Source organism: Bacteroides sp. Marseille-P8574 (assembly GCF_902825465.1).
Lineage (GTDB): Bacteria > Bacteroidota > Bacteroidia > Bacteroidales > Bacteroidaceae > Bacteroides > Bacteroides uniformis.
In genome coordinates this window covers 1-115,343 of record NZ_CADEBE010000002.1, presented here as the reverse complement: position 1 = coordinate 115,343, position 115,343 = coordinate 1, and the positions used below count along the sequence as shown (strand labels likewise).

At 46.6% G+C, this 115,343-nt stretch carries 98 protein-coding genes, 1 tRNA gene, 3 pseudogenes and 1 riboswitch (1 of these 103 running past the window's edge); of the genes and pseudogenes, 45 read left to right on the top strand and 57 right to left on the bottom strand.

Going from position 1 to position 115,343, the window contains the following annotated elements; genetic code table 11:
• The 4 genes and pseudogenes from HUX74_RS12715 to HUX74_RS12700 form a co-directional block, all read left to right on the top strand.
• Window positions 1-48 (top strand): annotated as a pseudogene (locus HUX74_RS12715) (glycoside hydrolase family 15 protein); it begins 1,743 nt to the left of the window's first position.
• Between the two features lie 196 nt (window positions 49-244).
• Window positions 245-1,741, top strand: coding sequence for a 4Fe-4S binding protein (locus HUX74_RS12710; protein ID WP_174646781.1), 1,497 nt, complete (start codon window positions 245-247; stop codon window positions 1,739-1,741).
• A 21-nt stretch (window positions 1,742-1,762) separates the two neighbouring features.
• Window positions 1,763-3,163: an aldo/keto reductase gene (locus HUX74_RS12705; RefSeq protein WP_174646780.1), complete on the top strand. Its 1,401-nt coding sequence runs from the start codon at window positions 1,763-1,765 to the stop codon at window positions 3,161-3,163.
• A 1-nt stretch (window position 3,164) separates the two neighbouring features.
• On the top strand, window positions 3,165-3,581 hold the full coding sequence (locus HUX74_RS12700) for a DUF1893 domain-containing protein (protein ID WP_005825513.1): 417 nt from the start codon (window positions 3,165-3,167) through the stop codon (window positions 3,579-3,581).
• Window positions 3,582-3,605: 24 nt separating this feature from the next.
• Here the strand turns inward: HUX74_RS12700 and HUX74_RS12695 are convergent, their stop codons facing one another.
• Both HUX74_RS12695 and HUX74_RS12690 read right to left on the bottom strand, forming a co-directional pair.
• Entirely contained in the window at window positions 3,606-5,306 is a 1,701-nt protein-coding gene (locus HUX74_RS12695) for a lipid A phosphoethanolamine transferase (RefSeq protein ID WP_117599626.1), read from the bottom strand.
• Window positions 5,293-6,486 carry a BamA/TamA family outer membrane protein gene (locus HUX74_RS12690; protein WP_117964606.1) on the bottom strand — a complete coding sequence of 398 codons (1,194 nt, stop codon included), beginning with the start codon at window positions 6,484-6,486 and terminating at the stop codon, window positions 5,293-5,295. Before HUX74_RS12690 ends, HUX74_RS12695 begins: the two co-directional genes overlap by 14 nt.
• A 302-nt stretch (window positions 6,487-6,788) precedes the next feature.
• Between HUX74_RS12690 and HUX74_RS12685 the strand changes: the two are divergent.
• The 3 genes and pseudogenes from HUX74_RS12685 to HUX74_RS12675 form a co-directional block, all read left to right on the top strand.
• Window positions 6,789-7,669 (top strand): annotated as a pseudogene (locus tag HUX74_RS12685) (NAD(P)/FAD-dependent oxidoreductase); the annotation flags it as partial.
• A 56-nt stretch (window positions 7,670-7,725) separates the two neighbouring features.
• Window positions 7,726-8,163: a DoxX family protein gene (locus HUX74_RS12680; protein ID WP_117599739.1), complete on the top strand. Its 438-nt coding sequence runs from the start codon at window positions 7,726-7,728 to the stop codon at window positions 8,161-8,163.
• Window positions 8,164-8,300: 137 nt separating this feature from the next.
• Window positions 8,301-8,855, top strand: a complete 555-nt coding sequence (locus HUX74_RS12675) for a DUF3332 domain-containing protein (protein WP_117599624.1) — start codon at window positions 8,301-8,303, stop codon at window positions 8,853-8,855.
• Between the two features lie 78 nt (window positions 8,856-8,933).
• Here the strand turns inward: HUX74_RS12675 and HUX74_RS12670 are convergent, their stop codons facing one another.
• A complete protein-coding gene (locus HUX74_RS12670; RefSeq protein ID WP_117964607.1) occupies window positions 8,934-11,243 on the bottom strand; it encodes a BamA/TamA family outer membrane protein in 2,310 nt (769 codons plus the stop codon).
• Between the two features lie 143 nt (window positions 11,244-11,386).
• Here HUX74_RS12670 and HUX74_RS12665 point away from each other — a divergent pair, with 143 nt between their 5' ends.
• Window positions 11,387-12,148: an RNA methyltransferase gene (locus tag HUX74_RS12665; RefSeq protein ID WP_117964608.1), complete on the top strand. Its 762-nt coding sequence runs from the start codon at window positions 11,387-11,389 to the stop codon at window positions 12,146-12,148.
• Here the strand turns inward: HUX74_RS12665 and HUX74_RS12660 are convergent.
• The 6 genes from HUX74_RS12660 to HUX74_RS20770 all read right to left on the bottom strand — a co-directional run bounded on the left by HUX74_RS12660 (window position 12,102) and on the right by HUX74_RS20770 (window position 18,553).
• Window positions 12,102-12,431, bottom strand: coding sequence for a hypothetical protein (locus tag HUX74_RS12660; protein ID WP_117599621.1), 330 nt, complete (start codon window positions 12,429-12,431; stop codon window positions 12,102-12,104). The genes HUX74_RS12665 and HUX74_RS12660 overlap by 47 nt on opposite strands.
• Complete coding sequence (locus HUX74_RS12655) at window positions 12,428-13,354, bottom strand: DUF4296 domain-containing protein (RefSeq protein WP_174646779.1); 927 nt, start codon at window positions 13,352-13,354, stop codon at window positions 12,428-12,430. Before HUX74_RS12655 ends, HUX74_RS12660 begins: the two co-directional genes overlap by 4 nt.
• Window positions 13,351-13,983 (bottom strand): lipoprotein signal peptidase, encoded by a 633-nt coding sequence (locus HUX74_RS12650; RefSeq protein WP_131226382.1) that lies wholly within the window; start codon window positions 13,981-13,983, stop codon window positions 13,351-13,353. The genes HUX74_RS12655 and HUX74_RS12650 overlap by 4 nt, the downstream gene beginning before the upstream one ends.
• A gap of 2 nt (window positions 13,984-13,985) precedes the next feature.
• The gene (locus HUX74_RS12645) at window positions 13,986-14,366 is read right to left on the bottom strand and encodes a TraR/DksA C4-type zinc finger protein (protein WP_005654117.1); all 381 of its coding nucleotides are present in this window, start codon (window positions 14,364-14,366) and stop codon (window positions 13,986-13,988) included.
• 32 nt (window positions 14,367-14,398) lie between these two features.
• Window positions 14,399-17,887, bottom strand: a complete 3,489-nt coding sequence (gene ileS / locus HUX74_RS12640; RefSeq protein WP_174646778.1) for an isoleucine--tRNA ligase — start codon at window positions 17,885-17,887, stop codon at window positions 14,399-14,401.
• Between the two features lie 465 nt (window positions 17,888-18,352).
• Complete coding sequence (locus HUX74_RS20770; RefSeq protein ID WP_226791171.1) at window positions 18,353-18,553, bottom strand: hypothetical protein; 201 nt, start codon at window positions 18,551-18,553, stop codon at window positions 18,353-18,355.
• Window positions 18,554-18,631: 78 nt separating this feature from the next.
• Here HUX74_RS20770 and HUX74_RS20765 point away from each other — a divergent pair, with 78 nt between their 5' ends.
• The gene (locus HUX74_RS20765) at window positions 18,632-18,949 is read left to right on the top strand and encodes a hypothetical protein (RefSeq protein WP_254592866.1); all 318 of its coding nucleotides are present in this window, start codon (window positions 18,632-18,634) and stop codon (window positions 18,947-18,949) included.
• A gap of 281 nt (window positions 18,950-19,230) precedes the next feature.
• Here HUX74_RS20765 and HUX74_RS12630 read toward each other — a convergent pair whose 3' ends face one another.
• The 6 genes from HUX74_RS12630 to HUX74_RS12605 form a co-directional block, all read right to left on the bottom strand.
• The gene (locus tag HUX74_RS12630; RefSeq protein ID WP_117599617.1) at window positions 19,231-20,763 is read right to left on the bottom strand and encodes a carbon-nitrogen hydrolase family protein; all 1,533 of its coding nucleotides are present in this window, start codon (window positions 20,761-20,763) and stop codon (window positions 19,231-19,233) included.
• Between the two features lie 198 nt (window positions 20,764-20,961).
• Window positions 20,962-22,623, bottom strand: coding sequence for an IS1182 family transposase (locus HUX74_RS12625; protein WP_174646777.1), 1,662 nt, complete (start codon window positions 22,621-22,623; stop codon window positions 20,962-20,964).
• A gap of 152 nt (window positions 22,624-22,775) precedes the next feature.
• Complete coding sequence (gene xylE, locus HUX74_RS12620; protein ID WP_117599616.1) at window positions 22,776-24,263, bottom strand: D-xylose transporter XylE; 1,488 nt, start codon at window positions 24,261-24,263, stop codon at window positions 22,776-22,778.
• Window positions 24,264-24,377: 114 nt separating this feature from the next.
• Window positions 24,378-25,694 carry a xylose isomerase gene (gene xylA / locus HUX74_RS12615; RefSeq protein ID WP_117599615.1) on the bottom strand — a complete coding sequence of 439 codons (1,317 nt, stop codon included), beginning with the start codon at window positions 25,692-25,694 and terminating at the stop codon, window positions 24,378-24,380.
• A 90-nt stretch (window positions 25,695-25,784) separates the two neighbouring features.
• Window positions 25,785-27,272, bottom strand: a complete 1,488-nt coding sequence (locus HUX74_RS12610; RefSeq protein ID WP_117599614.1) for a xylulokinase — start codon at window positions 27,270-27,272, stop codon at window positions 25,785-25,787.
• A gap of 45 nt (window positions 27,273-27,317) precedes the next feature.
• Window positions 27,318-28,049, bottom strand: coding sequence for an NUDIX domain-containing protein (locus HUX74_RS12605; protein ID WP_117599613.1), 732 nt, complete (start codon window positions 28,047-28,049; stop codon window positions 27,318-27,320).
• Between the two features lie 397 nt (window positions 28,050-28,446).
• On the opposite strand from HUX74_RS12605, the gene fabD reads away from it, so the two are divergent.
• The 13 genes from fabD to HUX74_RS12540 all read left to right on the top strand — a co-directional run bounded on the left by fabD (window position 28,447) and on the right by HUX74_RS12540 (window position 41,209).
• Window positions 28,447-29,334: an ACP S-malonyltransferase gene (gene fabD, locus HUX74_RS12600; RefSeq protein ID WP_117599612.1), complete on the top strand. Its 888-nt coding sequence runs from the start codon at window positions 28,447-28,449 to the stop codon at window positions 29,332-29,334.
• 208 nt (window positions 29,335-29,542) lie between these two features.
• Window positions 29,543-29,633: riboswitch (TPP riboswitch) on the top strand.
• A 69-nt stretch (window positions 29,634-29,702) separates the two neighbouring features.
• Window positions 29,703-29,900 carry a sulfur carrier protein ThiS gene (gene thiS, locus HUX74_RS12595; RefSeq protein WP_117599738.1) on the top strand — a complete coding sequence of 66 codons (198 nt, stop codon included), beginning with the start codon at window positions 29,703-29,705 and terminating at the stop codon, window positions 29,898-29,900.
• A 5-nt stretch (window positions 29,901-29,905) separates the two neighbouring features.
• On the top strand, window positions 29,906-30,589 hold the full coding sequence (locus HUX74_RS12590; protein ID WP_174647329.1) for a thiamine phosphate synthase: 684 nt from the start codon (window positions 29,906-29,908) through the stop codon (window positions 30,587-30,589).
• A gap of 10 nt (window positions 30,590-30,599) precedes the next feature.
• Window positions 30,600-31,376, top strand: coding sequence for a thiazole synthase (locus HUX74_RS12585; RefSeq protein WP_117599610.1), 777 nt, complete (start codon window positions 30,600-30,602; stop codon window positions 31,374-31,376).
• A gap of 13 nt (window positions 31,377-31,389) precedes the next feature.
• On the top strand, window positions 31,390-33,072 hold the full coding sequence (gene thiC, locus HUX74_RS12580) for a phosphomethylpyrimidine synthase ThiC (protein WP_117599609.1): 1,683 nt from the start codon (window positions 31,390-31,392) through the stop codon (window positions 33,070-33,072).
• Window positions 33,073-33,092: 20 nt separating this feature from the next.
• The gene (thiH, locus tag HUX74_RS12575) at window positions 33,093-34,226 is read left to right on the top strand and encodes a 2-iminoacetate synthase ThiH (RefSeq protein ID WP_117599608.1); all 1,134 of its coding nucleotides are present in this window, start codon (window positions 33,093-33,095) and stop codon (window positions 34,224-34,226) included.
• A gap of 35 nt (window positions 34,227-34,261) precedes the next feature.
• Entirely contained in the window at window positions 34,262-34,957 is a 696-nt protein-coding gene (locus tag HUX74_RS12570; protein ID WP_138345926.1) for a HesA/MoeB/ThiF family protein, read from the top strand.
• An 18-nt stretch (window positions 34,958-34,975) separates the two neighbouring features.
• Complete coding sequence (locus HUX74_RS12565) at window positions 34,976-35,572, top strand: thiamine phosphate synthase (RefSeq protein WP_174646776.1); 597 nt, start codon at window positions 34,976-34,978, stop codon at window positions 35,570-35,572.
• A gap of 21 nt (window positions 35,573-35,593) precedes the next feature.
• The gene (thiD, locus tag HUX74_RS12560) at window positions 35,594-36,421 is read left to right on the top strand and encodes a bifunctional hydroxymethylpyrimidine kinase/phosphomethylpyrimidine kinase (protein ID WP_119962269.1); all 828 of its coding nucleotides are present in this window, start codon (window positions 35,594-35,596) and stop codon (window positions 36,419-36,421) included.
• Between the two features lie 262 nt (window positions 36,422-36,683).
• A complete protein-coding gene (locus HUX74_RS12555; protein WP_117599605.1) occupies window positions 36,684-37,805 on the top strand; it encodes a DUF362 domain-containing protein in 1,122 nt (373 codons plus the stop codon).
• 69 nt (window positions 37,806-37,874) lie between these two features.
• On the top strand, window positions 37,875-38,384 hold the full coding sequence (locus tag HUX74_RS12550; protein ID WP_171030451.1) for an ECF transporter S component: 510 nt from the start codon (window positions 37,875-37,877) through the stop codon (window positions 38,382-38,384).
• Between the two features lie 285 nt (window positions 38,385-38,669).
• The gene (locus HUX74_RS12545; RefSeq protein ID WP_138345917.1) at window positions 38,670-39,479 is read left to right on the top strand and encodes a patatin-like phospholipase family protein; all 810 of its coding nucleotides are present in this window, start codon (window positions 38,670-38,672) and stop codon (window positions 39,477-39,479) included.
• A 32-nt stretch (window positions 39,480-39,511) separates the two neighbouring features.
• Complete coding sequence (locus tag HUX74_RS12540) at window positions 39,512-41,209, top strand: alpha-amylase family protein (protein ID WP_174646775.1); 1,698 nt, start codon at window positions 39,512-39,514, stop codon at window positions 41,207-41,209.
• Window positions 41,210-41,313: 104 nt separating this feature from the next.
• On the opposite strand, the gene HUX74_RS12535 is transcribed toward HUX74_RS12540, so the two are convergent.
• On the bottom strand, window positions 41,314-41,544 hold the full coding sequence (locus tag HUX74_RS12535; protein WP_117599602.1) for a hypothetical protein: 231 nt from the start codon (window positions 41,542-41,544) through the stop codon (window positions 41,314-41,316).
• Between the two features lie 333 nt (window positions 41,545-41,877).
• Between HUX74_RS12535 and HUX74_RS12530 the strand changes: the two genes are divergently transcribed.
• From HUX74_RS12530 to HUX74_RS12520, 3 genes are read left to right on the top strand one after another with little or no spacing between them, the layout of a single operon-like run.
• On the top strand, window positions 41,878-42,543 hold the full coding sequence (locus HUX74_RS12530; protein WP_174646774.1) for a DUF2461 domain-containing protein: 666 nt from the start codon (window positions 41,878-41,880) through the stop codon (window positions 42,541-42,543).
• A gap of 34 nt (window positions 42,544-42,577) precedes the next feature.
• Window positions 42,578-43,024, top strand: coding sequence for a YhcH/YjgK/YiaL family protein (locus HUX74_RS12525; RefSeq protein WP_119962273.1), 447 nt, complete (start codon window positions 42,578-42,580; stop codon window positions 43,022-43,024).
• A 31-nt stretch (window positions 43,025-43,055) separates the two neighbouring features.
• Entirely contained in the window at window positions 43,056-45,065 is a 2,010-nt protein-coding gene (locus tag HUX74_RS12520) for an alpha amylase C-terminal domain-containing protein (RefSeq protein WP_131226368.1), read from the top strand.
• A gap of 72 nt (window positions 45,066-45,137) precedes the next feature.
• Here HUX74_RS12520 and HUX74_RS12515 read toward each other — a convergent pair whose 3' ends face one another.
• Window positions 45,138-45,851, bottom strand: coding sequence for a hypothetical protein (locus tag HUX74_RS12515; protein WP_174646773.1), 714 nt, complete (start codon window positions 45,849-45,851; stop codon window positions 45,138-45,140).
• Between the two features lie 208 nt (window positions 45,852-46,059).
• On the opposite strand from HUX74_RS12515, the gene HUX74_RS12510 reads away from it, so the two are divergent.
• Both HUX74_RS12510 and HUX74_RS12505 read left to right on the top strand, forming a co-directional pair.
• Window positions 46,060-46,296 (top strand): YecH family metal-binding protein, encoded by a 237-nt coding sequence (locus HUX74_RS12510; RefSeq protein WP_131226362.1) that lies wholly within the window; start codon window positions 46,060-46,062, stop codon window positions 46,294-46,296.
• Between the two features lie 308 nt (window positions 46,297-46,604).
• The gene (locus HUX74_RS12505) at window positions 46,605-47,567 is read left to right on the top strand and encodes a S9 family peptidase (protein ID WP_174646772.1); all 963 of its coding nucleotides are present in this window, start codon (window positions 46,605-46,607) and stop codon (window positions 47,565-47,567) included.
• Between the two features lie 321 nt (window positions 47,568-47,888).
• On the opposite strand, the gene HUX74_RS12500 is transcribed toward HUX74_RS12505, so the two are convergent.
• Window positions 47,889-47,962, bottom strand: a tRNA-Arg gene (locus tag HUX74_RS12500).
• A gap of 288 nt (window positions 47,963-48,250) precedes the next feature.
• Between HUX74_RS12500 and rpiA the strand changes: the two are divergent.
• A pseudogene (gene rpiA / locus HUX74_RS12495) lies at window positions 48,251-48,955 on the top strand (ribose 5-phosphate isomerase A).
• Here the strand turns inward: rpiA and HUX74_RS12490 are convergent.
• The 3 genes from HUX74_RS12490 to HUX74_RS12480 are packed head-to-tail and all read right to left on the bottom strand — an operon-like array spanning window position 48,930 to window position 55,452.
• Complete coding sequence (locus tag HUX74_RS12490; RefSeq protein WP_129643452.1) at window positions 48,930-50,381, bottom strand: AbgT family transporter; 1,452 nt, start codon at window positions 50,379-50,381, stop codon at window positions 48,930-48,932. The pseudogene rpiA and the gene HUX74_RS12490 overlap by 26 nt on opposite strands.
• On the bottom strand, window positions 50,374-51,102 hold the full coding sequence (locus HUX74_RS12485; protein WP_117966437.1) for a DUF5932 domain-containing protein: 729 nt from the start codon (window positions 51,100-51,102) through the stop codon (window positions 50,374-50,376). The genes HUX74_RS12490 and HUX74_RS12485 overlap by 8 nt, the downstream gene beginning before the upstream one ends.
• A 3-nt stretch (window positions 51,103-51,105) precedes the next feature.
• Entirely contained in the window at window positions 51,106-55,452 is a 4,347-nt protein-coding gene (locus HUX74_RS12480) for a DUF5113 domain-containing protein (protein WP_174646771.1), read from the bottom strand.
• A 124-nt stretch (window positions 55,453-55,576) separates the two neighbouring features.
• Between HUX74_RS12480 and HUX74_RS12475 the strand changes: the two genes are divergently transcribed.
• Complete coding sequence (locus HUX74_RS12475; protein WP_165491402.1) at window positions 55,577-56,515, top strand: ribose-phosphate pyrophosphokinase; 939 nt, start codon at window positions 55,577-55,579, stop codon at window positions 56,513-56,515.
• A 90-nt stretch (window positions 56,516-56,605) separates the two neighbouring features.
• Here the strand turns inward: HUX74_RS12475 and HUX74_RS12470 are convergent, their stop codons facing one another.
• The 5 genes from HUX74_RS12470 to HUX74_RS12450 all read right to left on the bottom strand — a co-directional run bounded on the left by HUX74_RS12470 (window position 56,606) and on the right by HUX74_RS12450 (window position 62,714).
• Window positions 56,606-57,769: a phosphatidylinositol-4-phosphate 5-kinase gene (locus tag HUX74_RS12470; RefSeq protein ID WP_005829069.1), complete on the bottom strand. Its 1,164-nt coding sequence runs from the start codon at window positions 57,767-57,769 to the stop codon at window positions 56,606-56,608.
• An 88-nt stretch (window positions 57,770-57,857) separates the two neighbouring features.
• Window positions 57,858-59,147, bottom strand: a complete 1,290-nt coding sequence (locus HUX74_RS12465; RefSeq protein WP_120128963.1) for a pitrilysin family protein — start codon at window positions 59,145-59,147, stop codon at window positions 57,858-57,860.
• A 12-nt stretch (window positions 59,148-59,159) separates the two neighbouring features.
• Window positions 59,160-59,915 carry a 3-deoxy-manno-octulosonate cytidylyltransferase gene (kdsB, locus tag HUX74_RS12460; RefSeq protein ID WP_117966425.1) on the bottom strand — a complete coding sequence of 252 codons (756 nt, stop codon included), beginning with the start codon at window positions 59,913-59,915 and terminating at the stop codon, window positions 59,160-59,162.
• An 82-nt stretch (window positions 59,916-59,997) separates the two neighbouring features.
• Complete coding sequence (locus HUX74_RS12455; RefSeq protein WP_117966482.1) at window positions 59,998-60,363, bottom strand: 2-amino-4-hydroxy-6-hydroxymethyldihydropteridine diphosphokinase; 366 nt, start codon at window positions 60,361-60,363, stop codon at window positions 59,998-60,000.
• Window positions 60,364-60,383: 20 nt separating this feature from the next.
• Window positions 60,384-62,714 (bottom strand): transglycosylase domain-containing protein, encoded by a 2,331-nt coding sequence (locus HUX74_RS12450; protein WP_117966422.1) that lies wholly within the window; start codon window positions 62,712-62,714, stop codon window positions 60,384-60,386.
• Window positions 62,715-63,179: 465 nt separating this feature from the next.
• On the opposite strand from HUX74_RS12450, the gene pyrB reads away from it, so the two are divergent.
• The 5 genes from pyrB to glyA all read left to right on the top strand — a co-directional run bounded on the left by pyrB (window position 63,180) and on the right by glyA (window position 67,358).
• On the top strand, window positions 63,180-64,127 hold the full coding sequence (gene pyrB / locus HUX74_RS12445) for an aspartate carbamoyltransferase (protein WP_005829081.1): 948 nt from the start codon (window positions 63,180-63,182) through the stop codon (window positions 64,125-64,127).
• Window positions 64,128-64,153: 26 nt separating this feature from the next.
• Window positions 64,154-64,618 (top strand): aspartate carbamoyltransferase regulatory subunit, encoded by a 465-nt coding sequence (gene pyrI / locus HUX74_RS12440; protein ID WP_117966419.1) that lies wholly within the window; start codon window positions 64,154-64,156, stop codon window positions 64,616-64,618.
• Window positions 64,615-65,181 carry a flavin reductase family protein gene (locus HUX74_RS12435; protein WP_117599593.1) on the top strand — a complete coding sequence of 189 codons (567 nt, stop codon included), beginning with the start codon at window positions 64,615-64,617 and terminating at the stop codon, window positions 65,179-65,181. Before pyrI ends, HUX74_RS12435 begins: the two co-directional genes overlap by 4 nt.
• Before the next feature lie 23 nt (window positions 65,182-65,204).
• The gene (locus HUX74_RS12430) at window positions 65,205-65,975 is read left to right on the top strand and encodes a porin family protein (RefSeq protein WP_117966416.1); all 771 of its coding nucleotides are present in this window, start codon (window positions 65,205-65,207) and stop codon (window positions 65,973-65,975) included.
• Window positions 65,976-66,077: 102 nt separating this feature from the next.
• On the top strand, window positions 66,078-67,358 hold the full coding sequence (glyA, locus tag HUX74_RS12425; RefSeq protein ID WP_117599591.1) for a serine hydroxymethyltransferase: 1,281 nt from the start codon (window positions 66,078-66,080) through the stop codon (window positions 67,356-67,358).
• A gap of 104 nt (window positions 67,359-67,462) precedes the next feature.
• Here the strand turns inward: glyA and HUX74_RS12420 are convergent, their stop codons facing one another.
• A complete protein-coding gene (locus HUX74_RS12420) occupies window positions 67,463-69,133 on the bottom strand; it encodes a formate--tetrahydrofolate ligase (RefSeq protein WP_174646770.1) in 1,671 nt (556 codons plus the stop codon).
• Between the two features lie 129 nt (window positions 69,134-69,262).
• Here HUX74_RS12420 and HUX74_RS12415 point away from each other — a divergent pair, with 129 nt between their 5' ends.
• Window positions 69,263-69,388 carry a DUF3791 domain-containing protein gene (locus HUX74_RS12415; RefSeq protein WP_117966480.1) on the top strand — a complete coding sequence of 42 codons (126 nt, stop codon included), beginning with the start codon at window positions 69,263-69,265 and terminating at the stop codon, window positions 69,386-69,388.
• A gap of 199 nt (window positions 69,389-69,587) precedes the next feature.
• Here the strand turns inward: HUX74_RS12415 and HUX74_RS12410 are convergent, their stop codons facing one another.
• Window positions 69,588-70,763 (bottom strand): TlpA disulfide reductase family protein, encoded by a 1,176-nt coding sequence (locus HUX74_RS12410; protein ID WP_226791163.1) that lies wholly within the window; start codon window positions 70,761-70,763, stop codon window positions 69,588-69,590.
• Window positions 70,764-70,896: 133 nt separating this feature from the next.
• A complete protein-coding gene (locus tag HUX74_RS12405) occupies window positions 70,897-73,050 on the bottom strand; it encodes an outer membrane beta-barrel family protein (protein WP_174646769.1) in 2,154 nt (717 codons plus the stop codon).
• A gap of 201 nt (window positions 73,051-73,251) precedes the next feature.
• Here HUX74_RS12405 and HUX74_RS12400 point away from each other — a divergent pair, with 201 nt between their 5' ends.
• From HUX74_RS12400 to HUX74_RS12380, 5 genes are all read left to right on the top strand, one after another.
• The gene (locus HUX74_RS12400) at window positions 73,252-74,946 is read left to right on the top strand and encodes a sensor histidine kinase KdpD (protein ID WP_174646768.1); all 1,695 of its coding nucleotides are present in this window, start codon (window positions 73,252-73,254) and stop codon (window positions 74,944-74,946) included.
• 73 nt (window positions 74,947-75,019) lie between these two features.
• Complete coding sequence (locus HUX74_RS12395) at window positions 75,020-75,742, top strand: response regulator transcription factor (RefSeq protein WP_174646767.1); 723 nt, start codon at window positions 75,020-75,022, stop codon at window positions 75,740-75,742.
• A 21-nt stretch (window positions 75,743-75,763) separates the two neighbouring features.
• On the top strand, window positions 75,764-76,570 hold the full coding sequence (locus HUX74_RS12390) for a hypothetical protein (protein WP_117599587.1): 807 nt from the start codon (window positions 75,764-75,766) through the stop codon (window positions 76,568-76,570).
• 100 nt (window positions 76,571-76,670) lie between these two features.
• A complete protein-coding gene (locus HUX74_RS12385) occupies window positions 76,671-77,267 on the top strand; it encodes an occludin (RefSeq protein ID WP_119962214.1) in 597 nt (198 codons plus the stop codon).
• 28 nt (window positions 77,268-77,295) lie between these two features.
• A complete protein-coding gene (locus HUX74_RS12380; protein WP_174646766.1) occupies window positions 77,296-78,195 on the top strand; it encodes an SDR family oxidoreductase in 900 nt (299 codons plus the stop codon).
• Window positions 78,196-78,229: 34 nt separating this feature from the next.
• Here HUX74_RS12380 and HUX74_RS12375 read toward each other — a convergent pair whose 3' ends face one another.
• The 19 genes from HUX74_RS12375 to HUX74_RS12285 form a co-directional block, all read right to left on the bottom strand.
• Window positions 78,230-80,446, bottom strand: coding sequence for an AAA family ATPase (locus HUX74_RS12375; RefSeq protein WP_119962213.1), 2,217 nt, complete (start codon window positions 80,444-80,446; stop codon window positions 78,230-78,232).
• A 167-nt stretch (window positions 80,447-80,613) separates the two neighbouring features.
• Entirely contained in the window at window positions 80,614-81,504 is an 891-nt protein-coding gene (locus tag HUX74_RS12370; RefSeq protein WP_117599583.1) for a F0F1 ATP synthase subunit gamma, read from the bottom strand.
• Between the two features lie 93 nt (window positions 81,505-81,597).
• A complete protein-coding gene (gene atpA / locus HUX74_RS12365) occupies window positions 81,598-83,181 on the bottom strand; it encodes a F0F1 ATP synthase subunit alpha (RefSeq protein ID WP_117599733.1) in 1,584 nt (527 codons plus the stop codon).
• Between the two features lie 133 nt (window positions 83,182-83,314).
• Window positions 83,315-83,875, bottom strand: a complete 561-nt coding sequence (locus tag HUX74_RS12360) for a F0F1 ATP synthase subunit delta (RefSeq protein WP_119962212.1) — start codon at window positions 83,873-83,875, stop codon at window positions 83,315-83,317.
• Between the two features lie 11 nt (window positions 83,876-83,886).
• Entirely contained in the window at window positions 83,887-84,393 is a 507-nt protein-coding gene (atpF, locus tag HUX74_RS12355; protein WP_005829120.1) for a F0F1 ATP synthase subunit B, read from the bottom strand.
• A 95-nt stretch (window positions 84,394-84,488) separates the two neighbouring features.
• Entirely contained in the window at window positions 84,489-84,746 is a 258-nt protein-coding gene (gene atpE / locus HUX74_RS12350; protein ID WP_005829122.1) for an ATP synthase F0 subunit C, read from the bottom strand.
• 56 nt (window positions 84,747-84,802) lie between these two features.
• Entirely contained in the window at window positions 84,803-85,873 is a 1,071-nt protein-coding gene (gene atpB, locus HUX74_RS12345; RefSeq protein WP_119962211.1) for a F0F1 ATP synthase subunit A, read from the bottom strand.
• A complete protein-coding gene (locus HUX74_RS12340; protein WP_119962210.1) occupies window positions 85,857-86,276 on the bottom strand; it encodes a hypothetical protein in 420 nt (139 codons plus the stop codon). The genes atpB and HUX74_RS12340 overlap by 17 nt, the downstream gene beginning before the upstream one ends.
• Before the next feature lie 40 nt (window positions 86,277-86,316).
• Complete coding sequence (atpC, locus tag HUX74_RS12335) at window positions 86,317-86,565, bottom strand: ATP synthase F1 subunit epsilon (RefSeq protein WP_117599579.1); 249 nt, start codon at window positions 86,563-86,565, stop codon at window positions 86,317-86,319.
• Window positions 86,566-86,584: 19 nt separating this feature from the next.
• Window positions 86,585-88,120, bottom strand: a complete 1,536-nt coding sequence (gene atpD, locus HUX74_RS12330) for a F0F1 ATP synthase subunit beta (RefSeq protein WP_117599578.1) — start codon at window positions 88,118-88,120, stop codon at window positions 86,585-86,587.
• 616 nt (window positions 88,121-88,736) lie between these two features.
• Entirely contained in the window at window positions 88,737-89,771 is a 1,035-nt protein-coding gene (galE, locus tag HUX74_RS12325) for a UDP-glucose 4-epimerase GalE (RefSeq protein WP_025833837.1), read from the bottom strand.
• Between the two features lie 132 nt (window positions 89,772-89,903).
• Window positions 89,904-90,482: an electron transport complex subunit RsxA gene (gene rsxA / locus HUX74_RS12320; protein WP_008663551.1), complete on the bottom strand. Its 579-nt coding sequence runs from the start codon at window positions 90,480-90,482 to the stop codon at window positions 89,904-89,906.
• Between the two features lie 61 nt (window positions 90,483-90,543).
• Complete coding sequence (rsxE, locus tag HUX74_RS12315) at window positions 90,544-91,128, bottom strand: electron transport complex subunit RsxE (RefSeq protein WP_117599732.1); 585 nt, start codon at window positions 91,126-91,128, stop codon at window positions 90,544-90,546.
• Between the two features lie 16 nt (window positions 91,129-91,144).
• Window positions 91,145-91,810, bottom strand: a complete 666-nt coding sequence (locus HUX74_RS12310; RefSeq protein WP_005829140.1) for an RnfABCDGE type electron transport complex subunit G — start codon at window positions 91,808-91,810, stop codon at window positions 91,145-91,147.
• Window positions 91,807-92,799, bottom strand: a complete 993-nt coding sequence (locus HUX74_RS12305) for an RnfABCDGE type electron transport complex subunit D (protein ID WP_005829143.1) — start codon at window positions 92,797-92,799, stop codon at window positions 91,807-91,809. The genes HUX74_RS12310 and HUX74_RS12305 overlap by 4 nt, the downstream gene beginning before the upstream one ends.
• A gap of 6 nt (window positions 92,800-92,805) precedes the next feature.
• Entirely contained in the window at window positions 92,806-94,143 is a 1,338-nt protein-coding gene (rsxC, locus tag HUX74_RS12300) for an electron transport complex subunit RsxC (protein WP_005829145.1), read from the bottom strand.
• Between the two features lie 60 nt (window positions 94,144-94,203).
• The gene (locus tag HUX74_RS12295; RefSeq protein WP_174646765.1) at window positions 94,204-95,106 is read right to left on the bottom strand and encodes a Fe-S cluster domain-containing protein; all 903 of its coding nucleotides are present in this window, start codon (window positions 95,104-95,106) and stop codon (window positions 94,204-94,206) included.
• A gap of 37 nt (window positions 95,107-95,143) precedes the next feature.
• The gene (locus HUX74_RS12290) at window positions 95,144-95,563 is read right to left on the bottom strand and encodes a SoxR reducing system RseC family protein (RefSeq protein ID WP_008663545.1); all 420 of its coding nucleotides are present in this window, start codon (window positions 95,561-95,563) and stop codon (window positions 95,144-95,146) included.
• A gap of 230 nt (window positions 95,564-95,793) precedes the next feature.
• Window positions 95,794-97,233 carry a DUF3078 domain-containing protein gene (locus HUX74_RS12285; RefSeq protein ID WP_138345901.1) on the bottom strand — a complete coding sequence of 480 codons (1,440 nt, stop codon included), beginning with the start codon at window positions 97,231-97,233 and terminating at the stop codon, window positions 95,794-95,796.
• Window positions 97,234-97,504: 271 nt separating this feature from the next.
• Between HUX74_RS12285 and HUX74_RS12280 the strand changes: the two genes are divergently transcribed.
• From HUX74_RS12280 to HUX74_RS12260, 5 genes are all read left to right on the top strand, one after another.
• On the top strand, window positions 97,505-99,124 hold the full coding sequence (locus tag HUX74_RS12280) for a CTP synthase (RefSeq protein WP_117966405.1): 1,620 nt from the start codon (window positions 97,505-97,507) through the stop codon (window positions 99,122-99,124).
• A 31-nt stretch (window positions 99,125-99,155) separates the two neighbouring features.
• On the top strand, window positions 99,156-101,009 hold the full coding sequence (gene yidC / locus HUX74_RS12275; RefSeq protein ID WP_174646764.1) for a membrane protein insertase YidC: 1,854 nt from the start codon (window positions 99,156-99,158) through the stop codon (window positions 101,007-101,009).
• A 102-nt stretch (window positions 101,010-101,111) separates the two neighbouring features.
• Window positions 101,112-102,443: an MATE family efflux transporter gene (locus tag HUX74_RS12270; RefSeq protein WP_119962205.1), complete on the top strand. Its 1,332-nt coding sequence runs from the start codon at window positions 101,112-101,114 to the stop codon at window positions 102,441-102,443.
• A gap of 37 nt (window positions 102,444-102,480) precedes the next feature.
• Entirely contained in the window at window positions 102,481-104,604 is a 2,124-nt protein-coding gene (locus HUX74_RS12265) for a S9 family peptidase (protein ID WP_117966910.1), read from the top strand.
• 201 nt (window positions 104,605-104,805) lie between these two features.
• On the top strand, window positions 104,806-106,299 hold the full coding sequence (locus HUX74_RS12260; RefSeq protein ID WP_117966913.1) for a hypothetical protein: 1,494 nt from the start codon (window positions 104,806-104,808) through the stop codon (window positions 106,297-106,299).
• 13 nt (window positions 106,300-106,312) lie between these two features.
• Here the strand turns inward: HUX74_RS12260 and HUX74_RS12255 are convergent, their stop codons facing one another.
• The 9 genes from HUX74_RS12255 to HUX74_RS12215 all read right to left on the bottom strand — a co-directional run bounded on the left by HUX74_RS12255 (window position 106,313) and on the right by HUX74_RS12215 (window position 115,196).
• Complete coding sequence (locus HUX74_RS12255) at window positions 106,313-107,260, bottom strand: glycosyltransferase family 4 protein (protein ID WP_174647328.1); 948 nt, start codon at window positions 107,258-107,260, stop codon at window positions 106,313-106,315.
• 97 nt (window positions 107,261-107,357) lie between these two features.
• Entirely contained in the window at window positions 107,358-108,254 is an 897-nt protein-coding gene (locus HUX74_RS12250) for an NAD(P)-dependent oxidoreductase (protein ID WP_009038498.1), read from the bottom strand.
• A 17-nt stretch (window positions 108,255-108,271) separates the two neighbouring features.
• A complete protein-coding gene (locus HUX74_RS12245) occupies window positions 108,272-109,483 on the bottom strand; it encodes a glycosyltransferase family 4 protein (RefSeq protein ID WP_117652762.1) in 1,212 nt (403 codons plus the stop codon).
• 7 nt (window positions 109,484-109,490) lie between these two features.
• Complete coding sequence (wecB, locus tag HUX74_RS12240; protein ID WP_009038500.1) at window positions 109,491-110,675, bottom strand: non-hydrolyzing UDP-N-acetylglucosamine 2-epimerase; 1,185 nt, start codon at window positions 110,673-110,675, stop codon at window positions 109,491-109,493.
• A 25-nt stretch (window positions 110,676-110,700) separates the two neighbouring features.
• Window positions 110,701-111,849 (bottom strand): capsular polysaccharide biosynthesis protein CapF, encoded by a 1,149-nt coding sequence (locus tag HUX74_RS12235; RefSeq protein ID WP_138346204.1) that lies wholly within the window; start codon window positions 111,847-111,849, stop codon window positions 110,701-110,703.
• A gap of 45 nt (window positions 111,850-111,894) precedes the next feature.
• Entirely contained in the window at window positions 111,895-112,968 is a 1,074-nt protein-coding gene (locus tag HUX74_RS12230; RefSeq protein ID WP_117713509.1) for a polysaccharide biosynthesis protein, read from the bottom strand.
• Between the two features lie 48 nt (window positions 112,969-113,016).
• Window positions 113,017-114,039, bottom strand: a complete 1,023-nt coding sequence (locus HUX74_RS12225; protein WP_117713508.1) for a hypothetical protein — start codon at window positions 114,037-114,039, stop codon at window positions 113,017-113,019.
• Between the two features lie 7 nt (window positions 114,040-114,046).
• Window positions 114,047-114,640: a glycosyltransferase gene (locus HUX74_RS12220; RefSeq protein ID WP_151876456.1), complete on the bottom strand. Its 594-nt coding sequence runs from the start codon at window positions 114,638-114,640 to the stop codon at window positions 114,047-114,049.
• 1 nt (window position 114,641) lies between these two features.
• Entirely contained in the window at window positions 114,642-115,196 is a 555-nt protein-coding gene (locus HUX74_RS12215) for a hypothetical protein (protein WP_174646763.1), read from the bottom strand.
• Window positions 115,197-115,343: the final 147 nt, after the last annotated feature.

The following is a 115,343-nucleotide window of genomic DNA, read 5'->3' as shown; positions in this document are numbered from 1 at the left end:
ATTCTGTTTGCAGAAGAAAATAAGAGATTGGCTTTTATCCGGCCGTAACGAGGAGGGGAACTTAATTAATACTGCAAATGGGAGCATTTTGTATTTGTCCTTCTTTCTTTCGTTTTTAATTCCATTGAATGATGATACCTTTCTTTTTTTATGTATTTTTGCATAAATAAAATTTCACTATTTCGGCAGTTGTTTTGTACTCATATCGCTGATATAGTTTAGGAACTCAAAATAAAGGATTATCATGTTACGGAAGATTAGACTGACTTTTGCAATGATTTGCTTTGTACTCATCACCTTGTTGTTCCTTGATTTTACGGGAACGTTGCATGGGTGGTTCGGCTGGTTGGCCAAAATCCAGTTTTTGCCGGCTGTATTGGCGCTAAATGTGGGAGTGATATTGTTTCTTGCAATTCTCACTTTGGTATGCGGGCGTATCTATTGTTCTGTGATTTGCCCCTTAGGGGTATTTCAGGATATACTGGCATGGCTGGGCCGGCAACCTAAAAAACGCAGGAAGCTTCCTTACTCTTATTCTCCGGCCTTATCTTGGCTGCGCTATGGCGTATTGGGTGTGTTTATCATTGCTTTGATTGCCGGAATTGGTTCATTGGCTGCTCTACTTGCACCCTATAGTGCATACGGACGTATTGCCAATAATCTTTTTCAACCTATATGGCAATGGGGCAACAATCTGCTTGCTTATTTGGCTGAACGGGCAGACAGTTATGACTTTTATGAAACGGATGTATGGTTGAAGAGCCTGCCGACTTTTATTATTGCTGCCGCTACTTTGGCTGTGCTTGTTGTTCTGGCCGGACGCAACGGACGAACCTATTGTAATACGATTTGCCCGGTAGGAACGGTCTTGGGCTTCCTTTCACGTTATTCGCTTTTCCGCATCACAATAGATTCGGAAAAGTGCAACCAATGCAGTCTTTGTTCACGCAACTGCAAGGCAGCCTGCATCAACTTTAAGGAGCATCAGATTGATGCAAGCCGGTGTGTGGTTTGCATGAACTGCATTGAGAAGTGCAAGCATGGAGCCATTTCCTACAAGTATCATCCTTTCGGCAAACCTGCTGCGGGCAAGGCTAATTCGGAACAGATAAACGAAACCCGCCGCAGTTTTTTCACAGCAACGGCTCTGGTTGCAGCCACTTCTGTTTTAAAAGCGCAGGAAAAGAAAGTAGACGGAGGACTGGCAGCCATTGAGGATAAGAAGATTCCCGAGCGAAGCACTCCCCTCACTCCTCCCGGCTCATTGAGTGCCCGCAATATGGCGCAACACTGCACGGCCTGCCAGCTCTGTGTGTCGGCATGTCCCAATCAGGTTCTTCGTCCTTCTGCGGACTTAAGGAAATTGATGCAGCCGGAAATGTCATACGAACGCGGCTATTGCAGACCGGAATGTACAAAATGTTCGGAGGTATGTCCTACAGGAGCTATCCGCCCAATAATCAAAGTTGATAAATCATCCGTTCAGATAGGGCATGCCGTGTGGGTAAAGAAAAATTGCATACCACTGACAGATGGTGTGCAGTGTGGCAACTGTGCACGCCATTGCCCGACGGGAGCCATACAAATGGTGCCGAGTATACCTGAAGACAAGGATTCTCCAAAGATTCCGGTAATCAATGTGGAGCGCTGTATCGGCTGCGGGGCATGCGAGAATCTTTGTCCGGCCCGTCCGTTCAGTGCCATCTATGTGGAAGGGCATGAAAGACATCGGATTATATAACAAAGTAGAATTTCTATAAGTATGGAAGAACATCATAAAAACAATATGAACCGTCGTGATTTCTTGAAGATAGTGGGGATTACAGCCGCCACATCTACTGCTGCCCTCTATGGATGTGGTTCTAAGGAAGGGAGCAGTGAAGGTAGTAAAGCGTTGGGTCCCATTCCGACGGATAAAATGACCTATCGTAGTTTTCCCGGTTTGGGGAGTGACAAAGTTTCTATTTTAGGATATGGTTGTATGCGCTGGCCTACCGTTCCTGCTCCGGATGGAAAAGGGGAAATGATAGACCAGGATGCTGTGAACGAACTGGTGGATTATGCCATTGCTCATGGTGTGAATTATTTCGATACGTCTCCGATGTATGTACAAGGATGGAGTGAGAAGTCTACGGGAATAGCTCTGAAACGCCACCCGCGCGAATCGTTCTATCTTGCCACCAAACTATCCAATTTTCATCCTGATACCTGGACTCGCGAGGGTTCCATTGCCATGTACCGTAAGTCATTCGAGGATATGCAGGTGGACTATATAGACTACTATCTGCTACACATGATTGGTGGCGGTGGCATGGAGCAATTCCGCAAACGCTACATAGACAACGGTATGATTGATTTTCTTGTCAAGGAGCGTGAAGCAGGACGCATCCGCCGTTTGGGATGGTCGTTCCACGGCGATATCGAAGTCTATGACTATGCCTTGCAGATGCATGACCGTGGTGAAGTTCATTGGGATTTTGTACAAATACAGTTGAATTATGTGGACTGGAAACATGCTTCGGGCAGCAACTTCAAGGCAGAGTATCTGTATGACGAGCTGGCCAAGCGTAAGATCCCTGCTGTCATTATGGAGCCTCTGCTGGGTGGGCGGCTCTCCAATGTCCCCGACCATATTGTGGCACGGCTGAAGCAGCGCGAACCCGAACGCAGTGTGGCGTCTTGGGCATTCCGTTATGCCGGTTCTCCCCAGGATGTACTGACAGTGCTGAGCGGCATGACTTATATGGAACATTTGCAGGATAACATCCGTACTTACTCTCCATTGGTACCACTCACAGAAGAAGAAATTCAGTATCTGTATGATACGGCAGATTTGATGATGGAGTACCCCACCATACCTTGCAACGACTGCAAGTACTGCATGCCTTGCCCGTATGGAATTGACATTCCTGCCATCTTGATACATTACAATAAATGTGTCAATGAAGGAAATGTGCCGGAAAGCAGCCAGGATGAGAATTATCGGAAAGCACGCCGTGCTTTTCTCGTAGGATATGACCGAAGTGTACCCAAACTGAGACAGGCCGACCATTGTACCGGGTGCAACCAGTGTTCTCCGCATTGCCCGCAAACGATTGATATTCCCAAAGAACTGCATCGTATTGACAAATTTGTAGAACAGTTGAAACAAGAGACTTTATAAAATGGAGAGTATCATTGACATACTGCACAAGGGAGGATACTCTTGTGTTATGAAGAACCGGGAGGAAGTCCGTACTTTCACCCAACGGGGAGTAGCGGATTTGTATGATTTGTACCAGGCAGATTCTGCATTTATGAAGGGGGCTGCCATTGCCGATAAGGTTATAGGGAAAGGTGCCGCTGCTTTGATGGTACTGGGAGGCTTTAAAACGGTCTATGCCGATATAATCAGCACTCCTGCGCTGGCATTGCTGTGCGAAGCAGGAATTGAAACGACTTTTGCCCAAGAGGTTCCCCATATCATTAACCGTGACAAGACCGGCTGGTGCCCGTTGGAGACGGCTTGCATGGAGCTGAATACGGTAGAGGAGATGTATCCGGTGATTCAGAATTTTATATCAAGAATCAGGGCAAAATAGCAACAGCCTGCTCTCTTTCCCTGATTACCTGATGCCTTTCTCTTCCAGCATCTTGAAGTCTTCCTTGAGCATACCGACATCATCCAGTGTGCGGGCTTCATTGTGGTCGTTCAGATAGACTCTGGGTCTTTCGATAAACAGAGCGCTGGTGACAGATAAAGAGTCATTCCGGTATGGGGTCTCCACTCCACCTATTTCCAGCATTGTCTGGAAGAATGAGGCACTGGAAGATACATTCTTCTGCCTATTGGCTTGTGCGGCCTCCAATAACGATGGGTATCTCTGCCGGTAGTTGTCGGACATCCAAATAAAGAATGGCACATGTATCTGATAATAGGAAGGTACCGGTGAGGCATGCAGAAAGAGATGCCGGTTGTCATCGAAAATATCTTCTCCATGGTCTGAAGTGTATATCAAGGCAGAATTGACATGTTGTTTTTGAAGCATATCTATCAGACGAACCAGAAAATTATCCGTGTAGCGGATAGAATTATCATAGGCATTGATCAGGTTGTCTTTGTATTTCACTTCCGCGTCAACGGGCATGTCCGGCAGGAAGAAAGCCTGCTCTGCCGGATAGCGCTCTTTATAATTGAAATGAGAACCGTAAGTGTGGAGGACTATAAATTGCCTGGAAACTCCTTTGCCCAGTTCTTTTGCTACCAGTTTCAACAGTTTGTCATCAGAGGGGTTGTAATTGGAATCCCCCACATCTTCTTTAATGAAATCATACGTGTCGGCTTCTTTGCCGAAGAAATCTATAAATGAGTGGTTATAGCGCTGGTTCGAGAAAAAGGCGGTCTGATAACCGGCTTCCTTGAATGCTGTGATAATCCCTTTTTGATAATAGATGGAATCAAAACTGGAAGCACTGACCGGTGACAGCAACATCGGAACACTCTTGTGGGTGGTGTTTGATTCTGTCAGCACATGGCTGAAAGCTGTCAGTCCGCCAATGCCCGACAGTCCCGGGTTAGTTTCCCGTTCATAGCCGTACAAAGCCCAGTTGCATGCCCGTGAGGTTTCTCCCACCACCATTACATATACTTCCCTTTCATCAGCCTGATGAGTACTTCTAGCATGAAAGGTAAAATCTTTAGAGGTCTTGTGATAATTCCGCGTTTGGGCCGTCCGTTGAAAGGCAAGTGCTATGTTGTAGCATACGTTGGCAGGATACAGTTCGGATTTCAGCTCATACCGGTCATCTGTCAAATAAGCACTGCCTAAGGATAATATTCCGGCAGACAGCACATACAGAGTGCGACGGCGAGCTTGCCGGATGAATGCTTCGGACAGTCTGCGTTTGTGTACAATGGATATGGTTGCCAGAATTAATGCAGGTATATAGAGCACTACCACAATAACGATGGCAGGTATCAGATTGTCCAGCAGTTCCAGCGCCTCGCTTGAATTGGTTGTCACCAGATTCAGAAACATATCCACTGCGATAATGGACTGACCGAAAAGATATAGTAATACAAGCTGGAAGGCTCCGAAGAAGATGAACGGAAATAGCAGCCAGAATGTCCTGCCACAGTTTCTCGACCAAGCCATTACAGCATAATATATAGAAAGGGGTAGCAGGATATTACATATCTTTGCCGTCCATGATATGGGTTCTGTAAAGCATAGCACTACATTGGGCACTATCAGAATGACCAGAAACAGATAGAACAAATGTTCCTGATTGTCGAACCATTTTTTTATGTCTCTAAAAAGCTTCATTGATATTGAATATAAATCCGGTCTGGTGTTTGCCAAAACCTAAATCCAAACGTACGTTTACTCTCTTTTTGAACTCCCAGCGGTAGCCGAAACCATAATTAGGAAGAATATGCCTGGCCTCCAATTCCGAGAAATTCGGGAATATGGTTCCCGCCCCTACCCATACGGCAACTCCATTTCGCTTCCATACATGTTGGCGTAGTTCCAGCTGGGCATCCATTGCACACTTGTCACGGTAGCGTCCCTCATAATAGCCACGCATAGAATAGGAACTTCCCAATGTTGCCATCAGTCCCCAGGGCGGATTTCCGTAGTTCAGCAGAGTATGGAACTGGCCTGCCAACACCCCACCCTTCCACACGGACTGGTAATAGCTGGTCGTCAGTTCCGTATTGCTGAATGCGTATTTATTTCCCAAAAAGGCCGGACTGAAGCGCTGGTCTATCCGTAGGTAATATCCTTTATAGGCATTTGTCAGAAAATCGCGTGAATCATACAACAAGGAAAACCCCAAGCTCACGTTGGTGCTGTGCGCTTTCATTCCTTTCCATAATTCCGGTTTTTCAAAGTCATGCCCATACACGTAATCAAATGCTGTCATTGAACCGATATAAAAGTTACGTGCCATCCGGAACATGAAGTCCACCTTAACCTGCGCTTGAAAGCGATCGTATTCACTCTCATTGTCATCATTGGCTCCATTGTCATATCCTTGTCCCCAGTAAAGGCTTGGGAAAGAATAGAAATACAGATTGTAGTTCAACCGGTATTTGTCTTGGGGAAACAGATGGTTTCCACGTACTCCCAGCAAATAGAATCCCACCGTGGAGACATCCCCATACAGAGAGACATTGGACGGAGGGAGAATACTATCGTTCCGGTCGGTACGGTAGAGTCCTGCCGCCACCAGTCCGATTCCAAATTTGGTGTCACTGGAATAATGAGGCCCGCCTATAATGCTGAAATCAAATTTTTTGTTTTTCTTTTCTTTGTTGGCATCGTTGAAGTAATTCAAAATTTTTTCGAAAAAACTGCGTTTCTTGAGAAGCGAGTCTATCGGATACGTAGAAATTGAGTCCACAGAGTTTTTTGCTTCTGCAGGGTGTGTTTGTGCATGAACAGCCGTTTCTGTAATCAGCATCAATATTGGTAATATCCATTTTGTCAATTTAGTGTCCATTTGCTTGTAGAAAACTTCCGTGGCAAAGTTTGTTTTATGTTCTTCATTACAACAATGTTACCCTTCTTTTTGTTTCCTATTTTTCTCTTTTATGTTCATTTCTACATTGCATGTGGGGTTCACTCTTTTTAACCACATCATTTATAGAGCTTTCCTCAGTTATACTGTTATTTTAATATTACAAAGAACAACATGATATTGAATTAATGAAAACAGCAATAAACATTCTCGATAAAGAGAGGCAGAAACGATGGGTAATCGTAGGCGGTGGCTTCGATGGATTAAAGCTAGTACGAAAATTGAATACTTCGGAAGCCTTGTTCAACCGAACCAGATATTGGACAGCTTTGAACAGGCCCAGAGTACCGGTAATAAAGAAGAGCACAGGCGTCTGATGACCTTTGCCATTGTAGGTGGTGGAGCTACGGAAATAAAGTTGTCCGCTACTCTGGCCGAGATGAGAAAGTTTGTCCTTTCTCAAAACTATCCAGGCTTGAATATCAATGAGAAGCGTATCATCTTGTTGGATGGCTCTTCCAGGCTTTTGTCTGCCTTTTCTGAAAAGTCTTCCAAAGAAGTGACTGATTATCTGAAGAAGCATGATGTGGAAATTAAATTGAATCAACGGGTGATGGGATACGAGAATTATCAGTTGGCATTGAATGATGGGACCGCAAGCAATACCAAAAAAAATGTATTCTGGGTGGCCGGTGTCAAAGCAAACAGCCTTCAAGGATTGCCTGCCTATGGACCGGGAAACCGCTTGAAGGTGGACACTTATAACCGTCTTTCTCAATATCCCAATATTTTCGCTATCGGGAATACGGCCCTTATGATTTCTGAGGAGTATCCCAAAGGACACCCGCAAGTGGTGCAACCAGCCATCCAGCAGGCCCGCAACTTGATAAGGAACTTGCAGCGTGCAGAAGCAGGCCTGCCGCTGCAACCGTTTATATATCAAAACAAAGGCTCCATGGAGACCATTGGCCGCAATCATGCCGTAGTCGAGCTTAAGAAGCTGCGTTTTGGAAGTTTTCCGGTATGGGCTGTGTGGCTGTTCATCCATTTGATGAGTATTGTGGGTGTAAAAAATCGTCTTTCCATCTTCGTAGACTGGATGTGGAGTTACTTTACCTATGACCTGTCTTTACGGATTATCATCAAACCCTTGAAGCGGCAGTAAACTTTTATTGAGTAATATTTGTTATAGTTCATATACGAACTTAAAAATGAATGAATATGTTAAAACGACTTTTATTTCCCGTCAAACCGGACGGAACGGCAACATCTGCTATGCTATTAATTGCAAGAATTGTATTCGGTATATTATTAATGAACCACGGTATCCAGAAGTGGACTAACTTTCAAGAGCTGTCGGCTGTTTTCCCAGACCCATTGGGTGTAGGCAGCCCGCTGTCTTTAGGATTGGCTATCTTCGGTGAATTGGCATGCTCCATGGCATTCATTATAGGTTTTCTCTATCGTTTGGCTATGATACCAATGGTGTTTACAATGGCTGTTGCCTTTTTTGTAATTCATGGCAATGACCCGTTTGCCACGAAAGAGCTGGCTTTTGTGTACCTGGTAGTGTTCATATTGATGTATATCATAGGCCCGGGCAAGTTTGCCGTTGACCGTTGGATCGGAAAGGCTCTTTCTCAAAAAGCTCATAGATAGACACTTCTGTTTTACTGAAAACAGATTTTAAGCTCAAATAGGATGTATTTTCGTAAAAAATCCTATATTTGCGGATGCTTAAAATAACTCAATGAGCTATAAAGCTATTAAACACAGTAAAATAAAAAAGAGTGATTATGAAAAAGTTCAATTTGAAGATGGCTGCGACCGTAATGATTTGCGGCTCGTTTCTTTTCAGTTCTTGTATCGGTTCTTTTGGACTGCATAGTAAACTGGTCAGCTGGAATCAAGGTATTGGTACCAAGTTTGTAAACGAACTGGTTTATCTGGCATTCAATATTGTCCCGGTATATGGCGTTTGCTATCTGGCCGATGCATTGGTCATCAACTCCATCGAATTCTGGAGTGGTTCAAACCCTATGGCCAGCATTGGTGATGTAAAGAAAGTGAAAGGTGAAAACGGTGACTACCTGGTAGAGACACTTGAAAACGGCTATTCTATCACCAAAGAAGGTGAGACCGCTTCTATGGAACTCATTTACAACAAAGAGTTGAATACTTGGAATGTTGTTGCCGATGGTGTCAGCACAGAATTGCTGCAAATGAACAATGACGGCACTGCACAAATGACCCTTCCGAACGGTGAGGAAATGACAGTGACACTGGATGCCCAAGGTGTGGCTGCAGCACGTCAAGCGACAATGATTGACAGCTATTACGCCTTTAAGTAATGGGATAATGGATAAATGATAATGGGTAAATGTATATGCTAATTATCCAGTATCATTTATCCATAGTCATTTATATTTTTAGAACGGATATCCCACAGCAAAGTGGAAAGCAAAATCGCGGCTAAATTTAGGATGAATAATGGGATAACGGTCTTTTTTCTTCTCGTAAGCTGGATTGATTGCTTTCATACCTCCGTCGAAACGCAATACAAAGAAATCTAAGTCAAGACGCAGTCCTAAACCATATGCCAAAGCAATCTGCTTATAGAACTTGTCAAATTTAAACTGACCTCCCGGCTGGTCTTTATAATCCCGTATTGTCCAGATATTCCCGGCATCTACAAAGAGAGCCCCTCTGAATTTCCAGAATAACCGTGTGCGGTATTCAATGCTGGCATCCAGCTTGATGTCTCCCGACTGGTTCATGAAGTTATTATCGCCGGGGAAAGAACCGGGCCCCAAATCACGTACAGACCATCCGCGCACACTATTGGCGCCACCGGAAAAGTAGCGTTTTTCAAATGGAAGCATTGTTGCATTGCCGTATGGAATGGCGATACCGACACCAAAATGAAATGCCAATGAATTGCGGTTGTCAATGACCAGGTTCTTGGCAAAGTCAAAATCGCCTTTCAGGTATTGGGCAAAAGGAATGTTTAATAAAGTGTATTCTCCCGATGCATTCTTCTTCATTCCTCCGAGCTTTGCCACAGCATACAACAAATTGCCCGCTGATTCAAAATTGAAGCGGATGGTATAGGAATTTCCGATGCCGGAATTATTCATCAAAGCCTTTCCGGCACTGTTATAAATATAGCTATAGCCGGTGCGGACAATAAAACGGTCTTCATAATTATATTTGAGGATGTAGTTCTCGTCTTTCTCCAGATAATCCTCTTTAAATCTCTGGTCTATGCTGGGCATGTACAGATAATTGATGTCCAGTAAATCAATGCGATGCTGCGAACGCTGTTGTTGTACTCCCCATTTGTAGCTCCATCCGGCAGACGCCACAATACGTGTGAATTCAGGCCGCATCTGGTAGTTATATTGCAAGCCGAATTCTGTAGTAGCCCTTATCCTCCGTTTGAAATCGCTGGATACAAAGGGAAACATGAACTGTGGAAAGTTGATAGTTGCTTCCGCACCTAATTCTATATAGTCTTGATTTAAGGAGCTCTGCAAACCAGACACAGCCTCGTATGCCCCACGTAGCTTGAACATGAATGTTTCGGAACCTTTGAACATGTTGCGGTGCTGAAAAGCCACTGAAGCGGCAGCTCCCAAGTCGCCGGCAGAGTTTGTGCCTTCCACTTCAAAGGATACGGACTGATGCTTGCCTCTGGTCAGCATCACATAGGCGTTGAGCTTTGCACTGTCACTCTGCTGTACTTCGAAAAAACGGATGTTGGTGTATTTCAGGGCTTGCAGGCGTCCGTAGTTGGAGTAGGTGCGCTGCACGTTTTGCTCATTATAGAGAGTTCCCGGAATGATGCGCAGATTGTTGGTCAGCACTTTGGGACGCAGATAAAGCTTGTCTTTGTAGTAGATGGGGAATCCTTTGTAGTGCAATGAATCATTTACCTCGATGCTGTTCAAGGCAGATGCCTGCAACACATTATAGTCTGTAATGAAACTCACTTTATTGATAGTGTACTGTTGGTGATTCTGCGGTGTATCCTCGTTGTGCTGCTTGTATGGAGCCAAATGCAACGTCAAATCTACCAGGTAAGAATTGCGGACAGTATCTGCGGTATAAGAGATGTACTCTTTATTGAACTTATAATATCCGTTCTGAAGCAGTTTGTTCGTGATACGCTGACGTTCTGCATCCAATACATTGACATCAAAATACATGCCTTCGGATAAGAGGGTTACTGCAGAATCCTGCCGCATGTATTCCTTTATTTTACTGTCCCGGATATCATATTTCAAGGTACGCACTTTATAGGGTTTGCCGGTTGTCACCTTATAGACTAACCTCATCTTTTTCTTTTTGACTTGGCGTATCGGTTCCACCAGAGCACCCATATAGCCCATATTCTGCACAGCTTTAGTGATCTCTTCCCTGGTCCGATTGGTTTCCTCCTCACTGTATATGACAGGAGCATCCCCTAATTTCCTCAATGTACGGTTTATCCAGCGTGTAGAGTCCCGTCCGGACCAGTTGTAGACATACAACTGGGTCTTTATCAGACTGAACCACTTCGCATTGGGATTCTGGCGGATATACATGGAGAGATTAGATGGTTTTACTTCCTTATTGTCAGTATGTATACGCACTTCATCCAGCAAATACGAGCCGTCCGGCACATATTTGGTAGAAGAACAGGAAGCCAACAAAAGTACGATAGTAGTAAGTATCGCGTAGCGGAAACCTTTATCCATACCGAGTCATTAATTGCGCATAAACAGCTACAAATATACTTGTATTTTTTTGTTCCCGAAATAAAAAACGCCGGAAGAGTGCAGAGTTTTTGATTATATTGAAATAATCACGTATTTTTGTCAAATGATAACATGTGTATCCTATGGCATTAAGTAAAAACCGCATTAAATATATCCACTCGTTGGAGCAGAAAAAGAACCGGAAGGCTGACAAGGTATTTCTGGCAGAAGGACCTAAACTCGTAGGGGATTTGTTGGGACATTTTCCTTGTCAGTTCTTGCTGGCAACTTCAGAATGGCTTTCCCGGAACCGCCCTATCTCCACTGTAACGGATGTCACGGAAGTATCGGAGGAAGAACTTTCGCGTGCCAGCCTGCTAAAAACTCCCCAACAAGTGCTGGCTGTGTTCCGGCAGCCGGATGAGGAGACGGATGTTTCCGTCATCAGCCGCTCCCTCTGTCTGGCTTTGGATGATGTGCAAGACCCCGGTAACCTGGGAACGATTGTCCGCCTTGCCGATTGGTTTGGGATAGAGCATATATTCTGTTCGCCCAATACGGTGGATATCTATAATCCCAAAACAGTGCAGGCCACGATGGGAGGTATCGCACGCGTCAGACTGCATTATACTCCCCTACCCGAGCTCATTCGCTCACTGAAGGATATTCCCGTTTACGGCACTTTCCTGGACGGAGAGAATATGTACGGACAATCACTCTCGAAAAATGGGCTGATTGTGATGGGAAATGAAGGAAATGGCATCGGAAAAGAAGTGGAGGCACTCATCAACCGCAAACTATACATACCGAATTATCCCGCCGGCCGTGAGACCTCGGAGTCGTTGAACGTGGCTATTGCTACAGCAGTAGTTTGCGCTGAGTTCCGGCGCCAGGCAGCATTGTAGTAAAATCAAAAGGGAAAAACAACCAGGGAATCAAACAAGACAATTCTTCCTCGATAACCGGAGGGATTGCCGTCAGTATATTGCAGCACGTATCAAAATGAGGATAGTCTGTTTCCGCCTCCGTAAGCAAAGCTATGACGCCCGGTAGCCATTCCGTATTCTCCACCTCTTCTGTCAATGGGAAGATACGTGATACACACTGTCCTTCACCTATCTCCACCACATATTGTTTCAGATAGCCATGTCTGGGAAGAAACAGAAAATGGGAAGCGTAGCGTTTCATGCTTTCGGACGGGGACGTATGGTTCTAGGAGTTGTGGCATTTTCCTGCTCCTGAATTTTCAGAGGCTTCAATTTCTCTGGTTTCCCGATACTGTCCTTGCGAAGGGAGTCTGTGGCCTGCTGAAGGCTGTCCTTTGGGGCAATGACCAGACTGTCTGTGGCGTGATAGCGCATCAGTGAGATACGGTCTGCCAGCAAAGGCTGTGGAGTCTCCTGCTGCGGGTAATAGATGAACCCGCGTATTTCCTTGATTTCTCCTAAGGTATCGGCAAACAAGGTGAGCGTTTCCACACCTGTGCCTTGTACTTTCCGAATGACACTGATAACACTGTCATTCTTCTCATAAAGAACCTGCATCGCCATCAACGGAGCATGTATGCTGTCCGGTGCACCGTTGTGAAAACGGAAACGTGCGCTCCAGCGCAACGTGTCACGGTCGTGGAAATTGGTGTCTGAAGGCAACGTAAACGTTATCTTGTTGTCCAGGGGCATGCCCGTCAACTGATAGATATGCTGCCATATCCACACGTCGATACTGTCTCCGGGAAGTGATTCTTTCGGCTTGTTGTCACGCAGGGCAATCAAGTGGTTGATACCGTTTCTTTCGGCTTTTAAGCGTACATTCACTTTCTCGTAGATTTTGGTAAGTACCTCCGGATTACGGGCAAACCAGACCATAGAAGAGTCGAAATCGGCCTGAGTGATGCCATATTTCTTGAAAACCGATTCAATGTAAAGAACCCGCTTATAGCTTTCGTTATACGGTACTTCTTCACCCATAGCTTTGGCTATGTGATAATCGTAAAGCACGTTTTCCATCTTGGCATCCGGAAGGACGGTCTCAGGTCTTTTCACCTTACAAGCCGTCAGACTGAATGCCAGAAGGACTACACTACACCATTGAATTCGATTTATTCCTTTCATGATTTCTTTATGGCTGCGTGATAGGCATCATTGAAATCCTTATTATAGAACAACAGCAATGCAATCATACCACAGCTGATTGCTGCATCTGCAAAATTGAATATCGGGCTGAAAAAAATAAAGTGTTCACCACCGACGAATGGCATCCATGTGGGCCAGTTTGTATCTATGATAGGAAAATAGAACATATCTACCACTTTGCCGTGAAACCAGGAAGCATATCCTCCCCCTTCAGGCAGGAAAGAAGCTATCTGCGAATGAGTGCTTTCATTAAACAGTACACCGTAAAAGACGCTGTCAACAATGTTACCCAAAGCTCCCGTCAGGACTAAAGACACACAGACGATGAATCCCGTCTTCATTCCCAGCTTCACGAATTTATGCAGAAACCAACCTATCACCGTCACCGCAACAATACGGAACAAGGTGAGAAACAGTTTGGCGAATATTTCCATACCGAAAGCCATGCCACTATTCTCAGTAAAGTAGATGTAGAACCAATCTGTGATTCGGATGCTCTCGTGCCAGTACATGTGAGTCTTAATCCAAATCTTGATAATCTGGTCTATAATCAATACCAAGAATATAATGAGTAAGGCTATCCGTCCTTTCGTAAAGAATTTACCCATTTTTATTTCTTGCCGTTGTTTTTAGCTTCGATGCTCAGAGTGGCATGAGGCACTGCACGAAGGCGCTCTGCCGGTATCAGTTTGCCGGTTTCGCGGCAAATGCCATATGTTTTGTTCTCAATACGCACCAAAGCAGCCTGCAATCCTTGGATGAACTTTAACTGGCGTTGGGCCAGACGTGTGGTTTCTTCCTTGGATAAGGTGTTGGCACCTTCTTCCAGCACTTTGTACGTAGGAGATGTATCGTCGGTGTCATTGCCGTCTGCACCCGTCAGGCTAGCCTTTAACAATTCATAGTCACGTTGTGCTAACTCTAACTTCTCCAGAATGATAGCGCGGAATTCTTCCAATTCAGCATCTGAGTATCTTGTCTTTTCTGCCATAACTTTTACGTGTTAATCAGGTTAGTATTTAATTATTCTTTCACTACGCTCACGTACAGCGAGAAATCGTCGAAGTTTAGTTCTGCACCATTTTCTACGTTGTCTGTCAGCGTCAGTGAAGTTCCTAAAACTTGGTTACAAATATAGTCTTTATATTCGTTTACTGCATCATCTGTTTGAGGATTTTTTGATAATGTAATCTTTATTTTATCGGTTATCTCAAAACCGCTTGACTTGCGGATATTCTGAATACGGTTCACCAACTCGCGCGCAACACCTTCACGACGCAACTCTTCGGTTACGGTAACTTCCAAAGCTACGGTTAGTTTACCTTCGTTGGCAACCAGCCAGCCCGGGATGTCCTCGCTGAAGATTTCCACATCGGCAGTTTCAATCACAGCTTCCGTACCGTTCAGGACGAACGTATAGGAACCGTTCTTCTCCAGTTCAGCGATAGCCTCCTGAGACATTCCGGCCACGGCAGCAGCCACAGCTTTCATCTGTTTTCCGAATTTCGGTCCCAACTTCTTGAAGTCGCATTTCACTTTTTTTACCAGTACACCGGCAGCACCGTCCACAAACTTGATTTCTTTCACATTCACCTCGTTCATGATAAGTGCTTTCACAGCCTCGATGTGTGCACGCTGTTCTTCATCCACTATCGGTATCATGATGCACTGAAGCGGTTGGCGGACTTTGATGTTCACCTTGCGGCGCAGTGCCAATACCATAGAAGTGACGTCTTGTGCCATCTGCATGCGGGTTTCCAATTCCTTGTCTATCATTTCCTCCTTATATTCGGGGAACTTGGCAAGGTGTACGGAAACCACGTTGTCGCGTCCCGTAGCTGCAATCAGGTCTGTGTACAGCATGTCGGCATAGAACGGAGCAATGGGCGCCATCAGCTTGGCTACAGTTTCCAAGCAGGTATAGAGTGTCTGGAATGCAGAGAGCTTGTCCTGCGTCATACCGCCACCCCAGAAGCGTTTACGGTTCAGACGAACGTACCAATTGGAGAGATTGTCGTTCACAAACTCAGAAATGAGACGTCCTGCTTTCGTGGGCTCGTATTCATTGTAGCAGGTATCCACGTTCTTCACCAGCGTATTCAGTACGGAGAGAATCCAACGGTCTATCTCAGGGCGTTCTGCCATGGGCACGTCGGCTTCCTTGTATTCAAATTCGTCTACATTGGCATAGAGGGCGAAGAATGAATAGGTGTTATAGAGTGTTCCGAAGAACTTGCGGCGCACCTCTTCCACTCCATCCACGTCGAACTTAAGATTGTCCCACGGAGAAGAGTTGGTGATCATGTACCAGCGCAACGGGTCGGAACCGTATTTCTCGATGGTCGAGAAGGGGTCTACGGCATTGCCCAGACGCTTGGACATCTTGTTTCCGTTCTTGTCGAGCACCAGACCGTTGGAGATAACAGCCTTATAAGCGGTGCTGTCGAACACCATCGTGGCGATGGCGTGCAGCGTGAAGAACCAGCCGCGTGTCTGGTCCACTCCTTCGGCAATGAAATCGGCAGGATATACCTGATGGCTGTCCAGCAGTTCCTTGTTTTCGAACGGATAGTGTATCTGTGCATAAGGCATGGCACCGGAGTCAAACCATACGTCAATCAAGTCCGTTTCACGCTTCATCGGCTTGCCGTCTTTGGAAACAAGGATAACATCGTCTACGTAAGGACGGTGCAAGTCTATCTTGTCGTAATTCTCTTCGGTATATATACCCGGCTGGAAGCCTTTGTCCTTGTAGGGGTTGGACTGCATCAGACCGGCAGCTACGGATTTCTCTATTTCGTTGTAAAGTTCTTCTACAGACTCGATACATTTTTCCTCGCTATTGTCCTCTGTACGCCAGATAGGCAGCGGAGTGCCCCAGTAGCGTGAACGGCTGAGATTCCAGTCATTCAGGTTTTCCAGCCACTTACCGAAACGTCCCGTACCGGTGCTTTCCGGCTTCCAGTTGATGGTCTTGTTCAACTCTATCATACGTTCCTTACAAGCGGTGCTGCGGATAAACCAGCTATCCAGCGGATAGTACAATACGGGTTTGTCCGTACGCCAGCAGTGCGGATAGTTGTGTACATGCTTTTCTATCTTGAATGCCTGATGAGCGGCTTTCATCATCATGCAGATTTCGATATCCAATGATTCGGCAGCTTGCGCAGCCTGCTCATTATACTTGCCGTCTACGGTGAATTGAGGGTCATAAGCATTCTTTACCCACTTGCCCTGATACTCCTTATACAAGTCCACGTTGACACATGCCTTTACGAAATCCTCATCCAGTTCATCTATCAAATAGAACTTACCGGTGAGATCCACCATCGGGCGAGTTTCACCTTTCTTGTTTATCATGAACAGGGAAGGTATGCCTGCAGCACGGGCCACAAAGGCATCGTCCGCACCAAAGGTCGGGGCGATGTGTACGATACCCGTACCGTCTTCGGTCGTTACATAATCACCCGCGATTACACGGAAACTTTTATCGCTGGCAGTCCAACTGCCGTCTTCGGCCACATCTATCGGCTTTACCCACGGGATGAGTTGCTCGTACTCCATACCTACCAAGTCCGGTCCCTTGTATTCACCTACAATCTTGAAAGGTATCAGCTTGTCTCCCGGTTTATAATCCTCTAATGCAATGCCTTCCGCTTTTTTATTGAAGTGTGCATAGAGCAATGCTTTTGCCAGAACGACGGTCATCTTCTCGCCACTATAGCTGTTGTAGGTCTGCACGGCTACATAGTCAATCTTAGGCCCTACACAGAGTGCGGTATTGCTGGGCAATGTCCACGGAGTGGTAGTCCATGCCAGGAAGTAAGGAGTCCCCCACTCTGCCATTTCCGGCTTCGGGTTCTTTATCTTGAACTGCCCCACTACGGTCGTATCTTTTACGTCACGATAGCATCCGGGCTGGTTCAGCTCGTGCGAACTGAGTCCTGTACCGGCAGCGGGAGAATACGGTTGTATGGTATATCCTTTATAAAGCAGTCCTTTCTTGTAGAGTTGCTTCAACAGCCACCACAACGTTTCGATGTAGCGGTTGTCGTAAGTTATATAGGGGTTCTTCATGTCCACCCAGTAGCCCATCTTGTGCGTCAGGTCTTCCCACTCTTTGGTGAACTTCATGACGTCCTTGCGGCAGGCAGCATTGTATTCTGCCACAGAAATAGTCCTGCCAATATCCTCTTTCGTAATGCCAAGCGCCTTTTCCACACCCAGTTCCACGGGTAATCCATGAGTATCCCATCCGGCCTTACGCTTTACCTGAAATCCCTTCATCGTTTTGTAACGGCAGAAAATGTCCTTAATGGAGCGAGCCATTACGTGGTGAATACCCGGCATACCATTGGCCGAAGGAGGTCCTTCGAAAAACACGAAAGAAGGACAACCTTCACGTTCTGTCATACTCTTGGCGAAAACCTGGTTTTCGTCCCATTTCTCCAACACTTTTCCGTTCACTTCGGAAAGGTCAAGCTTCGAATATTCGGCAAACTTCTTACCCATCTTGATATTTACTATTTGACAATTTACGATTGAAGAATACTCTTGACCAGCATGTTTTTTGGTACATCAAAAGCCATCTTCTTTATTTTAAGAGTGCAAATTTACAAAAAACTTAGATACAAGAGACTTTTTAGGTAGAAAAAGCTGGCTTAGTGCGATAAAATGTTTTATTTGGCGTCAGTTCAATGGATGTGTGGAAGTAATATCCGCTTGATGTGACCTTTCTAAGAAAAGCACTAAAACCCACGGGGTTCTAAGCAAAAAACGGCAAAACGTAAATTTAGTTCAAACAAGCGACCTGAAAACTACAAATAAGAGGGCTATTTTGCTGAGTTCAACAAACGGTATGTAGAATTCTGCGAATGTCATTGCTGCAATCAGCAATAAGCGTGCAAAACAGCATGGGAAAGAATAATAAAATATCACATTGAAAAAAATAATAGCAGCATCATCTGCGAATAGACTTCAACTGCCGCTGATGTAACTATAATTCAAGATAGAATAATTAAGGAAATGATTCACCACTCCGAAACAATCCAATGTCTCATCGAAAGAGAGAAAGTAATACATCAGGTTTTCGGGTTCTTTCTTTTGGGGCAGGATTTCGTCCACATAGGCAAGAAAGGCGTTTTTTGATGCTGTAATTGCATGGCGGATTTTGAGCATTCAGGCTTCACATCTCCGGTCAGTCCCCCATCACTATAATATTGGCGGCGCTCTTCATAGACTTGGGCGGCTGCCTCATTGATTTATGGTGTAGGCAGGCTTCAGCTATTCTTCCTTGCTCTTCTTCTGCTGCATAGTGGCGTGGAAGGCAAAATAGAGGATGAAGTCTACGAAGTAATAGCGGACACGTTCATAAGTGACAGAATTGACCTTTATGTCAGTTTTCAGGAAGCCCAGGATGGAGAATTGCCTGATGATGACTTCCTGCCGGGTGCGGAGAATACGGGTTTCCTCCTTTACACGCGCCTAGGAGTAATGGAAAGGCTTATATTAAAAGCAATCTGTTTCACCGTATGCCAGTCGGACAGAATCAGTTCACCGGAGGCCAGACGGTAGTTAAGTAATCGCAGCACATTGATGCAAAGAGGTATTTCGGAAGCGGAGAAAGCTTTTTTGACCATTGTTTCAGTTTTTAGAGTAAAAGTTGTGTAAAGACACGAATAAACTATGGAATTACTATCCGAAATGCCACACTTCAGTAACTTAAATGCCACATTTTATCATCCGGAATGCCATAGGTTTCGGACTACGAAATGTGGCACTTGAGGCGGTAAAGTGTGGCATTTAAGTTACTGAAGTGTGGCATCGGGTACGATGAAAAACCCGGCGTGGAAAGGTTATTTTTTCATCTTCACCTCGTACAAATCGCCTCTCCTGTCTTTCAAGTTACGTACACTGCCGTAGGTATGCAGCTCGTTCAGCAAATCCAGATCCACATCCGATACAAGAATCATTTCGGTATTCGGAGTGGCTTCCGCACGCTTGCCGTCTGTGGGGAAAGCAAAATCGCAGGGAGTGAATACACCGGACTGGGCATACTGAATGTCCATGTTGTGCACACGGGGAAGATTACCTACACTGCCAGCTATCACGACGAAGCACTCGTTTTCGATGGCACGGGCATGGGCGCATACCTTTACGCGGCTGTAAGCATTCTGTGTATCGGTAAGGAAAGGCACAAAGAGTATCTGCATGCCTTGGTCCGCCATGATGCGGCTCAGTTCGGGGAACTCGACATCGTAGCATATCAGCACGCCTATCTTCGCACAGTCCGTGTCGAACGTCTGGATGGACTTGCCTCCACTCAATCCCCAAGACTTTATTTCGTCGGGAGTGACGTGTATCTTCTCATACATTTCATAGCTTCCGTCACGCCGGCAGAGGAATCCTACGTTGTATAGCAATCCGTCCTCCTTGATAAGCGGCATACTGCCCGTAATGATATTGATGTTATAACTGATAGCGAGCTTGACGAAACGCTCCCTGATTTCCTCGGTATAGGCCGCCAGTCCACGGATGGCCTGCGATTCGCCCTCATTGTTGAATTTTGCCATCAGCGGTGCATTGAAGTATTCGGGGAAAAGGACAAAGTCACTCTTATAGTCGCTCACGGCATCCACAAAGAACTCCACTTGTTCAAAGAGGTCATCCAGTGTCTTGTAGGTACGCATCTGCCATTGCACCAAGCCGACACGGACGGTAGTTTTGGGGCTTACATAGTCTTGTGTGGGAGCCTGATAGTAGATATTGTCCCATTGCAGCAGGCAGGCATAGTGCTTGGACTCCTCATCATTGGGAAGATAGTTGCGCATCACCTTGCGCACGTGGAAGTCGTTGGAGAGCTGAAAGGTCAGCACCGGGTCGAAGATTTCCTTTTGCTTCACCTTGTCTATGTACTCCTTAGGACGGAGTTGGTCAGCATATTTATAGTAGTTGGGGATACGTCCGCCAAACATGATTGCCTTCAAGTTCAATGTTTCGCAAAGTTCCTTGCGGTATTCATACATGCGGCGTGCCAGACGCAGGCCGCGGTATTGGGGATGAATAAAGACTTCGATGCCATAAAGGATGTTACCCTTCGGATTGTGGGTATTGAAAGTCTCCTTGCCCGTAACCTGAGCGTAGGTGTGGTCGTTCTTCACATCATCGTAGTTCACTATGATGGAAAGTGCACAGCCCACGATTTTCTCGTCAACCACCGTCACAATCTGCCCCTCGGGAAAGATTCGTATCAGCTTTTCTATTTGTTTGTGTGTCCAGAACACATCGCTTCCGTCTGAATAAACACGCGTAAACGATTGTGCCAACTGGTCATAATCTTCAATCTGCAGATTGCGTATCTGTACCTTATTGATTTTCATTGAATCCATAACTTTCTTGCTATTCCTGATTAAAAACAGTGCAAAGGTACAGTTTATCTTTACATGTTATCTTTCCTTTTGAAGATTTTTCTTTCTCATCTTGGACAGATAAGAGAGAATATATGGGATGATAACAAGAAGAGAGGTTGTGTCAAAACGTTGGCACAACCTCTTTTATATTTTAAGTTCTGCTATATTTTCTTTTGGCTATGCTACTTTTTCCTCATGCATTTGGCAGCAAGTTGCTATATTCCAATTATATCGGGTTATAAATAGTCCCATAAACAAATATTTGGCAACTGTAATGAGCCCCTTTCCTTCTTTTATCAGTTTAGCGCACATTTTTTTGATATTAAAGGCTATAGCAAAGAAAGCAAAGTCCATTGTAACCTTGTCTTCTCCCACATGCCGGAATCTTCTGTATGCCATGTTGTATTTCATTTGTCCAAACACAGCTTCTGGTTCTATACACCTCCTGCCTCTATGCTTGATACCTTCTTCTGAGAGCAACCTTTCCCGTGCCTGCCGTTTGTATTGATTTAATCGGTGGTTGACTTCTATAATACGGTTCCCCCGAGCTTTAAAACAACTGCCACGCAAAGGGCAACCTTCGCATCTTTTTGCTTTATACCGGGCACTTTCGGTGATGTATCCGCTCGCTGTCTTGTCACGTTTGGTTCCTATACGGTTCATGTGCTGTCCCATAGGACAAACGTAATAATCCTCTTGGGCATTGTAATGGAGACTTTCGGCATGGAACGGGTTGGGAGTATAACGGGGACGCTGTTCTTTATGGAAGTAATTGTACTTGATGAAGGCTTCTATCCCATTCTCCTGCATGAACCGGTAATTTTCTTCCGAACCGTAACCGGAGTCTGCCACGCAGATATTCGGTAAACTGTTATAGCGGTACTGGAAAGAGTGGATAAAAGGTATGAGGGTCAGTGTATCGGTAGGGTTGGGAAACAGACGGAAGTCTGTGATAAATTGGTTTTCAGTACCTATTTGCAGATTATATCCGGGTTTGGTCTGCCCGTTCTTCATGGCATCTTCTTTCATGCGCATGAATGTGGCACCAGGATCGGTCTTGGAATAGGAGTTACGTTCTCCAAGGGTATCAAGGTGATTGTCATATTCTATCAGCTTGTCACGATACCCTTCAAGTTCCCTGACCTGCTTCTTCTTTTTGCGCAGGGCTTTCTTTTCTTCCTTATCCTTTGTTGCAGGCTGGCGTTCCAGGGCTTCTTTAAGTTCATCCACTATGTCAGAGAGCCTGCAGGAAGTAAACTCCACGGATGTGTCTTTTATAGAGTTCTCCTGTGCAATGGTTTCATCCACCTGCTCCAAGAGAATACGGATTTTATCCATTAGTCTCGTACGGTTCCGTTCGACTGTCTTGCGCCAGACAAAAGCATATTTGTTGGCTTTGGATTCAATCTTGGTGCCGTCAATATACTCCACATCAAGGCTGATGAAACCTTTATCGGCAAGGACAAAAATCAACTGGGTAAATACATTATTTATTTCCTCCTTTACACGGTTACGAAAACGGTTGATCGTGATAAAATCCGGATGCTCATTACCGGCAAGCCAAATATAATGAATGTCACGAAGGAGGTGCTTCTCTATTTTACGGCAAGAATAATAATTATTCATGTAGGCGTAGATTATCACCTTAAGCATCATTTTAGGATGATAAGGACAACGGCCCGTTTCCTTATAAAGCTTCTTGAAACTCTCAAGATTGAGGTTGTCAATAACAGCATTCACGATGCGGACCGGGTCGTTCGCAGCTATGTTTTCATCAATTCTTTGTGGAAAAAGAACGGTTTGGTTGGGAATGTAAGGACGAAAATGTAACTTTGCCATAACGAAAAACTTTATGCCTAAAGATACGAAAACTTTGGGTAATAACAAAGCCCGGGCTTGAGAAAGTCTGGGCTTTGCGCATAAAAAAAGGCTGTGTCAGCATTTTGACACAACCTCTTTCTCATTTTATATGGACAGTTTCAATAACGTTCTTATCTATTATTTTTTCTATTCTTCCACAGTCTGGTCATGTCTTCCAGTGTCTTGCCTTTCGTTTCGGGAACAAGCTTCCAGACAAACAGAGCGGCCACCACACAGATGATTCCGTATAAGCCATAAGCAAACATGTGCCCGAACTTGTCTCCCATATCTCCCAAACTCATATTGTACATAGGTACGAAGGTGGAAGATACAATGAAATTGAATATCCATTGGAAGGCTACGGCAATGGCTACTGCAGCGCCACGGATGGTATTCGGGAAGATTTCAGCAATCAGTACCCAGCAGATGGGGCCCCAGCTGAACATGAACGAAGCACTGTAGACCATGATACTGACAACAGCCAACATGGGAGGAAGCCCTGCCACAACGTTGCAAAGAGCTACTCCGAAAGCACCTATCGCCATACCGATAGATCCCGAGATAAGCAGTGGTTTACGTCCCCATTTCTCGACTGTAAAGACAGCCAGCAACGTGAACAGAATATTGATGATACCCATAATGACGGTCTGCACCATCGGGTTGCCCATTCCCATCGTTTCGAAGATACGCGGTGCGAAATAGAGTACGGCGTTGATACCTACCGCTTGCTGGAATACACTCAGCATGATTCCGATAAAGATAACCATCCAGCCATAAGTGAAAAGCTTTTCCGTCTTTTCCTCTGCCGTGGCTTTGATTTGAGACAGAATAACCTTTGCCTGAGCCAAGCCGTTGATACGGCTTAACACCTGGAGTGCCTTATCATCCTTGCCACTCATGGCAAGATAGCGTGGCGTTTCGGGAACAAACAGTACGAGCAACGCAAAGACTCCTGCAGGAACAGCCTCACTGACAAACATCAGACGCCATCCTATCTCTGTGGTCCATGCTGCCGCTTCGGGATTCAGAATCTGGTTGACTCCTTCAATGGCCTTTATCACCGGATTTGAATTCTCGCCCAAAATAAGGAAATTCACGAAGTAAACCACTAACTGGCCGAAGATAATGGCAAACTGGTTCCATGATACCAGAGTCCCGCGAATGTTGCTCGGCGCAATTTCCGCAATATACATCGGGCAGATGGCGGATGCCAAACCAACGCCGATTCCTCCCAATACACGGTAGAAGTTGAATGCCACGAGCAAGGAATAGGAAGGAACACCATAGTCGAAGAAAAGGAATTCCGGGTAGTAGGAGCCTAATGCCGACAGAAAGAACAAGACGCCGGCTATGAAAAGAGAATTCTTACGTCCCAGATTGGATGCGAAGAATCCCGAAAGAGCACTACCGATGATACATCCGATAAGTGCACTGGAAGAGGTAATGCCGTGAATCGTATCTGTGTAGACAAAATCGGGGGCACCCATAAAGAATGCCTGAAGCCCTTTATCGGCACCGGATATGACTGCTGTATCGTAACCGAAAAGCAATCCTCCAATGACGGCTACCAACACAATAGAGAAGAGGTAGAGTTTACTGCCTTTTTCTGTATAATTCATGATATTAATGATTAATGGTTAATGATTAGCGATTAATGATTAGCGATTAATGATTAATATTGAAACACTTCATGCGCAACCTATTAACCACTAATCACTAAACATTGATCATTATTAGCAGTACATATTCACGATTGCCTCATACAATTCCTGCTTGCCGCTGGTCTGTTTCGGCTCACCGTTGGCTTTTGCGTAAGCTACCAAATCCTCCAGCGTCAGTTTGCCATCTTCAAATTCCTTGCCTTTACCACTGTCGAAGGAAGCATAGCGGTCGGCCAGCATCTTTTTGTAAGGAGACTCTTCAAGCAGTTTGGCTGCACTTTCCAGTGCACGTGCCATCACGTCCATACCGGCGATGTGGGCAATGAAAATGTCTTCCAGGTCGGTGGAGTTACGACGGGTCTTGGCATCGAAGTTTGTACCGCCATTGCCAAAACCTCCGTTACGGATGATTTGCATCATGGCCTGGGTCAGTTCGAAGTTGTCGATGGGGAACTGGTCTGTATCCCAGCCGTTCTGGTAGTCACCACGGTTGGCGTCGATGGAGCCGAGCATACCGTTGTCTACGGCTACTGCGAGTTCGTGCTCGAAGGTGTGACCCGCCAAAGTAGCGTGGTTCACTTCGATGTTCACCTTGAAATCCTTGTCCAGATTGTGAGCCTTCAAGAAGCCGATAACGGTTTCGGTGTCTACATCATACTGGTGTTTGGTAGGTTCCATCGGTTTCGGTTCAATCAGGAAGGTACCTTTGAATCCGCGGGCACGGGCATAGTCGCGGGCGATGGTCAACATCTGTGCGAGGTGCTCTTTCTCACGTTTCTGGTCTGTATTCAGCAAAGACATGTAGCCTTCGCGACCGCCCCAGAATACATAGTTTGAACCTCCCAGCTCGATAGTAGCGTCGATGGCGTTCTTGATTTGAACGGCGGCACGTGCCACTACATCAAAATCGGGGTTAGTGGCTGCGCCATTCATATAGCGAGCATGGCCGAATACGTTGGCGGTACCCCACAACAGCTTGATGCCGGTTTCAGCTTGTTTCTGCTTGGCATACGCTACGATTTCCTTCAGGTTGGCTTCGTATTCTTCAATGGTCTCGGCTTCTTCGCAAAGGTCTACATCGTGGAAGCAGTAGTATTCGATACCCATTTTCTGCATAAATTCAAAGCCGGCGTCCATTTTGTTCTTGGCAGCCTGAACCTTGTCAGCCTCACCGTTCCAGGGGAATTTCTTTGTTCCGCCACCGAACTGGTCGCCGCCTTCTGCGCAAAGAGTGTGCCACCATGCCATGGCGAACTTCAGCCATTCACTCATTTTCTTGCCCATGATTACTTTATCGGCATCGTAGTAACGGAATGCCATCGGGTTCTTGCTCTCTTTACCTTCGAATTTAATCTTTCCTATTCCGGGAAAATACTCTTTTGTTGCCATAATCTTAATTTTGTTTTAAAGGATTAATTATTTGATTTAAATAAGTTGCAAAAATTTGTTCATATCAAGATGCCATGAATCAATCATACATTATCTCATTGCTTCTTCCAGACAGTGTTTCCAGCGCGCATATGCGTCGGCATAAGCCTGGCGGTCTGCCACTTTCGGCTCTATCACCTCGAGCTTCTCAAGCGTGGCAAATGCTTCGTTGTTGTCCTTGTATATGCCCGCACCGATTCCGGCGCCTTTGGCGGCACCTACAGAGCCGTCGGTATCATACAGTTCGATGACAGCTCCCGTCACACCGGCCAATGTCTCGCGGAACAGCGGGCTGAGGAACATATTAGCCTTGCCGGCATGAATTTTCTGCACGGGAATGCCCATTTGTTCCATGATGTCGATTCCATATTTGAAGGAGAAAACGATGCCTTCCTGCGCTGCACGGACGATATGCTGCTTGCCGTGCTGGTTGAAGTTGATGCCATGAATGGAGCAGCCTATTTCCTTGTTCTCCAGCATACGCTCCGCACCGTTCCCGAAGGGCAGGATGCTGATGCCGGCACTGCCGATGGGAGCTTGTGCTGCCAGCAGATTCATATCGCTGTAGGAGATGCCTTCGGGAGCAACGGTACGTTTTACCCATGAATTGAGGATGCCCGTACCATTGATGCACAGCAGAACACCCAGACGGGTTTGCCCGGCAGTATGGTTGACGTGTGCAAAGGTGTTGACACGTGACTTGGGGTCGTAGTTCACCTCACCGTTCACGCCGTATACCACGCCGGATGTTCCGGCGGTGGAAGCTATTTCACCCGGATTGAATACATTCAGGGAAAGGGCATTGTTGGGCTGGTCGCCAGCACGGTAAGTGATAGGCGTACCTTCTTTCAGACCCAGCTCTGCGGCTGCAGCAGCATTGACGCGTCCCTGCTCGGAGAAAGTCGGTTTGATGTCGGCAATCAGAGAGGAGTCGAATCCATAATACTCCATCAGAAAATCAGCAACCCGGTTGTTCTTGAAATCCCAGAACATCCCTTCGGACAAACCGGACACCGTGGTACAGATGGTACCGCTCAACTTCATGGCGATATAGTCGCCCGGCAGCATTATCTTATGAATCTTTTCGTAAACGGAAGGCTCATTCTCCTTAATCCAAGCCAGTTTGGAGGCCGTGAAGTTGCCCGGAGAATTCAGCAGATGTGAAAGGCAAGTCTCCTCTCCCAATGTTTCGAAAGCCTTTTGTCCGTAGGGCACGGCTCTGGAGTCGCACCAGATAATGGCAGGACGCAACACCTGCTGGTTTTTATCTACACATACCAAGCCATGCATCTGATAAGAGATACCAATCGCCTTGATGTCTTCTGCGTTTACTCCGGATTCTGCCAATACAGCTTGTGTGGCCAGTTTCAAATTTTCCCACCAATTTCCGGGGTCTTGCTCTGCCCAGCCGGGCTTCACTGCGATAATTTCCGCTTCAGTCTTGGGGAAGAAGGCAGACGATACACATTTGCCGCTTTCCGCATTTACCAGACTCGCTTTTACAGACGAGCTGCCGATGTCATAACCTAATAAATACATTTCTATCAATATTAATGAAAGTGATATGAAGAATTCAAAATCCGGCTACCGTCGGATTTTATTGTATATCTTTTTGTCAAAACGGTAGTAACGTGCCGCCCGGTGGGCCACGCCTTGCTGTTTTTCTTCCAGAGGAACGACATATTCCATCAGGGCTATCTTTTTATGGAAATTGCGTACGTCGTACTGCTTGTCATACACCAGCTCGTACAAAGTGCGAAGCTGGGATGCGGTGAACTTACGCGGCAATAAGTCGAACAGTGAAGACGGATTGAACTCGACGTACTGGCGGACATAGGTAATGGCTTCCTTGATAATCAGGTTGTGGTCGAATGCCAGAGCCTTTATATCCGGCATGGCTACCCAACTGGCTTGATAATCGTCCAAATCACGGTTCAATGCGCGGTCTATCTTCACCAGGGAAAGATAGGCTATGGTGACAATACGTTCCACCCTGGACTGCATGGCACGTTCCAGCCAATGCACATCTTTGGGGTCCTTCGTACGGTTTTTTGAACCGAATGCCTTAAATTGCATCAGATTGACGTTCTTCAGGCCCGTTAATTCATTCAACACCCGTTTGGCAGCTTCATCTAAGTCCTCATCCATATAAATCAGACTTCCGGGAAGCTTCATATCATGAAAGATTTCTCCTTCTTCCTCTCCTGCACGCTTAATCAGCAGAACCTTTAGCTGTTCTCCGTCAAAACCAATCACTACACAGTCCACAGAGATATGATTGTTTGCCAACGGCGTTTTTTGTTCTATGTTTTGCATAATATATCTCGTTAAGCGCTGCAAATATAAATAGGTTTTTCTAATTTGCAACAAAGGAAAAGAATATTTTTACAATGTTATAAAGCATTATTTTTCAACTGAATACATATCTTACTTTATACAATATCATTTTCAGTTGTTATCGTATGGAATACAATATGTAATTTACAAGAATACACAAGAGGTCTAATTGTAGGAAGTACAATAAGGAGGAAGTGTTTCATTTATAAGTATTTCAGTATCCGGATATCACAGAAGACCCAAGCATACATATTGTATTTTAGCTTCCTCCTTAAAGTAAGGGTATTGCACAAAAAACATCCGTTTGTGCGGTGAATATCAGAAAAACCTCTACCTTTGCAGCACTTTTTATTTAAACACTAAAAAACGAGTAAATATGAAAGCATTTGTATTTCCGGGTCAAGGTGCCCAATTCGTTGGCATGGGAAAGGACCTGTACGAAAATTCGGCATTAGCCAAGGAACTTTTTGAGAAAGCAAATGATATCCTCGGGTATCGTATTACTGATATTATGTTCAACGGTACAGATGAAGACCTGCGCCAGACTAAAGTTACCCAACCTGCCGTATTCCTTCATTCCGTTATTTCCGCCCTCTGCATGGGCGATGACTTTAAGCCGGAGATGACCGCCGGTCACTCACTGGGCGAGTTCTCCGCTTTGGTTGCTGCCGGTGCACTGAGCTTTGAAGATGGTCTGAAACTGGTGTATGCCCGTGCCATGGCTATGCAAAAGGCTTGCGAAGCACAGCCCTCCACTATGGCAGCCATAATTGCCCTGCCGGATGAAAAGGTTGAGGAAATCTGCGCCCAGGTAAGTGCCGAAGGTGAAGTTTGCGTGGCAGCCAACTATAATTGCCCGGGACAGATTGTAATTTCCGGTTCCATAGAAGGTATCAACAAGGCTTGCGAACTGATGAAGGCTGCAGGTGCCAAGCGCGCCTTACCGTTGAAGGTAGGCGGTGCATTCCACTCTCCATTGATGGACCCTGCCAAAGTGGAACTGGAAGCAGCCATCAATGCAACAGAAATCCATGCTCCGAAGTGCCCCGTATATCAGAATGTAGACGCTATGCCTCATACTGACCCGGCAGAAATCAAGAAGAATCTGGTGGCTCAGCTGACAGCATCGGTACGTTGGACGCAAACAGTGAAGAACATGGTTGCCGATGGTGCTACGGACTTCACAGAGTGCGGTCCTGGTGCAGTGCTGCAAGGTCTTATCAAGAAAATTGCACCGGAAGCAACGGCTCACGGGATTGCATAATTCTTTGTGTATAGTATATCTTCAAGGCTGTCTTTCTTCGGAGAGGCAGCCTTTCTTTTTAAAGAGCTTTACTTTCCTCTTGTAATCTCTTCTCTATCTGCTACGTCTGTATAGGTACGGAGATGGTAAGGAAAAGAAAAGTCAGAGACAGGGAGAAAAAAAGCTTCCTTTTGTTTTTTATTTCCGATTTTCCCTTACCTTTGTTGCCGTAAAGACAAAGGGGTGCCCTGACGGGCTGAGATTATACCCTCGAACCTGATGCAGTTAGTACTGCCGTAGGAATTGGATATTTTTTTCTTCACTAAACTTGCCGTAAAGACGCTTCTTTGTATTTACTTCCATTGTTTTATTTCTTAATGAACAGAAAAATGAAAGTATTGGTCAACAACAAGGAAGTGAAAACCGGCGCCACTACCCTTTCACAACTTATCGAGGAACTTGCCCTACCGGTGCAAGGCATTGCCGTGGCCGTAGACAACCATATTGTATTTCGCACGGAATGGACAAAATGCGCCCTGAGGGAATACATGTCCATCATCATTATCAAAGCGGCTTGCGGAGGGTGAGGAAGATGAAGGACGAGAGGCTGAAAAACGGAGGAATGCAGTTCATCACGCACTATACGGAGCGATATTCGTACCTGGATGCTGCACGCATGACTCTTGAGGGCGGTTGCCGCTGGGTGCAACTGCGCATGAAAGACACCCCGGTGGAAACGATAGAACCCGTAGCCTTAGAGGTGCAGGCTCTTTGCCGACAATACGGTGCGACCTTCATCATTGACGACCATGTGGAACTGGTAAAGAAGCTGCGTGCCGACGGCGTACATCTTGGAAAGAAAGACATGCCCATAGCCGACGCACGCCGGATTCTGGGCGCGGAGTACATTATAGGCGGTACCGCCAATACTTTTGAGGATGTACAGCAACACTACAAAGCTGGTGCCGACTACATAGGCTGCGGCCCTTTCCGCTACACCACCACCAAGAAGAACCTAAGCCCGATATTAGGATTGGAAGGCTATGCCGCCATCGTCAACCGGATGCGGGAGGAGAACGTATGCCTGCCCATGGTTGCCATCGGAGGAATTACCATTGCAGACATTCCCGCCATTATGCAGACGGGAGTCAGCGGAATTGCCCTATCCGGCACGGTGCTGCATGCCGATAGTCCGGCAGACGAGATGCGGAGAATCATTTCTTTAATAAAGAATGAAGAAGCAGGGGAAAAAGTAAAGAACGAAAAATTAATATAACACTACTGACATGGAAAAATTAGTGATTGCGGGACGTGAGTTCAACTCCCGCCTGTTTTTAGGAACCGGAAAGTTCCATTCCGACGAAGTGATGGAACAATCCATCTTGGCATCCGGCACGGAAATGGTGACGGTGGCAATGAAACGAATTGAACTGGACAATAAGGAAGATGATATGCTGGTGCATATACAACATCCCGGCATTCAGCTTCTGCCCAATACCTCCGGCGTGCGCAATGCCGAAGAAGCTGTTTTTGCCGCACAGATGGCGCGTGAGGCTTTTGGCACGAACTGGCTGAAACTGGAGATACACCCCGACCCCCGCTATCTGTTGCCGGATTCTGTGGAGACGTTGAAAGCCACGGAGGAACTGGTCAAATTGGGCTTCGTAGTACTGCCCTATTGTCAGGCAGACCCCACACTGTGCAAGAGACTGGAAGAGGCAGGTGCCGCCACCGTCATGCCGCTGGGTGCTCCTATCGGCACAAACAAAGGACTGCAGACAAGGGATTTCTTGAGGATAATCATTGAGCAAGCCAATATCCCCGTAGTGGTGGATGCCGGTATCGGTGCCCCGAGCCATGCGGCAGAGGCTATGGAAATGGGCGCGTCGGCTTGCCTGGTGAATACTGCCATTGCAGTGGCGGGCGACCCCGTGGCCATGGCGGTAGCGTTCAAGCAGGCTGTAGAGGCAGGACGCATGGCATACGAAGCAGGTCTGGGCGCACAAACCGATAATTTTGTTGCGGAAGCCAGCTCACCGCTGACGGCTTTTTTGAACCTATAAAACTGACAATGCAATGAAGCAGAAGATAAAATTCCCCCGTTCTGAGAAAGTATATTTGCCGGGTACCTTGTTTCCCGAATTGCGCGTAGCTATGCGCAAAGTGGAACAAGTGCCCAGTACGAACTTCATAGATGGAGAAAAGGTGATTACTCCGAATCCTGAAGTGTATGTGTATGATACCAGCGGACCGTTCAGCGACCCTACCGTCGAAGTGGATTTAAAGAAAGGGCTGCCCCGCCTGCGCGAACCGTGGATACTGAAACGAGGCGATGTGGAGCAGCTTCCCGAAATAACGTCGGAGTACGGACGCATGCGCCGCGACGACAGGTCACTCGATTCTCTGCGCTTTGAGCACATCACCCTGCCCTACCGTGCCCTTCAAGGAAAATGCTGCACACAGATGTACTATGCCAAGCAAGGCATCATCACGCCTGAAATGGAGTATGTAGCGATTCGCGAGAACATGAACTGCGCGGAGCTGGGAATAGAGACACACATCACACCGGAATTTGTACGCCGGGAGATTGCCGCCGGACGTGCCCTGCTTCCTGCCAACATCAACCATCCCGAAGCAGAGCCGATGATTATAGGCCGTAACTTCCTGGTGAAGATAAATACCAATATCGGAAACTCCGCCACCACCTCCGGCATTGAAGAAGAGGTGGAAAAGGCTTTGTGGAGCTGTAAATGGGGAGGCGACACGCTGATGGACCTCTCCACCGGGGAGAATATCCACGAAACGCGCGAATGGATTATCCGTAACTGTCCCGTTCCGGTAGGTACTGTCCCCATCTACCAGGCATTGGAGAAAGTGAACGGCAAGGTGGAGGACCTCACCTGGGAAATCTACCGCGACACCTTGATTGAACAATGCGAGCAGGGAGTGGACTACTTCACCATCCATGCCGGTATACGCCGCCATAATGTGCATCTGGCCGAGAAAAGGCTGTGCGGTATCGTGAGCCGTGGTGGCAGCATCATGAGCAAATGGTGCCTGGTGCACGACCGCGAGAGTTTCCTTTACGAACACTTTGATGACATTTGCGATATTCTGGCACAGTATGATGTGGCCATCTCTTTGGGAGACGGACTGCGTCCGGGGTCTACGCACGATGCCAACGATGAAGCGCAGTTTGCAGAACTCGACACGATGGGCGAGCTTGTGCTGCGTGCTTGGGACAAGAATGTGCAGGCTTTCATCGAAGGTCCCGGCCACGTGCCCATGCACAAGATTAAGGAGAATATGGAGCGCCAGATAGAAAAATGCCACGATGCGCCTTTCTATACGCTCGGCCCCATCGTGACGGACATCGCACCGGGTTACGACCATATTACGTCTGCCATCGGCGCGGCACAGATAGGTTGGCTGGGTACGGCCATGCTCTGTTATGTCACCCCCAAAGAGCATCTGGCGCTGCCCGATAAGGAGGATGTGCGTGTAGGTGTCATCACCTATAAGATAGCCGCCCATGCTGCCGACCTGGCAAAAGGGCATCCCGGAGCACAAGTGCGCGACAATGCACTGAGCAAAGCGCGTTATGAATTCCGCTGGAAAGACCAGTTTGACTTGTCACTCGACCCGGAACGTGCGTTCAGCTATTTCCATGCAGGGAAGCATGTGGATGGGGAGTATTGCACGATGTGCGGACCAAACTTCTGCGCAATGCGGTTGTCGAGAGAATTAAAAAAGAAATAAATGGGAATTGATAGAACACTATGTTTTCAGACGAATTAGAACATATATCCTGGGAGGAAACCACGGCACGCATCCATGCCAAGACAGATGCGGATGTACGCCGTGCCCTCTCCAAAGAACATTGTAATGTAGAGGACTTCATGGCCCTCATCTCACCCGCCGCTGCTCCCTATCTGGAGACGATGGCACGATTGAGCAAGAAATACACCGAGGCACGATTCGGGAAGACCATCTCCATGTTCGTGCCTCTTTACATCACGAATTCCTGCACCAACTCTTGCGTGTATTGCGGTTTCCATATCAGCAACCCCATGCCGCGTACCATACTGACGGAAGAAGAAATCGTGAACGAATACAAGGCCATCAAGAAGCTGGCACCTTTCGAGAATTTGCTGTTGGTGACGGGAGAAAATCCGGCCAAAGCAGGCGTGCCCTACATAGCCCGTGCACTAGACCTGGCAAAACCCTACTTCAGCAATCTGAAAATAGAAGTGATGCCCTTAAAGGCGGAAGAGTATGCAGAGCTGAAAGAGCACGGCATGAACGGTGTGATTTGTTTTCAGGAAACCTATCACAAAGCGAATTACAACATCTACCACCCCCGCGGCATGAAGTCCAAATTTGAATGGCGTGTCAACGGTTTCGACCGTATGGGGCAGGCGGGCGTCCATTCCATCGGCATGGGAGTGCTCATCGGTCTGGAGAAAGAATGGCGGACAGACATCACCATGATGGCTTATCACCTGCGCTATCTCCAGAAGCATTATTGGCAGACGAAATACAGCGTCAACTTCCCCCGTATGCGTCCTTCGGAGAATGGCGGCTTCCAGCCCAATGTTATCATGAGCGACCGCGAACTGGCACAAGTCACTTTTGCCATGCGTATCTTTGACCATGATGTGGACATCTCCTACTCCACCCGCGAGCCTGCCGATATACGCGACCATATGGCAACACTTGGTGTGACAACCATGAGCGCCGAAAGCAAGACCGAGCCGGGAGGATATTACAGCTATCCGCAAACGCTGGAACAGTTTCATGTCAGCGACGAGCGCAAGGCTGTGGAAGTGGACAAAGCGTTGAAACGCCTGGGGCGCGAACCGGTGTGGAAAGATTGGGATGCGAGTTTTGATTTGAAGGCTTTCAAGAGATGAGTGGCCGAATACAGAACCTTAATAATAATGAACAAATGAACCGATATGCCAGACAAACGTCCCTCCCTGAAATAGGCGAAGCCGGACAAGAGAAACTGCGTAATGCCAAGGTGTTGATAGTCGGTGTGGGAGGATTGGGTTCTCCCATTGCCCTCTATCTGGCGGGAGCAGGAGTCGGAACGCTGGGATTGGTGGACGATGACCAGGTCAGCATCAGTAATCTTCAACGTCAGGTTCTGTATGCTGAAGCTGACCTTGGGCAGCCTAAACCTCTATGTGGCGCCCGTAGAGTGCAGGGTTTGAACAGCGATGTAAACGTGGAAGCGTACCCCTTCCGTCTGGACAAGAAGAATGCCGGGGAACTGATAAGGAACTACGATATAGTGGTAGACGGGTGCGACAACTTCGCTACCCGCTACTTGCTGAATGACGTATGCAACGCTTGGGGAAAGCCCTACGTTTATGGTGCCATTCAAGGCTTTGAAGGCCAAGTGTCCGTCTTCTGCTACGGTGAAGGTGCGAAAAACTACCGTGAGCTCTATCCGGATGAAGAAGGGACACTGCTCATGCCGTCTCCGGACAAATCGGTTATCGGCGTAACCCCTGCCATTGTGGGTAGCGTAGAAGCCAATGAAGTATTGAAACTGATTTGCGGCTACGGTGAACCCTTGGTTGGAAAGCTATGGACGATTGATTTAAGGACCATGCAGTCGTATATTTTCTCATTATAGACAAACATCCATAAAGATATGAAGCTGATAGTCATTACCACGCCGCAATTCTTTGAAGGAGAAGCAGCGGCAGTTACCTCCTTATTCCAAAACGGTTTGGAAATACTCCACCTGCGCAAGCCGGGAGCTTCGGCAGAGGAGATGGGGAATTTTCTTCAACAACTACCGATGGAATATATGCCGCGCATTGTCACGCATGAGCAATTCCAGCTGGCATCCGTTTTCGGTCTGAAAGGAATTCATCTGAACGGGCGCAATCCGCAGATACCGTCCGGATATAAGGGACACATCAGTTGTTCCTGCCACTCTCTTGAAGAAGTGTTGAAACATAAATCAGATTGTAACTATGTGTTCCTCAGTCCCATTTATGACAGTATATCCAAAGAAGGCTACTCTTCCGCTTACTCCTGCGATACCTTGAAGAAGGCACAGAAAGCTGATATTATCGACTCCAACGTCATGGCATTGGGTGGCATCAGCCTGGAGCATCTTCCGGAAATAGCCGCTTTAGGTTTCGGAGGTGCCGTCCTGCTAGGAGACATCTGGCAGCAAGCGAAGGAAGATTTCATCCCCCACTTCCTCCACCTGAAACAGCTCTCCTCCCCCCTTCTTTAATTTTTAATTTTTAATTATCTCATGCTTCCCCCTATTATCCTTTCCATTGCCGGTTCCGACTGTTCGGGCGGTGCAGGCATACAAGCAGACATAAAGACCATTTCCGCTTTGGAAGGTTATGCCGCTTCCGTCATCACGGCTGTTACTGCACAAAACACACTGGGAGTACAATCGGTTTATCCGATACCTGCGGATATGGTTAAAGCACAAATCACCTCTGTTATGGATGATTTAAGGCCGGATGCCGTCAAGATAGGTATGGTACATGATGCCAGTATTGTGACCGCCATTGTCGATTGTCTTCAGACTTATACTCCGGAGTGTATAGTCTATGACCCCGTCATGATATCGACCAGTGGACGGCGACTGATGACCGAAGAAACTATACAAGTCATTAAGGCGGAACTGTTTCCGCTATGCACCCTCATTACTCCCAACCTGAATGAAGCAAGCCTGCTGTGGGGGCAAACCATTGCCGGCACTGTAGAGATGCAGCAAGCGGCACGGGAATTATCCTGCAGATACAACACCGCTGTCCTCGTCAAAGGCGGACATCTGGAGGGCAATGACATGTGCGACGTGCTTTATTGCCGGCAACCTTCTGCCGGAGCTGACGTCCTGCCATCCGGATGCATCCTCTATTCCAACCCCAAAATAGAGAGCCGTAACCTGCACGGCACGGGGTGTACCCTTTCCTCTGCCATAGCTACATTTCTTGCCGGTGGCAGCAAACCCGATGAAGCGGTCCGCAAGGCTAAAGAGTATATCAGTATTGCGATAAATCAGGGGAAAAACATGGATATAGGACACGGAAACGGTCCGTTATGGCACTTTCCTTTATCGGAATAAGAGCTCGTCGAAACGCATTATCTGTTTACCCTAAACGCATTATCTGTCAGCCTCCGATACATCATGTGTTTGGCACCAACGGACAATGCGTTCTGACAAGCCTGCTCCTTAGTAGCGTATGCCCAAAATTTTCCTGGCATCGTCTTTCTTGAACAGTGAATCAATGACGTCTAAAATCCCTACTTTTTTTAGCCATATACCTATTAATATGAAATAATCTGTTATTTTTGCAGATACTATCACAATAAATAGGTAAAAACACATGGAAAAAGCAAAAGTATACTACTCTGACTTGCGTACCTCCCCTACATCCAATCTTTTGGATAAAATGGAACGCTTGCTGAGAAGGGCAGGCATCGAGCAACTTCCTTTGAAAGATAGCTTTGCTGCCATTAAAATCCATTTCGGCGAACCCGGTAACCTGGCATACTTACGTCCCAATTATGCAGCTCGAATGGCAACCCTGCTTCGCAGCCTGGGAGCCAAACCTTTCTTGACGGACTGCAACACGCTGTATTCCGGTCGTCGTGCCAATGCCGTAGACCACTTGCAAAGTGCGATGGAGAATGGCTTTAACCCTATCTCGGCCCAGTGCCAGGTCATTATCGGCGACGGGCTGAAAGGAACGGACTACCGCGAAATCCCTCTGAACGGGGAATATTGTCCGGCACCCAAAATCGGTACAGCGATAGCCGACGCCGATATTGTAATCAGTATGAACCACTTCAAGGGACACGAACAAGCCGGTTTCGGCGGCGCCTTGAAGAATCTGGGTATGGGATGTGCCAGCGTAGGCGGAAAGCTGGAACTGCACTGCGCCTCGCAACCCAAGATTGACGTAGAAAACTGCATAGGCTGCAACATCTGCGTGAAACACTGCGCACACGACGCCGTGCACCTCAATGCAAGCCGCAAGGCAGAAATAGACTACACCAAATGCGTAGGTTGCGGACAGTGCGTAGCTCTCTGCCAGCACGACGGTGCCGTGATGGGAGCCGAAGATACTTCCGAACGCCTGAACTACAAGATTGCCGAATATGCCTTGGCTGTCGTTATGGGCAAGCCCCATTTCCACATCAGCTTCATCATGAACGTATCTCCCGAATGCGACTGCTGGAACCACAACGATGCCGCCATCGTGCCCGACCTCGGCATCCTGGCTTCGGCAGACCCGGTTGCACTGGACAAGGCATGTGCAGATATGGTCATCCAAGCCCCGATACTGCACGGCAACAATTGCCTCGCCACGGCACACGAGCACGATGACTTGTGCGGGTGCGACAAATTCCACTTGATGCACCCCGACACGGACTGGCTTGCCGGGTTGCGCCATGCCGAGAAAATCGGATTGGGAACCATGAAATATGAATTGGTGAAGATTTGACTAAACCTTTTCTGTTTTAAACAGTCATACTAAAAATAGATTTATCAATTAATGCATAATATTATACAAATGGAAACATCTGCAAAACTTTATTCCCTGCCTTTCGGCAACGTAAAGACCTATCTATTCGCCCTGCTGTTCGTGGCAGGAAACATCGCCTTGCCGCAACTCTGCCATCTGGTCCCAGCAGGCGGTCCGACGTTGCTTCCCATCTATTTCTTCACACTGATAGCTGCTTATAAATATGGTTTCAAGGTAGGTCTGCTGACGGCTATCCTGTCGCCGGTCATCAATCATCTGCTTTTTGCCATGCCTGCAGCAGCCGTGTTGCCGGCTATACTTATAAAGTCCGGTCTGCTGGCCGGAGCCGCCGCTCTTGCTGCACGCTATGCCAAGAATATCTCTTTATTGGCATTGCTGGGCGTGGTTCTCTCCTATCAAATTATCGGTACGGCCTTTGAATGGGCTCTGTGCGGTAATTTCTTTCTGGCTGTGCAAGATTTCCGTATGGGCATTCCGGGTATGCTGATTCAGTGGTTCGGAGGATATGTACTGCTGAAAGCAATCGCAAAAAATTAAGCGTATATTCTCAAACAGTATCCCTTAATCCTAAAACTTTGTTCGCAAACTGCGGATACATATCCCCAGTTTGCGGATGTCTATCCCAAGACTTGGGATAGACATCCGCAAACCATAAACTAAGTTTTTTCTTAACTGATAAAAACTTTTTCCCTAACCAAGAAAAACTTTCTCCTTAATAGAGAAGACTTTTCTCTTAATACTTTGAACTTTTTTCCGCTATTTTCCTTTCTCCCTACGATAAAATCATTAATTTCGTGCCGAACAATATATTATATTTTCAACATGGAGGTAGCAACGAACAACTGGTTCACTAAAAAATATCCGATAGGTTTTGCCTTGAGCGGCGGTTTCATCAAAGGCTTTGCCCATTTGGGTGCCATGCAATCTTTATTGGAACATGACATCAAGCCCAATATACTTTCCGGAGTCAGTGCCGGAGCCTTGGCCGGGGTATTCTACGCCGACGGCAATGAACCGCATAAAGTTCTTGACTACTTTGCCGGGCACAAGTTTCAGGACCTGACCAAACTGGTGATTCCCAAAGTCGGATTATTTGAATTGGGAGAGTTCATCGATTTCCTGAAAAGCAATCTGAAATCCAAGAAACTGGAAGAACTGCAAATCCCTCTGATTATTACAGCTACTGACCTGGACCACGGACGTCTGGTACATTTCCATAAAGGGGACATCGCCGAACGCGTAGCAGCTTCGTGTTGCATGCCGGTATTGTTTGCCCCGGTCAATATAGACGGCACCCATTACGTGGACGGAGGCCTGCTGATGAACCTGCCTGTCTCTACCCTCCGCCGTATATGCGAAAAAGTGATTGCCGTGAATGTCAGCCCTTTGATGGCAACCAAGTATAAAATGAACATTGTGAGTATTGCCTTACGTTCCTATAACTTTATGTTTCGCTCCAACTCTTTTCCTGAACGCGAGAAGGCTGATTTACTGATAGAACCTTATAACTTGGAGGGATACAGCAATACAGAGCTGGAAAAGGCGGAGGAGATATTCATGCAGGGATATAATACGACCAATGATATATTGGAACGCCTGTTCATAGACAAAGGCAGCATTTGGAAAGAATAAAATAACCATTCTATAACATAGAAAACAAAGAAATGAACGACGAAAACAAATTGATTATTTATCAAGTGTTCACCCGACTATTCGGAAACAACAATAACCACTGCATCAATAATGGCAGCATCACCGAAAATGGATGCGGCAAGATGGCTGACTTTACAGCCAAGGCGTTGGGAGAAATCAAGAAGCTTGGCGCTACACATATATGGTACACGGGCATCATTGAGCATGCTACGCAAACTGACTACCGCCGTCACAATATCCAACCCGACCATCCGGCCATTGTGAAAGGTAAAGCCGGATCTCCCTATGCCATCAAGGACTACTATGATGTCGACCCGGATCTCGCCAAGGACGTACCGGAGCGTATGAAAGAGTTTGAGAATCTGGTGCAGCGCACTCACCGTAGCGGTCTGAAGGTCATCATAGATTTTGTTCCCAACCACGTAGCTCGTCAATATCACTCGGATGCCCAGCCGGATGGCACTTCACAACTGGGTTCAAACGATGATACCAACTATGCGTTCAGCCCATATAATAACTTCTATTATATCCCGAAATCGGAACTGCATGGCCTATTTGACATGAAAGGTGCAGCCACCGAACCTTATAGGGAATTTCCGGCAAAAGCTACCGGAAACAACCGTTTTGACGCATATCCAAACATTACCGATTGGTACGAAACTATAAAGTTGAATTATGGAGTGGATTATCAGAACGGCGGGACTTGCCATTTCGACCCCATTCCCGATACATGGACCAAGATGCTGGATATCATGCTGTTCTGGGCGGGAAAGAACATAGACGGTTTCCGTTGCGATATGGCCGAGATGGTTCCCGTAGAGTTCTGGGAATGGGCAATTCCGCAGGTCAAGGAGCAATATCCCTCCCTGCTGTTTATAGCCGAAGTCTACAACCCGGGAGAATACAAGAATTACTTGTTCCGTGGCAAGTTTGATTATTTATACGACAAAGTAGGACTTTATGATACCTTGCGAGCTGTTACTTGCGGGTATGAATCGGCAACTGCCATCACTCGCTCTTGGCAAAGTCTGGGAGGCATAGAAAAACGCATGTTGAACTTTCTGGAAAACCATGACGAGCAACGTATCGCTTCCGACTTTTTTGCCAGTAACCCGCGCAAGGCGATTCCGGCACTCATTGTGTCAGCCTGCATGAACACCAATCCGATGATGATTTATTTCGGTCAGGAGTTTGGTGAGCTGGGCATGGATAGCGAAGGTTTCAGCGGCCGGGACGGACGTACAACCATCTTTGACTATTGGAGTGTAGATACCATCCGCCGTTGGCGCAATGACGGCAAGTTCGACGGCAAGATGCTGACGGAGGACCAGAAACACCTATACAGCATTTATAAACGGTTGCTGACTCTTTGCAATGAAGAAAAGGCCATCTCTCAAGGAGCTTTCTTCGATTTGATGTATGCCAATGTCAACGGATGGCGCTTTAATGAACATAAGCAATATACATTCCTGCGCAAATTTGAGAGGGACCTGCTGCTGTTTGTCGTGAACTTCGACCATATCTCGGCAGACCTTGCCATAAATATTCCTTCTCATGCTTTTGACTTCCTGCAAATACCGCAGATGGATCAGTACAAAGCTACGGAGCTGCTCAGCGGAAAAGAAGAAAACATAAGTCTGCTTCCCTATAAGGCTACTAATGTGGCCGTCGAAGGATATGGAGGAAAGATACTTAAGATAAAGCTATAATGGGGGCACAACTCAGGTGATTTATTAGGTTTGGCACTAATTATGCAGAACAACACGGATTTCTTAATCGCTTCGCGGCTTTCCGCATAATCAGTGCCAAGTCTTTATTGGTTCTCTTCCATATATTCCTTCAGTCGATATAGCCGCGTGATGGCAGGATTATAAAAATCATCAGGATAATGTGCATCTATATCACTGAGGTTAGCTTGCACAAAACGTTTCACATCCACTATGTTCTCAGCATCAGACAATGTTACACTTTGAGGGAAAGATGTGCTCTTTGCCCAATCTATCAGCGCTTTAACGCTATCTTCATCAAATTTATATTCGGCCATATTCTACATTTTTTCTTGCAAAGATAGTGCAAACTGGATGCAGAATAAAATGACCCACCCATTTTTTATGCTAAAGTTATCCTCATCTGCATGAACAAAATCTCGATTTGTTGTGTTATATAAATGTGTTTTTCATAGTATTAGATATAAGATTAATTAAAAGAGACGTACCCGCTTGTGATAAGTAAGTACATCAAAAACAGAAGCGTCTGTTTGATTGATAAATGTGTAAGGAGCATCGGTTTACCAGAGCCGATGCTTTTTTTACCCTTCTTTGTAGCATGTTAGAAATATTATCCGTAAATTTGGCAGATAATAAGGAAAGAATATGATATGAATATCCCTGTTATATTTCAATTTTTGAAAGAACTGTCTGCAAACAACAATCGTGAATGGTTCAATGCTCACCGGGAACAGTATGAAGTAGCCCGCAGCGAGTTTGAAAACTTGCTTACAGTAATTATCTCCCGTATCTCTTTGTTTGATGAAAGCATCCGTGGCATAGAAGCAAAGGACTGTACATACCGTATTTATCGTGATACACGCTTTTCCGAAGATAAAACTCCCTACAAGACACATCTGGGAGGATATATCAATGCGAAAGGAAAGAAATCCGACCATTGTGGCTATTACGTGCATCTGGAACCGGGAAACTGCCTGTTGGCCGGTGGAAGTTATTGTCCTCCCTCGCCCTTGTTAAGAGCTCTGCGACAAGCAGTATACGATAATATGGATGAATTTCGTAGCATAGTGGAAGATCCCGCTTTCAAGCAATACTTCCCCATCATCGGAGAGAATTTTCTAAAAACAGCTCCAAAAGGATTTCCAAAGGACTATCCCTATCTGAAATACCTTCAGTGTAAAGAGTATACGGTTGCCTGCTGCCAGCCGGACAGCTTCTTTCTTGCTCCAGACTTTTTGGATCGTACAGACGACATCTTCAAGCAGATGAAGCGTTTTTCTGATTTTGTGAATTACACCATAGACGACTTTGAATAATTTACCTATATAACTAACTTAAAACATTTGAATTATGGTTGTAGACAGACTTGAAAACATAGAAAAATATACTTTGCTGCATCCTCTGTTTGAGCAGGCCATTGATTTTTTAAAATCACATGATTTGCACTCTTTGGAAATCGGCAAGACCGAACTGAAAGGAAAGGACTTGTTGGTCAATGTGGCTCAGACAAATCCAAAAGAAAAAGAGAATGCCAAACTGGAAACTCATAAAGACTATATTGACATTCAAATACCTTTGTCCGGTACGGAGATAATAGGTTATACCGCCGCCCAAGACTGCCTTCCGGTTGATGCTCCTTACAATGCGGAAAAAGACATCACTTTTTTTGAAGGACTGGCAGAGAGCTATATTGCAGTGAAGCCCGGAATGTTTGCTATCTTTTTCCCTCGGGACGGGCATGCTCCGGGTATTACTCCTGACGGTGTAAAAAAAGTAATTGTGAAAGTTAAAGCGTAAATTTATCAAATATCCAAAACTCATCCTCTATATGGAAACATTGAATTTAATCAAGAATGACCCATGGCTGGAACCTTTTGCCGATGCCATCAACGGACGTCATCAACATGCCATAGACAAAGAACTAGAACTGACCAATAAAGGAAAGTTAACCTTATCTGATTTCGCATCCGGATACCTCTATTTCGGTCTGCATCGTACTGACGACGGCTGGGTTTTCCGCGAATGGGCGCCTAACGCAACCCAAATCTTTATAGTCGGAACTTTTAACGGTTGGAAGGAAGAAAAGAAATACAGCCTGAAACGCAAGGCAAACGGCAATTGGGAAATCAAGCTTCCTGCTGATGCTGTGAAACACGGTGACTTGTACAAGCTGATGGTACATTGGGACGGCGGTTGCGGTGAGCGCATTCCTGCATGGGCTACACGTGTCGTACAAGACGAACAGACTAAAATATTCAGTGCCCAAGTTTGGGTTCCGGAGAAACCCTATAAAATGAAGAAGCGGGTTTTCAAGCCGTCTACAGATCCTTTGTTGATATATGAATGCCATATCGGTATGTCTCAGCAGGAGGAAAAGGTCGGTAGCTATAAGGAATTTCAAGAAAAGATTCTTCCACGTATCGCCCAAGAAGGCTACAACTGCATACAGATTATGGCTATCCAGGAACATCCCTATTATGGTAGCTTCGGATACCATGTTTCCAGTTTCTTTGCCGCTTCTTCCCGCTTTGGTACTCCGGAAGAACTGAAAGAACTGATTGATACAGCCCATAGCATGGGGATTGCGGTTATCATGGATATTGTCCATTCACACGCTGTGAAGAATGAAGTGGAAGGCTTGGGTAACTTTGCCGGTGATCCTAATCAATATTTCTATCCCGGTGGACGTCGGGAACACCCGGCTTGGGATTCACTTTGCTTTGATTACGGCAAGAACGAAGTTATTCATTTCCTGCTTTCTAACTGTAAATTTTGGTTGGAAGAATATCATTTCGACGGCTTCCGCTTTGACGGAGTGACTTCCATGCTATATTATAGCCATGGTTTGGGAGAAGCATTCTGTAATTACGGAGATTACTTCAACGGACATCAAGACGACAATGCCATTTGTTATCTGACACTTGCCAACAGGCTTATCCATCAAGTCAATGCCAAAGCCATTACTATTGCCGAAGAAGTATCGGGAATGCCCGGACTGGCGGCAAAATATGAAGATGGCGGCTACGGATTTGATTACCGTATGGCCATGAATATTCCCGATTATTGGATTAAGACAATCAAGGAGAAAATAGATGAGGACTGGAAGCCATCCAGCATGTTCTGGGAAGTGACCAACCGCCGCAAAGATGAAAAGACCATCTCCTATGCGGAAAGCCATGACCAAGCTTTGGTGGGTGACAAAACCATCATTTTCCGCTTGATTGATGCGGATATGTACTGGCACATGCAGAAAGGAGACGAAAACTATACCGTAAATCGCGGCATTTCTCTCCATAAAATGATACGTTTACTGACTGCGACTACTATCAACGGCGGTTATCTTAACTTTATGGGCAATGAATTCGGACATCCGGAATGGATTGACTTCCCCCGTGAAGGTAACGGTTGGTCATGTAAATATGCCCGCCGTCAATGGGATTTGGTGGACAACAAGAATCTGGCATATCATTATATGGGTGACTTTGATGCTGCCATGTTGGGAGTTGTAAAAAGCATAAAGAACTTCCAAGCTACTCCGGTCCAAGAAATATGGCATAATGACGGTGACCAGGTATTGGCCTATATGCGCAAGGACTTGATTTTTGTATTCAACTTCAACCCCAAGCAGTCTTTTACTGATTATGGTTTCTTGGTTCCTGCCGGAACTTATGAAGTTATTTTGAATACTGATAATCCAGATTATGGCGGTAATGGTTTAACGGATGATACCATCAAACATTTTACCATCCACGATCCGCTTTATAAAAAAGACAAGAAGGAGTGGCTGAAGCTTTACATACCGGCACGTACAGCTGTTGTACTGAGAAGAACTAAATAATCATTTTATAACATTAAAAAAGAGGCAGATATCTGAATTGATATCTGCCTCTTTTTTATATAGGAGAGTCTTTTATTTCAATTGACTGTCGATGAAGTTCAACATCGTTTTTGCATTATCCATCATCTTCTTTTGAGCTGGTTTGTTTGCAGAGAGCAATGAAATAAGTTTATCCAAATATTCTTTGGCTTCCTTGAATTCAACTTTTGCTTTTTCTACATCTGTTTTCATGGTATTGGCACCCTTACTATAATACAAAGAACCCAGACTGTTAAGTGCATTTACATTATCTGCTTGGATAGCTATGGCTTGTTTAAAAGCTTCTTCGGCTGCATCCATCTTTTTGGCTTTCTGCGCCATGATACCTTGATTTACGTAATAAGTAGCATACAATTTAGTCAATGTTTTGTTACCGGGATTTGCTTCCAGCCCTTCCTTTAAAGTGGCAACATACTCATCATTTTTCTTCAAATCTTTCAAAGCACCGGCTTTACCTATATAAGCATTTGCCAAGTTGTACTTTTTCTGTACAGCAATATCAAAATACTTCAAAGCTTCGGCAGGTTTCTTTATCTTATCGGCACAAACGCCACAGTTATATGCAATTACGGAGTCTTGGTTGTTTGTTTGTGTTAGATAAGTACTAAATTTTGTGTAAGCTTCCTGGTAATTCTTAGCTTCAAGAGCAGCCTTACCATCGTTGACCAACTGGGCAGGGTCAGCATTCTGCGCAAAGAAATTCGTAGCTGCACAACATAGTGCAATAGATAAGATTAATTTTTTCATATGCTTTAATTCATTTAAAAGTTGATTCCCAAAGTTAGTTTACAATGGTATAGAAGCAAAACCTTTTTACTTTTTTTGAGGTTTTTAGTATAGTCGTAACAAGTGTTATTTTACGTAAAAGCAAATATCTGGATGTGTTTTTGGGGCTTTGTCACATATGTTACACTTATACTTTGAATATCATATTATCTTTGCAACAAAAAAGATTATGGAACAATTACATGCACATGAAATCTTCCACATGATGGAGGGTAATAGTTATACTGAGTTATCATTGAGAGAAGCCATTATCCAAAAATTCGGAGAGCGGCAGCGTTTCTTCACTTGCTCTGCCGACAATATGGATGTAGATACCCTTATAGAATTTCTTAAAAGAAAAGGAAAATTTATATCCGCCAATGGTGGATTTACCGTCGATATGATTAAAGTTTGCAATCATTGGTGAGGAATATTAATTCTTGCTTTTGTTAAATCGAACATTATTTATGTTAATGGTTAACAGAAATAATATTCTACTAAACCATGTTATAATATCTACTGATTACCCACTAAAATTTGGATATCTCCTGCAAGTACGTATCTTTGTACTGTGTTTTTCATAGTATTAGATTTAAGGTTAACAAAAAAGATTGGCTGTCTGAGATAGATAGCCTTTTTTTATGTCTAAATGTCATCTTTCCCCTTTTTAGTTATAGTTTTATTCTATCTTTGTAGGTCAGATAATCCACGTAGCATTAATAGAATAAACTGAATATGGGAAAACGCCTTATTTTTATCTTGATGGCATGCTCATTATCAAGTATAGCTACTGTTGTGCATGCACAACATATTGACAAGCAAACCTATACTTTTGCCATCAAAAAGGCTGATACTCTGAAACAGGACAAGTATGTAATGATTGATCAAATACAAGGGACACAATCAAAGCCCGTCATTCTTTTTGCATTTGGGGGAGATTTCAAAGGCGGGAGAAGAGATAATCCCGATTACATTTCTTATTTTCATTTTTTTGCACGAGCCGGCTATGTGGTAGTATCAACAGATTACCGCACCCAATTAAAGGATATAGATAAATCGGAGTATTCGGACTTGCAAGGATTCTCTTCTGCCCTGCAACAAGCAATCACTTGTGCTGTAGAAGATTTTGGTGATGCTACAAATCATATAATTGAGCATAGTGTAGAATGGCAAATAAATCCTGCACAAATTATAGCTTGCGGTTCAAGTGCAGGTGCGATAACTGCCCTTCAAGCAGAGTATGAGATTTGCAATCAAATGGCCTTTGCGGACAGATTACCTGCCAATTTCAATTATGCAGGGGTCATTTCCTTTTCTGGAGCAATCTGTGCCAATGGTATTCCAAAATGGATAATGTCCCCTTGTCCTCTTATGTTGTTCCATGGTGATGCCGACAGCACGGTTCCTTTTACTAAGGCAGTAATAGAAGAGGAAATGGGGCTATGGGGCTCAAACTTTATCTGTATGCAACTGAAAGAAAAAGAGACAGCATACTATTTCTATATAGCGGAAGGTATAGGACATTCCCTATCCTATTCTCCTATGAAGGATAATCGTCATGACATCCTGAGCTTCCTAAACCGGTTGGTACTTGGTAAAGAAAAACGTTGCATTACGACTGTAGAGAAGAATCCGGAAATATCTAGATATAAGAGTGATTTTACAATAGAGGATTATATCCGTGAAAATATGCGTTAACTCCTATCTTTATATCCTTTCCAGAGTTTTTGTTTCTCCACCAATCAATTATCTTTGCACATTATTATTCTATAAAAACAAATCTTTAATTCTATAAATTATGTTGGTACGTATTATCAGTATGGTCATAGCCGGAGTTATTATAGTATATCTAGTCCGTTGGATTGATAATTTTTTCTCCAGGTATCGCAAATAAATCTTGCCTGCAATGTAAACCAAATACTCCAATTTGTTTCCCATTACAACCTATGCGGACATTTTCTAATTCTAAAACAAGAAAACCGCAAAAGCTTTTTATTAGCCATTTGCGGTTTTTCGTTGTGATTCCGTTGCGATTCGAACGCAAGACCCACGCCTTAGAAGGGCGTTGCTCTATCCAGCTGAGCTACGGAACCAGCCTTAATTGCGGTGCAAAGGTACGCTTTTTTGCGAATATTGCAAATTTTTGTACCACCTTTTTTCGTTACCTATGTACAAAAGGCTCATTTGCTATATAAAAAGTAATGATTAGTTACCTTTACAAACAAGATACACGGTATTTATATACAGATGTATTAAAACATTTTGCAAATTATCAATGTTACTAATTATAAAAAGTAAAAATATGGAGGAATATTCAAGCAGGGAAAGTAGCATTGACCCGAAAATGAATGAAAGAGTAATAACAACTAAACTTTAAAGTGATGGAATGGGAAAATCAGTTGATACAAGAATTGCAATGGTCAAATAAAATCAGCAATAAAGCGAATAAGGAATTGGTTGCCCAGGAAATTGCCGGACTGGCCAAAGACGGTGATGTCATAGGAGCAGGCTCCGGCTCTACCGTTTATCTCACTTTATTTGCATTAGCTCAGCGAGTTAAACAAGAATCTTTGCATATAAAAATCATTCCGGCATCTGCCGAAATTTCGATGACATGTATACAGCTTGGCCTACCGCAAACTACTCTGTGGAATAAGCGTCCGGATTGGACATTCGACGGTGCAGACGAAGTGGATCCGCATAATAACCTCATCAAAGGACGTGGTGGAGCCATGTTTAAGGAGAAACTTCTCATTAAAAGCAGTGGTAAGACTTACATCATTGTCGATGAGAGCAAGCTTGTCAGCAAACTGGGGAGCAAATACCCCATACCGGTGGAAGTGTTTCCACATGCTCTCTCCCATGTGGAAAACGAGATACGCTTATTGGGAGCTTCAAAAATCAGCCTACGTCTTGCAGAAGGAAAAGACGGTCCGGTATTTACCGAAAGCGGTAATTTCATTCTTGACATTCATCTCAGCAACATTGTTCCTGATTTGGAATAGAAACTGAAAGCCATTACCGGGGTTATCGAAAGCGGGCTGTTCATTGGTTATGACATTACAGTCCTAATGGCAAACCGCTGATGTACCAAAGTACAAATAAGGCAGTCCATGCCAATAGAATGACTAAAGAATATCTCCAAGTATACTTCAGTAGTGAACCATAAGTGGATTGCCTATCATATTGCTGCATATAGGTCAAGACAAGTGGCATGTAGAACATAAAAGGTGTTATGGCATTTGTTGCACTGTCACCTATACGGAACGCACATTGGGTCATATCCGGCGAAATGCCCATACTTGCCAATACCGGAACAAAAATGAAAGACATAAAAGCCCATTTAGCTGTGGCAGATACCATAAAGAGATTGACCAGCGCCGTAAAAAGAATGAAGAGAATCAATATCCATAAACTACTCAAAGAGGCGGAGGACAGCAGATTAGCGCCTAAAATGGCAATGCACTTGTCCAAGTGGGAATATTCAAAACAAGCAAACATCTGTGAGGCAAAGAAAGCTATCACAAAATAAACGCCCAGCAGTTTCATCGGCTGCGTAAGTCCTTCTATCACATCACCGTCCGTACGGTATCGGCCGGAGGCAAAACCATAGACCATCCCCATCAAACCTATTCCAAACGAAAGCAAAAACAGAATACCAACTATAAACGGAGAACGAATCAACCCACCATTGACACTCCGCAATATCCCCCATGAAGAGAATGTAGCCCACAGAATAATGGCAATATACAGCAAGCCTGCAAATACAGCTCCCAACATAGCTCTCCGTTCCTTGCGGGACAGTTGTTTGTAGCCATTAAAATGAATATCCCCTGCATACATTCCCAAGTGCGGCAACAAGCTCCTGCGGGTAATATGATAAATGATAAATGCAAGCAGGAACGTGGAAACAAAGAGAAAATAATAATTGCACAGCGGTCCAGTCTGCCCCGGAGCAATATTCATCCTATCAGCCGCTTCTTGCGTTACAGAGGCAATCATGGGGTCTAATGTACTCAAAAACACATTAGCGCTATAGCCACAAGAGACTGAAACATAAGCTGTAATTATACCTCCAATGGGGTGCAGACCGACGGACTGGAACAAAGTCGCAGCTATCGGCAACAGAATGATATATCCTGCATCTCCCACTATATTGGACAACAGTCCTAAGACAATGACCAGCAGAATAATGCGCCAAGGATCACGTGGACGTCGTACCCCCCTGCGAATACATGCATCGATGAAACCCGAATGCTGTGCCACCCCTATTCCGAACATAGCCACAATCACCAGCCCTAACGGAGCGAATCCCGTAAAATTGGTTATGACATGGCGCAGCAGCCAGCGTATGCCCTCCGGACTCAGCAGGCTTTGCACGCGTATTTCTTCTCCAGTCTGCGGTTGCAGCACGCTCAGGCCATAGACATCGAATATCCATGAAAGGAGGATGACTGCCAGCGTCAGCAGGAAGAACATCGTAGCGGGATGTGGCATCCGGAGTTTACTCATCGTCGGCTTCCAGATTGTCTATATTCAGAATTCGGAGTTCCAATGCACGCACCACCAGACGAGTGGCATTCACCCCCACCCGTTCACTAGGCGGGAAAAGACGGCCAATCAAGTCATTCTGCCGTTTCTCCAGCGACTTGACTCCAAAAGGCATTCCCCTAAGATTGGCAATCATTTCTTTGGTATAGCCCAGTGCCAAATGACGGAGGAAACGCTCGTCATACTCATCAATATCATAGCTTATGATTGCTTCCTGACGTTTTGTATCATTCAGGACAGATTTCTTGAAGCGTTCCACTATTTTCTCCAGTATCGGATAGTTAAAGACCAGCTTCTTGCCGTCCATCACTGCCTGCACATCGGTTTTGGTCAGCAACTCTCCGGTTTTCAGGATAATGCCGTCGGCACCGGCTTCAAGTACGTCCACCCATAACTTCTCATTCAATATTTCTCCCGTGAATATCAGCACATGTACTCCCGGATAACGCTTGAAGATATTCCGGCAGATGTCCACCCCGATTGTGGTCGAACCTCCTAATCCCAAGTCCAGCAGAACAAGATCCGGCACGCCGGCTTCAATCAATGTCCAGAACTCCTGCTCAGTCATAGCAGTACCTATTACCTCCGCATTGGGAATTTCATGGCGGAAAATCTCTTCCGTCCCTTTCAGCTCCAACTTGACATCCTCAACGATGATTACTTTAAATTTTTTGTCTTCCATATTTCATTTTTTCGGTAGCGTAAAATATATTGTAAAACCTCCTTCCTTTCCCGGTTCGGCATTGATACGGCATCCCCGGTGTCCGGCAAACTCGTCATGGTCGCGGATAATCTGCTTGCACACCAGATATTCCGTACCATACAGTTCTCCTTTCTCACCGGCCGTCATGCGGGACAAGTCGGGATAGAACAATTGGTTCAATTCTTCACGGGTCTTTTCCCTACGCATATCTGTAAACAGAAAACGTATAAATTCCCCATCTTCCCGGGCCGACAGACAGACAGTTCCATCCAGAGTTACGGAGCAAGCCTCTTCTATCAGGTTTTCAAGCAGGAAACGCAACTGGTTCCAGTCGCCGGTAATCCGTCCTTCCAACGGTTGTATCTTAAAATCAATATGCGCCTTGTTTCCCTTATACACTTTGCGGAAATATTTCCCGGCAGTAGCCATAAGTTCCGGCACAGATATTGTCGCACGCCTGAAAGTCACCTCTTCCAACTGGCGGGAAGCGCATGAACTGAGTGTCGTAAAGATACCTTTGTAATACTCTATCAATTCGCTGATGGCAACCACCGTTTCCCGCTCCTCCGCTTCTGTCTGTTTGCCGGACCGCAGTTTCCCTATCAGCTGCTTTATCTTGTTCGGATAATAAATCGTTTCATGCTTGATGGTCGAGAGACAATTATCCAGCACCATGTTCTGTACATGCAGCAAACTGTCTTCCCAGGAAGCTCGCCGGGCTTCATCTTGAGCCACTTCGATGTCCCGGTATTTCGTAGCCAACTTAACCACTGCATTGAAGATTACAATGGAGACATAACGGGCTATCAGTTCCAAAAGCAAATGGTCGGTCTCCTGCTCCGTACCTTCCCTGCGTTCCAGACACAGCACACCTATGCAACGACACATATTTCCCGCATCCACAACAAGCGGCAATGCTTGTATACCCTTTTCCGATATGTACACTTGCTGCTCAAAGCAATTCTCCATATATTTCCTCCAGATAGGCAACTCGTCCACGGCGGTATCTTCCACTGGATTGGAAGTATATTCCAGCTTATGTGTAGTCTCGTTGTATACAGCTATGCTTAACCGGTCGATACTCAAAAGTTCGTTCACTGCATCAAAAGCGGAACCTACAATCTGCCGCGGGATTTCCTTCAATGTATCCTCCTCACGCTGCAACATTTCCTCCGTATCCGAAACCGGCAACAAGGAGGCATTGAACACCTTTCCATTAATTTCCAGTACTTGCTCCAGATTCCAGCGGTTCACCAGACGTTTACGGAAGTAGAGTATGTAATATCCCAACAGCAATACGAACAGCAAAATCACCGCCAGCAAAATGCCCACCATCTTGTTGTTGGTGGAACGCTCCAGCTGCCGGCAATATTCTTCCAAGGATTGGTCTTCTCCCAACAGTTTGTATAAGGTAGTGTAGGCAGCATTATTATAACTATAGTCATCCCATTGCTTCAATGCAAGAAATGAGACTGCCGCTTCATTCCTGATATCCAGAATTACATGGAAATCCGAATTGAACATCTGGTTCCACCAATCCAGTTCCGCAGGCGCCCCGTCTCCCGTCAGCGTCATATAGCGATGTATAGGATGGGCGTATTGCTTGTAATGTTCGTTCAGGCAATACATTGCCGAATCTATGTATTGTAAAGCCAGTTCGTATTCTCCGTCTACATTGCAGTAATAAGCTTCATTGGCATAATCGGAGGCTTCGTCCAGCAAAGCTTCGTATTCATTCTGTGCAAGCAGTGCCAAAGAATCCGGTAACACCTCTCCGGAAGCAGGCTGTTCCACAGCATGCCGGCAGGATGACATGCACAAAGACAACACAACGAGCAACACCGACACGGACTTACGGATACCGGCAGGCAGACGGAAATAAAAACGGCTGCCTTTTCCCAGCCCGCTCTCCACATTAAACAGACAGACCTTGAACAAATCATTCGTCTTGCGATATTTTTCAATGATGCCCTTACAGTTCATCAGTCCAAAGCCACTTCCTTTGTTCTTCCTCAATTCCTCCTTGTCGGGAGCGTCACTCATACCGATGGCTTTTGAGTCATATACTTTTTCTCCCACGATGCGGGCTACATCTTCCGGTGACAATCCACAACCATTATCCTCTACCGAGATTTCCACATAATCCTCCTCCTGCCGTGCATATACTTTCACCATACCGCCCTGAGGGGTATATTTACGGGCATTCTCCGCCAGTGTATTTATCATAAACAATGTAAGGGCCTTGTCTGCCTTTACCCTGATATCCGTAGGCTGCACCTCCAACGACTGTCTCTTCATCTCGAATGTACGGCTTCCTTTCCTGAGCAGCTCGAAAAGTTCATTCAATTCGAACGTCTCTATGTTTAGGCTAAGGCTTCCTTGCTTCATCTTTATCCAAAGGGCAAGAATATCATTGTATTCGTTGATGGTAGTAACCAACTCGTCGATATACTGGTATTTCTCCTCCTTTATCCGCTCCTCTTTGATGAATCCTTTTTGAGTCAGTTTCTGTACTTCGTTGATGATACGGTCTATGTACGGGTGAATTCCGTTAACAATAGCCATACATGCTTTCTTTATCAGATTTTGCCGTTTGTTCCCTGCGATGTGCTGCTCGTAAATGTAGCGTTGCTTTTCCAGTCTGCGGCGTTCGTCGCCAAGGGAGATGGACGTCATGCCGTTGTCTATCGCCCATTGGATATAGGGAGTTATCACCCGTACCATCGCCTGCTCATCCTTGCTCATCCGACGCGGGAACACTAATTGCCCGTTGTCTATGCGGATGTCCTTCACTCCAAACAGCTTTTCCAATTCCGGGCAGACAGCCGTCCGGATAGAGTCGATGATTTCCTCCTCAGTCTGTGCATCTGCCGGAATGGATGCCGTTATCTTCTGACAGATGTCCAGCATCAGTTGCAGACGGTGGAGATGTACTCTGTTCCGGTCTTTGGAACGCTTGTTGAAAAACCAGAAAAAGAGCGATACAAGCACGAAGCCCACAATGACCAGTGACAACACAACGTTGAGCTGTCCCGCCTCCTTTTCCAATGCCTGATAGCGGCTTTCCAGCTCTTTATCCTGGCGTGTATCTTCAAGGATATCCAGGTAAATATTGCGGTTATAGTCTGATTTTTCTTTCATCCCGAGTCCTGCATACGAAACGCTCAACTGTTCACGAATACGTGAAATCCACTCAGGTACGGTTTTCAGTTTCTGCTCCATCCATGCCTTCTCCGCGCAAATCGTATCTCGACGGTCAAATGCTTTCAGCCAGTCCAAACTATCGTGGCAGTCATAGAAAAGGCGGTGATGGTCATTTACACATTCCAGAGCAAGTTTTAACGTGTCAAGAGCTTCTGTATAGTGACTGTGGGCATTCAGGTATTTGCCAATGGACACATATGCGCCTGCTATCTGATACAAATCTTTATATTGACTGAACTTCTGCAGAGCCAACTGCCCTAGACGCATTGGCAATAGAGAGTCTACCGATACTCCAAACCGTGTCAGGGCATGGGAACGGCGGTCCTGGAAAAACTCGTAATTCTCCGGTGAGGCCATCAGGTTGGCAAGCCCCTGCACTCCGTTCCCTTCAAAGTAGAGATACCCTTTACGGGATGCCAACCGCCACGTGGTATATAGTTCGTCAAACTCTCGCAGCCTTTGTTCGTCCGGCGTCTCGCCTTCACACAAGGCAGCGGATCCCTTAATGTAATGATAGTACAATAACTGGTTGGTATCTGCCAACAATTTTTGATTATCAGTTACTTCATTGATAGAAGCCACTGCCTCGGGACGTTGTTGCAGATAATAATAATAAACAGCAGATACGATATAAAATTCGGAACGGGCATAATTCAAACGTATTTGCTCGTGTCGGTCCACAAACAGATTGTCATCCTCCGCTATCCTTTTCATACGGCGCAAGGCACTGTTGCGATAATCGTAGAACTCCTTGTTCAACGCCGTCCGCTGATAAATTTTCATCAAGCCGATGTCGGCAATAAGGAGTTCCAGCTCATTCTTGGTCAGATTATAGACATCCATATGAAATTTTTCGGCCTGCTCAAAATCCATACGCATAAAAGCACAAAAGCCCAGATTATTGGATGCTTCCGCTTTTCCTTGTTTATAGAGGCTGACTTCACGGTAGGCCCTTGATGCCGCATAGCAGGATGAATCCAGGTTTTTATAACGATAAGCATAAGCCACCTGGTTTAGAGAGTCGATAAGGCGCACTTCCTTCATGGGTGCCGTTCCTACACACGAAACCATTGCTGTACAAAGGCACAGCAATCCCGCAAAGCATATGGAAGAAAGTCGTTTCATAAAGCAAAGCTACGAATAAATCCGAGAAAGAAAAATAATTTTTATACAATAACTCTTGTTTTATGTAACGGGAAATTCATACCTTTGCATGCAAATTAACAAATAGGTAACATCTATTACACAAATGAGCGAAAAAGCACCCTTTATGGTATTCTCTGGAACAAATTCGAGATACCTTGCAGAGAAAATCTGCGCTAGCCTTGATTGCCCTCTGGGAAAGATGAACATCACCCATTTTGCGGATGGTGAGTTTGCAGTCTCTTATGAGGAATCTATCCGTGGCTCGCATGTATTCCTGGTTCAATCAACCTTCCCTAATTCTGACAATCTGATGGAACTTCTGCTGATGATCGATGCCGCTAAAAGAGCATCGGCAAAAAGCGTTGTAGCCGTTATCCCCTATTTCGGTTGGGCACGTCAGGACAGAAAAGACAAACCCCGTGTTTCCATCGGCGCCAAGCTGGTGGCCGACCTGCTTTCTGTTGCAGGCATCGACCGTTTGATTACGATGGACCTTCATGCAGACCAGATTCAGGGTTTCTTCAACATTCCGGTGGATCATTTGTATGCATCAGCAGTGTTCCTCCCCTATATTGAATCCTTGAAGCTGGAAGACTTGGTAATCGCTACCCCGGATGTCGGCGGTTCAAAGCGTGCCAGTACATTCTCCAAATATCTCGGTGTACCCCTGGTGCTGTGCAACAAGACACGTGAAAAAGCAAACGTGGTTGCCACCATGCAAATCATCGGTGATGTAAAAGACAAGAATGTAGTATTGGTAGATGATATTGTAGATACAGCAGGAACCATTACCAAGGCTGCCAACATCATGTTGGAAGCCGGAGCCAAATCTGTCCGTGCCATTGCCAGCCACTGCGTAATGTCCGACCCGGCTTCTTTCCGTGTACAAGAATCTGCACTGACGGAGATGGTATTTACCGATAGTATCCCCTACTCTAAAAAATGTGACAAGGTTAAACAGTTGAGCATTGCCGATATGTTCGCCGAAACCATCAAGCGGGTGATGAATAATGAATCAATCAGTTCACAATACATTATCTAAACACGAGTTTAGATAATTAAATAATAAAAAATTAAAGGCTGCGCAGTTCAGACGAATATTGCGCAGCCTTTAATTTTTAATTCTATTTCTTTAATTTTCCAACCTTCCCATTTTGTACGTTCCCTTCCGTATCACTTTCCCGTTCTTGTCCGTTTCCACAAACGGGCCGTGTTTCTTTCCTTGTTTGAAAAAGCCTTCATAACGATTTCCGTTCTTGTCTTCCTGGATGCCGCTCCCTTCTTCCATACCGTTCACAAAACCGCCTTTATATTTGGTTCCATCGGTCTGAATCAGGGTACCCTGGCCGTTGAACTTATTGTCTTTCCATTCACCTTCGTAAGAGTCACCTACATTCCATTTGTAAGTACCGTATCCGTCACGTTGGTTGTCTTTCCAATTACCCTCGTAAACGGCGCCGCTTGCCCACGTAAATGTGCCGTGGCCTTCCTGCTTTCCGTCCTTGAAACTGCCCACATACTTGTTGCCGCTGGCATGGTAGTAAATGCCCTCTCCGGTACGCTCACCTTGAACATAAGAACCTTCGTAACGGTCGCCGGTATGGAAAAAGTAAATACCTTTGCCATGCTGCATGTCGTCCTTCCAGTCACCTACGTATTTGTCACCGTTGGCATATTCAAAAGTTCCTTTACCGTCCCGGACATCATTTTTCCATTCCCCATCATATTTGGAACCGTCATTCCAGGTCAATGTTCCTTTGCCGTCTTTCTTGTCATTCTTCCACGAGCCTACATACTTGGAACCGTTCTTCCAGGTATACGTTCCCTGGCCTTCGCGTTTGTCATTCACCCAGTCGCCCTCATAAATATCACCATTGTAATAATACATGGTTCCTTTCCCATGCTGGTAATCCTGAAACCACATGCCGTCATAACGGTTGTTATTCATAAAATAGTAGATACCCCTGCCATGCTGCTGGTCTTGAAACCATTGTCCCTCATACTTTTCACCGTCGGGAAACATATATGTACCGTAGCCTTCACGCTTGCCCTTCACATACTCACCCTCGTAGACGTCACCGTTCTTAAAAACGGTCTTTCCCTTTCCATTGGGCTTGCGGCCTTTTATTTCACCGGTATAGACGGCCCCGTTGTCTTTGAACGTGTAGGTACCTATCTTTATCTCCGAAGAGAATGTACTTTTCACTTTATCGAAAAAGCCGCTTTTTTTTTCCTGGGCAGTGGCTCCGCCTTGACATAAGAAAGCCAGAATGAGTGCAGTATATAGATATTTCATTAATTGATAGTTGATAATTGATAATTGATAGTTGATAATTGACAAAGGTAGGATTTATCCGGTAAAATGATGCGATAACTCCCGCTTTTTATGACATTTTTTTGCCGCACACTATTTCTTTTAATTTCTCTTTGCATAAATGCCGCCCTGCAAGTTCACGGATTTCTTGTGGAGTAACCTCCTTGACAGCATCCAGTGCTTCGGCAAAGTAGGTATCCTGCAAGCCCGATACCTGCACAAAAATCCAGGCATCTGCCAGCGAGAATGCAGATTCATAACTACGGCACATGTCTCCCAACATATAGTTCTTCACCATGGAAAGCTCTCCATCGGAAGCCAGCTCGTTCTGAAGGCGGTCTATTTCATGATAAACCTCACCGATAAGAGGCTCCACAAATTCGTTGGCGGCTTCGGCACTGACCGCCAGCACTCCCTGCCCCGGATAGGGCATGATGGCTGCGGAGATACCGTATGTGTATCCTTTATCTTCCCGGATATTGGACATCAGGCGACTGCCAAAATACCCCCCGAACAGTGTGACCAGTACGCGGGCCTTCAAGTAGTCCGGATGATTACGGTCCAGGGAAAGCATGCCCATACGGACGGCACTTTGCAGGGCGTCCGGACGTTCGATGAAGATACGTTTTCCGGAAGCGGTAACCGGATGGAATTCTGTCTTCTCCGGTTTGCGGAAATCCGTACCGAAAGCCTCGCAGCCAAACAAGGACTCTATCCTGCGGATGCAATCGTCGGTTACCTTGCCCGAGAGGTAGATGCTGCAATTATTGGAATGATAATAACGGTCATAAAACTCGCGTAGCACAGCAGGGGTGATACGCCGATAATCCTCTTCCTGCACCAGACGTCCGCCGGGATGCTGCCCGCCGTACAGAGCCTTCACCAATCCGCGGTGCGCCAGAAAGTCCACCTTGGAAGAGTTGACAAGAAACTGCTGGATATTATTGTCTACAATCACTCCCAGCTCTTTCTCGGGAAATACCGGCTCTTTGACGATAGATTCCAATACATCAAGCGTTTGGGGAAGGTATTTATTCAGAGAATAAAGGGTGACATAGGCATACTCGGATGCACTGGACAATTCCAGCCAGGCTCCATAATAGTCCAGCTTTTCCGCTATCCGGGCGGCATCGTAGCGTCGGGTGCCCTCGCGAAGCATGCGGTTCGTAAACAACGCCTGCAAGGGCTGTTTCTGTTGCCATCGGCCGCCTGCCATGAGGAGATCGATACGTGTCACTTCATTGTCACCGGCATTGAGCACGCTCAATGGCACGCCATTAGGCAACTTGATACGTTCCGGCCTTTGCACCACCAGTTGTTCCGGTTCAAGAATCCGGGGTTGGTCACTTCGGTTCAGCATGGGCTTTCTAGTTTACAGCCCATGGCTTTTAAGAAATTCTTCTGCCCGTTCCAAATCTTGAGGAGTATCTATGCCGATAGTTTCCACATCCGTGACACCTACCTTGATGGTATATCCGTTTTCCAGCCAACGAAGCTGTTCCAATGATTCGGCAATCTCGAGGGATGACTGCGGAAGGGCGGTTATCTCTTTCAGTACCTCTACGCGATAGGCATAAAGGCCGATATGCTTATAATACGTATGGTTCTTCAGCCAGTCTTCCTTCGCCGCATTGCGCTGGTAGGGAATGATGGAACGGCTAAAATAGAGGGCATTCCTGTTTTTGTTGAGCACAACCTTCGGAGAGTTCACATTTTCCAGTGCCTCGAAACCATTATCTACCGTAAAGGGTTTCACCAGAGTGGCTATCTGGGTGGCCGGATCGTCGAAACATGCTTTGACGGCTTGTAACTGCGAAGGCTGGATGAAAGGCTCATCCCCCTGGATATTCACCACGACATCAAACTGTCCTCCTATTTTTGTACAAGCTTCCTGACAGCGGTCGGTGCCGCTTTTATGTTCGGTGGAAGTCATTACCACCTTTCCTCCGAATGCTTTTACTGCGACTTCAATACGCTCATCGTCCGTAGCCACGTATGCATCGTCCAAGATTCCTGCCACTTGCTCGTATACTCGCTGTATCACGGTTTTTCCGCCCAACACTGCCAATGGTTTGGCCGGAAAACGCGTAGATGCGTAACGGGCAGGTATGATTCCTAAAAATTTCATTTTCAATCTTCGTCTTTTAAAATGAGGGGGTGTCCGAAAGTGTTCATATACTATCGACACATCTCCTTATATTCTTTATTAATTATAACAGTTGTTTCAATCCTCGCAGGATATAATCACGTTTCAAATCTTTTGGCTTATAGACAGTCCCGTCACAAGACAACAAGTCTATATCCAGCCGTACAATTTCCTGTTCCTTCTCCTCGGGCTTCCTTCCGGCTTCCCGTTCGATGGCTTTCAGGCAGGCAGTGACTTCCTCTGCCGGATTATCGGAAGCGAAGCATGCCACCTGATTGGAGAACAGATTCGGACGGTGAAAGAACAAAGGTGCCGTCTCCTCCTCTTCCGAGAAACGTATTCCGGGAAAAAGTTCCGTCAAGCGTCTGCGAGCCAGTTCCATGTTCTCCCTCCGCTGCTCGTTGCTCCCAATACTAATCGTATAATCCACTTTCAATTTTCACCTTTCAACTAATTAAACAGTTCGTCGAGTCCCTCTATCGGTTCTTCTATATGGGTGTCTCCTTCCAGATTTATATCATCCTTGCACGGGTCATAGCCTTCGGGCAACTGGAATGTTTCATTTTCATCATATCCCAGCGATTTGTCACCGAGCACTTTCACCATGTATTTTGTCCAGATAGGCAATGCCATGGAAGCACCTTGTCCGTGAAGCATCGTATCGAAGTGGATGTCGCGGTCCTCACCGCCCACCCAGCAACCGGACACAAGCGAAGGCGTGAAGCCCATAAACCAGCCGTCGGCATTGTAGTTCGTCGTTCCGGTCTTGCCGCCCATGTCGGCTTTCACACCTAGACGGCGCACACGGCCTCCGGTACCTTCGTTGACAACGGCACGCAGCATGACCAGCATCTTGTAAGCGCTGGATACACTGATGACTTCCTGCATTTCGGGAGCAAAGGTTGCCAGCACGTTTCCATCATTGTCCTCGATGCGGGTCACGAACAGCGGAGCTACCCGGATACCCTTGTTGGGGAATGCGGTATAGGCACTTACCATCTCGCCGACGGAAATCTCGCACGGGCCCAGACAGAGTGAAACGGAAGGTACTATGTCGCGGTTGCGGACACCGAAAGTATGTATCAAGCGTTTCAGGTTATAGGGGTTCAGCTTGCTCATGAGATAGGCCGTAATCCAGTTGTCCGAGTTTGCCAGCCCCCACTTCACGGTCACCATGTCGCCAATCAGCTTTTTGTTGGCATTACGCGGCGTCCACGGTTTTCCGTTTTCATCAATCAGCGTGTATTCCACGTGGCGCACTTCGTCGCAGGGAGAAAAACCGTTCTCCATAGCCAGTGTATAAAGGAAAGGCTTGATGGTAGAACCTACCTGGCGGCGTCCCACCATGGCCATATCGTACTGGAAGTAATGGTAGTTCGGTCCGCCTACGTATGCCTTGACGTGTCCGTTGCGCGGGTCCATGGACATGAAACCGGCACGCAGGAAGAACTTGTAGTAACGGATGGAATCCATCGGGGTCATAATGGTGTCTTTCTCCCCTTCCCAACTGAATACGGACATCTCCTCCGGGGTGTCGAAGGCTTTCTTTATTTCAGCTTCGGTGGCTCCGGCTTTTTTCATGAGGCGGTAGCGGTCGGACAACCTCATGGCACGTCCCAGAATCTCGTCCACCTGCTCCTGGGTCAGACGGAAGGTGTAGGGAGCTTTCTTGGCTCCTTTCTTTTCCTTGAAGAAGTAACCTTGCAGTTCCTTCAGATGCTCTGTCACGGCATCCTCGGCATACTGCTGCATACGCGAGTCGAGCGTGGTATAGATTTTCAGCCCGTCGGTGTAGAGGTTGTATTTGGTACCGTCTTTCTTGGTATTCTTTTCGCACCATCCAAAGAGCGGGTTGTTCTCCCAGTCGAGTGAATCCTCGTAGTATTTCTGCATTTGCCAGCCGCGGTAATCAGCCTTGTCGGGCTTCTTGGCAGTGAGCACGCCGCGCAGGTATTCGCGGAAATAAGTGGCCAGCCCTTCCTTGTGGTCCACACGGTTGTATTTCAGTTTCAGAGGCAACGCCTGGAGGGAGTCGCGCTCGGCTTCCGTAATATATCCCGCTTTCCGCATCTGGTCGAGCACCACATTGCGCCGTCCGCGGGAACGTTCATTGTAGCGCACCGGATTATAGAGAGACGGATTCTTGCACATGCCCACCAACGTAGCCGCTTCCTCAATCTTCAAATCTTTCGGTTCGCAACCGAAGTAGGTAAAGGCAGCAGTCTTGATGCCTACCGCATTGTTCAGGAAATCGAACTTGTTGAGATACATGGTGAGGATTTCCTCTTTTGTATAGTAACGTTCCAGCTTTACGGCAATCACCCATTCGATAGGCTTCTGGAACAGACGTTCCATCACATTGTCAGCACTGGGGGAATAAAGCTGCTTGGAAAGCTGCTGGGTGATGGTACTGCCACCGCCGGCATTCTTCTGCATCAGGATACCGCGCTTCACTATGGCACGCGTCAGGGCGTAGGCATCAATGCCCGAATGTTCGGCAAAACGTACATCTTCCGTAGCTATCAAGGCGTTAATGATATTGGGCGACAAATCATTGTATCCCACAAACACGCGGTTTTCCTTACTATAGGAATAAGTACCCAATACTTTTCCGTCCTCGGAAAAGACTTCTGTGGCAAATTTGTAATTTGGATTTTCCAGGTCTTCCACCGGAGGCATATAGCCTATCCAGCCCTTGGCTATGGAAAAGAATATAAAGACACACACCAGCGAAATCAGTGCGATGAAAATCCATAGGATTTTGACGACTTTCCTTATCATGTTTCAGTTGCTAAAATCAAAGTTCAATAATAGGGCAAAGGTACGGAAATATATTAAACGCACCTATGCTTTCCCGTATCTTTTTCGACAAATAATCAGTATTTCACATTAGAAAACTCGTGTTTTTCATGCGTGTTTTTGCTCGTTTTTGGGCGATTTTTGCTTAAGAAACAGGATTTCCATTGATGTTTTTTTTAGTTTTTCTGCACTTAAACAGCTGCAATACAATACTGATACATAAAACGCAGATGCCATTTATACCTATAATTATATATCTAAGCAACAGCAACTACAAAAAAAAGTGCTGCTGTTGCCGATTCATACCCTTTGTAGATTTTGCAAAACAAATGCCGCACGGTTTGAAAAACAGCCCATATTTCGCAAAAAAACTTCCCCGCATATTTCCGTAGCCCGCATATTTTCCGTAACTTTACACTCTCGAAAAGTATAAATGAATTCAACGATATGGAAAACAGAAGTTTAGTCACCATTGCCGAGCATAGCCGGGAAAAAATCCTCTATATGCTCGAGATGGCGAAAGAATTTGAAGCCCATCCCAATCGGCATATATTGGACGGGAAAGTAGTTGCCACCTTATTTTTCGAGCCTTCCACCCGTACACGCCTCAGTTTCGAGACTGCCGCCAACCGGCTTGGAGCACGTGTCATCGGGTTCAGCGACCCAAAGGCCACCAGCTCATCCAAGGGCGAGACGCTGAAAGACACCATCAAGATGGTGAGCAACTATGCCGACATCATCGTGATGCGCCACCACCTCGAAGGAGCCGCACGCTATGCCAGTGAAGTCACCACCGTGCCCATTGTGAATGCAGGAGACGGTGCCAACCAGCACCCCTCACAGACCATGCTCGATCTCTATTCCATCTACAAGACACAAGGTACACTGGAGAACCTGAACATTTTTCTGGTCGGCGACTTGAAGTACGGCCGTACCGTCCACTCCCTGCTGATGGCCATGCGCCACTTCAACCCCACTTTCCACTTCATCGCTCCCGACGAGTTGCGGATGCCCGAAGAATACAAAATCTACTGCCGCGAGCACAACATCAAGTACGTGGAACATACGGACTTTACGGAAGAAATCATCGCAGACGCCGACATCCTCTACATGACCCGTGTGCAGCGCGAGCGCTTCACCGACCTTATGGAGTACGAGCGGGTGAAGAATGTCTACATCCTGCGCAACAAGATGCTGGAACATACCCGTCCCAACCTGCGCATTCTGCATCCGCTGCCCCGTGTCAACGAAATAGCCTATGATGTGGACGACAATCCCAAGGCATACTATTTCCAGCAGGCACAAAACGGACTGTATGCCCGTGAAGCTATTCTGTGCGATGTACTGGGCATCACACTGGATGAGGTGAAAAAGAGTAAAGGAGTAATTCAGTAGAATCGTCTAATAACTAATATTTCAAGATGTTAAGCGAAAAGAAACAGGAATTGCAGGTTGCTGCTCTGGAAAACGGCACTGTAATAGACCATATACCCTCCGAGAGACTGTTTACCGTAGTCTCCCTGCTCGGACTGGAACACATGAGCAACAATATCACCATCGGCTTCAACCTCAAGAGCAAGAAGCTGGGCACGAAAGGCATTATCAAGATTGCCGACAAGTTCTTCTGCGACGAAGAGATAAACCGTATCGCCGTGGTGGCTCCCAATGTAAAACTGAACATTATCCGCGACTACGAAGTGGTGGAGAAACGCGAAGTCCGCCTGCCCGACGAACTGCGCGGAATCGTGAAATGCGCCAACCCGAAGTGCATCACGAACAATGAGCCTATGCCTACGTTGTTTCATGTCGTGGATAAGGACAATTGCGTCATCAAATGCCACTACTGCGAAAAGGAGCAGACCAGAGAAGATATTGAGATTATATGAAAGAAGACTGGAAACCCGGAACCATGATTTATCCGCTGCCCGCCGTACTGGTGAGCTGCGGAAGCACTCCGGAGGAATATAACATTCTGACTATCGCATGGACGGGGACGATTTGTACGAACCCGCCCATGTGCTACATCTCCGTACGCCCCGAACGCCACTCCTACGACATCATCAAGCGGAATATGGAATTCGTCATCAACCTCACCACGAAAGACATGGCCCGTGCCACGGACTGGTGTGGCGTACGCTCCGGAAAGGACTACAACAAATTCGAGGAAATGCATCTGACACCCGGGAAAAGCACCGTAGTCAGCGCGCCTCTTATCGAGGAATCACCGCTTTGCATAGAATGCCGGGTAAAGGAGATTATGGCTCTCGGTTCGCACGACATGTTTATAGCAGATGTGGTAAATGTCCGTGCCGATACCCGTAATCTGAACCCTGAAACCGGCAAACTGGAACTGGCGGAAACGAATCCGCTGGTTTATGTGCACGGCGGATATTATGAGCTGGGGGAAAAGATAGGCAAGTTCGGATGGACGGTGGAGAAAAAGAAGTAATAATGCGATAAAGGTTTTAAGAGATGGAGCTGCGACGAATCCTGATGGGCTTATATCTGTTGGCCTTCCCCACCATGATGTGGGGACAGACTCCGATTGTGCCCGGTACTGCCGATGAAGAGCATTCCGGACACCGCAAGGAAACTCCGGTCAATTTCGGTTTCAAAGGCGGTTTCACCTCTTCCCTGTTCCTTGTGTCCCAGTTCAGCGTCAACGGAGTGCCCATCGACGAAGTGCAGAACAATTACAAGATAGGATATTTCGGTTCCCTTTTCATGCGGATAAACTTCGACCGCCACTTTCTGCAACCGGAAATATCCTACAACATCAACCGGTGCAACATCACCTTCGAGAAACCTCTGCCCGAAAACGCCGCATCAGGAGCCCTGCCGGAGGAAGCCTCCATTACATCGTCCATCCACAGTATAGACATCCCCGTCATCTACGGATACAACTTCGTCAAGGAGGGACCGTACAGCCTTGCCGTCTTTGGCGGACCCAAAGTGCGCTATATATGGGACCGGAAAAGCGACATCGACTTCGAGAATTTCGACCAGGTGAATATCCGTGAAAGGCTGCGTCCGCTCAATCTCAGCTTCACGGTCGGCGTATCCGTCACCATCTCACGCGTCTTTTTCGACTTCCGTTACGACATGGGGCTGCACAACATCTCCAAAAGTGTGACATACGATATTCCGGCCGACAACAACGCCGCAGACGAAAATACGAAAAACGAAATCCGTTTTCACCGCAGGGACAATGTGCTGAGTTTTTCTTTCGGAGTGTTCTTTTGACAGTAAATTTCTTCCTTTTCTTTCAATTTATTCATTTATTTCCCGTAAATTTGTGCGCTTAATAAGAGAACACAGATTTACCAAACTTATCTAATAAGCAGAATGAAAAGAGATGATTTAATTTTCGAACTTATCGAAAAAGAACACCAACGTCAGCTCAAAGGCATTGAACTGATTGCATCAGAGAACTTTGTAAGTGACCAAGTTATGCAGGCAATGGGCTCCTGCCTTACCAACAAGTATGCTGAAGGATACCCCGGCAAGCGTTACTATGGTGGCTGTGAGGTAGTGGATCAGAGTGAACAGATTGCCATCGACCGCCTGAAACAAATCTTCGGCGCAGAATGGGCCAACGTACAGCCGCACTCCGGTGCACAAGCTAATGCAGCCGTATTCCTCGCCGTGCTCAACCCGGGCGACAAATTCATGGGACTGAACCTTGCACACGGTGGTCACCTCTCCCATGGCTCCCTGGTCAACACTTCCGGTATTATCTATACTCCCTGCGAATACAATCTGAACCGGGAAACCGGACGCGTGGACTATGACCAGATGGAAGAAGTTGCCCTGCGCGAGAAACCCAAAATGATTATCGGCGGCGGTTCTGCTTATTCCCGCGAATGGGACTACAAGCGCATGCGCGAAATCGCGGACAAGATAGGTGCCATCCTGATGATTGACATGGCTCATCCTGCCGGACTGATTGCAGCCGGTGAACTGGATAACCCCGTGAAATACGCCCACATAGTGACCTCTACTACTCACAAGACTCTGCGTGGTCCTCGTGGTGGCGTTATCATGATGGGTAAGGACTTCCCCAATCCCTGGGGCAAGAAAACTCCGAAGGGAGAAATCAAGATGATGTCCCAGTTGCTGGATTCAGCCGTATTCCCCGGTATCCAAGGTGGTCCGCTGGAACATGTCATCGCAGCCAAAGCCGTTGCCTTCGGCGAAATCCTGCAACCGGAATGGAAAGAATATGCCAAGCAGGTGAAGAAAAATGCCGCTGTCCTGGCACAAGCCTTGATGGACCGTGGCTTCACTATTGTTTCCGGCGGTACGGACAACCACTCCATGCTGGTGGACCTGCGCAGCAAATATCCCGATTTGACCGGTAAGGTTGCCGAGAAAGCGTTGGTATCTGCCGACATCACCGTAAACAAAAACATGGTTCCGTTTGACAGCCGCTCGGCTTTCCAGACTTCCGGCATCCGTTTGGGTACTCCTGCCATCACAACCCGTGGTGCCAAGGAAGACCTGATGCTCGAAATTGCCGAGATGATTGAAACCGTTCTGTCCAACGTAGACAACGAACAAGTCATCGCAGAGGTACGTGCACGCGTCAATGCAAAGATGAAAGAATATCCTCTGTTTGCTTATTGATAAGCAAACAGCAATTAAGAATTAAAATTAAAGGCTGCGCGATGTTCGCTTTGAACTGCGCAGCCTTTATTCTTGCTTTTTAATTCTAAACGCGCTCCGCGCGTTTAGCTCAGCCCTTCTATATTTCCATCCACAATATCAATGTGTTCGGCTTGTGGTTTCTTTGGTAATCCCGGCATACGAAGAATTTCACCGGCGATGGCTACAATCATTTCCGCACCGTTGTTGACTACAATATCCTTGATATGGAATTCAAAGTTATTGACCGCACCATATATCTTCGGATCGGCAGAGAAGGAGTACTGCGTCTTGGCGATACAGACGGGGTAATGGCTGATACCCATCTGCTCTATCAGTTTGATAACCTTGCGGGAATGGAGACTGTAAGTCACTACACTTGCTCCGTAGAGGTTGCAGGCTACCTTTTCGATTTTGCGTTCCACGCAATCGTTCTCCTCGTAAGTGAAGGTCAGCGGCTCGGATGGTTTGTTCTCAATAGTATCTACTACCAGATTGGCAAGGTCAACGGCTCCCTCTCCTCCTTTGGCAAAGGCGTTGTTCACGGCAAAACCTACCTCGAGCTTTTCTTCGCAATGGCGGCGGATAGCTTCCACCTCCTCGTCCGTATCACTGGCAAAACGGTTGAATGCCACGATGACCCGCTGACCGAATGAACGCAAATTGCGTACATGCTTGTCCAGATTGCCGAAGCCCTCTTTCAGTCCTTCCATATTGGGTTCCTTGATGCGGTCCAGACTGACGCCGCCATGCATCTTCAATCCTTGTGCGGTAGCAACGATTATCGTCAACTTGGGTTGTAGGCCGCTCTTGCGGCACTTGATGTTGTAGAACTTCTCCGCACCCAGGTCAGCCCCGAAGCCGGCTTCCGTCACTACATAATCGCCGAATGTCATGGCCATTTTTGTGGCAAGAATGGAGTTGCAACCATGGGCAATATTTGCGAACGGTCCTCCATGAACAAAAGCGGCAGTACCTTCGGTAGTCTGCACCAAGTTGGGATTGATGGCATCTTTCAGCAGAACAGTAATGGCACCGGCTACTCCTAACTCTTTCACAGTAAATGGAGTACCATCAAAACGAAATCCCAAGATAATGTTCTCGATGCGACGGCGGAGGTCATCAAGGTCTGTTGCCAAGCAAAGAATGGCCATAATTTCAGAAGCCGGAGTAATGTCGAAGCCCGACTCCTCGGTAATGCCGTTAGTGCTCGGACCCAATCCGGTGACAATACTGCGCAAGGAACGGTCGTTTACATCGAGTACACGCCGCCAGATGATTTCTTTCAGTCCGAAGCCGTCCGCCTGATGTTGGTACAAATAATTGTCGAGTAATGCGGAAATCATGTTGTGTGCCGAAGTAATGGCGTGAAAGTCGCCCGTAAAGTGCAGGTTTATCTTCTCCATGGGAAGCACCTGGGCATATCCTCCGCCGGCAGCACCGCCTTTCATGCCGAAACAAGGACCCAAAGAGGGTTCGCGCAGAGCGACAATTGCCTTTTTGCCTATCTTGTTCAGTCCCAGTGCCAGACCGATGGATACGGTTGTTTTACCGATACCCGCCTTTGTCGCAGTAATTGCCGTCACCAGTATCAGATTACTTTTCTTCACCTTCTCTTCATCAATCAGATGAGTGGGAATCTTGGCTATGTATCGTCCATAGTTCTCTACCTCGTCACGCGGGATATCCACACTTTCGGCAACCTGCTTTATCTTCTTCAGCTCTATGCTGCGGGCTATTTCAATGTCCGATTTCATACAGAGTCTTTTCTTTAAATAACAACTTTAATGTTTTGAAAGTTGCAAAAGTACATTTTTTGTAGCAAACCACATCAAGGTAGAAATACTTTTATTACATTTGCAAGAGACAAAAACATGGTTCATCTTATGAATAAATCTGAATTGGATGTTACTTATTTCATCTCGTTCTGCATAGAGCAGTATAAAAAGAAGAACTCTATGCAGGGAAGGGAGGTAATGGAGTTGTTTGACAGATACGGAGTGTTACAATAGAGGCACTAACCTATCTCAATTATATTAAAGCAGAGGAGGTATACTATGAATAGAAAAATTACAGACAATAACCTATATTTATTGCTACCCTCCAAAGTCAGTCTGTTCAATTGCTTGAAAAGGAAAACACCAAATATTGGCATTACGGTCCTGTCGCATTGTATGAAAGTTTCATTAGAGAACGGGAATAATTTGATTATCATTCCATCAGTTTTCCCAGTTTCTCCAACAAACTGCCTTTCCCGTAACCGGACCACATCTCTACAACCTCTCCCTCCGGAGATAAAAACACATAGCGGGGAATGGAGCCTGCGCTATACTTGGCATACAATCCGTGATTGCCTTTCAAGTCATTCAAGTTCCACCAACTGATGGCATGATGGCGCGAAGCTATCTCCCAATTTGTTTTGTCATCAATGCTTATACTTACTACCTCCAAACGGTCTTTATACTTTTGGCTGATTTCCTTCATCTCCGGCAAAGCCTTGAGGCAAGGACCGCAACCACGGCTCCAGAAATCTATCAGCACCGCTTTCCCCTTGAAATCGGACAAGCGGTGTACGTTTCCTTGCAAGTCAAACAAGTCACCATCCGCAGCTTGCTCTTGGGTAGCAACCGTCTGGGCAGGAAATAGATATGCCCGGATATCCAGAGCTTCCGGTGTCTCGCGCTGTTCATCGGTAAGTCTGGCATATAACTCCTCTACTTCTTTGCGATAGGGATATCCCTTGGTGTACCTCACCCCTATCGCCAGACTTTTCAGTTTATCCATCCATACCTCCTCTATCGGCAACTGCTTCATGCGGGCTATAACATTGGAATCTATGCGGATATCCAAATCATTTTCTACTTTCTCCAAGCTGTCACGTAGAGCAACGACCTTTGCCAATACCTCCTTATCATCCGGTTTCCGGGGATATTTGCGCATCAATCGCATGTGCTCCATTCTATTCTCCTGATTATGGTTCCATAAATCCCGTGAATCGTTTACAAAAAGCTGCCATATCTTCTGTTGCGGCATTTCACTTTCCACCTGCCAGGTGTAGATGTTCATATCCTCGCCCGTCAAGCGGATATGGGAACCTTCCTTAGCCCAAAGGGACAATCCCATACTATACAGATTACCGTCACGAATCATCAAACTCAAACGTTCTGTATCTGTTTTAGAGATAGGTATTTCAAAACGAAAACTGTCTCCCTGAAGGGTATCTGTTGCAATACTGTTTCCCACGTCTCCTTCCATCCGAAATAGATTCAGGCAGACTCCTTGCTTCACATTCTTTACTTTTCCTTCAATGACACAAGTACCTTGCGCCTGCATACAAACGCTTACTAATAACAGAAATACAGCGCTTACTACCTTCCTGCAGTTCATATCCTTTATCGATTTTGATTAACAATGAACAATGATACTAAGAATAAAAGGAATTACGAAAATATCGTAATCCCTTTTATTCATATTTAACATCGACCTTTTTTATTGTAACTATTCAGCGAATAATTACTTTTTATTTGAACCGCGACGTATCCACCGCCTCCCGTTGCTTCTCCTTATATCCTCCGAATTTATAGGTAAACGATACGCCGAATTCGCGGAAGCATGAGTAATGATTCGTCACATTCTGCGTCTTGAAACGGATGCGGGGAGAAATCTGTCCCGTCTCAAAAATATCGTTGCAGTAGAGGTTGAGGATGGCTTTGTTCTTGGCAAAGCCGTAGCGCAGGGCAATATTCACATTGCCCGACGTAGGCAGGTCGTAAATGCCCTGAATGGCTTTACTATGCACAAAGCCGGTCACCGTCAGCTTCAAGTCGGGTTTGGTGGAGAGAGTAAAAGTATTGCTCATCTGGGCAATGCCATAGCATTGCTTTCTGTCGAAAGGAATATCCCAGAAATCACCATCCTTTTCGCGGTACCACAAGCCTATGAGGGTAAGGCGAGAATTCAACCAATCCTTCACCTTAAATGGGATAGAGGCTTGTATTCCTGCTTGTTGCTGATAATCAAAATTGAGTGTCTTGTAGATTTCAACCAGACGTTCGGAGGATTGGTAGAGTGTCTGTACAGAGTAGTCCTTGGTGTGGTTGAACCAGGCGCTGAAGATGTATTTGCTCTTCAAAATATAGGTCATTTTCAGCTCATACTCTTGTGCCGGTTTCAGCAACGGATTACCATGCAGCTCAGAGTATCCACCGCCGATGTAAGAGACGGCATCCTGCACCGCCCAGTAGTCGGGATAGTCCTTGTCGCTGCTCAGAGAGAGCTGAAGGATATGTCCCGGTGCCGGCATATAGTTCAAGTTGACGATGGGATACCAGTCCCACTGGTTCCAGACGGGAGTCTTGTAATGCTCCACAGCCAGGGAAGCGTCCAAAGCGAGTTTGTCGCCGAAACTCTTGCTGAAACCTGCATAGATATTCCAGGTCTGTTCGCGGCGGCGGGACTTCATATTGCTTAAGGCATCTGAGGAGGTCAGTTGTTCGCCGGTTTCGGGGTCGTAATAATATTGGTAGCTGTTGTCGATGCTGGTAGTATAGATGGCTCCGTAATTCAAATCCCAACCTTTTCCCAGACTATGCTCCTGGGCCAGAAAGAATTTCCATCGGTTGATGCGTTGGCAATCTTCGGTGTAGAAGTCAAGTTCCTCGTCCTGCATGCGGCTATGCAGCAACTGGTCGGACGGGGAACGGTAGTAGGTCAGTTCGGCACCGGCTTTGAGGCCGAAAGGGGTACGATAGTCCAGACGGCCGTTGTGCAGCCAGTCGGTGCTATTGCCATGAGTTGTGGACACCTGCGTGCCCGTCACGCCCTTCCAGTTGTGGGAGGTGGAATAGCCACCGTTATAGACGAAACTCAGCTGATGGTCCTTGGCGATGTTATAGTCCGCCCCTACCCTGAAATTATGGGTATGGCTGCGGCCACGGCCCACCTCATCTGTTGTCATGGGGTGAACCGAGCCGTCTGCCAGGGTGTGCACAGCCTCTTTGTCGGTAGTAGAGTAGCCCCGGCCATGGCTGTGCGAGTAAAGAAAATCTGCTGAGAATTTATTTTTGCTGAAGAGCAGGCTGGCGCGTTCCTCAAAGCCTTCGTTATGCTTCTGGCGATACTTGGCATAGAGTTCGCCTTGCCAGGAGCCGGGGCCGCCTGCCGATTGTTTCAGGGTGATATTGATCAGTGCGCCACGCACCTGGTAGCGTGCAGGGGCGTTGTACATCACTTCCGCCTTCTCTATGCGGCTGGCAGGGATGCTGCGCAGCAAGGAATAGAGCTGCTCTGTGCTGAGGGTGGTTACTTTGCCGTCCAGGATAACGGTGACTCCCTGGCCTGCCAACTGCAGCCCGCCATTCATCTCGATGACGCCGGGAAGCTCTTTCACGGCATCGTAGGCATTGTCTACAGGGAGGTTCCGGATAAGGCGGGGCAGGTCGTACACCAGCTTGCCTTGCGCTGCCTTAACGATGGGGCGTTCACCGGTAATCATCACTTCCGGCAAGGTCTGATAAAGACTGTCCAGACGGGCATCGGTCGTGATAAGGCTGTCGGCGCTGAGGATGCGGTTGTCGTCCGCACCGGAGGTGGTTGCAGTACCGTTGTTCTCTTGTGCCGAAAGGCTGATGCTCAAAGCACAGCATACAATAGGGAGTAAATAGAATCGTTTCATGTTCTTCTTTTTATTTATGTTTATATTCTTCTTCTGCAAATCTTCGTCTGCAAAGTACGGCAGAATCAGCAGAAACTTGTGTTATCAGCGGCTTACCAAGTGTTATCCAGTGTTATCGGGAGTGTTATTTAGTCTTATCGGATGATAGGTTTCACAATATTAATCTTACCTTTGTATGTATAAAAGTAACCGGAAACAAACATGAAACTGCCATTCAAATATATTGCCATACTTGTCATCGTCTCCCTGGCCGGTATCTTCGCCTACCAAGCCTACTGGCTGACGGGGCTCTACCATACCATACACAGTGAAATGGAAAGGGACATCACCGAAGCCATGCGCATGAGCGACTATAACGAAATGATGATACGCGTGGATAAAATGAAGCAGGACGACATCAACCACGGTGAAGTCAGCGTATCAGCCGGATACAGCGATGACGGAAAATCATTTGTCCGTAGCAGTACCACCATCTCCCGTGAAGATTCTTTGGACAACGCTACCCTGCACGAAACCTTCATGCCCAAAGGAGACAGTGTTTACGTGACCCACCCGAACGATTCAACCCGCGTGGAAGTCAGTGTCAGGAAGAACGTTCCTTTGCTCACCAAAGAGGACAGTGTGCTTTTCATCGACCAGTACAGGGAAACGGATAAAGTCCGTTGGATGTCTGCCGATTCTGCCCGAGAGCCTCTGGAAGAAGCAGTCAGGGACTCAGACAGCTCTCCCCAATCCGCATTGAGTGCCAAAGAGAGACTGGATGTGATTTTGCGCGACCAAAACAGTATGCTGGAACTCGCCACCTACTTCCAGCGCGGACTGCATTCGGGACTGGACATCATTTCCGACCCCGACGTAGTGCTTTATGACAGCCTGCTGACTTCATTCCTGCACGACCGTAACATCAATCTTCCCCATAGGCTGCTACATCTTCACAAAGGCAGCAAATGGGACTCTACCATTCTCTATATAGATACATTGGTAAACATCGGTACCCCCGGCTATGTGCCTACCTCAAAAGCCGTGGAATATAATTATTCTTTCGACATCAATACAAATCAAAGCTACCGTCTCATCATGGAACCGGCCGGCATGTTGGTCTTGCGACAGATGTCGGGCATTCTCACCACATCATTCGTTATTCTGATCGTACTCGCTTTCTCCTTCTGGTTCTTGATACGCACCATCCTGAAACAGAAGACACTGGAAGAGATGAAGAGCGATTTCACCAACAACATCACCCACGAACTGAAAACCCCCATCGCCGTAGCATATGCCGCCAACGACGCTCTGCTCAACTTCAACCAAGCGGAGGAAAAGACCCAGCGCGACAAATACCTGCGTATCTGCCAGGAACAACTTCAGCGCCTCAGTGGACTGGTTGAACAGATACTTTCCATGAGTATGGAACGCCGCAGGACTTTCCGCCTGCACCCGGAGGAGTTTGCAATACGTGATATTCTGGAAACGCTCATCGAACAACACAAGCTGAAAGCGGAAAGCTCCGTCCACATATCGGTGGACATCGAACCGGAAGATTTGAGCGTACTTGCCGACCGTACGCATTTCAGCAACATCATCAGCAACCTGATAGACAACGCCATCAAATATTCGCACGGAGAGGCCGAAGTGGCCATCCATTGCCGCAAGGTAACCGTCGAAGGGCAGAATGAACAGACCGAAATCTCTGTCAGCGACCACGGAATCGGTATTGCTCCCGAGAAGCAGAAGCACATCTTCGACAAATTCTACCGCGTACCCACGGGTAATCTGCACGATGTGAAAGGCTATGGGCTGGGATTGTTCTATGTGAAGACCATGATAGAGAAGCATGGTGGCAGCGTATCGGTAAAGAGTGAGTTGGGAAAAGGAAGTACCTTTACGATAAGGATATGATAACATTATTTGTTAGGGTACTTTACATTACTTGTTAAGGAGCTTTACATTACTTGTAACAAAAGCGACAATTATGGAAAAGATAACCGTACTTCTGGTTGAGGACGAACAGACCCTCGCCATGATTATCAAGGACACATTGGAAGGGCAGAACTTCATCATCCACACCGCAGCAGACGGTGAAGAGGGATTGCGCAAGTTCTTCGACCTCCGCCCCGACGTGCTGGTGGCAGACGTGATGATGCCCCGCATGGACGGCTTTGAAATGGTGCGCCGCATCCGGCAGACCGACAAACAGACCCCGGTACTGTTCCTCACCGCCCGCTCCGCCATCAACGATGTGGTGGAAGGGTTTGAGCTGGGTGCCAACGACTACCTGAAAAAGCCTTTCGGAATGCAGGAACTCATTATCCGCATAAAGGCCCTGGTAGGCAAAGCTTTCTCCTTTACAGAAGAAAATCCCAAGGAAACTACCGTTTTTGAAATCGGTGACTACCGTTTCAATTCCGTCACTCAACGACTTGCTTTTGCAGGCAGCACCCCGACTTCACCTGACGCGGATACGGAAGTGGAACTCTCCCACCGCGAGTCCGAGATACTGAAACGTCTTTGCGAGAACCGTAACCAGGTGGTCAACACCCAGAATGTATTGCTCGACCTCTGGGGAGACGACAGCTTCTTCAACTCCCGCAGCCTGCATGTGTTCATCACCAAACTGCGGCATAAACTGGCCGGAGACGGGCGCATCCGTATCGTCAATGTGCGGGGAATAGGATATAAACTAATAGTGAACTAAACTAAAACTAAACTACTATTTATGAGAAAGTTATTATTCATTACTTTTATCTGTTCCTCACTCTGCGCCTATGCACAGAGCGAGATTCCGGAAGACACAATAAAGAACCGGCCTCCCGTAAAGAAAGAGCAGATTCCCTTTTCTCCAAAAGAGAACAAGCGTACGGGCCTTGATGAAAGCCAGCCCCAACAAAGTCTGCAGGGCGAACAGCAGGAAGAGATAAATCTCCATCTCCCTCCCTCCGACTATGTGGAGCCCCTGCCCTGGACGGACATGAAGAAGATACACTTTCAGAAGAACATCTTTGAATGGGACTTCCAGCGTTTCGCCGATTTCCTGCTCTCGCCGGAAGTCGTACTGACGATGTACGGCAGCCATAACACCTATCCTGCAATGGGCTCCATCATGCAGGCTGGCGCAGGAATTACTTATTACAGTCCCGACGGACATTGGGAACTGAGCGGCGGAGTGTATGCCGCCCACTATTCCATCTCTACCCCCTCCTCCATTGCCGGCGCCCGGTATGCCAAAAGGGATGCCCCCCGGGGTACCCAATGGGACGTAGGTTACAATGCCTCCGTATCCTACCGCATCAATCCCTACATGCGCCTGCATGCCTTCGGCCAGTATTCGGGCTACGGGAGAAGCAACTCTTTTCATGGATATATGAACCCGATGTATCCGCAAAGCGGTTATGGCATGGTACTGGAACTGAAAGTGACGGACTGGCTCGACCTCAACGGAGGCCTGGAACGGAGCTACGACCCCACCAAAATGAAATGGGTGACTTCGCCCGTCTTCGCCCCTACCATTCGTATAAAGAAATAGAAATAATACAAAGATATTTCCGGAAATAGAGGGAAACGAGTATCTTTGTTCAGTCCGCCCCTATGCGGCAGACAGCAACTGAAATTGTGAACAAAGAACTATGAAACGAATCTTCTTCTGCATCATCATTTTACTTGCAGGCATGTCATCCGTCAGCGCACAGAGCGAGATGCCTGCCGATACGGTACGTACTGCAGTACATGGCGAAGCGTCTCCCGAAGGCATGTCTCCGTCTGAAAAGGAGCTTCTGCCGGGCGTGAAGAATTACGACGGCTTCCTGCTGGATATGGGGCTGATGAATCTGTCTGCCCCCACTCTTCCCAAATTCACTTTGGAGATACCGGATGCCAGCAAGGACTACAGCCGCATCTTCCGGTTGAACCCGAACGTGACTTATTCACAAGGCCTTTCGAACATATTCTCACTCAGCAACTCCCGGTATTTCAGTTCGAATCCCTTCGGACTGACGGGCTTCTGGGGCTCTACTGACAACCTGCAAATGGGAAGTTTCACTTTGAAGAACGGCATGCGCATCCATACGTACGGCGAATATGACAAGGACGGCTGGAAAGTGCCCAACCCTTCCGCACTGCCTTGGGAAAAGAACAATTTCAAAGGGGCGTTCGAGCTGAAATCAGCCAACGGAGCCTTTGGCATACGCATCGAGGTGCAGCAAGGCAGGCATGTGCCCTATTGATGCCCACACCATTTAACAACCAAAGTCAATGGCAAGAAAGAAAATACTGGTGATAGGTGCCAACGGTTTTACCGGCAGGCGCATCCTGGATGATTTGTCCCGCAACTTGTCTTATCAGACAACGGGCTGTTCCCTGCACGACGACATCTGTCCCCATTCGGGCAACTATCGCTTTATCCGCACGGATATATGCAACCGCCAGGCGGTGGAAAAGCTTTTCCAGGAAGTACAGCCGGATGTTGTAATCAATACCTCCGCCCTCTCCGTCCCCGATTATTGCGAAACGCACCATGCAGAAGCGGATGCCGTCAACATCACTGCCGTAGAGCACCTGGCAGAATGCTGTGAGACGGGAGGCAGCCGTTTTATCCATCTTTCCACCGACTTCGTTTTCGGTGGTGATACGGACCGACCCTATACAGAGGAGGATATTCCCGCTCCCGTTAATTATTACGGCTACACCAAACTGGAAGGTGAGAAACGTATCGCTGCCATTTGCAAGGATTATGCCATCGTGCGTGTAGTGGTGGTGTACGGTGCCTCCCTGCCCGGACAGCATGGCAATGTGCTTCAACTGGTGGCAAACAGATTAAGGAGCAATGAGGAAGTGTTCGTCGTGTCCGACCAATGGCGTACGCCCACCTTCGTGGGAGACGTGTCGCAAGGAGTGGAGAAGCTGATAAGTCATCCGCAAAACGGTATCTATCATCTCTGTGGCAGCGAGTGCCTGACCATTGCAGACATCGCTTATCGGGTAGCGGACGTATTGGGACTGAATCGCTCGCTCATCCGTCCCGTCACTACGAAGGAGATGAATGAAAAGACGCCACGTCCCCGTTTCAGCGGGCTGAGTATAGAAAAGGCACGCCGGGAACTGGGATATCGACCGCATACGCTGAAGGAAGGAATAAAGCTGATGTTCGGATAGTAAATAATGCAAGTTCGGATGGCAGCAGATTCGACTACAGCAACTCCGGCTCTGCCAGTCCTTTCTCTTTGCGATACACACGTACCATCTCCAGAATCACATCTCCATATTTCTCCACCCCTTTCTTTCCGAAATACGGAATGCGTACAAGCATGGCCTTATCCGAAGGAAGCAGATTGCTGATACCCAGAATTGCCTTCTGCTGAATGACGGTATATACGGGCAACCCTAATGCGGAAGCTTCTGCATTGCGCCATGCCACCAAGCGGTTGTAAAGTTCCGGATGCAACACATCCGTGGGTACTTCAACAGCCGCAGCATCGCGTTTCCGCTCACGCGGACGTTTCTCTTTATCAGCCTGCTTACTGCTTCCCTGCCCTTCTTTGGCAGCAGCACTTCTCCCTTTGCCTTTACCCTTCTGCGAAGCCGAATCGTCAATGGAAAGCAGTGCTTTCTGCTTCAAGTATCCTGCCACATGGAAACCATTCTCCAGTACATAATCCAGCAAATCAGTCTTCAAGTCAAACATTGCCTCCAGTTCCTCCATGGCATCCCGGAGCTTCTTCTTCAACTCTTTATTGTCGGAAGTTACCGTACTCGCCATCACCGCATCCAGCGGTTGCAACTGCTCTTGAAAATAAGTGGCGGCAGAGTGTATGCGCCCCTGCAAAGTCGGGTCGGCTGCATAGTCCTGCGCAGTATCAATCAGACGGGTATACTGGATACCGAACTTCTGGGCCACTTTCGTCACTTTGTCGTGAAAACGTTCCACTTCCTCCTTGCAGGCTGCGAGTTGCTTGGGAAAGAGCTTGTACAAGTGCTCGTCTATCAGCCGCACATACCGCCGCAAAGCCTGCTCCATGGGCTGGAAATCGAACAAGCCCGACAGCAGTTCCAGGAAATAGGTCTGCTGCAAGGAACGGAAGCGTTTCTCGTCCGGCTCGTTTCTCCGTGCCTCCATCGTGAAGGTTTCCACTGCATTGTCATTGATTATGGCTCTTGCAGAAAGCGGGGCACTGAGCACCACTCCCTCCAATGTCTTGCAGCGGCTCAGGGCCACATACGTCTGCCCATGCGCAAAGGAGGCGCTGGCATCAATCACGGCACGTTCAAACGTCAGTCCCTGGCTTTTGTGGATGGTAATTGCCCAAGCCAGTTTCAACGGATACTGCCGGAATGTTCCTTCAATATCTTCTGTAATCTCCTTGGTTTCCTCATCAAGCACATACTTGGCATTCGTCCACTCTTCCTCCTGAAGTAAGAAGGTAGCGTCGCTTCCCTTGCTGCGCACTTCAATTCCATCTGCCGACACGGCTGTCACCTCTCCAATCATGCCATTGTAGTAACGGTGTTCGCCGGAGGTGTCGTTCTTCACAAACATTACCTGGGCACCGCGTTTCAGTTCCAGCACCTCATCCGTAGGATAGGAATATTCGGGAAACTTTCCGTCAATCTTGGCGCGAAAGGCATACGAGCGTCCCGGAAGTTGTTCCAGCTCATGGTCATTAATCCGTTGGGCCTGATAATTGTGGGTCACCAGGCGGATGTATCCTTCTTCTTTATCAGGTACGAAATTGGGAATATACCGGCGGTTCAAGGCTTCCAGCACTTGTCCGTCACAACGGTTTTCGCGAATGCGGTTCAGTAATTCAAGAAAAGTCCCATCGTTCTGCCGATAGACTTTCTTTAGCTCTATGGTGCAATATTCCGTCTGCTTCAAGGCCTGGCTGGAAAAGAAATAGGGCGTGTCATAGTATTTGCGCAGCATCTGCCACTCATCGTCTTTCACTACGGGAGCAAGCTGCTGAAGGTCGCCAATCATCAGCAACTGCACGCCGCCAAAAGGTTTGTTCCGGTCGCGGAACCGCCTCAAGACGGCATCCACCGAATCGAGCAAGTCGGCACGGACCATACTGATTTCATCGATGACCAATAAATCTATACTGCGTATAATGTTGATTTTCTCTTTCCCGTAACGGAAACGGTAAGATGCTTTGCCATCCGCGCTGAATGAGCTTTCGGGCACATAAGGAGCGAAAGGTACTTGAAAAAAGGAGTGGATGGTGACACCGCCTGCATTGATAGCGGCAATTCCCGTCGGCGCAAGTACAATCATCCGTTTCGGACTCTCTGCCTTCAGTCTTCGCAGGAAAGTTGTCTTACCGGTACCTGCCTTGCCGGTCAAAAAAAGATGAGTGCCTGTGTTTTCAATGAATTGCCATGCAAGCGCTATTTCGGGATTATTCTCCATGGATATGTTTATTATTCAACCAATCCGCTCTCTCTCAGAATGATACGGATTTCATCAGTAGCCATATATGATAATAGGACAAAGATAGCGGTTATTTCGTTATCCTTGTCCTATTATTCCATTTATTTGTACCCATCCTGAGAAAGCCCTTTACGGGGCAATCCGGACTATTTCAAGCTACCGCCGATAATATCGAGCAGCTCATTCGTAATGGCCTGCTGACGGCTCTTGTTATACTGTTTCGTCAAATCCTGAATCAGCTCATTGGCATTGTCTGTCGCCGTCTGCATGGCAAGCATACGGGCAGCATGTTCCGAAGTATTGGAATCGAGAAGCACGGTAAATATCTTCTGACTCAACACTTTTGGCAGAAGTTCCGCTATCAACTCGCCGACGGAAGGTTCCACAATGTAATCATTATTGAAACTGCGGGCATCTTCCGGTACATCTTCTGCCGCCTCCTGCGCCACTTGCGTCAGGTCAATGGGCAGATAATTCTCGCGAAGCAGCACCTGCGAACCCATCGATTTGAAGTGGTGGTAAATCAGCTCCACATGGTCAATTTGCTTTTCCACAAACTCATGCATCAGCTTCTCCGCCAGCTCATACGCTTCAACGTACGAAGGCTTGTCTGCCATCAACTGATAGCTGCCTTGCGGCACATATCCCATTTTCTTGACAGCTTCCTCCACCTTTCTCCCAACGGGATATATCAGAATATTCTCCTTGCCCAGCGACTGGTAACCTTCCAAAGTCCGTTCCAGCATCTTCGCCACATTCGAGTTGAATGCACCGCACAAGGAACTATTGGACGAAAACGCCACGACCGCTACCCTCGTCACGGGCCTTTTCTCGGTATAGGGCGACTCGAAGGAAGCATCCGTACGCAGAAAGTTCGTCAGAATCTCATTCAGCTTCCGTTGATAAGGCAGCATATTCTCAATCCGCCCCTGCGCCTTGTGCAGTTTGGCAGATGCCACCATCTTCATCGCCGATGTTATCTGGCGTGTACTCTTGACGGAGCTTATTCTATTTTTTACCTCTTTCAGTGAAGCCATATATCTATTTACGATTTACAATGTACAATGTACAATTTGCCATGCGGGTTATGGCGCAGCTAAATTGTAAATTGTAAATTGTCTAATTGTACATTACATGAATTGCCTTGCAACCGCCTCTGCCGTCTCCTCAATCTTTTTGCAGACATCGTCGTTGATGACACCTGTCTTTAAAACGTCGAGTACCTCCATGCGATAGTTCATCTCAAGAGACTCAAGGAAGTTGCGTTCAAACTCGCTGACCTTGTCCAAAGGAATATCCCTCAACAAGCCGTGTGTGCCGCAATAAAGAATGGCAATCTGCTTTTCTACCGGCATCGGACTGTATTGGGGCTGTACCAGCAGGCGCGTATTCTTCTGTCCCTTGTCGATGGTCAATGCCGTCACGGGGTCCATATCACCACTGAACTTGGTAAATGCTTCCAGCTCACGGTACTGTGCCTGGTCAATCTTCAATGTACCTGCCACCTTCTTCATCGCCTTGACTTGGGCATTGCCACCCACACGGCTCACGGAGATACCCACGTCAATGGCCGGACGGTTACCCTGGTTGAAGAGATTCGTATCAAGGAATATCTGCCCGTCAGTGATTGAAATCACATTCGTTGGGATATAGGCGGACACGTCTCCTGCCTGAGTTTCGATAATGGGCAATGCAGTCAGCGAACCACCACCTTTCACCTTGCCTTTCAGACTATCCGGCAGGTCGTTCATCTCGCGTGCCACTTCCTCCTGGCTGATAATCTTCGCCGCACGTTCCAGCAAACGGGAGTGCAGGTAGAAAATATCACCCGGATAGGCCTCACGTCCTGACGGACGGCGCAGAATCAGAGACACTTCACGATAGGCCACCGCCTGCTTGGACAAGTCGTCATAGACCACCAGCGCATGACGGCCGGTATCACGGAAATACTCTCCGATGGCAGCCCCTGCAAAGGGAGCGTAATACTGCAATGCAGCCGGGTCTCCCGCCGTAGCAGCCACCACAATGGTATAGTCCATCGCACCGTACTGGTGCAGGGTATTCACAATAGAAGCTACGGTAGAACCTTTCTGGCCAATGGCTACATAAATGCAATATACCGGATCACCTGCTTCAAAATTGGCACGCTGGTTGATGATGGTATCGATGGCAATGGCTGTCTTACCGGTCTGGCGGTCACCGATAATCAGCTCACGCTGTCCGCGACCAATAGGTATCATGGCGTCCACAGCCTTCAGACCGGTCTGAAGCGGCTGATTCACCGGCTGGCGGAAGATGACTCCCGGTGCCTTACGTTCCAACGGCATTTCATAAAGTTCTCCGCCTATCAGTCCTTTGCCATCAAGCGGCGCACCCAGAGGGTCTATTACACGGCCCAGCATACCCTCTCCCACCATGATGGAAGCAATACGCTTGGTACGCTTTACAATGAAGCCTTCCTTGATTTTATCCGTAGGGCCAAGCAACACAGCACCCACATTATCCTCTTCGAGGTTCATCACAATGGCCTTGATGCCGTTGTCGAACTCCAACAACTCGTTGGCTTCGGCATTGCGCAACCCATAGATACGGGCTACACCGTCACTGACTTGCAGTACCGTGCCAATCTCGTCCAACTGTACGCGGGTGTCAATCCCTTCCAGTTGCTTGCGGAGAATATCGGAGACTTCGCTTACTTTTATATTTTCAGACAACATCTTAGTATTTACTATTTTACGATTTACTATTTACTATTTGAAAGAACCCGAATCATATACCGTTTTGACCTCTACAACTTACGCATCACAAGACTATTAAATAGTAAATTGTAAATTGTCAAATCGTAAATCATACGATCCTTCTATTCTTATCAATAAACTGCTGTTTCACTTTCTTAAGCTGCGTAGCAATACTGGCATCCAGACGGAAGTCGTTGATGTCGAAGATAAAACCACCTTCAATGGAGGGATCCACTTCAGTCTGCAGCTCCATGCTGGCATGCAGCAGGGTGGAAGCACTGTTATGGATACGCTCCCGCACTTCCTGGCTGACGGGAACGGCTGTTATCAGCTTTCCTACACCGATATGCTTGTCTTTCCGGTACAAATCCAGAAAACTCAGGCAGATGTACTGGAGAAAGTTTTCCCGCCGGTTCTTCAACACCAAGGTCATGAAACGCGCAAACTCACGGCCCGCAGGAGCATCCCCCACAGCAGCGGTACAGATAAGTGCGAACTTCTCACGTATCGTCAGGATGGGGTTTTCCAATGCCATGCACAAATCCGGATGTTTCCTGAAGCTACGGGCAAGCATACAAAACTCCTTGTACAGAGTATCTTCTACCCCCATACTCTTGGCATATTCCATCAATGCTTTCGCATAACGCATCGAAACGATTCCTATATCCATTTCTTTGAGAATTAATTGTTTCTACTTGCGGCCAGCACTTCATCCAGCATCCGGTCTATCATCTCCATCTGCTCATGTTTCTCGTCCAGATTCTTGCGGATAATTTTCTCAGCTATATCTACGGACAAGACTGCCACCTGGCGGCGAATATCGCGGATGGCCTCTTCCTTCTCTTGCTGTATCTGCTTTTTAACTTCGTCCAGCTCCTTCTGCGCGGCGGCTTCCGCCTGCTTGCGTGCTTCGACGATAATCTTGTCACGCTCATGCATCGCCTCCCGCAGAATGCGTCCTTGTTCTTTGTTGGCAGCAGCAATCAACGCTTCACTCTCCTCTTTCAGTTTGGAGAGCTGGGCATTTGCTTCGCGTGCCACTTCCAAAGACTGGTCGATGTAGGTCTTGCGACCTTCCACCATCTTGGTGATAACGGGAAAACCGTACTTGGCAAGCACCACAAACACCACACCGAATGAAAGAAGCATCCAGAACAGCAGACCACTATCGGGTAATAACAATGACATAATTTTATTTACGATTTGACAATTTACGATTTACAATTTGGCTGCGCGGTGATGCTGCACGGACAAATTGTAAATTGTAAATGGTAGATTGTACATTATAAAAAGAACACCAATAAACACACAACTACTGCCAACAAAGCAACACCTTCAATCAAGGCAGCGGCAATAATCATGTTCATACGGATATCTCCGGATGCTTCCGGCTGACGGGCAATGGCCTCCATGGCAGAACCGCCGATTTTACCGATACCTACACCAGCACCAATAACAGCCAGACCAGCACCAATGGCTGCACCCAGTTTACTAACTCCCACACCTGCCGCAGCAGCTTGCAATAATACAGATAGTAACATAACTTTCAGTTTTTAAATGGTTATTTTTATTAATATTTATATTCCCAATAATCGTATCATTTCACCGCCTTCTCCTTATGCTCTTCCTGCGCCAGACCGATGAACACGGCTGACAGCATGGTGAACACATATGCCTGGATAAAGGCAACCAACAATTCAAGTGCATTCATAAAGATATTGAACAGCACCGAGGCCACGGTAAGCGTTCCGTTCAAAGCAGGTCCCATACTGGCCGAGATGAATATCAGGCAGGTAAGCACCAGCATTGCCATGTGTCCTGCCAGCATATTGGCAAAAAGACGTATCATCAAAGCAAACGGTTTGGTAAAAATACCGAAGAACTCGATAAACGGCATCATGGGGACCGGCACCTTCAGCCACCAGGGCACATCCGGCCAGAAGATATCTTTCCAATAGGTCTTGGTTCCAAAGATATTCACAGCCAAGAAAGTGCAGATGGCCAATACCATCGTAATGGCTATATTTCCCGTCACGTTGGCCCCTCCGGGAAAGAAAGGAATCAGCCCCATAATGTTATTGATGAAAATAAAGAAGAAGGCCGTCAGCAAGTAAGGTGCGAATTTACGGTACTTCGGACCGACACAGCTCTTTATAATATCATCGTTCACCATCATGATAAACATCTCCATAAACCCGATGAAACCACCGGGAGCGGCACTTCCCTGCGGGTGCTTGCGATACCAGTGCGCCACACTTAAAATGATGACAAGCAGCAATGCACTGTTGATGAGCAAAGCCAGTGTCACCTTCGTGATGGAGATATCCAACGGGCGTATTTCGTTTCCGGTGGCATCATGCTCCACCAGCTTGCCTTCGTACTTGCTTCCTGCGGGAGCGATGGAAAAGCCTTCATAACTTCCACCGTTCTCCTCCAGACGTGAGGATAGAAAGACATGCCATCCGGTGGTAGAGCTATGCACTATTACCGGCAAGGGAATCGTAACGTGAGTTTCGCCCCACGTCGTGATGTGCCATTCGTAAGAATCGCCGATATGCCCGAAGACAATCTCCTTCACGTCCACCGTATTCTCAGCCCGCACCGTGGCGGGTAGCAACATGCCCAATGCCAACAGAACTACAGTCAGTATGTTACGCAATCTTTTCATTGTTACTTTTCTTTTTCTGTTTCTTGTTCGCCTCGAAAGTGAAGAAGAACCAGGAATCATAAATCAAATATATCAGATAGTTGGCTATAAACGTCAACAGAAACGCCCTGGCTTCCTCACGTACTGCAACGCAATAAACCAGCATCACAATCATGGAAACCAGCATTCTCATCACACGCATCAGCAGATAAATCTGCAACATTCGTCCCGGCATCCGGTGACGGCAGCTTTCGGTCATATTAATCATGAATATTCCGAAAACAAAGAAGAAAAGCGGAATCAGCGGATAACCGCCGAAATAGTGATGCGGATTTATCGAAAAGTACGTCCATCCGCCTACAATTCCTATCAATACCGTCAAGAGCGCTGTATGCAATAAGTAGTTTCTCTTAGTAATAGTCACGCCAACAACCTTTAATCTTCAATTTCTTATTTTTAATTGCCTATTGCTGTTCTATACAGACGGCAACCCTTCCGTTACTCATCTCTACGAATCCGCTTTGAATATCCAGCTCATGTTCCTCACCGTCCGTTGCGTAAACCAATGTCCCCGTTCCCAACGATGACACAATCGGTGCATGCTGCGGCAGGATAGAAAAAGAGCCCATAGTGCCCGGCAATGTAACACTTTCCACTTCCCCGTTGAAGAGTTCCTTCTCCGGTGAAACAATATTCAAATGCAACTTCTTCATTATCAAAGCTCCCAGAGTTTTAATTTTTAATCGTTTTTTCCCCTGCCTGTTCCAGTAGTTTCTTACCCTTCTCAATAGCTTCTTCAATGGTTCCCACATTCAAGAAAGCTGGTTCGGGCAGGTAGTCCACCTCTCCGTCAAGAATCATCTTGAAGCCTTTGATAGTATCCTCAATGGAAACCATTGTACCGGGGACACCCGTAAACTGCTCGGCAACGGCAAATGGCTGTGAAAGGAAGCGCTGCACACGACGCGCACGGTTCACCAACGTACGGTCGGCATCAGAGAGCTCCTCCATACCGAGGATGGAGATAATGTCTTGCAATTCCTTGTTGCGCTGCAATATTTGTTTCACACGTTGTGCCACTTCGTAGTGTTCCACCCCCACGATGTGTGGGTCAAGAATGCGTGAAGTGGATTCCAACGGGTCTACAGCAGGATAAATACCAAGTTCGGTAATCTTACGGCTCAACACCGTGGTGGCATCGAGGTGGGTAAATGTTGTAGCAGGCGCCGGATCAGTCAAGTCATCGGCAGGCACATATACAGCCTGCACGGAAGTGATGGAACCATTTCTCGTAGAGGTAATACGCTCCTGCATGGCACCCATTTCCGTTGCCAGTGTCGGCTGATAACCCACGGCAGAAGGCATACGGCCCAGCAAGGCCGAAACCTCGGAACCGGCTTGAGTGAAACGGAAGATATTATCAATGAAGAACAGAATGTCACGCGGACCGTCCGTCTCCGCTCCCATGTCACGGAAGGACTCGGCTACCGTCAACCCTGACAATGCCACGGACTGACGCGCACCGGGAGGTTCGTTCATCTGACCGAATATCAAAGACACTTGTGATTTGGCCACTTCGTCATAATCTACTTTGGACAAATCCCAATGGCCCTCCTCCATGCTCTTCTTGAATTCTTCTCCGTAACGGATAACACCGGATTCAATCATTTCTCTCAGCAGGTCGTTGCCTTCACGTGTACGTTCTCCTACACCGGCAAACACAGAGAAGCCGTGCTGCTTCTTCGCAATATTATTGATGAGTTCCTGGATAAGCACTGTCTTGCCTACACCGGCGCCACCAAACAGACCGATTTTACCGCCCTTGCTATAGGGTTCCAGCAAGTCGATAACCTTGATGCCTGTATAAAGTACCTCTTGTACGGTAGTCAAATCTTCAAACTTAGGGGGTTCGCGATGGATGGGATAAGCACCGGTACGGTCCAGTTCCTTCATGCCGTCGATAGAGTCGCCCACTACGTTCATCAGGCGGCCTTTGATTTGTGTACCTATCGGCATGGTGATGGGGCCTCCCAGCGGATGCACTTTCATACCTCTCTGCAGGCCGTCCGTACTGTCCATAGCAACAGTACGCACCGTGTTTTCACCAATGTGTTGCTGTACCTCTACAATCAGTCTTTTTCCGTTCGACCTTTTTATTTCCAGTGCGTCGTGAATACTCGGCAACATCATCTCTGCCTCCGTTCCTTCGAAATAGACGTCTACTACAGGTCCGATTACCTGTGAGATATGTCCAACAATCTGTGACATAAGCAATCTTTTTTATTCTATATTTCCTTAATTATTTTTCCCAATACTAAGTTGTAAGTCGCGTGTATCCTCTAAAACAAATCAGCCAAGTCGCGTCTTTCGTCAGCTATATAAGTACTCGTACCTATTAACGTTTGTCAGCAACGGTTTGTTCATCCCAATAGTTACATAAACAACAACGCAAATGTATAAACAATTTGCATGTAGTTGTTACCGTGTATAGCATTTTTTGAACAAAAAATACTATTTTGAACGATTAATACTACAATTGGAACAAATTGCTACAGACATGATAACGTCAGTTAACAATTGGCAAGAAAAGGAATTGCCCACCCATCTTATGAAAAACCACAGAATTGGCAATAAAGATTCCGTATATAATATACAAAAAAAATAAGCCTTGTCTCTCGACAAGGCTTATTCACAACACAAACACAAAATAAAACACGACAAAACTACTATGCAATCTTACCTGTCTATGCCGGGGAGGCATACGTACTAGTTACGGATATTCACATATACATAAACAGCTTCAGGCTGATTTGCACATTATAAACAAATGCGGGGAGGCATTTGTTTATTGCTTATTTGTTAAAAAACACAAATTCAAAGTTTGTCATTGAATACCTCGTTCACGAAGCTTCAACTGCCATTTCCATGCAGAAAGTAAAGTATCTTCAATACTTGTTTCTGCCTTCCAACCCAGTTCATTGTTTGCCAATTCCGGGTTTGCCCATACCTTCTCAATATCACCGGCACGCCGACCTACTATCTGATAGTTCAGTTTTACACCGGTAGCCTTTTCGAAAGCATTAATCAGTTCCAATACGGAAAGTCCACGACCTGTACCGATATTGAATACTTCCACTTTCTCCTTCTGCTTGTTCTCCAAGATACGGCGGATAGCCACTACGTGTGCTTTGGCCAAATCGACTACATTGATGAAGTCGCGGATACAAGAACCGTCGGGAGTATCATAATCGTCACCAAACACGCTCAGTTTCTCACGGATGCCGATAGCGGTCTGGGTAAGATAAGGAATCAAGTTCTGCGGTACACCGTTAGGCAATTCTCCCAGCAATGCTGTGGGGTGTGCACCTATCGGGTTGAAGTAACGCAACAAGATGGCGTTTATCGGAGCACCGGAAGCAACCGTATCACGTACAATCTCTTCATTGATTTGCTTCGTGTTTCCATACGGAGACTCAGCTTTCTTGATAGGTGCCTTTTCCGTTACCGGAAGCTCGTCCGGCTGGCCGTAAACTGTGCAGGAAGAAGAGAATACGATACCCTCCACTCCATGCTTCGGCATCAGTTCCAGCAGGTTAATCAGTGAAACCAGGTTATTACGATAGTAAAGCAACGGTTTTTGGACAGACTCACCTACGGCCTTGCTGGCTGCAAAGTGAATGATGGCTTTAATGCCTTTATATTTGGTAAACACAGCGTCAAGACCGGCATAATCCAAGCAATCCAATTTCTCGAATGCAGGACGGATACCCGATACCTTCTCTATGTTATCTACAACATCTGCGCTGGAGTTTGACAAATTATCAATAATAACAACTTCATAACCTGCGTTTTGAAGTTCCACCACCGTGTGAGAACCAATGTAACCGGTTCCACCCGTAACTAAAATTTTCTCTTTCATATTAAATATAGACAATTTAGCTTTTAGGTTATCAATACGCCACAAATGTAAGGAAATAAATTAATAAAAACAGAAAAAGGGGGGATAAATTTTAGCTTATCCCCCCTTCACTTTATTTCCGGTTTTTCTTCTTTAAATCTTCACAACCCCCGAAAAGCCCATGAATGCCATTGCCAGCAGTCCGGCCGTAATCAAAGCTATCGGAGTGCCCTGCATACCTTTCGGCACACTAACCAGGCTCATTTGCTCGCGCAGGCCTGCAAACAGTGTCAGTGCCAAGCCGAAACCAAGTGCCGTGGAGAATGCATAAACCACTCCCGTCAGCAAATCATAATCTTTTTGGATAACAAGGATGGCCACACCGAGAATACAGCAGTTGGTAGTAATCAACGGCAGGAACACGCCCAAGGCCTGATACAGAGAAGGAGAAACTTTCTTCAGGATAATCTCTACCATCTGCACCAATGCGGCAATCACCAGGATAAAGGTAATAGTCTGCAAATAGCCCAAATCAAAAGCGTCGAGCACATACTTCTGAATAAGGAATGTCACGATGGTGGCGATGGTGAGCACGAATGCCACCGCTGCCGACATGCCCAATGCAGTCTCCACTTTCTTGGAAACTCCCAAGAACGGGCAAATTCCCAAGAATTGCGACAATACGATGTTGTTTACAAAGATTGCCGAGATAAATATCAATATATATTCCATTTCTTTAATTTATTAATTGAAAAATGACAATCGATAATGAACCATTATCAATCATCCATTATCAAGCCTTCTTCATACTGTTGATTAAAGCAATGAGATAGCCCAATGCGATGAATGCACCCGGAGCAAGGACAAATACCAACATGCCGTATTCTTCAGGAAGGATACTCAAGTTGAATATCTTGCCGGTTCCCAGGAACTCACGCACGGCACCCAGCAATGTCAGTGCAATGGTAAAGCCCAAGCCCATGCCCAGACCGTCGAACAAGGAAGCCACCGGATTGTTTTTGGCAGCAAATGCCTCGGCACGTCCCAATACGATACAGTTTACAACAATCAGCGGAATGAACAAGCCCAGCGTGGCGTACAATGCAGGAACGTAGGCTTGCATTATCATCTGCAACAGTGTCACAAATGATGCTATGACCACAATGAATGAAGGAATACGCACCATATCGGGAATCAGATTCTTGATGGCAGAAATCACCACATTGGAACATATCAGCACGAACATTGTAGCCAGTCCCATACCCATACCGTTGATAGCAGAGGAAGTGGTACCCAGTGTAGGACACATACCCAGCAGGAGTACAAACGTAGGATTCTCTTTGATAATCCCGTTCATCATAACTTTAAAATTATTCATATCTTCTACTCCTTTCTTATTTAGCGCTGAGTGTATCCACAGCTTCGGGAGCTGCGGAATCAGCAGGTTGTTCAACATTCTTTTGAGTAGCGCCGGTAGTGCCGTCGGCAGTTTCCTGACCGGCATAGGCAGCATAAGCCGCATTCACTGCATTCAAAAAAGCACGTGAAGTGATGGTAGACGCTGTAATGGCATCTACTTTACCACCGTCCTTGCTCACTGTCAATGCCGCTTCACCCGGATTCATGCCGGTGATGTCACCTTTATTGCCTTTCTTGAACCAGTCGGCAGCTTTGGAGCCCAACCCCGGAGTTTCCACATGCGACAACAAGGAGTAGTCGATGATTTTGCCTTCGGCATCGAAACCGACCAACACTTTCAGCTCACCGCCAAAACCCATGGCAACAGCTTCCACAGCAGCTCCGATATATTCTCCGCCTTTGGTGGCAGGATATACAGAATACTGTACTCCGTTTACTTCCTGCATCTTCTTCTCGGCGATGGGGTCATTGTCGAAGCCCGGAACCACCGCACTTACGGCATCGCTCAAGGTCTTTGCATTGGCCTGCGCAATGGGCTCCTTCGTCAATTCGTTTACATAAGCCAGCAACGCTACGGAGATTGCGGTAACGCCCGTAAGTACCAGCAACATATTCTTCAAGGATGATTCTAACTTTTTCATTTCTTCTTCGCTACCTCCCCAAAGCGTTTAGGTTTAACATAGGTGTTGATGAGCGGAGTGAACGCATTCATAATCAGAATGGCAAATGACATACCCTCCGGATATGCACCGAACAGACGGATGATGACAGTCAGCAGGCCGATGCAAACACCATAAATCAGCATACCTTTGTGGCTCATCGGAGAAGTCACGTAGTCCGTAGCCATAAAGACAGCACCCAGCATCAGACCACCGGACAACAACTGTACGACCGGGGATACATAAAGTTCCGGATTGACCAGATACATGATACCGGAGAACACGAATACCGTCACCAGAATAGATACCGGAATGTGCCAGGTGATGATTTTCTTCCACAACATGTAGAACAAACCAAGCAGCAGCGCCAAGGCACTCACCTCACCGAGACATCCTCCATTATTACCTATCAGAAGGTCGAAAGCTCCCGGAAGGTCGCTCAGGGACATGCCCGGAGCACCATTGATGACACCTTTCATAATAGCCAGCGGCGTAGCAGCCGTCGTGGCATCCGTATAGGCTGTCAACTGGCCTACAGCCGGCCATGTCGTCATCTGCACGGGGAATGAAAGCAACAGGAACACACGTCCTGCCAGTGCAGGGTTAAAGGGATTGCAACCCAAACCTCCGAAGGACATCTTGCCTACCCCGATGGCAAACAAGGCGCCGAGGATGATTATCCAGATGGGCAGGTTGGAAGGCAGGTTAAAGGCCAGCAACACACCGGTAATGATGGCAGAGCCGTCGGTGATGGTTGTGGTCTCTTTTTTCATGAGGAATTTGCCGATGGCCCATTCAAAGAACAAGCAGGCTGCTACGGAAGTGGCCGTAACAATCAGCGCACCCAGTCCGAAAAAGTAAAGCGAAACGAGGAATGCCGGAATCAATGCGATAAGCACACCGTACATATTCTTCTTCACGCTGTCACCGCCGTGAACGTGGGGCGAAAGGGATACGATTAATTTATTCATACTTCGTTATTTTTTAGCTTGACGTGCACGGATCATCGCTCCTACCTTACCCTTACCCAAGCGGATATAATCCAGCATCGGACGGTTGGAAGGACAAGTGAACTGGCATGAACCGCATTCTATACACGACATAATGTCTTCTTTCTCTACTCTTTCAAAATCTCCGTGGGCCGAAACGGTAGCCAGCAGATACGGCTCCAACCCCATCGGGCAGGCTCCCACGCACTTGGCACAACGGATACAAGGCTGTACCTCGCCGCGCTTGGCTTCCTTCTCGTTCATAATCAGAATACCGGAGCTGCCTTTGGCAGTCGGTACATCCGTATTCACCAGAGCTTTACCCATCATCGGGCCACCGCCGATAATCTTGCCCGTATCTTCGGGCAGGCCGCCGCAAGCTTCAATCAGCTGCTTCATCGGCGTACCGATACGTGCCAGGAAATTGGACGGCTTTGCCAGCGACTTGCCCGTCACGGTAATGACACGCTCAAACAGAGGTTTGTTCTTCTGTACGGCCTGGTAAACGGCAAATGCGGTACCCACATTCTGCACCACAGCTCCCGTGGAGATAGGCAGCGCACCGGCTGCAACCTGGCGACTGATGACAGCATCAATCAACTGCTTTTCACCACCCTGCGGATATTGTACCTTCAAGGGTACCACCTCGATACCTGCATAGCTGGAAGCGACTTTCGTCATCAGCTGGATGGCATCGGGCTTATTGTTCTCAATGCCGATGAATGCCTTGTTCACCTTTACCGCCTTCATCAAAATGGATACACCTACCATAATTTCTTCCGCATGTTCCAGCATCAGCTGATGGTCGGCAGTCAGATACGGTTCGCACTCTACGGCGTTGATGATGACACACTCTGCCTTGAATGCAGGAGGAGGGCACAACTTGACCTGCGTAGGAAAGCATGCACCACCCAGACCTACAATACCGGCATCGGCGATTTTCTTCACGATTTCCTCGGAAGTCAGACTGCATTCCTTCACCAACGTTTCGGAACGGTCAATGGATTCTTCCCATTCATCCCCTTCTACGTCAATGAATATAGCAGGCTTGGCGTAACCGCTGGCATCGACAATCGTGTCAATCTTAGCGACTTTCCCGCTGACAGACGAATGAATGGCTGCTGATACAAAACCGCCGGGCTCGGCAATCTTTGTACCCACTTTCACAACATCACCTTTGGCAACGATAGGCTTGGCAGGAGCACCGATGTGCTGTCCCAGCAAGATAGCGGCCTTGGCCGGAATCTCTGCCTTGATGATAGGCTGATGTGCTGAAAGTTTATTTTCGTGTGGATGGACTCCACCAATTGAAAATGTCTTCAACATACAATTCTGTATTTTTAGTCGTTTATTTACTTTATTAATTCATACCTCAACTTGGGAAGTCTAAACCTCTGCTTTGGGAGTCTCAACCTCAGCTTTAGGAGCTGCAACCTTTACTTGGGGAGCTGCATCGTCAGCCTTCGGTTTGCGCGGCGGGAAGTTGAGGGCAATGATTGTGTTTTGCGGACAAGCTTCCTCGCACTTGCGACAGGATTTACACTTATTGGGGTCAACGTAAGCCAGATTGTTTTCCAGCGTGATAGCCTCGAACGGACAAACCTTCACACACTTGCCACAACCGATACATGCCACGGTACAAGCCTTGCGTGCTACGGCCCCCTTGTCCTTGTTTACACACTGTACGTAAACACGACGTGATTTCTTGCCTTGAGGACGGATTTCAATAATAGATTTCGGACAAGCCTTGGCACAAGCTCCACAAGCCGTACACTTTTCCTCATCCACTTCGGGAAGTCCGGTCTCCGGATTCATGTGGATAGCATCGAACTGGCAGGCAGCCACACAGTCGCCGCATCCCAGACAGCCATAACTGCAACCCGTTTCACCACCATAGAGAGAAGCCGCAATGGCACAACTCTTGGCGCCATCGTATTGGTTCACACGAGAACGGTTGGCACAAGTTCCATTACATCTCACCACCGCAACCATAGGTTCGGCAGCAGCGGCATCCAAGCCCAAAATCTCGGCAATCTTTGTCATGACGGGCTGTCCACCCACCGGACAAAGTTTACCATCCAGCGAACCTGCCTTTACGCAAGCATCTGCAAATCCGCTACAACCGGGGTAACCACATCCACCGCAATTTGCCTGGGGAAGCACCTCTGCTACCTGGGCAATCCGCGGATCTTCATACACGGCGAATTTCTTGGAAGCCACGTAAAGAATAGCGGCCGATACCAGCGCTATAACTCCCAATGAAATCACTGCAATCAGAATTACATTCATAAATTAGTTGTTTATTAATTATTTGTTTTATTATTAGTTAGTTCATCGGTCGTACGGAGAATGAGAACTTCTTACCCATCCGCGACTTGTTCAGCCACAATATATAATAATAAGGTACAAGAAGTGCTAGCGAACAAAGCGCGGAACGCAGCTCGTCATTCCAGATAGCCATAAAGACAAATAGTGAGATTATCAGAATAAGGAAAGGAAATATAAAGGCAAACAGAACTGCCATCACTCCCATTGAAAGTTCGCCCGTCACCCATACACGGTCACCGGGCTGGTAGGATGCGGCATTGGCATCGGCCACATCGACAAGTTTCTCTTTCGTATCCGCAGAGGTACAATGTCCCTTGACACTACACGAAGCGCACGCTGAAGTCTGGATGATTCTCACTTGGAGATGAGAACCGTTTATGTTTTCCACAATACCTTGATGTTTTATAGTATTCGCCATTTTGCAAAGTGTGCATTACAAATCGCGGCAAATTTACGCATTATTTGTGAACTGCAAACCTTTCCTATGCATTTTCTGTGTTCGTAAACGTGCTTTTTCTATGTTTTTATGTTTTTTCACCTGCCACAGACTACAAAAAGACAAAAAACAGACGGTCTGTCAAGGGAAAACAGACCGTCTGACTAACCAAAACAGATAATCTGTTCACTCCGAACAGACCATTTGTTTATTTACCATTTATAATTGATACCGAAACTGAGTAATTCTTTTACCTGGAAATAGCTGTCCCCTTCCGTCGGCTTGGCACTGTCGTCATAGCGGGCGTGCACATAAAGCTTGGTGGAAAGATAGCGGTTCAGCACAAAGTTCACCGTGTTTTCCCATTCGATACGTGTCCACTCATAACTGGTCTGGAAGTCTAGGCGAGAATCCAGCGTAATGGAAGGAATGATGGTCCACGAAAGTGTAGGCTGTATCTGCGAACCGAAGTTATGCTTCACGCACTTGCCCTCCTCAAGACCGAAACTCACTTCATTCACCCCCTTATTCCCTACATAACGCAGCATGTACGTCAGCGGAGCTATGAAAACGGACAAGCTGAATTTCTGCTTCTTCAACTTGTAGTCCATACCGATACTGCTCGACCAATCTGCCGGAGCAAAGAAAGCGGAAACCAGCTCTTCACTGTTGGCCTTGTAGCCATTGCAGAACTGGGTCTTAAACTCAGTCGTGATGGTATAATACCACTTGGATGCAGCCTGAATACCCAGTTTACTGTACAGCCGGAGTTGGTCGGTACTTACCAGATAATTATGAAACTCGTCGGAAGGTGCCGAGCTGAAGCCTAGCTTGGCATCGAGCAGATTTTCCCACTGCACCTTCTCACGGTCATTATAGTTGGCAAACAATTGCAGGTTGGCAAGCACGGCGTTAGTGCTCTCGCCTCCCTTGTACCAGTTGTCGGAGATATAGTTCTGTGTAATCTGCAACGAACCGTTTCCACCGGTCACCCACCAGTTGGGCTTGTGGATAATTACGTCGGCTTCCTCCTTCACTCCCACCATATTCTCTTGTGCAAACAGTTTCACGACGGACGGTTTGGAAGAAACTTCCTTCTCTATATTATCCTTGAATATCTTCCCTTTCATCACCTCCTTCTCGGTCATTACAACCAGATTGGGACAATCTACATACGTGTTCAGCAGCGTACGGTCCACCAGCTTGTTGGCGCGGTCCTTCGAGGTGAAAGTCAGTGTGTCGAACGGCAGCATCTCGCGCGTCATGGCAGGCACCGTATCGGGCATCTGGAAATGCCAGTCCACCTTGGAAAGGCGTCTCATGGGAGCATAATAATAGGTAAGGGGGAGGAACAACCTATAGTAGTTCGGATCGGAAGGTATATAACGTTCCGGGGTCGTGGGGTCATTCAGATAATCCAGCACTCCGAAATACCTTTCATATAATATGGAAACAGTATCCAGCTTGTACCCCGTACCTTCCGGTTTCAATTTCAGAATCATGTATTCTTTCATTATATCCGGCAAGGTGTCGGCTTTGGCAGTTGTTTCCTGTCCACTGTTCTTCGAGGCGGTATCCAGCGTATTCTGTGCCATCACCGACGAAGAGATCATCGTAGCAATTAACCAAAATGCAATGTGTCTATTCTTCATAATGCCCTTAAGTCTATGTTTCGAGCGCAAATTTAGCTTAAAATGTTTAGAAAACATAGAAAAGCCATGAAGAAAAAGGCTAGAGAGAGTTTCTTCGATGAAATCGTATTTTTTAATAATTGTTTCACAGAAACTTTCTCTACTTCCTCTTTTTTTTATAATTTTGCGCTTTTTAAGTTCCACGTGTATTGACGGGAGCAGTATGCACCCTGAACGACAAGCCGTATAGGCTCTTGGAATTAGATTAAACAATTAATAAAATAATATAGTTGTGGGAGAAACAAAGTATATTTTCGTCACCGGTGGTGTTGCCTCTTCACTAGGTAAAGGTATCATCTCATCCTCCATCGGTAAATTGCTGCAAGCAAGAGGTTACAAGGTAACCATCCAGAAGTTTGACCCGTATATCAACATCGACCCGGGTACACTGAACCCTTATGAACACGGCGAATGCTACGTAACCGTGGATGGCCATGAAGCCGATCTCGACTTGGGTCATTACGAACGCTTCCTGGGCATCCAGACCACCAAGGCCAACAATATCACGACCGGACGCATCTACAAAAGTGTCATCGACAAAGAGCGCCGGGGTGACTATCTGGGAAAAACAATCCAGGTTATTCCCCATATTACAGACGAAATCAAGCGTAATGTAAAACTGTTGGGAAACAAATACAAATTCGATTTTGTTATTACCGAGATTGGCGGTACAGTGGGCGACATCGAGTCTCTGCCCTATCTGGAAAGCATCCGTCAGCTGAAGTGGGAATTGGGAAAAGACGCCTTGTGCGTGCACCTTACTTATGTCCCCTACCTGGCAGCTGCCGGTGAACTGAAGACCAAGCCCACCCAGCACTCCGTAAAGGAACTGCAAAGTGTGGGAATTCAACCGGATGTACTAGTGCTGCGTACCGAGCACGAACTCAGCAACAACCTGCGCAAGAAGGTGGCCCTCTTCTGCAACGTAGACGAGAATGCCGTAGTGCAGAGCATTGATGCGCCTACCATCTACGAGGTGCCCATCCTGATGCAGTCCCAAGGGCTGGACGCCACCATTCTGAAGAAGATGGGGCTTCCCGTGGGCGACACTCCGGGGCTGGGACCGTGGCGTGCTTTCCTCGAACGCCGTCACAAAGCCGAAGAGACTGCCCCGCTGCACATCGCATTGGTGGGCAAATATGACTTGCAGGATGCCTACAAGTCCATCCGCGAGGCCCTTTCACAAGCAGGAACCTACAACGACCGCAAGGTATCGGTAGACTTCGTGAACAGTGAAAAGCTAACGGACGAGAATGTGGCAGAAGCCCTGAAAGGCATGGCAGGCGTACTTATCGGTCCGGGCTTCGGCGAACGCGGCGTTGCCGGCAAGTTCGTAGCCATCAAATATGCGCGTACACACAACATCCCCACCTTCGGTATCTGTCTGGGTATGCAGTGCATCGCCATTGAATTTGCCCGTAATGTACTGGGTTACGCCGATGCCAACTCACGTGAGATGGATGAAAAGACACCGCACAATGTTATCGACATCATGGAAGAGCAGAAATCCATCACCAATATGGGTGGGACCATGCGTCTGGGTGCCTATGAATGTGTTCTGCAGAAAGACAGCAAGGCATACGAGGCATACGGTACCGAGCATATCCAGGAGCGTCACCGCCACCGCTATGAATTCAACAACAGCTTCAAGGAGGCCTACGAAGCAGCAGGCATGAAGTGTGTGGGTATAAACCCCGAATCGGATCTGGTAGAAATTGTCGAAATACCCGCATTGAAGTGGTTTGTCGGTACCCAGTTCCATCCCGAATACAGCAGTACGGTATTGCATCCGCACCCGCTGTTCGTAGCATTCGTGAAGGCCGCCATCGAAAATGAAAACGAAAAGAAATAATTTGTAATTAGTAATCTGTAATCAACAAAGAATGGATAAAAATACCATCACAGGTCTTGTTCTGATAGCGATATTGTTAGTAGGTTTCAGCTTTCTGAGCCGTCCCAGCCAGGAGCAGTTGGAAGCACAGCAACGTTACTACGACTCCATAGCCCAGGTGCAACAGCGCGAAGCCGACTTGAAAGCCAAGGCGGAAGCAGCCCTGGCCAACGAAAGCGGAGCGGAAACAAGCGTTGACTCCACTGCCCTCTTCTTCGACGCCCGTCAAGGAACCAACTCGCAAGTAACCATCCAGAACAACCTGGCAGAAATAACCGTAGATACAAAAGGCGGACGCATAGCTTCGGCCACGCTGAAGGAATACATGGGACAAGACAAAACGACTCCCGTCACACTGTTCAGCGGCAACGACGCTTCCATGAATTTCCTCTTTTACAACAAGAAAGAGACTATCCAGACGGAAGACTATTATTTCACCGCAGTAAACCGTACGGACAGTACCGTCACCATGCGTTTGTCGGCAGACAGCAACAGCTATATCGACTTTACATATCGCATGCACAATGACACATACCTGATAGACTTTACTATCCAGGCTGTCAATATGGAAGGCAAGCTGGTGGCTACCAACAATTATGTGGACATCGAGTGGTCTCAGCGTGCCCGTCAAATAGAGAAGGGTTACACCTACGAGAACCGTCTGGCTGAACTGACTTACAAAATCACCGGAGAGGGTACCGATTATCTGTCTGCCAACAAGAACGATGAAAAGGAAGTTCCAGAACGCCTGGACTGGATTGCTTTCAAGAACCAGTTCTTCTCTTCAGTATTTTTGGCAGATGCCGACTTTGAAAAGACCAAGCTGAGTTCCAAGATGGAGACTCAAGGCAGCGGCTACATCAAGGACTATTCTGCAGAGATGAGCACGAAGTTCGATCCTACCGGCAAGGAACCTACCCAGCTGTTCTTCTACTTCGGCCCCAATCACTACAAGACTCTGACCGCACTCGACAAGGGACGTGACGAGAAGTGGGAGCTGAACCGTCTGGTCTATCTGGGCTGGCCGCTCATCCGCTGGATAAACAAATGGTTCACCATCAACATCTTCGACTGGTTGTCCAGTTGGGGTTTGAGCATGGGTATCGTACTGTTGTTCATGACGCTGATTGTAAAGGCAGTGGTATTCCCGGCTACATGGAAGACCTACATGTCTTCTGCCAAGATGCGCGTACTGAAACCGAAAATCGACGAGATAAACAAGAAGTACCCCAAGCAGGAAGATGCCATGAAGAAGCAGCAGGAAGTGATGGGCCTCTACAGCCAGTACGGAGTCAGCCCGATGGGCGGATGTCTGCCGATGCTGATACAGTTCCCTATCCTGATGGCCTTGTTCATGTTCGTGCCGAGTGCCATTGAACTCCGCCAACAGAGCTTCTTGTGGGCAGATGACCTTTCCACTTATGATGCATTCATCAACTTCCCGTTCCATATCCCGTTCCTGGGCAGCCACCTCAGCTTGTTCTGCCTGCTGATGACGGTTACCAACATATTGAACACGAAGTACATGATGCAGCAGCAGGATACGGGTGCCAATCCGCAGATGGCTGCCATGAAGTGGATGTCATACCTGATGCCTATCATGTTCCTCTTCATATTGAACGATTATCCTTCGGGATTGAACTATTACTACTTCATCTCTACGTTAATCAGTGTGGTAACAACGCTCATCATGCGCAAGACAACCAATGAGGAAGCCCTTCTTGCCCAGTTGGAAGCCAACAAGAAAGACCCGAAGAAGATGAAGAAAACCGGTTTCGCCGCCCGTCTGGAAGCCATGCAGAAACAGCAGGAACAGATGATGAAAGAGAGACAGAACAAAAAGTAGTAAGACTACCGTTCAAGATATTCTTTTGCAGAAAGCCGGACAATGACATTTGCCCGGCTTTCTTATCCTTACGCCAATGAAAAAACTCACAGACTCTAAATTATGCAGACTAAATACACCTACAAACAGATCTGGCTTATAGCCTACCCCATCCTAATCAGTCTCCTTATGGAGCAACTGATAGGTATGACGGACACTGCCTTCCTCGGGCGTGTGGGCGAAGTCGAACTGGGAGCATCTGCCATCGCCGGTGTCTTCTACATGGTCATCTTCATGGTTGCCTTCGGTTTCAGCATCGGGGCACAGATACTCATTGCCCGGCGTAACGGCGAACAGCAGTATAAGGAAATCGGTGACTTGTTCTATCAGGGCATCTATTTCCAAGTCGGAATGGCGGCAGTCATGTTCCTGCTATCCTATTGTTTCTCACCGATTATCCTGAAACGCATCGTCGCTTCGGAACATATCTACGAAGCAGCCACCAGCTACCTGCATTGGCGTGTATTCGGTGCCTTCTTCTCGTTCAGCGCAGTCATGTTCCGTGCCTTTTTCTTGGGAACCACCCAAACCAAGACACTGACACTGAACTCCATCGTCATGGTGTTGAGCAATGTCGTATTCAACTATATCCTGATTTTCGGTAAATTCGGTTTCCCGGCGCTCGGCATTGCCGGAGCCGCCATCGGCTCCTCACTGGCCGAGCTGGTTTCGCTGTTATTCTTCATCCTCTATACCCGCAGCCGCATCGACTGCCGCAAGTACGGGCTGGACCGTATTCCTAAGTTCCGGCTGGACGTATTGAAACGGATGCTGAACGTCTCTTTCTGGACCATGATACAGAATTTCTTCTCCCTCTCCACCTGGTTCCTTTTCTTCCTTTATGTGGAGCATCTGGGAGAGCGCTCGCTGGCAGTGACCAACATTGTCCGCAACGTGTCCGGCATACTGTTCATGGTACTCATGGCATTTGCCTCTACCTGCGGGTCACTGGTCAGCAATCTCATCGGTGCAGGCCACTCCGATTGCGTGGCAGGCACCATCCGGCAGCACGTACGCATAGCCTACGTCTTCGTACTTCCGCTGGCATTGCTTTTCGCGGTGTTCCCCAAGCTGATTCTGGGAATTTATACCGACATACCCGACCTGCAGGACGCTGCCGTACATTCGCTCTGGGTGATGTGCTCCACCTATCTGTTCCTGGTTCCTGCCAATGTCTATTTCCAGGCAGTTTCCGGAACCGGCAACACGCGTACGGCATGGGGGTTGGAGATGGCTACGCTGGTCATCTACACAGCCTATATCACCTACATTATTCTGATTCTGCAACTCGACGTGGCCATCTGCTGGACCTCGGAAATGGTTTATTCCAGCTTTATTCTCATTTTCTGCTGGCTATATATCAAACGTGGAAATTGGCAAGGAAGGAAAATTTAGTATCTTTGCATTGAAATAACCGAAACAAAAAACATATATGAAACAAGTAAATCTACTACTTATGTCAGCAGCCATGACATTGGCCTCTTGCGGAGGCACAAAAGATGCCGGACAGCAGCAGGACGCAGCAACGCTCATCCAGCGGTCGGACATCAAGATTGAAGGAAAGCGTATGACACCCGAGGCACTCTGGGCGATGGGACGCATCGGCAGTGTGGCCGTATCCCCCGACGAAAAGCAGATTGCCTACACGGTATCTTATTACAGCGTGCCCCAGAACAAGAGTAACAGCGAAGTCTTCGTCATGAATGCCGACGGTAGTGACAATACCCAGATAACGCATGACGCCTGGCAAGAAGGACAGCCCACGTGGTTTAAGGACGGCAAGAAGCTTGCCTTCCTTTGCAACGAAAGCGGCAGCAGCCAGGTATGGGAAATGAATCCCGACGGCAGCGGACGCAAGCAGCTGACCCAATACGAGGGAGACATCGAAGGGTTCTCTTTCTCGCCCGACGGCAAGAAACTCCTTTTCATTGCCCAGGTAAAGACCGTAAAGAGTACGGCAGACAAACATCCGGACCTTCCTAAAGCCACCGGCATTATCGTTACCGACCTGATGTACAAGCATTGGGACGAATGGGTGACTACTGCTCCCCATCCGTTTGTTGCTGATTTCGACGGCAATGCCATCAGCAATGTCACCGATATTCTTGAGGGAGAGCCATACGAAAGCCCGATGAAGCCCTGGGGCGGTATCGAGCAGCTGGCATGGAGCCCGTCTTCTGATAAAGTGGCCTATACATGCCGTAAGAAAACCGGACTGGCGTATGCCATTTCCACCAACTCCGACATTTATATCTACGACCTTGCCTCCAAGGAAACCAAAAACATCACGGAAGAAAACAAGGGATATGATACGAATCCCCAATACTCTCCCGACGGCAAATACATCGCCTGGCAGAGCATGGAGCGTGACGGCTACGAAGCCGACTTGAACCGCTTGTTTATCATGAACCTCGAGACCGGTGAGAAACGTTTTGTAAGCAAAGCTTTCGAATCGAACGTGGACGCCTTCTTGTGGAACAAAGATTCCCAGAGCATCTACTTCATCGGTGTATGGCATGGCGAGACACAGATTTACAACATCGACCTTGCCGGAAACGACAAGCTTACCCAGCTCACCGACGGCATGCACGACTATGCTTCACTCGCCCTTTGCGGAGACAAGATTATCGCCAAACGCCACTCCATGAGCATGGGCGACGAAATCTATGCCGTAAACAGTGCACGCAACGGCGACGCTTTTGCAGAAGCAGTGCAACTGACCACAGAAAACAAGCAGATTTACGACCAGCTGGAAATGGGTAAAGTGGAAGCCCGCTGGATGAAGACCACCGACGGCAAGCAGATGCTGACCTGGGTAATTTATCCTCCACAATTCGACCCCAACAAGAAGTACCCCACCCTCCTCTTCTGTGAAGGCGGTCCTCAGAGTCCCGTCAGCCAGTTCTGGAGCTACCGTTGGAATTTCCAGATTATGGCGGCAAACGACTATATCATCGTAGCTCCCAACCGTCGTGGTCTTCCGGGCTTCGGTGTAGAGTGGAACGAAGCCATCAGCGGTGATTATGGCGGCCAGTGCATGAAGGACTACTTCACTGCCATTGACGAAATGGCCAAGGAACCTTTCGTCGACAAAGACCGCCTGGGTTGCGTAGGCGCCAGCTTCGGAGGCTTCTCCGTATATTGGCTTGCCGGACACCATGACAAACGCTTCAAGGCATTCATCGCACACGACGGTATCTTCAACATGGAAATGCAATATCTGGAAACGGAAGAGAAATGGTTTGCCAACTGGGATATGGGCGGCGCTTATTGGGAAAAGAACAACGCTACGGCACAACGCACTTTTGCCAACTCCCCGCATCTCTTCGTCGACAAATGGGACACCCCTATCCTCTGCATCCACGGAGAGAAGGACTTCCGCATCCTTGCCAACCAGGCAATGGCCGCCTTCGATGCAGCCGTGATGCGTGGCGTTCCTGCCGAACTGCTTATCTATCCGGACGAAAACCACTGGGTATTGAAACCTCAGAATGGCGTGCTGTGGCAACGTACCTTCTTTGAATGGCTGGACAAATGGCTGAAACCTGCTAAGTAAAGCCCCTCAAAAACAATAAAAACAAATAATCCCGGATTCTTGACAAAGAGTCTGGGATTATTTGTTTTTATTGTACACCGCCCGATTCATTTTTTATGACTATAATTTGGGCAGTTCAAATAAAGTCAATACATTTGTTTTATGCATAAGTTAAAAACGATGCAGACAAATTGTATAACTATGATTAACAACACATAAACAATGAACGAAAACTGGCCGGAAATTGTAGAAACACTGTTGCCCTACTTTGGAGTAAATTCTGCAGAAGGTGACTACCAACGGGAAATAGAAATCTGTCTGAAATTCCTTGGATGGAAGAAAACCAATGAAACGATGAGATCCCAATTGACTCTACCTATAGGAAACAACAGCTCCATACGGCCCGACATCGTCCTCTGGAAAAAGAATGCAAATGGGGTGCCTACTCCCGTACTTCCCATTGAAATAAAACGTCCATCCAATATACGGAACGAAAGGCAAGAAAACCAACTGATGTCTTATATGCGCCAACTCAAACTCAATGTCGGACTATACATAGGAGAAAAGATCGAACTATATTACGATGTTCCCAATGATGGAGAAAGTCCCGTTTGTGTATTTACCGTAGAGATTCAAAAGGAAGATGCCAATGGTTCCACTATTTGCGACCTGCTCACCTACGATACATTCAGTTTAAAAGACGTAGAGGCATTCTGCTACGAACAATATCAAAGGATACAAGCACGCAATAATCTGCACAGACAATTTACCGAGTTCTTGTCTCCCGATAATGGTGTAAAGAACATGCTTTCATTGCTTAAAGAGAAATTCATGAAAGCCGGTTCTGAAGAATCCGCCATCAATGAAGAGATTGCCAATGTCGTGCTCACGGTTCATTACGAGAAGAACAACGCAGTTGCTTCATTATCAGTCAGGAATCCTCAGATACCTCAGCCTTTACCGATCGGTAACCAGACAAAAGACTCTAAAGACCACACCAAATATTCCTTTGACGGGATCAATTTCCATGTAAAAAGGCGCTTCGTACTGGAAGTGATAAAACATTACATAGAAGCTCATCCCAACATCAGATACAAAGAACTGGAAAAGGTATTCCCACCTAGTCTGCACAGTAGGGCACTGGGGGTGGTACGTAGTCTGGAAGAAGTTCGGGAAAAATTGAGACTTCATCCTGATCTAAAGAAGCGCTATTTTCTAAAGGAGGAAGAAATCATCCCATTAGCGGACGGCACGAGAATTGTCGTCAACAATCAATGGGGGACATTATTCCCGAAATTCCTTGCTGCAGTCCAAAAGCTATATACCATTACGGATGATGCCGTACATCATACAGAAAACGCACAGCAAGTCAAAGTTTTGGAAGTAAACAAAAAAAACTCTAGAGAAAATAATACTCCAGTATACCAGTTAAAGATTACTTTTGAAAACGGAAAAGTGATTCAGGAAAAAAAAGCGGCCGAAACCCTTCGCCAATTTATAATGACAGTAGGCATAAAGAAAGTATCTGCCTTAGGTATTAAACAGTGTAATGTTCCATTGGTTTCAAACATACTCGACTCCAAATACGGAAGTGACCAAAAACCAATAGGGAATGGCTGGTATCTGATGAGCCGTAATAACACACATTCCAAGAAACGTGATATCGAGCGTATTGCCAAAGCTTTGGGTATTCAGGTGACCGTGGAAATTGTATAATGGAGACAGTAATTCAAGAGACATGTCTTGAAAAATACTTTTTCATGAAGAGTACGTATATTGCGCTCAACAGTAAGATACACCCTATCAAGAAGATATAGCCATACCGTTGACAATAAATATATCCTACTATTATAAGAGTCTGTATTGTCATATAGGCCAGAGAGACTATGACATGAGGAATCTTCAGTTCATTCGCCATAATCTGATACAGATGCTTGCGATGCGGTAGCCCGATATTCTCATGAAGCATCAGGCGGTGAATGATAGTCAGTACACTATCCACACCATAAACGGATAAAAGGACTATCCAGCTGAAATCTTCCGTTTCAATGATGAGCCTGCCTATCAGGAAAAGAAGGATGAAGGCAATGCTCACCGACCCCACATCACCCGCAAAGCATTTGGCTTTCTTACGAAAATTGAAGAAACAGAAAACTAGAACGGAACAGATAACGGTATAGATGAAATCCGCTTCTACAAAACTCACGACCTCCTTATCGACATAAGCCAACGCAGCAAGAATAACCAGAGAATAACCACCGGTTATGCCGTTAATGCCATCCATAAAGTTGTAGGCATTGATGATGCCCGTACAGACTATCAAGGCTATGACTATCCACCACCAAGACAAGGAGAACAGTCCCCACTGATAAAACATCAAGGCCATGGCAGAGAAATGAAAAAGCAGCCTTGTCATCTGTCCGGTGGATTTCATATCGTCCACGAAGCTGATGAACGTCACCAGTGTCAAGGCAAGCAGGAACCAGGGATATTCAAAGCCACTCGTCAGGAAATAGGCAAACGCCCCGAAATAGAAAATAATCCCACCACCGCGTAAAGTCACTTTCGTATGGGAACTCCGCTCATTGGGCTTGTCGATGATATTGTACCTATCAGCCACTCTAAAATAAAAAAGTTCTGCCAAAAACAGCAGAACCAAAACCATTAAATAATACATCATCCGTTTTTGATTATCCAGTAAAACCAGAGCTGAATACATGTAAATCCTAAAGATACAATACCCAGCCCTATCAATAAGACACCTAAATATACATTCATTCTATATTGAAGTTTTCCAACACATTGGTCGGCTTCCATCCCAATTCACGTATCGCCTTTTCATTACTGAAAGTCAAGGATTTCGTAATCTTATCTAACTTCAAGGAATTGATTGGAGCTTTCCTTCCCAAGCAATCACCTGCCAAAGCCATGCATTTAGCCACCCAGTACGGTATTGATAAAGGCAATTTCTTATCCAGTTGCCTGCAAATAGTAGTCTCAAGTTCTCTGAAAGTCGGGTGATGACTGTCACATACATTGTAGATGCCTCCCTTTTCTGCCAACAGAGGAACTAATTTTGCAATATCCTGCACCATCAATACACTCTTTCGTGCCTGACTGCCAGCAATACTGAGGTATTTCCCACTGCGGATACCATAAATCATAGCCCCCAGATTTCCCGGAGGGTTGGGACCGGCAATCAAGGAAGGACGGATTATGCCTAAAATGACATTATGTTCGTAACACCACTTTTGCAGATATTCCTCCGCAAGACGCTTACTCATGGCGTATGGTGTGTCTCCATTCAAAGGATGGTCTTCCGTAATATTCTCGCCATAAGCACAACCGTAAACTGCCACCGTGGAAATAAAAATAAATACTCTCGGTACTCCAACTTTTTCCAATGCAGCACAGAGATTCTTTGTACCCTGTAAATTCACATCAAAAAACATCTGTTTCTCGGCTTCACTTCTGGGCACAGAATGGGCTTTTCCTGCAGCATGGAGTATAATATCATACCGTTCATGTAATTCAGGAATCTCATTGGCTATATTTACAGTATAGTCATTCTGCGATAGCAGTCCTACAGTTGCAACAGTATACATTCTATCCAAAAGGGAACGTATGCCATTACCCAAAAAACCTGAGGCTCCGGTAAATAAAAGCTTCATAAAATGAATAGGTTATCTTAGCTCAACAGTCTATAATACTTTTCCAGTATCCGTTCTTTTGCAAAAACAGTATCCGCCACCGTTTTCGCATTGTTTTGCATTGCGGACAGACATGTCCTATTAGAATAGATATGCTCTATCATACGGGCCAGCATTTTAGGATTATCCGGCTCTACAACCCAGCCCAACGAATATTCTTCAATGCATAAAGCAATCTCCGACTGTCTGTCACCGATAAATAGCATAGGCTTGCCGCTTGCCATTATATTATATGATTTGGAAGGAACCCCCAAACCGTACATCCCATCAGATAAAGTCACAATGCCAATATCACAAGCATTCAAGAAATCATTCTGATTCGCACGATCCTGGAAACCCAACAAGGATACATTCTTATGTGTCCCTTTTTTCATATATGACACTATGTCACCAGCCTTGGCACCATCACCTATGAATAGGAAATGAATGTTATCATTTTTAATGAGTCCTATAGCTTCCAGCAGATTATCTATACCTTGGGCATAGCCCAAATTCCCTGCAAACTGAAATACAAATCTGTCCTGCAACCTCAAGGATGAACAAATCCGGGTACCTGCTTTATCCATAGGAAAGACCACTCCATTCTCAGCCCAAATAGGTATAAAACAGATTTTGGAAGCATCCCCTATTTTTTTTTTCAACACCTCACTCATATCCCTGCCTATCGAAATACAAAGTACAGCTTTAGAATAAGCGGCATCAAATACCCTTTTCAGACTTTTGTAAATGAAGGAGGAAGAAGACAGACGCTTTATGGCCACCAAATTTTCAGGAAATATATCATGTACGAGAATCTTATATGAAACGCCTTTTATCCATGCAACAAGTGGCATCATCAGTATTAGAAAAGCAGGATTGGTTACCACCAGGACCTCATCTCCATTCCTTACCAGCTTTAGTATTTTGCCGAACAGCAACAAACTGGACAACGACAACCTAAGAGTTCTTTTTACGAAGTTGTTCTTATCAATATTGGGTACATATACCCTATGAACCTTTACTCCATTGCGTGATTCCTCATTCAAGCGTGACCGCTTTTCGCCATTATTATATACAGACCCAGTACATAACACATGCACGTCCATAGCTCTAGCTGCCAGATATTCGGCTATTTCAGTCATGTAATATCCCGTAGAAGTTTTTACTGGATAATATATTTCAGAAACAACCCACACTCTTTTAGAAGACATTGCGTTTTCAGAATTTTCTCCAAACCATCTTGTTCACCACCCCCGTATAGCTCTGAATTATCTTCACGACCTTGGCCGATACATTCTCATCCGTATAATTGGGCACCGGCAGACCGTGATCCCCATTCCTATTCATCTCCACGGCAGTATCTACAGCCTGAAGCAAGGATTTGCCATCAATGCCGGCAAGGACAAAGATACCCTTGTCAAGAGCCTCGGGACGCTCCGTACTGGTACGGATGCATACAGCAGGGAAAGGATGCCCCACAGAAGTGAAGAAACTGCTCTCCTCAGGCAGGGTACCGCTGTCACTCACAACGGCATAGGCGTTCATCTGCAGGCAGTTGTAGTCGTGGAAACCGAGAGGTTCATGCTGAATCACACGTCTGTCAAGTGCAAAGCCGCTTGATTCCAGACGTTTCCTGCTACGAGGATGACAACTGTAAAGTATGGGCATGTCATATTTCTCGGCCATAGCGTTAACCGCGCTGAAAAGAGACAGGAAGTTCTTCTCCGTGTCAATGTTCTCTTCCCGATGCGCGGAAAGCAGGATGTATTTACCTTTCTGGAGATGCAATCTCTGATGAATATCGCTGGACTCTATTTCGGATAAATTCTCATGCAGGACTTCCGCCATGGGCGAACCGGTTACGTATGTACGTTCTTTCGCCACGCCCGAAGCGTTCAGGTATCTGCGGGCATGCTCCGAATAGCAGAGGTTCACATCGGAAATGACGTCCACAATACGGCGGTTGGTCTCCTCAGGCAGGCACTCGTCAAAGCAGCGGTTGCCTGCCTCCATATGGAAGATGGGGATATGCAGACGTTTCGCACCTATCACGCTCAGGCAGGAGTTCGTGTCTCCCAACACCAGCACGGCATCAGGTTTCACCTGCACCATCAGCTTGTAGCCGGCGTTGATAATATTCCCCATCGTGGCACCGAGGTCATCGCCGACGGCATCCATATACACATCGGGGTCTTTCAGCTTCAGGTCACGGAAGAAGACACCGTTCAGGTTATAGTCGTAATTCTGGCCGGTGTGGGCCAGAAGACAGTCAAAATAACTGCGGCATTTGTTGATGACAGCCGCCAGGCGGATGATTTCCGGACGGGTGCCCACTATAATCAGAAGTTTCAGTCTGCCGTTCTCCTGAAACCTGACTTGCGAATAATCCAATTTTATATCCATCTGTTCCTATATTCTTTAACTCGTTTCAGACTTTTTCAAAATAAGTGTCCGGACGTGCCGGGTCGAAACACTCGTTGCACCACATGAAAGTCACCAGGTCTTCCGTTTCCGAAAGGTTGACAATGTTGTGCGTATAGCCGGGAATCATCTCCACGACCTCCATCCTCCCGCCGCTTACCTCGAAGCTGACAACCTCCTCCGTACCTATCTTGCGGAGCTGTATCAGACCGTGTCCGCTCACCACCACAAACTTCTCGTTCTTGGTATGGTGCCAGTGCTGGCCTTTCGTAACGCCCGGCTTGGAGATGTTCACCGAGAACTGCCCGCAGTCGGAAGTACGGATAATCTCTGTAAAACTGCCGCGGTCGTCCACATTCATCTTCAGGGGATAGCTGAACCGTTCTTCAGGCAGGTATGAGAGGTATGTGGAATAGAGTTTCTTTGTAAAGGCATCGCTCAAATCCGGGACGGACAAGGTACCGGGCATTTGCCTGAAAGACCTTATCAGTTCCACAATGCCGCCCAAGGTAATGGTATGTACTACGGGTACTTCGCAATAATCCCCGTTGCGGTGTTCCATGCCGCTCAGGGCAGAGATAAGCTCGTCCACCACATCGTCTATGTAAACCAGATGCATCACCACCGAAGGGTCGTTCACCCGGATGGGCAAGTCATGGGCGATGTTGTTGCAGAAAGTGGCCACCGCGCTGTTATAGTTGGGGCGGCACCATTTGCCGAAAACATTCGGGAAGCGGTACACCAGTACCTTTGCACCCGTTTCCCTGGAGTACTCGAACAACAGTTGCTCCCCTGCCCGTTTCGATTCACCGTAAGGGTTGTCGAGTGCGGCCTGCGTGGAAGAGGAAATCATTACCGGACAGGTATTGCCGTACTTCTTCAATGTATCAAGCAGCGTGGAGGCGAAGCCGAAGTTCCCTTTCATAAACTCAGACGCATCCTTGGGACGGTTCACGCCTGCCAGATTGAAGACAAAGTCAGCTTGTCTGCAATAGACATCCAGTTCGGCAGGGTCACTGTCCATGTCATACTCGTAAATAGTAAGTTCCTCACCTGCAATGCCGTAATTACGGGCTTTCCCGTCACGGATGTTGTGCAGCTGGGATACAAGGTTCCGGCCGACAAACCCTCGGGCGCCGGTCACTAAGATTTTCATAAACTAATGGGATTGGATAGGATGGAAAAGTTAACAATGGCTATACTATTCACTCTTGATTTCCGCGCTCTTCGCCTTTTCCTCCATTCCGAGGTCTTCGCGGATGAAGCGGAGTTTCAAAAGAAGCTTTTTCATGCCCTCCACATCCAGGCGGGCGGTGTTATGGCTGTGATAGTCCTCTATACGGGCAATATCCTCATTGCCTTCCGTGAAGAACTTGTCATAGTTCAGGTCACGGGTGTCGCAGGGGATGCGGTAGTAGTCGCCCATGTCGACAGCCTTTGCCATCTCTTCGCGGGTTACCAGTGTCTCATACAGTTTCTCGCCGTGGCGCGTGCCGATGGTCTTCACCTCCGTCTCACCGTATTTCGGATCAACCTGCGCGTATGTTTCCTTCAAGGCCTGCGCCAGTACATCCAAGGTGGCGGCAGGAGCCTTCTGCACGAACAGGTCACCGTTATGCCCGTGCTCAAACGCATAGATTACCAGATCCACGGCATCGTCCAGCGTCATCATGAAGCGGGTCATGTTGGGGTCTGTTACCGTAATGGGCCTGCCGTTCTTTATCTGCTCCACCCACAAGGGAATTACAGAACCGCGGCTTGCCATCACATTGCCGTAACGGGTACAGCAGATGGTCGTACCGGCTTCCTCACCCAACGCACGGCCCTTGGCTATGGCAACCTTCTCCATCATGGCCTTGCTGATACCCATGGCATTGATGGGATAGGCGGCCTTGTCGGTAGAAAGCACCACCACATTCTCTACACCATGCGCTATGGCGGATTCCAGTACATTATCCGTACCGATCACATTGGTCTGCACAGCCTGCAACGGAAAGAACTCGCAGCTGGGAACCTGCTTCAAAGCAGCGGCAGAAAACACATAATCCACTCCCATCATTGCACCGTCCACAGACTGACGGTCACGCACATTACCTATGTAGAACTTTACCTTGGGATTTTGCAGGTGATGACGCATGTCATCCTGCTTTTTCTCGTCACGACTAAAGATGCGGATTTCCTTGATGTCTGAATCAAGAAAACGACGTAATACGGCATTACCGAAGGAACCGGTGCCTCCGGTTATAAGGAGGACTTTGTCTTTGAATATGGACATAATTATTTATATGATTATTCTCAAAAATGAAAGATTACACATTCTCACTTATACATTGTTATAATATCCCATCTGCAAACGTGAAATAATAGCCTCTGCAAAATGCTCGGTGTCCGTTACAATACGCATAGAATTATCTATCATTTTTTTATCATATCCTTCAAAACCAAAAACAGTAGAAACAAATGGAATACCTTCTTCTATAAGAGAAAATAATTTCAATTTTACCCCTCCTCCAATAATATCTGGATTAACATAAAGAGCACCTTCCACACAAGGGAACCCCTCCATTACCCAAAAGCCATGTCCGAATATTTTCCGAGAAGGATTATTATACATTTCTGTTCTTCTCCCCCATAAATGAAATTCAATCTCAGAAATAGATTGTTGTATTTTAGGTAACACCTTATTAACAAACCAATCTATAGATTTTTTTTTATGCGTATCAATACCACCAAACCATATTAGTTTAGAAATACTCTTTGGTTGTTCCAAAGAAATATTTGGAAGTTTAGGTCTAAAAGGCCATACGGTACAATCTGAAAAACGGCCAGTTATTAGCTGATAAAAGTTCAAGTCCTCTTGACTTATAAAAATTTTGTAAGCCAAAGAATCATTTATTATTTCTTTTTCCAACTTTGTAGCAGCATCTAATAAATAATCAAATTTCCAATCAACTTTTAAAGCCAAAAGTTTTTTTCGACTTAAGATTCGACTATATAAATTGTGAAACCTTACCTTTATCACTTTACTAGGGAATAAATATCTTAAAGCCCTATAAAAAAGGACTTCATCACAATATATGTTCTCAATATCATATTTTCTCAAAAAAGAGAGTTTAGAAACTGGTAACTCTGTAGAAAGTCTATTGTGAATAACATTACCAATCCTATACAAACTATAAAGAGGCGAATAAGGTAAACAAATCACATTTTTCTGTCGTAATATAGTATTTGTATGGTAAACTACAATATCATCTTCTTTAACTGACAACATATTAAGGACCTCCCTTACTGCAATTCCATAGCCATTTTGCGATTCTGGGAATTCAGGAAATATATATAAATCCATATACTAATTATGAAATATTTTTAAATAATTTAAGCCATTTACTTCCAACTGATTCCAAGGAATAGTACAAAGAAGAAGAAAAACCTGCATGGCTCATTTTCATTAGTTCTTCCTTATTATCCATAAGCCATATTAACCTATCAGCATATTTCTTTTTGTCAAAAGGAGTTATTACAAATCCGTTAATACCATCTTTTATTATATCTTGAAGTGCCTCAAAACTAGCAAATGCTATAGGAACAACTCCATACGTCAAAGCCTCAATCAGAACCATAGGAAATCCTTCATAAGAAGATGTTAAGCAAAAAATAGATGCATGTTTATAATAAATAGTTGGATCACAAAAATCACACCAAATAATGTTATTTAAATTACGTTTATCAGCATACGCTTTTGCTCTATTATTGTCACCTCCCCCTACAATTCGTAAAGACCAATCCTTTTTAACAGAAGAAACTATTTCCCATATATCCAATAAGTAATCTATCTTTTTTTGAGAAAAATCTAAGCGACCAACATAAAGGACCTCCTTTGATTTGGATTCAAACAATCCTTGATTAATAAAAGATGCAGGATTAGGAATACAGCCTATTTTACTCATACTAATATTTTTGAAAAAAAACAGCTTCATTCAAATAAGAAGGTGAAAGGAATAAAGTACATTCTGATTTCTTGAAAAGATATTGAAAATGTTTTGAATATTTCAAATAGTATAACTTTAAAAGCAAAAACTGAAAAAAAACATTAGAAAATATTTTTTGAAACAACAATGGATATGAATGTACTATTGCATAATTCTTTATAGGAGATAAAAGAGAATTATGAATTACGGATATTATCTTAACTGGAATCTTATCAAGATGTAAAGTAAAAATAAATTTTGAAAATAAAGGTGATAATCCATTCTGATTGATTATTATAGATATGCGTTTATTGAAAATCAAGTTTTCAGCATATCTAAGATTTTCAACAGACATTAAATCTTCAGAATTAGGAAGAAAATAGTGACAATCGGAACACATACCCATCTTTTCAAAAGAAAGAAAAAACACCCTATACCCATTATCTTTAAAATATGTAGCTAATACATCTGTCACCCTCTCTACGCCACCGTTAGTCGAAATAATAGGTTTATAATACCAAAACAAAATACTCATTACAATTTGAATTTATAATGAAACACATTAGAATATAAGAATACAACTAACATAAATAAAACTATCAAAGAGAGTAACGCCGTTGATTTACTTAAATTATAATAGAAAACACCAAACATTACAATATCACAAGAATAAATGTAAAAA

What these genes read in the sequence shown, in the direction of transcription:
- HUX74_RS12710 (WP_174646781.1), top strand. Translation starts at nt 245, where the DNA reads ATGTTACGGAAGATTAGACTGACTTTTGCAATGATTTGCTTTGTACTC.
- HUX74_RS12705 (WP_174646780.1), top strand. Translation starts at nt 1,763, where the DNA reads ATGGAAGAACATCATAAAAACAATATGAACCGTCGTGATTTCTTGAAG.
- HUX74_RS12700 (WP_005825513.1), top strand. Translation starts at nt 3,165, where the DNA reads ATGGAGAGTATCATTGACATACTGCACAAGGGAGGATACTCTTGTGTT.
- HUX74_RS12695 (WP_117599626.1), bottom strand. Translation starts at nt 5,306, where the DNA reads ATGAAGCTTTTTAGAGACATAAAAAAATGGTTCGACAATCAGGAACAT.
- HUX74_RS12690 (WP_117964606.1), bottom strand. Translation starts at nt 6,486, where the DNA reads ATGGACACTAAATTGACAAAATGGATATTACCAATATTGATGCTGATT.
- HUX74_RS12680 (WP_117599739.1), top strand. Translation starts at nt 7,726, where the DNA reads ATGTTAAAACGACTTTTATTTCCCGTCAAACCGGACGGAACGGCAACA.
- HUX74_RS12675 (WP_117599624.1), top strand. Translation starts at nt 8,301, where the DNA reads ATGAAAAAGTTCAATTTGAAGATGGCTGCGACCGTAATGATTTGCGGC.
- HUX74_RS12670 (WP_117964607.1), bottom strand. Translation starts at nt 11,243, where the DNA reads ATGGATAAAGGTTTCCGCTACGCGATACTTACTACTATCGTACTTTTG.
- HUX74_RS12665 (WP_117964608.1), top strand. Translation starts at nt 11,387, where the DNA reads ATGGCATTAAGTAAAAACCGCATTAAATATATCCACTCGTTGGAGCAG.
- HUX74_RS12660 (WP_117599621.1), bottom strand. Translation starts at nt 12,431, where the DNA reads ATGAAACGCTACGCTTCCCATTTTCTGTTTCTTCCCAGACATGGCTAT.
- HUX74_RS12655 (WP_174646779.1), bottom strand. Translation starts at nt 13,354, where the DNA reads ATGAAAGGAATAAATCGAATTCAATGGTGTAGTGTAGTCCTTCTGGCA.
- HUX74_RS12650 (WP_131226382.1), bottom strand. Translation starts at nt 13,983, where the DNA reads ATGGGTAAATTCTTTACGAAAGGACGGATAGCCTTACTCATTATATTC.
- HUX74_RS12645 (WP_005654117.1), bottom strand. Translation starts at nt 14,366, where the DNA reads ATGGCAGAAAAGACAAGATACTCAGATGCTGAATTGGAAGAATTCCGC.
- ileS (WP_174646778.1), bottom strand. Translation starts at nt 17,887, where the DNA reads ATGGGTAAGAAGTTTGCCGAATATTCGAAGCTTGACCTTTCCGAAGTG.
- HUX74_RS20770 (WP_226791171.1), bottom strand. Translation starts at nt 18,553, where the DNA reads ATGCTCAAAATCCGCCATGCAATTACAGCATCAAAAAACGCCTTTCTT.
- HUX74_RS12630 (WP_117599617.1), bottom strand. Translation starts at nt 20,763, where the DNA reads ATGGATTCAATGAAAATCAATAAGGTACAGATACGCAATCTGCAGATT.
- HUX74_RS12625 (WP_174646777.1), bottom strand. Translation starts at nt 22,623, where the DNA reads ATGGCAAAGTTACATTTTCGTCCTTACATTCCCAACCAAACCGTTCTT.
- xylE (WP_117599616.1), bottom strand. Translation starts at nt 24,263, where the DNA reads ATGAATTATACAGAAAAAGGCAGTAAACTCTACCTCTTCTCTATTGTG.
- xylA (WP_117599615.1), bottom strand. Translation starts at nt 25,694, where the DNA reads ATGGCAACAAAAGAGTATTTTCCCGGAATAGGAAAGATTAAATTCGAA.
- HUX74_RS12610 (WP_117599614.1), bottom strand. Translation starts at nt 27,272, where the DNA reads ATGTATTTATTAGGTTATGACATCGGCAGCTCGTCTGTAAAAGCGAGT.
- HUX74_RS12605 (WP_117599613.1), bottom strand. Translation starts at nt 28,049, where the DNA reads ATGCAAAACATAGAACAAAAAACGCCGTTGGCAAACAATCATATCTCT.
- fabD (WP_117599612.1), top strand. Translation starts at nt 28,447, where the DNA reads ATGAAAGCATTTGTATTTCCGGGTCAAGGTGCCCAATTCGTTGGCATG.
- thiS (WP_117599738.1), top strand. Translation starts at nt 29,703, where the DNA reads ATGAAAGTATTGGTCAACAACAAGGAAGTGAAAACCGGCGCCACTACC.
- HUX74_RS12590 (WP_174647329.1), top strand. Translation starts at nt 29,906, where the DNA reads ATGAAGGACGAGAGGCTGAAAAACGGAGGAATGCAGTTCATCACGCAC.
- HUX74_RS12585 (WP_117599610.1), top strand. Translation starts at nt 30,600, where the DNA reads ATGGAAAAATTAGTGATTGCGGGACGTGAGTTCAACTCCCGCCTGTTT.
- thiC (WP_117599609.1), top strand. Translation starts at nt 31,390, where the DNA reads ATGAAGCAGAAGATAAAATTCCCCCGTTCTGAGAAAGTATATTTGCCG.
- thiH (WP_117599608.1), top strand. Translation starts at nt 33,093, where the DNA reads ATGTTTTCAGACGAATTAGAACATATATCCTGGGAGGAAACCACGGCA.
- HUX74_RS12570 (WP_138345926.1), top strand. Translation starts at nt 34,262, where the DNA reads ATGAACCGATATGCCAGACAAACGTCCCTCCCTGAAATAGGCGAAGCC.
- HUX74_RS12565 (WP_174646776.1), top strand. Translation starts at nt 34,976, where the DNA reads ATGAAGCTGATAGTCATTACCACGCCGCAATTCTTTGAAGGAGAAGCA.
- thiD (WP_119962269.1), top strand. Translation starts at nt 35,594, where the DNA reads ATGCTTCCCCCTATTATCCTTTCCATTGCCGGTTCCGACTGTTCGGGC.
- HUX74_RS12555 (WP_117599605.1), top strand. Translation starts at nt 36,684, where the DNA reads ATGGAAAAAGCAAAAGTATACTACTCTGACTTGCGTACCTCCCCTACA.
- HUX74_RS12550 (WP_171030451.1), top strand. Translation starts at nt 37,875, where the DNA reads ATGGAAACATCTGCAAAACTTTATTCCCTGCCTTTCGGCAACGTAAAG.
- HUX74_RS12545 (WP_138345917.1), top strand. Translation starts at nt 38,670, where the DNA reads ATGGAGGTAGCAACGAACAACTGGTTCACTAAAAAATATCCGATAGGT.
- HUX74_RS12540 (WP_174646775.1), top strand. Translation starts at nt 39,512, where the DNA reads ATGAACGACGAAAACAAATTGATTATTTATCAAGTGTTCACCCGACTA.
- HUX74_RS12535 (WP_117599602.1), bottom strand. Translation starts at nt 41,544, where the DNA reads ATGGCCGAATATAAATTTGATGAAGATAGCGTTAAAGCGCTGATAGAT.
- HUX74_RS12530 (WP_174646774.1), top strand. Translation starts at nt 41,878, where the DNA reads ATGAATATCCCTGTTATATTTCAATTTTTGAAAGAACTGTCTGCAAAC.
- HUX74_RS12525 (WP_119962273.1), top strand. Translation starts at nt 42,578, where the DNA reads ATGGTTGTAGACAGACTTGAAAACATAGAAAAATATACTTTGCTGCAT.
- HUX74_RS12520 (WP_131226368.1), top strand. Translation starts at nt 43,056, where the DNA reads ATGGAAACATTGAATTTAATCAAGAATGACCCATGGCTGGAACCTTTT.
- HUX74_RS12515 (WP_174646773.1), bottom strand. Translation starts at nt 45,851, where the DNA reads ATGAAAAAATTAATCTTATCTATTGCACTATGTTGTGCAGCTACGAAT.
- HUX74_RS12510 (WP_131226362.1), top strand. Translation starts at nt 46,060, where the DNA reads ATGGAACAATTACATGCACATGAAATCTTCCACATGATGGAGGGTAAT.
- HUX74_RS12505 (WP_174646772.1), top strand. Translation starts at nt 46,605, where the DNA reads ATGGGAAAACGCCTTATTTTTATCTTGATGGCATGCTCATTATCAAGT.
- HUX74_RS12490 (WP_129643452.1), bottom strand. Translation starts at nt 50,381, where the DNA reads ATGAGTAAACTCCGGATGCCACATCCCGCTACGATGTTCTTCCTGCTG.
- HUX74_RS12485 (WP_117966437.1), bottom strand. Translation starts at nt 51,102, where the DNA reads ATGGAAGACAAAAAATTTAAAGTAATCATCGTTGAGGATGTCAAGTTG.
- HUX74_RS12480 (WP_174646771.1), bottom strand. Translation starts at nt 55,452, where the DNA reads ATGAAACGACTTTCTTCCATATGCTTTGCGGGATTGCTGTGCCTTTGT.
- HUX74_RS12475 (WP_165491402.1), top strand. Translation starts at nt 55,577, where the DNA reads ATGAGCGAAAAAGCACCCTTTATGGTATTCTCTGGAACAAATTCGAGA.
- HUX74_RS12470 (WP_005829069.1), bottom strand. Translation starts at nt 57,769, where the DNA reads ATGAAATATCTATATACTGCACTCATTCTGGCTTTCTTATGTCAAGGC.
- HUX74_RS12465 (WP_120128963.1), bottom strand. Translation starts at nt 59,147, where the DNA reads ATGCTGAACCGAAGTGACCAACCCCGGATTCTTGAACCGGAACAACTG.
- kdsB (WP_117966425.1), bottom strand. Translation starts at nt 59,915, where the DNA reads ATGAAATTTTTAGGAATCATACCTGCCCGTTACGCATCTACGCGTTTT.
- HUX74_RS12450 (WP_117966422.1), bottom strand. Translation starts at nt 62,714, where the DNA reads ATGATAAGGAAAGTCGTCAAAATCCTATGGATTTTCATCGCACTGATT.
- pyrB (WP_005829081.1), top strand. Translation starts at nt 63,180, where the DNA reads ATGGAAAACAGAAGTTTAGTCACCATTGCCGAGCATAGCCGGGAAAAA.
- pyrI (WP_117966419.1), top strand. Translation starts at nt 64,154, where the DNA reads ATGTTAAGCGAAAAGAAACAGGAATTGCAGGTTGCTGCTCTGGAAAAC.
- HUX74_RS12435 (WP_117599593.1), top strand. Translation starts at nt 64,615, where the DNA reads ATGAAAGAAGACTGGAAACCCGGAACCATGATTTATCCGCTGCCCGCC.
- HUX74_RS12430 (WP_117966416.1), top strand. Translation starts at nt 65,205, where the DNA reads ATGGAGCTGCGACGAATCCTGATGGGCTTATATCTGTTGGCCTTCCCC.
- glyA (WP_117599591.1), top strand. Translation starts at nt 66,078, where the DNA reads ATGAAAAGAGATGATTTAATTTTCGAACTTATCGAAAAAGAACACCAA.
- HUX74_RS12420 (WP_174646770.1), bottom strand. Translation starts at nt 69,133, where the DNA reads ATGAAATCGGACATTGAAATAGCCCGCAGCATAGAGCTGAAGAAGATA.
- HUX74_RS12415 (WP_117966480.1), top strand. Translation starts at nt 69,263, where the DNA reads ATGAATAAATCTGAATTGGATGTTACTTATTTCATCTCGTTCTGCATA.
- HUX74_RS12410 (WP_226791163.1), bottom strand. Translation starts at nt 70,763, where the DNA reads ATGAACTGCAGGAAGGTAGTAAGCGCTGTATTTCTGTTATTAGTAAGC.
- HUX74_RS12405 (WP_174646769.1), bottom strand. Translation starts at nt 73,050, where the DNA reads ATGAAACGATTCTATTTACTCCCTATTGTATGCTGTGCTTTGAGCATC.
- HUX74_RS12400 (WP_174646768.1), top strand. Translation starts at nt 73,252, where the DNA reads ATGAAACTGCCATTCAAATATATTGCCATACTTGTCATCGTCTCCCTG.
- HUX74_RS12395 (WP_174646767.1), top strand. Translation starts at nt 75,020, where the DNA reads ATGGAAAAGATAACCGTACTTCTGGTTGAGGACGAACAGACCCTCGCC.
- HUX74_RS12390 (WP_117599587.1), top strand. Translation starts at nt 75,764, where the DNA reads ATGAGAAAGTTATTATTCATTACTTTTATCTGTTCCTCACTCTGCGCC.
- HUX74_RS12385 (WP_119962214.1), top strand. Translation starts at nt 76,671, where the DNA reads ATGAAACGAATCTTCTTCTGCATCATCATTTTACTTGCAGGCATGTCA.
- HUX74_RS12380 (WP_174646766.1), top strand. Translation starts at nt 77,296, where the DNA reads ATGGCAAGAAAGAAAATACTGGTGATAGGTGCCAACGGTTTTACCGGC.
- HUX74_RS12375 (WP_119962213.1), bottom strand. Translation starts at nt 80,446, where the DNA reads ATGGAGAATAATCCCGAAATAGCGCTTGCATGGCAATTCATTGAAAAC.
- HUX74_RS12370 (WP_117599583.1), bottom strand. Translation starts at nt 81,504, where the DNA reads ATGGCTTCACTGAAAGAGGTAAAAAATAGAATAAGCTCCGTCAAGAGT.
- HUX74_RS12360 (WP_119962212.1), bottom strand. Translation starts at nt 83,875, where the DNA reads ATGGATATAGGAATCGTTTCGATGCGTTATGCGAAAGCATTGATGGAA.
- atpF (WP_005829120.1), bottom strand. Translation starts at nt 84,393, where the DNA reads ATGTCATTGTTATTACCCGATAGTGGTCTGCTGTTCTGGATGCTTCTT.
- atpE (WP_005829122.1), bottom strand. Translation starts at nt 84,746, where the DNA reads ATGTTACTATCTGTATTATTGCAAGCTGCTGCGGCAGGTGTGGGAGTT.
- atpB (WP_119962211.1), bottom strand. Translation starts at nt 85,873, where the DNA reads ATGAAAAGATTGCGTAACATACTGACTGTAGTTCTGTTGGCATTGGGC.
- atpC (WP_117599579.1), bottom strand. Translation starts at nt 86,565, where the DNA reads ATGAAGAAGTTGCATTTGAATATTGTTTCACCGGAGAAGGAACTCTTC.
- atpD (WP_117599578.1), bottom strand. Translation starts at nt 88,120, where the DNA reads ATGTCACAGATTGTTGGACATATCTCACAGGTAATCGGACCTGTAGTA.
- galE (WP_025833837.1), bottom strand. Translation starts at nt 89,771, where the DNA reads ATGAAAGAGAAAATTTTAGTTACGGGTGGAACCGGTTACATTGGTTCT.
- rsxA (WP_008663551.1), bottom strand. Translation starts at nt 90,482, where the DNA reads ATGGAATATATATTGATATTTATCTCGGCAATCTTTGTAAACAACATC.
- rsxE (WP_117599732.1), bottom strand. Translation starts at nt 91,128, where the DNA reads ATGAATAATTTTAAAGTTATGATGAACGGGATTATCAAAGAGAATCCT.
- HUX74_RS12310 (WP_005829140.1), bottom strand. Translation starts at nt 91,810, where the DNA reads ATGAAAAAGTTAGAATCATCCTTGAAGAATATGTTGCTGGTACTTACG.
- HUX74_RS12305 (WP_005829143.1), bottom strand. Translation starts at nt 92,799, where the DNA reads ATGAATAAATTAATCGTATCCCTTTCGCCCCACGTTCACGGCGGTGAC.
- rsxC (WP_005829145.1), bottom strand. Translation starts at nt 94,143, where the DNA reads ATGTTGAAGACATTTTCAATTGGTGGAGTCCATCCACACGAAAATAAA.
- HUX74_RS12295 (WP_174646765.1), bottom strand. Translation starts at nt 95,106, where the DNA reads ATGAATGTAATTCTGATTGCAGTGATTTCATTGGGAGTTATAGCGCTG.
- HUX74_RS12290 (WP_008663545.1), bottom strand. Translation starts at nt 95,563, where the DNA reads ATGGCGAATACTATAAAACATCAAGGTATTGTGGAAAACATAAACGGT.
- HUX74_RS12285 (WP_138345901.1), bottom strand. Translation starts at nt 97,233, where the DNA reads ATGAAGAATAGACACATTGCATTTTGGTTAATTGCTACGATGATCTCT.
- yidC (WP_174646764.1), top strand. Translation starts at nt 99,156, where the DNA reads ATGGATAAAAATACCATCACAGGTCTTGTTCTGATAGCGATATTGTTA.
- HUX74_RS12270 (WP_119962205.1), top strand. Translation starts at nt 101,112, where the DNA reads ATGCAGACTAAATACACCTACAAACAGATCTGGCTTATAGCCTACCCC.
- HUX74_RS12265 (WP_117966910.1), top strand. Translation starts at nt 102,481, where the DNA reads ATGAAACAAGTAAATCTACTACTTATGTCAGCAGCCATGACATTGGCC.
- HUX74_RS12260 (WP_117966913.1), top strand. Translation starts at nt 104,806, where the DNA reads ATGAACGAAAACTGGCCGGAAATTGTAGAAACACTGTTGCCCTACTTT.
- HUX74_RS12255 (WP_174647328.1), bottom strand. Translation starts at nt 107,260, where the DNA reads ATGTATTATTTAATGGTTTTGGTTCTGCTGTTTTTGGCAGAACTTTTT.
- HUX74_RS12250 (WP_009038498.1), bottom strand. Translation starts at nt 108,254, where the DNA reads ATGAAGCTTTTATTTACCGGAGCCTCAGGTTTTTTGGGTAATGGCATA.
- HUX74_RS12245 (WP_117652762.1), bottom strand. Translation starts at nt 109,483, where the DNA reads ATGTCTTCTAAAAGAGTGTGGGTTGTTTCTGAAATATATTATCCAGTA.
- wecB (WP_009038500.1), bottom strand. Translation starts at nt 110,675, where the DNA reads ATGGATATAAAATTGGATTATTCGCAAGTCAGGTTTCAGGAGAACGGC.
- HUX74_RS12235 (WP_138346204.1), bottom strand. Translation starts at nt 111,849, where the DNA reads ATGAAAATCTTAGTGACCGGCGCCCGAGGGTTTGTCGGCCGGAACCTT.
- HUX74_RS12230 (WP_117713509.1), bottom strand. Translation starts at nt 112,968, where the DNA reads ATGTCCATATTCAAAGACAAAGTCCTCCTTATAACCGGAGGCACCGGT.
- HUX74_RS12225 (WP_117713508.1), bottom strand. Translation starts at nt 114,039, where the DNA reads ATGGATTTATATATATTTCCTGAATTCCCAGAATCGCAAAATGGCTAT.
- HUX74_RS12220 (WP_151876456.1), bottom strand. Translation starts at nt 114,640, where the DNA reads ATGAGTAAAATAGGCTGTATTCCTAATCCTGCATCTTTTATTAATCAA.
- HUX74_RS12215 (WP_174646763.1), bottom strand. Translation starts at nt 115,196, where the DNA reads ATGAGTATTTTGTTTTGGTATTATAAACCTATTATTTCGACTAACGGT.